The following is a 115343-nucleotide window of genomic DNA, read 5'->3' as shown; positions in this document are numbered from 1 at the left end:
ATTTGTTTTCGAGACAGAAGGCTGGAATCTTAGACGCGAATGCGGGCTTTTAGCCTTTCTGTGGGTTAATTGATCAGATGATACCAGGGCTGAAAATCTTGACGAACGTTACCGATGTATCGAAAGAAAGACCGTATGAAGAACGTCTTTGATCTGACGCCTCAATTCATAGCTGCTCAACGGTCTCTCTGAGTTTTCCGCTTTCGAGAAGCTCCAGAAACTGCTCGCCAAGGGACTCAGAAAGTCTCACCGTTTCCTGCCAATAGCGGACCCGCCTTTCCGGGTCATCGGCGAACGTCCGGAAATCGTCCCTGTCCGGTATTTTGCCGAAGGGGAGCCGTTCCACAAATTCGTCGCTGAGAAAGACCAGCAGGGTATGATCGAGGACGTCGGCGGGTGTGCTGCGGTACGTGAGCCGCTTGTCGAACCATCCTGGAATGATGCGGCCCTGGTAGTGGAAAAACAGGGTCACTTCGTCGTCCCTCTCGGCGAAATCGTGGGTCTGGTGATAATCCACCAGGCCGCCGTCACGATAGATTCCCCGCGGCGCGCCATAAATGTCTCGAATTCCGGCCACGGCAAGGGGAACGGCACCGGAGGCAAGAACCGCCTGCTTGAAATTCGCCTGATTCAAGGGAACGAAAGAGCCGTGAAAAGAGCGGTGGAAGCTGAAGCGGGGGCGTGTCGGTCCGCTGAAAAATACCACCCGTTCGAGGAATGAAGAGAGACGGGAGCGGTTCAGGGCGTTCAAGAGAAAGCACAGAAGCAGTCCCGACGACTGTATCCAGATGGTTTCGGAGGCAACCAGATGTCTCGATCGGGCTGTTACGACCGCCAGCCGGTATTGTTTGGAAGCCAGGGCGAAGGGGAGGGCGTCGTCTTCAAGATAGGCGTTCACCACATCAATCAACTTGTCCATGACCGTCCGGGCGGAATCCTCGCGGCTGAAGGACATCCGGATGTAGGCATCCATGAGTTTCCGGTAGCTTTTTTCGGCTTCGGGCTGCAGCCAGGCCGCGAAACGCCAAGCCCCGGAAGAGGAGCCGATCAGCTGGATCGGCCTTTTCCGCCCCAGAAAGCCCGCCTTGAGAAGGGTCAGATCGAAGCCCGTTGCAACAAGCCATCGCGGACCCGCCGCCGGAGCAAAAAAGGTCGATACCTGGTCCAGGGAAAACCCGCCATCGCGAATCAACTCGTAGGTTTTCCGGCCTGCTTTGATGCGGATGCTGTTCATGGTTCTGCTTTTCCCGCCGGGCCACGGGCATTTGACCTTGACATGAACGAACGCATTTTTGTAGAGTAGCACCGCTCGCGACAAGGGATGGGTTCGTCAAGGCAACCGGCCATCGATATTTGGAAAGATTGGGGTTTTTACACGAATATTTCATCTCCTGTCAACGGCTATTGTATCCGGGCACCAGAAAATCTGATTTTGTGCAACCTGGAAAGGAACGGCAAATGGATATTCGCGAAGAAATGAGGCAAGTGGCGGATCGCGCCCGCGAGGCTTCCCGAAAACTGTCCCGAATCTCGACGGAAGTTAAGAACCGGGCCCTGATGGATATGGCGGAACAGCTTCTTCAGCAGTCCAGCCACCTGATGCAGGAGAACAAGAAGGATGTGACCTTTGCGGTAAACAGCGGTCTTGCTTCCGCCATGATCGACCGGCTGACATTGAAGGAATCAACCATCCAGGATATGGCCACCGGCATCCGCGAAGTCGCGGCGCTGTCCGATCCGGTGGGAAAGGTCACCTCAATGTGGCGGAGGCCCAACGGCCTCATGGTCGGCCGGATGAGAATCCCCCTGGGAGTCATCGGGATTATTTATGAGTCGCGCCCCAATGTCACGGCTGACGCAGCGGCGCTCTGCCTGAAATCGGGGAATGCCGTCATCCTTCGCGGAGGATCTGAAGCCATTTACTCCAATATCGCCATTGGGCGGCTTCTCCAGGATGTTCTGAAAAAGCATTCGCTTCCGGAAGCGGCGATTCAGGTCGTTGAAACGACGGAGCGCGAGGCGGTGTATGAACTGCTGCAGCTTGAAGAATACATCGACCTGATCATTCCCCGCGGCGGGGAGGACCTCATCCGTGCCGTTGTCCGGCAATCCAGAATCCCCGTGATCAAGCATTACAAAGGGGTGTGTCATGTCTTTGTAGACGCCGATGCGGATCTGGACATGGCGGCAAACATCTGCATCAATGGCAAGACTCAGCGTCCGGGCGTCTGCAACGCCCTGGAGACCTTGCTGGTTCACCGGGACGCGGCCCCACGCTTTCTTCCGGAAATCGCCCGTCAACTCAGGGAGAAGGGGGTCGAACTTCGATGCTGTGAAAAAACCCGCGTCTTCATTCCCGATGCCGATAAGGCGGAAGAAGACGACTGGTACCGGGAATACCTGGATCTGATCCTCGCAATCCGGGTGGTGGACGATATGGATGAGGCCATGGATCATATCGCCCGTTACGGATCGCTCCACACGGAAGCCATCGTCACAAAGGACTATGCCAACGCTCAGAGGTTTCTGAGCGAAGTGAACTCCTCCACCGTGCTGGTGAATGCCTCTACCCGCTTCAGTGACGGATTTCAATTGGGGCTTGGGGCGGAAATCGGGATCAGCACAACGAAACTCCATGCTTACGGCCCCATGGGATTGGAAGAGTTGACCACGACCAAATTCATCATTTACGGAAATGGACAGGTGAGAGTATGAAGTGGGGGTTGCTGGGGGGAACCTTTGATCCGATTCATATGGGGCATCTGCGCTGCGCCGAAGAAATAAGGGAGATCTTTGAATTGAACCGGATTGTTTTTATTCCGGCGTCGAAGTCGCCCCACAAGCTGGATGCGGAGATTACCTCTTTCTATCACCGGGCGCAGATGGTTCGGCTCGCCATTGAAGGAAATCCCTCCTTTTCTTTTTCCGATGTCGAGCATCAGCGGGCTGGAAAATCTTACTCCATTGAAACGGTGGAGTATTTTTTGAACAAATATCTGAAGTCGATTGAAATCTATTTCATCCTCGGTCAGGATGCCTTTCAGGCCATCCAGACGTGGAAGGAGTGGCAGAAGCTTCTGCTTTTGTGCAATTTTGCCGTTCTCACACGGCCGGGATACGAAAATATGGGTCTGTCCGGGGCGCTGCCGGAAGAATTTTCTGCTCAGTTCACCTATGATGAGAAAACCTCCGGGTATCGGGGGCCCACAGGCCATCATATTTATTTCCGCAAGGTGACCTTCCTGGATATCTCATCTTCGGACATCCGGTCAAGGGTCAGGCATGGAAAATCGATTACGTACCTGACGCCGGATCCGGTCAGGCACTATATCCAGAAAAATAATCTCTTTCAGATGGACTGATTTCCGGAAAATCTTTGCGGGCTGTGACGCAGCTCCCCTGTCAGCGCCTCCAGGAAAAAGAAGCCTAAGCTCCTTTGGAGCCTGGTTGGCAAGTTCTCATCACGACAATGGAGACCCATCGGCAGGAGCCCCCCCGGGCGTTCAACCGGGCGGGCTGGATCAAGGGGACCCGGGATGTGCGCCGGCCTTGAACTATTTGCCTTCAATGAGGATCCTCTCAGCGCCATGCAATTGAGTGCAGTTTGAAAATAAACTGGGTGAATTCCTCCTTGGTGGTCTCCTTCACATCCGTCAGTCTCACCTGAACCGCGTTGTTGTAAAAAGAAAAGCCGTCCTTGATCGGTTCGGGATTTTCATCATCCTCACAGAAATTCCTCATGAATTCGCGGGCGATTTTACGTGCCTCGGTGGCGTCTTCGGCAGATACGATATAGTGGTGGCGTTGAACTTCGCCTTCTTCTTCTTCGGATATTTTAAGCCAGTAATATTGCATTGAACCTCCTGAATAACAGTATCGTTGGGCGGGACAGGTCGAAGGCAGAATGAAGGATCCATGTTTTCTGAATCCACTCCCGCACGTGTGCCTCGGAGCATGTCTTTTTAGAGAGCTGAGATCACCGTTTTACGCCTGCGTTTTCAAGTCAGGCAACCAGACAGATAAGGCAATCCTTATTGTAAGTCTGAATTGGGATGGCATCTTCCCACAGCTGAGTGACTCCAGGAATACTTTGGCGGCTGTTTCCGGCAGCTTCCATGCCCGGTATCTCTTCGAGGTTTCCTTCGACCCGTCTTAAAACAGCCTTCGGGCAACTTCGGCACGGTGTACCTAATACCATCCCCGAGGATTCGCTGTCAAGGGGCATATGGCCATTCCGCTGGGGAAGGGATGCATGACGTCGTCCCATGCCTGGCGGATGGAGACACGGTTCATAGAGACCTTACATGATACAGAGATATCAGCCCCAATGGCCTCCCGGCAAAAAACCGGTTCAGAATCAATGGGTTAAAAAATAAAAAGACTCTCCGGTGAGTGGTTCAGAACCAGTTGTGGGTTGCCATCCTGATGAAGTAACGTTTCATTTCGAGTGTCACTCAAAGAGATCAGGCATCTTGAAAGGGGGCTTTATTCCAGGGAAAATCCGGCCTATTTTCTGAGCGATGCAGAGGAACGTTTGCGCCTTTCGAATCCAGAAAAGAAAACTCGAACAGAATCGGGATAACGGCCATGATAAGAGGCCTTCATATCATTGAAAGAATGTTGACCATTTCTTTTGGAGACTTTTGTTGAAAAAGCTCAACATCCTTATCGGACAGTCCTATCATGGCCAAGTGGCCATTGAGAAATATTTCCCAGTCATTGCCTCTTTTTTTTGCAACGATGCCCAGTTTCTGTAATTCATCCGCCTTCATTTTCCTCTTCACAATGAATCCCTCCTCAGCGTGTAATTTAGCAATCTTTCAATCTTCATTATGGACAAACCGTTAAAATAATGAAACCCACATTAATTACGGAAAAAATACTTGCACAATACTGGTATAAAAGAAAATGAACCACCGGCCTCATGGTTTGTGGCGAAGGGGGTCAGTTGAACATTCTCAAATCTGATATCATTGGCAATTCGCTCCTGGCCGCCCAGAAAATAGACGAAGCTAACAGCCTGAATTTATCTGAATCTTACCTTGTTTCCCTTGGATACCTATGGTAATGACTTTGATCATTACGTTTTGAAAGGGAATCATATGAAAACCGAGCTTCTCAATGAATATATCTTTACGGAAATTGTTCTTGAAATTGCGCAGGCCATGAGAAGAAACAGACAACAGCAAATGGAATTAGAGGGCGCGAGCCAAGAGGAAATCGCCAAAACTCCGATCACGATAGAAGATCGAAGAAAAGCCCTTGCCCTGCTTGAATCCGAACGGCAGCATGTCATGACACTGCTCGAAGAGCTGCACTCGGATTTTTCGGAATATTCCGACGGGTGTCATTAATGGTTTCTCCATGTTCCGTTATTTCATGATTCATGAGGGTCGCCCTTTTCGGATAAGGGCGGCATCGAAAGCAAATAGCCACTATGCGATTCAGAGTTGAGCTTCTTGACGTGTCCGGGACCGGAGCGCAGAAAGAACTGTTCCACGTGGTTGTTTATGCCCAGTGCGACAAGGAAGCTGTAGAAAAGGCGAAGAGGGAATATGCGGTTAAGCATCCCGATTCTCCTTCCGCTCCGGAAAATTCATCCTGGATTTCTTACGGGACACGCGAGGAAGATTGCTGGGGATGAGCGGCTGCCGTGCGGCAGGCTGTTTCGTCTCTATGGGTAAGGTCATGGTGGTGAGTCACCACCGTCTATGAATCGGAAACGGCGGTTCAGCAAGACGTTCGATCGTTTCACATCCTACCGGGGGAATGAACATTGACTGATGAAGAAATAAATGACGCCGTCAAACGCGTGACTGAAACGTGCTTGAAGTCTTCTACTGCCATGGCTGCACTGCTTCAGGACGCATTTTGCCTTTTGGCGCAGCAGCCGTGCATCGACCGTCAGGCGCTCCTGGACGGGCTTCGGTCTTTAAAGAGGGAAGATGATCAAAGCGTCATGTTTCAAGCAACCTATAATCTTCATAAGGCCAAGCTTCTTGAACAAATCGAAATACAATTCAAAGAGCAAACTTCTCAGGGAAAAAGTTGATTCCGTTGTATGCTAATTCGATGCCGTCATTCAGCAGTTTTCGGAGGAGGTCCAGCATGACCATTTTTGATGAGATAGAGAATTTTCTGAATGAACATGGAGCGTCATCCAAATTGAAAGATCATGTCGCTTTTGTTAAAGAGCAAATGGCGGTTCTCATCCGAGAGAACACGATGCTCAAATCGAAGCTTTCAATGCGCATTGCCGAAAGCAACGTTCTGGAAGCGCAGATAAGAGACCTCAAAGAAGGGAAGGGCGATAAAGAAGAACGATAACAACAGGAGATCAACAGAGGGATTCCGGGTATGTCACGGGAAAAAATCCCCCTTACGCCTGCGTTGCTGGCCCTGAAGAAAAACCAGGTGGTTTTCGTGCCCCGAATCTACAAGTATGTGGAGCATGGCGGGACCCGCGTGGGGGCAAAGGCGCTGGGGGTTGATGAACATGAAGTGATCAAAACGCTGGTCATGGAGGACGAACGGAAGGCCCCTCTTATTATCCTGATGCACGGCGATCGGGAGGTCTCTACGAAGAACCTGGCAAGGTTTCTCGGGGTAAAAACGGTTCATCCCTGTGATCCCAAAATCGCGGAGAAGTACACCGGCTACAAGGTTGGAGGGACGTCGCCCTTCGGTACGAAAAAGACCATGCCCATCTATATGGAAGAAACCATTGCCGCACTGCCCCGCATCCTGATCAACGCCGGCAGCCGGGGGCTTCTGGCGGAAATGCCGCCGTCCGAGCTGATCCGCGTGCTGCACCCCATTTCCGTCAAAGTCGGCGTAAGCCCCTGATGCCCGGCAGAATCTGTCTACTTCACATGGAGAATCGGCAGGCCGAGATGACGGCGTTTGGTCTCACCGAAGAACTTCGTCTCTTCCCGGACCGTTGGCGTTCCCCGTTTTCCCTTGCCAAGTTGTTCCAGGGGATGAGAAGCGCCCAGATGCAGGGAATGTTTTCCATATTTTCCACTTAAGCTGTCCATGGCTTCATAAAGTTCCCGAATCTTCTCCGCTTTCATCGGGCTTTCAAAAAGGGAGTACTGAATAGTGACATCATGCGTCAGTTCCAGAAGGATGACGCCTGTTGATCGATAGAGCTCTTTTTCCCGGTAGAGTGAATCAAACAGCTCCCGCAGAAGACCGGACAGTTCCAGCGGAAGGGCCGAGGGACGAACAAGTGTTGCCTCGCTGCCCACATCCCCGAACTGCCGGGTCCTGAGAAGGGATATGATCTTCCTGGGGGCCAACCCGTAACGCCTGGCTTTGATGCAGGCTGATTCCAGATTCCGCAGCAGGTGTGCAAAAAGGTATTCCCGATCGGATGTTGGAGGAGCAAAGGTCTTCATCTTGCTGATGGATGCGTAAACGCTTTTCTCCTCGGAGATCACGGGATAGACGGAATCTCCCCTCAGCTCCCTCCAGATTTCGACGCCGGGTTTGGTAAGGCGTTTTCGCACAGCAGCTTCCGGCATTCTGGCAAACTCCAAGGCGGTTTTAACGCCAATCTTCGCCAGATAGCTGGTTGTGGCCGGGCCGATTCCCCAGATCTTTCCCACGGGAAGATGCTCCAGGTACCGGGCGATGGAGCGGCCGGCAATGACCGTTAAGCCACTTGGTTTCTGATGTTTGGAACCCACCTTGGCAAGCACCTTGGTCAGGCTGATCCCCACGGAAACCCCGAGCCCCAGTTCCCTTTCGATGGCCCGTTTCATCTGTTCGGCAATTCCAGTATAGGAAGAGCGCAAGGCCCGGCGCATTCCCGTGATGTCGCAGAAGGCCTCATCAATGGAATACTCTTCCACATCCGGGGTAAAGCGCCGCATAATGTTGAACATCCGCCGGGAAAACAGGCTGTAGGTTTCATAGTCGGAGGGCAGGATGATAAGATTTGGACAGATGTTTTTCGCCTGGTGCAGAGGGACGCCCCGGGTGATTCCCATTTTTTTAGCCGGATAGCTGGCACAGGCCACAATTCCACGCTCTCCGCCTGTAATCATGGGCTTTCCCTTAAGCTCCGGATGGATGACCTCTTCGCAGGAGGTGAAGAAAGCATCCCCGTCGATATGGACAATGGCCCGCGGCCAGGAATGATGGCTGAAAATCATATCGTTCATGGCCTTACATTATAGAACAAATGTTCTACTGTCAAGAAGAGTCCAATAGAGCCTCGCAGGCGAGCGGGAAGGGTCGGCTCTGAGGAATTAACACGTCGATTCTCTTGACAAATTAGGAGAAGAGGAATAAATTATAGGTGAAAGAAAAGAGATGCTGCGGCGCACGGGATGAGTCATAGTACTGGGTTTGAATGAGATAAGAAGGCAAAGGGTCTTCGTGGTGATTGTCACCCCAAATAGACCAAGTCTTTTAGGACACGACTCCAGTCAACGGCAAACGGCGCAGCGGCTCTCTTTTAAAAGTTCTTTTCAACAGGTCCCAAGGGGAAAAAGCCGTGTATCTGGTAAATTCTTTTTGGAGCGTACCAGTTGCCTTGAAGTTGGCGGCTGATTCCCTTTGGTGAAAATACCCTGGCTACGTTCACATATGGCGCGTGCCTATTGGCGCTGGATGCTGAAACGGGAAACAGCAGAACGCTTCCCCCATTGAAGGGGGGCCAGGGATTTATCCTTTCCTTCATGAACTCTGCCGTGGAGGTTCAAGCGGCTTCAGCTTCCTGGCCTTCAAACTTCCAGGGTGGTTTTTCTCTTTTCTTCACAGACCACGAAAGAGTGCACGTTGCCATGTCATCACGGGATACGCTCTGGGATGGCCTTTCTTTTTACATGAATAAATTCCCTCTGTATTAACCTTTACATAGCATTCAAGGAGGTTGTCATGAAAACATCGGCCCTGACGATTCCGGAAATCGGAATTATTGCTGGAACCCGTTTAATCTGTGGAGCTGGGGTCGCCCTTTTGCTGGCAGACAAGCTGGATACGAAACGGCGAAAGAAACTTGGATGGGCGATGTTTCTCATAGGGGTGATAAGCACAATCCCCTTGGCAATAGATGTGTTCAGCAAAAGGAAGTAAAAAAAGAGAAAAAATGTGCGGTCGCTTTGTCCTTCTAGTGGATTTGTCTGATATTGCACAATGGGGAGGATACTGGACACCGATTCCGATTTGAACTGACACGGTTTCCGGAACTGATCGAACAGGAAAGCCGATTTTGAGTGGGATAAAATGGCTTTAAATAAAAAGGACTTAGCCAGATATGGCTAAGTCCTTTTTTTAAATGGTGCGCCCAGCAGGATTCGAACCTGCGACATCCGGATTCGTAGTCCGACGCTCTATCCAGCTGAGCCATGGGCGCATCTATTGGGTGCGATGATTCTGCTGCACATTTGAAAGAAGTAGCTGGCGGAGAGAGCGGGATTCGAACCCGCGGTACACCTTATAGGGCGTACAATCGCTTAGCAGGCGATCGCTTTCGGCCACTCAGCCATCTCTCCGCAAACTTTAAGTTGGAACAAAAACCATAAAGAGCGACAAGGCCGGATAGACCGCATCCTGCCATGTTTTTCTTGTTATTCTGGCGGAGGGAGCAGGATTCGAACCCGCGAACCTTTCGGTCAACGGTTTTCAAGACCGCCGCCATAGACCACTCGGCCATCCCTCCGAATCATTATTTCTTTGCATTCCCGATTTACGCTGCGGGAATTTTATCCATTCCTCTCATGTAGGGCCGCAGGGCGTCGGGAATTACGACGCTGCCGTCTGCCTGCTGGTAATTCTCCAGAACGGCCACCAGCGTCCTGCCGGCCGCCAGTCCGGAGCCGTTGAGGGTATGGACAAATTCCAGTTTCCCCGTTGACGTCCGGCGAAAGCGAATAGAAGCCCTCCTGGCCTGGAAATCCTCGAAATTGCTGCACGAAGAAATTTCCCGGTATGTTTCCTGCCCCGGAAGCCATGCCTCTACATCATATGTTTTGGCTGAACTGAAGCCCAGGTCGCCGGTGCAGAGACTGACCGTCCGGTAGGGGATATTGAGGCGCTTCAGAACCTCTTCCGCGTTAAGCGTCAGCATCTCCAATTCGTCATAAGACGTTTCCGGGGTAGTGAATTTGACCATCTCCACCTTGTTGAACTGGTGCTGGCGGATCAGGCCGCGGGTGTCTTTCCCGTAGGACCCTGCCTCAGCCCTGAAACAGGGCGAATAGGCCACATAATAGACAGGGAGAATCTTCTCATCCAGAATTTCATCGCGGTGAATGTTGGTCACGGGAACTTCCGCTGTAGGAATAAGATAATACTCCTGGTTTTCAATTTTAAAAAGATCTTCTGCAAATTTCGGCAACTGGCCCGTTCCTGTCATGCTTTCCCTGTTGGCCATGAAGGGAGGCAGGATTTCCGTGTATCGGTGCTCCGTTATATGGAGATCCAGCATGAAATTGACGATAGCCCGTTCCAGCATAGCACCTGCCCCCCGGTAGAGGGTAAAGCGGGCACCCGCAATTTTTGCGCCCCGGGCGAAGTCAAGGATATTGAGATTTTCCCCGATTTCCCAATGGGGCTTTGGAGCAGACTCGAATTTCGGCTTTTCACCCCAGACCCGGATAACGGGATTGTCCTCGGAGTTCGTTCCGCAGACAACGGATTCGTGGGGGATGTTGGGAATCGTCATCAGCAGGTTCTGCAGATGCTCTTCCGTTCCCTTGAGCGCGTCCTCAAGCTCCCGGATACGGGCGGAAACCTCCCCCATCCTGGAGATCAGATCCTGGGAATCTTCCTTTCGCTTCTTCTTTTCGCCGACCTGTTTGGACACGGCATTTCGTTCGTTGCGCAGTGCCTCGACTTCCTGAAGAATATCCCGCCGCTTGCCATCCAGGCGAACAAAGGCATCCAGATCGATGTCCTGCCCTCGCTCCGCGATTCTGGTCCTAACAAAATCGAGGTTCTGTCTCAGAAATTTGATGTCAAGCATGGGAATGCCTTAGAAGGATTTCATTCTGCAAGAGACGTTGTTCCTAACATTTTGGAATTTTGAAGTCAATCATTTTATCCGCCTGCAACGGGATTTCAGCACACTCACGATTTGAGCTTCCGGCGGATCACGTTGAGAAGGGCCACCATTTCGTCACTTTTCAGGAGGAAGGACGTTCCGAAAAAGGCCAGGATTCCTGCGGCGATGGAGGTCGAGAGAAAGAGCACCCGTGCATCAAAGGGGGCTTCAATATTCCAGGGGAAGAAAAGAGTAACGAGATAGAAGCTGACGGCCATTACGACAGAGGCAACGCAGGCCTTGGCCACGGAGGAGTAGAATTGCGTATCCAGGAAGGTGCCGATTTTCTTCCAGAGAATGTAGGAAAGCATCAAAACGTTCACAGCCGAGGCCGCAGAGGTTGCCAGGGCAAGCCCCCCATGCTTTAAGGGGAACATGAGAAGAACGCTCAGCCCGACATTGACAATCAGAGACACGGCAGCGGCCTTCAGCGGCGATTTCCTGTCCTGAAGAGAGAAAAAAGCTGAATCGATCACGCGGATTACGGAAAAGGCCCACAGGCCGACGGTATAAAAAAGAAGCGCCTGGGCGGTCATCCGGGTTGAATAGGCATCAAAGGCGCCTCGTTGAAAGAGAACGGAAACGATCGGTTCACGCAGAGCAATGAGGGCTATCGTGGCTGGGATCGTAATAAAGAGAATAAGGCGCAGGGAAAAGGAAATGGTTTTTTTAAAATCTTCGAAAAGCCCTTTTGCGACCTGGGCGGAAAGGCTGGGAAGACTTGCCGTGCCCACGGCAATGGCAAATACGCCCAGCGGGAGTTCGACGACCCGGTCGGCATAGTAAAGGAAGGAAACGCTGCCCTTGGGCAGGATGGAAGCCAGGATGGTGCCGATAAAAATGTTGATCTGATAGATGCCCGAACCGACCAGAGTGGGAATCAACAGGCGTCCAATCCTCTTCATGCCGGGATGTCGAAAATGAAAATTCGGCTTCAGGATGGCACCCATCCGGATCATAACAGGCCATTGCATCGCCAGCTGCAGGGCTCCGCCCAGCATGACCCCGACCGCGAGAGCGGTGATCGGCTGCTCAAAAGACCGGTGGAGAAGCAGCGTGGTCAAGATCATGGAAATGTTCAGAACAACAGGCGCCAGGGCGGGGGCCGCGAAATGACGCAGTGAATTGAGGATCCCCATGCAAAGAGCTACCAGGGAGATGAAGAAGATGTACGGGAACATGATCCGGGTGAGAAAAACCGCCAGGTCGAACTGCTCCGGGTTTTTGAGAAATCCGGGAGCCATGAGGGAAACGACGAGAGGCGACAAAAGCACGCCGGCCATGGAGACCAGCACCAGGACGATCGAAAGGAAGGTCAGGGCGATGCTTGCCAGCTCCAGGGCGCTTTCCCTGGACTTCGTTTTCAGATATTCCGTAAACACGGGAATGAAGGCGACGGTGAGGGAACCCTCCCCAAGAAGTCTCCGCAGCAGATTGGGGATCCGGAAGGCGACGAAGAAGGCGTCCGTGGCGATGCCTGCGCCGAAGAAGGCGGCCACCACCATGTCCCGGATAAATCCGAAAATTCGGCTCAACATCGTGGCCATTCCCACGATGCCGGCAGCCCGGGCTACATTTTCATTTTCGCCGCGATGCGTCATCTTCGTTTGCTGATCCGTGCGACTTCCGGGGCTGTCTGCTCATCGGGAAATTCAGCCTTCATGAGAAGGGAGAGGCGGGCTTCAAGCTGCTCCCGCGTCAATCCTTCGATCTGGACCACTTTCTTCCTGGACTTGTGTCCGTGAATAATGTCCAACTGCCCTTTTTTCAACCCCAGCTGTTCGGCGAGGAATTCCAGGCATTCTTCGTTGGCTCTGCCGTCGACCGGCGGCGCGGTGAGTTTAAGCCGGAGAGATCCTTCCTGGATTCCAACCAGGGCGCATTTATGGGAGCGAGGCAGCACCTGAACGGAGAAGGAGAGGGCGTTTTTTCTTTCCTGGATATCGACCACGAAGAGCCTTTGAGGGTTTCGACTTTTTCGAGCTTCAGCGGAAGAGCATGGCCATCTGCTTCATGCTTCCGATCAGAAAGGTCTGCAGAAAAATAATGGCTAGAATGACGATCAAGGGGGAGAGATCAATGCCCAGGTTCCGGAAGGGAAGCCACCGCCGGACCGGAGCCAGGACGGGTTCGGTGGCCCGATAAAGGAACATGACGATGGGATTGTAAGGATCGGGATTGACCCATGAAATGACAGCCCGGGCGATCAGGACCCACATATAGAGCGTCAGTGCGATATCCAGAATTTTTGCTATGGCCATAAGAAGGTTTTCAGCGATAAACATAGCGACTCCTTTGGGAGCTGATATAAATCATAAAGAGTTGTTGCTACCATAAAGACGGTCAGAGTGCAAAGGAAACGTTTTCCTGCCTGGAAGCGATTTCACGGTTGACAGCTTCGGGAAAATAGGCCATCGTCGAAACCGCCGGGAAACGGCCGTGGGAATGCCCGCCGACAGGGCATTGAAGTGCCTGCGGCGTTGGCGGAGATTGCGAATCCGTACCGCCTGTTGGCGTGCGGTGCTCTTGACTCAGGCGTTGTGCCTGGGCGAGTGCCGTTCTGCAGAACAGGCGGTGAAAGGAGAATAAGGAGGAAGATCAGAGGCATGTTGGAAGATCAGAAAATCGGGATGATCGGTTGCGGAAAGATGGGAACGATTCTGCTGAAAGGAATTCTCGGTCGCTATCCAGTGTCTTCAGGGCAGATTCGTGTTGCGGATACCGTCAAGGAGCGTCTTGAGGAAATATCCAAGGCCTATCCCCTGGTTGTTCCGGCGGCAAACCGGGGGCTTGTCCGGGAGGCGGATATTCTGGTCCTGGCGGTTAAGCCCCAGAATCTGCCGGCTCTTCTGGACGAGATTTCAAGCGATGTACATCCGCGGCAATTGGTGATTTCCATTGCCGCGGGCATCTCCACGAGGGCGATTGAAAAACGACTCTCCGGGCCGGTGCGGGTTGTGCGGGCCATGCCCAATACGCCGGCTTTGGTCGGAGAGGGAATGACGGCCCTCGCTGCGGGTTCTCACGCCACGGAAAAGGACCTTGAAACGGCTGAGCGGCTCTTTCAGGCTGTGGGGTTGACCGTGACCCTTTCTGAGAATCATATGGATGCCGTCACGGGGCTCAGCGGCAGCGGTCCAGGTTATGTGTTCGTCATGCTGGAAGCCTTGGCTGATGCCGGCGTGTATCTGGGGCTACCGCGGGACATCGCTCTAAAACTGGCAGCTCAGACCCTTCTCGGTTCGGCAAAGCTGTGTCTCGAAACCGGTCGACATCCGGGAGAGCTCAAGGATATGGTCACCTCTCCGGGCGGAACGACCATCGCCGGGCTAAAGGCCCTGGAAGAAGGCCGAGTGAGAGCGACCCTGATGTCGGCTGTTGAAAAGGCCGCCCTTCGATCCAGAGCCCTGGCCGGGGACGAGTAAGGAACTGGTGAGGCGCAGTCGCCTTCACTTCAACGGGTCACACCGTTAATGGAAGAAAGGTGTCGTCTTTCCCGGAAGCTTCTGCAGCCTCACCGTCCGGGTGGAACGCCCCTGCACCCGTCTGGAAAAGGATGCCGCAATTAAGCGGACGGTTCCTTTTCGGCAACATTCTCATATTCGCCGGCGCTTTCCGGCTTACGCGGCGGATCCGAAGGGCCGGTTTCGATGGGATCGGCAATGGGCTGCGGAGGAATGCCGCTGCCTTCGTTGATGTCTGCCCCCTCTTCCGTACGAACCTCCTCCGGGTTGCCCTGTTGGGAACCCGACAGGGCGATCTCGGTCTTCTCTTCCGGTTTCCTCCGCCGACGGCGCGGACGACGCCGGCTCTTCTTCTTGGCCGGCTCGGCGGCAGCGGAGCGCTCTTCCGAAGCGTCGGCTTCCGGGGCGCTCGGTGGCTGTTCTTCAGGGATTTCAAGAGCGGCAAGGTCGCTTTCCCTGGCGAAAGGCATTTCAGCCGACAGGACCATCTTGCCCTCTCCGTTCAGATCGGATAAATCTGTGACCGCTTCACGGGGAACCGATGTAATGATCGCGTGGTCCCAGACCATGTCCGCTTTTCCCGATATGTGAATGGAGAGATCGTACATGCCTTCGATCCTCTGAATGTCGCTGCGCTTCTGGTTGAGCAGGTAGTCGGCGATTTCGTGGGGAACGCATATCTTCAGGGCGCTGGCTTTTTCCTTGGCCGCGTCCGTTTCGATCTTTCGGAAGGCGCTTAGAGCCGTGTATTCGAGAGAGGGGCGCGCGCCTCGACCGCTGCAGAAAGGGCAGGAGGTGTAGCTGATTTCCTGGATTGTGGAATGCTTCTTCTGACGTGAAAGTTCAAGAATCCCGAATTTCGAAATTCGGGACAGCTGAATGCGGGCGCGGTCAAGGGTGAGGGCCTTCTTGAAGGTTTTTTCCACCTCGGCCTCGTGTTTCCTGTCCATCATGTCAATGAAATCGATGGCAATCAACCCTCCAAGATCCCTCAGCCGAAGCTGCCGGGCGATTTCCTCGGCGGCTTCAAGGTTGGTCTTGAAGGCCGTGTCTTCCACATTCTTTTTGTTGGAGGCCCTTCCGGAATTGACGTCGATGGTGATCATCGCTTCCGTCGGACAGATGACGATGGATCCGCCGGATTTGAGCTCCACCCGTTCCTGGTAGATTTCCCGGATCTGCTCCTCGAGGTTGTAGCGGCCGAAAATGGGCAACCTTTCCTTGTACTGCTTGATCATCCTGAGATTCCGGGGGACGACGGTCTTGCAGTAGGCCCTCATCTTGCGATAGGTGTCGATATCGTCCACCTGGATTTCTTCAATTTCTGAAGTGAAGTAATCCCTGAGACTGCGCACACCGAAATCGCTTTCCTGATAGATCAGTGACGGTGCCGGCTCTGTTTCCGCCCGTTTCTTGATTTCCTTCCAGAGTCTCAGCAGGTGCTGATAATCGCGGGACAGCTCCTGCTTGGTCCGGCTGATCCCTGCGGTGCGAACGATAAAGCCCATTCCCTCATCGATTTTAATCTGCTCCACAAGGGTCTTTAACTGTTTCCGGTCTTCTTCGTCCTCGATTTTCCGGGAGATTCCGCTGCTGTGCTTGTTGGGCAGAAGGACAAGATAGCGTCCCGGAAGGGACAGGTACGTAGTGAGCAGGGCTCCCTTCCGCCCGCTGACTTCGCGGGCCACCTGGACGATGACTTCCTGCCCGGTTTTTAATGCGCTCCGGGAACCGGAACCGTCCCGGCCATTATCTTTCTTTTCGGTAAAGTATTCCGGACTGACATCGCGCAGGGGGAGAAACCCGTCCTTGCCGACGCCGAAATTGACGAAGGCGGCCTGCAGGCCACGCTCAACCTTCAGGACGATGGCCTTGTAAATATTTCCTGTAATGGGTTCCCGCAGGGACATCTGGATGTTAAATTCCACAAGTTTGCCGTCTTCAACGATGGCCATGCGTTTCTGTTCCTGATGAACAGCGTTGATCAACATGATATGTTTCATAAGATTCCTTTTATTGCGTCAGGCATCCGCTCCTGCGGACTGCAGCCCGGACTTTTGTTCCCGGGCTTTCCTTCCGGCGTCTTTTATTATTCCTGGCCGCCTTGGTTCGGCCTGTGGGAATGTCAATAGGTAAATTCGGAAACATCTCCCTTGCCCTCTCTCAGAACTTCCACGGTATCGTCGATCAGGCTGATGACCGTGGAGGGTTCAGGCGAGATGATGCCCCCATGAATCGTAATGTCCACTCGGTTTTTGAACATCTTTTCAATTTCTTCAGGATCATTCAGATAGGAATCGTCATCCGCTTTGACGCTCGTGCTGATGATGGGTTGCCCCAGCTCAGCCACCAGGGCCATGCAGATCCGATTGTCCGGTATTCGAATTCCCGTTGTTTGTTTCTTTGGCAGAATGATTTTCGGAACGAGCCTTGAAGCCTTGAGAATGAAGGTGTAGGGCCCGGGGAGATAACGCTTCATGGTTTTATAAGCGAAATCGGTCACCTGGGCGTATTGGCTGATGTCCTTGAGGTTGGAGCAGATGAAACTGAGCTGCTGCTTTTTGCTTCTTTTTTTTATTTCGTATATCTTTTCAATCCCTCTTTTATTGAAGAGACTGCATCCGAGACCGTAAACCGTATCCGTTGGATAAATGACAAGCCCTCCGTTCTGCAGGATTTCGGAAGCTTTCTTGATCAGTCGGGCCTGGGGGTTCTGACTGTTTATTGATAACAGCATAGAGAAGGTGCTTTCAGTGTCACGGATATAATTTCATTAACTTGGATTAATAACATAAAATAATGAATATATCAATATTACGGAGTGCTGTTGAAATAAAACTTTGTGGATCGGTCGCGTGGCAGGGTGAAATAAAACAACCCCTTGTCACCCTGCAGAATTTCAGGAAAGACAAGGGGTGCTGGTGCCGCCTCGGGGCAGGTGCCTGGCGGGGAAGAAGCCGTTTTGATGCGGCCTCATTCCTTTGTATGGTGCTTGTTGACGTTATCCTTGCAGAGTTTGTACTGAATGCTGTCCACAAGGGCGTGCCAACTTGCTTCAATGACGTTGGTGGAAACTCCGATGGTGCTCCAGACCTCCTCGTCGTCCCTTGAATCAAGGAGAACTCTGACCTTGGCCGCGGTTCCGTCGGCGCCTTCGAGGGTCCGGACCTTGAAATCCACCAGGTGAACTTCGCTGATCTGGGGATAGAATTTGACCAGGGCCTTGCGCAGGGCGTTGTCCAGGGCATTGACCGGCCCGTTGCCCTCGGCGGCGGTCAACTCCACCTCATCGCCCACGACGATCTTTATGGTGGCCTGCGTCAAGGAAGGATTGTTTTCCGTTTTGGAGTTGATGACATTGAAGCATTCCAGCACGAAGGGCTCCTTGAATTCGCCGGTGATCTTTTTCATCAGCAGAGACAACGATCCGTCCGCAGCGTCGAATTGATAGCCTTCATCTTCCATGATCTTGATCTTCTTGACGATCTTTGTGCTGATGGCGTCCTTGGTTCCCAGGCTGATCCCGAGCTCCCTGGCTTTGTACTCGATGTTGCTCTTACCGGAGAGGTCGGAGACGAGGACGCGCTGCTGGTTGCCCACAAGCTCCGGTTTGATGTGTTCATACGCTGCAGAATTCTTCAGAATGGCGCTTACATGGACGCCTCCCTTGTGGGTGAAGGCGCTGCGGCCGACGAAGGGCCTTGAATTCTGCGGCGGAATGTTGGCCACGTCGCTGATGTAATGAGACAGGTTCGTCAGCTGCCGGACCGAGGAGTCAGGCAGGCAACGCCGGTTCATTTTAATCTGGACATTGGCAATGATGGGAATCAGGTCGGCGTTGCCGCACCTCTCACCGTAGCCGTTTATGGTGCCCTGAACCATGGTCGCTCCGGCATGAACGGCGGCAATGGAGTTTGCTACCGCGAGATCTCCATCGTTGTGGACATGGATCCCCAGGGGAGCCTCAGGCAGGATCTTCCGGATGTGAGCCACGATTTCAGTCAGTTCATGGGGAAGGGTGCCGCCGTTGGTGTCGCAGAGGACGAGAAAGTCGGCTCCCGCCTTCCAGGCCGTGTCGAGGCTCAAGAGGGCGTAGTCCCTGTTTTTTTTGTAGCCGTCGAAGAAGTGTTCCGCATCATAAATGACTTCCTTGCCGTTCGCCTTCAGATACGCGACCGAATCCCGGATCATTGAAAGGTTTTCCTCCAGAGGAATGACCAGTACATCGGTGACATGAAGATCCCAGGATTTTCCGAAGATCGTAACGGCGGGCGTCTCCGCCGCAAGAAGAGTCCGGATATTTTCACAGTCTTCGACGCGGATATTGGGCCGTCTGGTGCTGCCAAAAGCCGTCAAGCGGGTGTTCTTGAAAGGGATTCGCTTTGCAAGATCAAAAAACCTCATGTCCTTGGGGTTGGAGCCAGGCCATCCTCCTTCGATATAGTGGAATCCCAGCTCGTCGAGTTTCTGGGCGATCCGAAGCTTCTCTTCTGCGGAGAAATTGACGCGTTCCCCCTGCGTTCCGTCCCTGAGGGTGGTGTCGTAGATTAATACGTCTGTTGGCTGTGTCATCTTTTTTGCTCTCCTTGAGTTCCGGCAAAAAAAAATCCGTTATCAGTTCGACCTGATAACGGATTTTTCGATTCTATACAGAAAAAGACTACCCCCCTATCAGGCCCCGATCACGATCGGGTCTAATTATGCCGATAATTATGGCGATGCGGATATTGGGGGTGAGGATTGTCATTTCTAAAAGCCTTCGTCCATTCTGTCTTCTGAACATCATTTTCTTTTCTATGAGATTTTTATTACTGAGTTTCAAAATGTTTGTCAATAGATAATTTTAGCGGCTGAAAGTTCAGCTTATGAAGTCAAGAATGTCGACGGCACAGTTGAGAACCCGGTGGGCGCCGGACGCGGCCAGAGCGTCGGCGGACGAGTTTCCCGTCAGAACGCCGATCGTGTAGGTCCCCACCTTGCGGCCCAGGCCTATGTCCAGGGGATGATCCCCGACCATGACCGCCCGGTCCGGTGCCGTATCCAGAAGGCGAAGGGTTCTCAGAAGATGATCCGGGTGAGGCTTGACCTTTTCGGTGTGGTCCCTGCTGAGAAGAACATCGCAATAGTCTTCAATCTGCGGGAAAACGAGGGTCAGGGCGGCATGGCAGTTTCTGGTGATGATTCCGATTGAACGGCCCTGTTTTTTCAATGTAGACAGAAGAGACAGCGTGCCGCTCAGTAAAACGCTTCTGCGGGCGGCCTCCAGTTCAATCTCCTCGATCAGGTGATGCGCCTCCCGGTAAAAGACCGCGGACCTGGACGGGGCTTCCCTGGAAATCTCTTCCCGGACCGCATCGATCAACTCCAGGATCAGCAGGTTCCCCAGGGATTCATGTGCGACTCCGTACCCCTTTGCAAGGGAAATGATGCTTTCTTTCATGAACGTAAAGTCGATGTTCAGCTCGGCAAGCGTCCCGTCAAAATCGAAAACAAAGGCTTTAAACATGTTCATCTTCTTTGTGTTCCTCTGGAAATTGCAGAGAAATTCCCTTCTGCAAAAAAAAGACCCCGTTTCCCCTGGTCGGGATGAACGCCCCTCCGCTATTCCCTGGTATTCCCCTTCAGGTAGTTAGGCGGAAAGATTTTGCTGACGTACCTGGTGTTTTCATGGAACATGGGCAGGGGTGACTCGAACACGATACGCAAAAAGTTCGTAACGATATTGAAGGTGGCTCCCCATAGAATTTCTTCCGTATCATCCTCCTGCCTGAGGATCAGGCAGGGAAAATAGTCTGGATATTCATCGCTTTTCTGCCATGAACGATCGGACTGGAAGTAAAAACGGCCGTAATTGCCTGGATTGAAGAAGGCATTTAACGGTATTTCTATGATCTTTTCAACTTCGGAGTTGGATTTGTATTGCCAGGAATGTTTTATAAGTCCGACCACGGGGAAAATGGTCCTTCGGAAAAGACGCAGGGAATAGGTCGGCAACGCACCCAGAAAGGAGACATTGAAAGGGCTCAAACCGATCTCCTCCCAGGACTCCCTGGCCGCATTGGCCAGAAACAGGCGTATCGCACGAAATGTGCGCTTGTCTCTCCGGCGAGCGAACTTCAAAGCCTCTCCCCTTAGCATAGGAGGAACTCCCACTGTGAGAAAACAGCTGACCAGGAAATCGAACAGGGGGTTCAACATTCCTCCGGGACAGCTGATATCTCCCGATTGCGACACCGTTGAAGAACGTTTGATCAGAACGATGAGGGGTTCCGCATCCTCTGCCCGTTCGGGCCCGCCCCGGTACTCGAGGAGGAGAAACACGCCGGCGGCGAGATGCTTCTTGTGCTCCTTCCAGGTCTTCTTGATATATGAAAATTGATCTGCGTAATCCAGGGGGGCATTTCCCAGCTTCTCTTCGATGCGGCAACGAAGGGAAGCCCGCTGCTGCAAAAGAGCGGGAGCGATTTCATTTCTGACAGCATTCATGTTGTTTCCGTGATGTGGGGGATCTTGAAAAAGGCGCTCTGTCCGGCAGACGACCTGCACGCCCCCGGCGATGCAGGGCTGTTGACGACTGCGGCGGTCCTGTCTTGTCTTGTTGAGCGTCTATGATCCGGAAAGGATATGGATCATAAAAAAACCCGGTTTTCCGACCGGGTTTTTTTGTTTTGGTGGCGGTGCAGGGATTCGGACCCCGGACACTGCGGATATGAGCCGCATGCTCTGACCACCTGAGCTACACCGCCTCGTACTCTCTTAAGGAACCGCTTATAAAATACTCTGCGGATATCCTCTCAAAAAAATGATCTCTCGACTGTATTGTGCCGTTATGCTTTGGGAAGAACCTCCATATACTACCTGTTTGCCGTTGTCAACCCCCTTATTGCGGGGTTGATAATTTATAGGCGACCAGGGCGCTTCGATTTTGAACGGAAACCCCCGTGGATAAAACCATGGCTAGAACAATCTCGTTCTGGCCGTCATTGTCGATATCCTTGAAGGCGTAGTCACACACATACCCGTTGATCTTTCTCGTTCTCCAGTTTTCAAGAAGACCGAGACCGTCCCATTCCAGGTTGTAGACTTCACTGGAGGTGAAAAGCTTCATGTTTTGCAAAACCCGGCCGACCGAAGAGAGATTTTTGACCAGGATAATCTCCTTTTTCCCATCCTTGTTGATGTCGTAGGTCAGGATCCGCAGGTTGATGTAGGTCCGTTTCACGTCATCCAGGGGATTCGGGTTGTTGATGTCCTCGACGTAGGTGTTGCTTCCACCGAAGACATCGTCGCTCTTCCACAGCAGCTCGTCGCTTCCTCCGAAAACGTTGAGTTTTGACAGCGGCTTTTCCGTTTGCTGATAGATCCGGATATAGTCGTAGTCGTCAAGGGCAATGATTTTTTCACCCCCACCCATCCCCAGATCATCCAGGGTCAATCCATACACCGATAAGCCCTGGGGAATTTTCATCCTGTTTCCCGGTTTGTACTGGGTCCCGTCCCAGATGATGTCATGGATGGGCGTATTGAACGTTCCATCCAGGCCCCAGGCTTGACCGAGGAGTTGAGGGGAGGAGACGGAAGGCTCGATCACCCTTAAAAACAGCCTCAGATCTTTGGCTATGACCTGATATTTCCCCTCTTTCCATTCAACGACAAAGCTGTTGAGCTGCTTTTCCTTGACGCTGGTCACAAAAATTTCCGCAACTCCGTTCTGATTGATGTCCGCCACGTCTACCGCGATGTAGCTGTCCTGGATGGATCCTGGAATCTTATGGAGAAGATTGAAATCCTTGTCTTTCTTCTGGTAGATATAGAGGTTGCTGCGATCAACGACAGCGACCTCCTGCAGTTTATCGCCGTTTACGTCTCCAATGGAAATTCCTCGAAATTCAACGGGGTACTTCTGGCTGATCCAGAATCCCTTTCGATCCAGAGGTTGGGCACCTTCGATGAAATCGGGGTTGATGATGGAGGTGAAGGTTCCCTTCCGGCTGCTTTTCATGCCGCTGACAATCCCGGACTCACGGTCACTGCGGAGCTGCTTGGCAGGGGCGGCAGGCGAGGTCGGCGGCGCAGGGGCCGAAACGGCGGGAGGGGAGAAGCCTGAAGGCGCGGCCCCTGAAATCTGCTGCACAATGCGCTGGGCGAAATCGTTAATCCTGGGAATGACTTCATCCATGCCCTGTGTCTGGGCGAAGATTCCAACAGAGGATCTGGAGGTGGCGCTATCAACCAGCTTTCCGTCGATGCTCAGACTGTTTCCGATTTTTGTGATGCTTCCCGAGACGACATAATCGGCGTTCAATTTTTTCCCCAGGGCGGCCACATCTGCCAAGGTCAGGTCCTTCCCGGCTTTGTCCTTGATGGCTTCATGGATCAGCTCTTTGCCCAGTACGGTGATTTTTCCATCGGCAGCGATGCGGGACGCCAGCATATCCGAGATGCCCTGCCTCACATAGTCGATGTTATCGGCGCTGTGGACAGTGAAGGGCACGACGGCCACCGTCGCTCTATCCTTCGCCCCGAGCGGCAAGGCCATGGCTGTCAAGAAAACAAGTACCAGCAGTTGCAAAATCTTTTTCATGGAATGAACCTCCACCTGATGGTCATCGCATTGCAATTCAACATACACCACGCTCCTAACATCTTCATCCGGCGGATGCAACAAAATTCAACCCTTATTCCAAGTTCTCATAACGGCTGAGGGATTTCGAATGTCCATCCACTGCTGGGATACGGCGCTCATTTCCGGCCGCGATCCTTCAGAGTTACATGGCTACAGCGGCAGGCGGCGCCGGTGGAAGAACCGTTTAACGCGGCGAATGAGCAGACGGGCGTTAAAAAAAATCCGGGGGTGGCGTGTGCGGAATCTGCCGAGCTGGCGATGAAAAAAAGGGACTTCAGGCGCAAGGATGAGCGAGCCGACAAAGAGAAAGAGGACCCCCTGCAGAATCGGAAGAAAGCAGCCCAGAATTCCAAGCAGGATAAAGGACCATCCCAGGGAATGCCGGAGAAATTTTTTTAGAAGCGTTTTTTTCATCGCATCGAGGGGAAACCGATTTTGTTAACCGTCATGTTCTAAATAGGCGGATGGGCGGATTGTAAAGTGCAAACCCCGTCATTTATTATTCGCAAAGAGCCGTTCCTATAATATATTTATTTGGGGATGGATAGTTTTTTAATTCCTTTTTGGATTATTTTAGTTTATGAGAGGGACCGAAATTTTGTTTACATAAAAAAATAAAGACAAGGAGAAGCATATTGATCCCGCGATATTCCAGAGATCGAATGACTGCCATCTGGACACCGGAAAACAGGTACCAGACCTGGCTGGATATTGAAATTCTCGCCTGCGAAGCCATGTCTCAACTGGGCCTGATCCCCCCGGACTCTCTTGAACATATCAAGAGCAGGGCCGCTTTTGATAGTGACAGAATTGACGAGATCGAGAAAACAACGAAGCATGACGTGATCGCCTTTTTGACCTCCGTGACGGAAAAAGTCGGGGAGGATGGCCGGTTTATTCACATGGGAATGACCTCGTCCGACGTCCTGGACACCTCTTTTGCCGTTTTGCTGAAGCAGGCCTCGGATATCCTGATCGAAGATATGGATCAGCTCCTGGAGACTCTCAAGAGGAAGGCCTTCCAGCATAAGGACACCGTCATGATCGGCCGTTCGCACGGCATACACGCCGAGCCGATTACCTTCGGCCTCAAAATGGCGCTCTGGTATGCGGAAATGATCCGCAACCGGGAACGTCTTGTTCGAGCCAGGGAAGCGGTCAGTGCCGGCAAGATATCCGGGGCCGTAGGAACCTTCTCTTTTATCGATCCCGAGGTGGAGGCTTATGTATGCCGTCGCCTCGGGCTGACACCGGCTCCCATCTCTTCACAGATTGTGCAGCGCGACCGGCATGCCGAATTCTTCGCGGTCCTGGCCATCATTGCCTCCTCCATAGACAAATATTCCCAGGAGATTCGTTTGCTTCAGAGGACAGAGGTGCGGGAGGCCGAAGAGTATTTTTCGCCGGGTCAAAAAGGCTCCTCGGCGATGCCCCATAAGCGTAATCCCGTCCTTTCGGAGAATCTCTCCGGTCTGGCGCGTCTGATGCGCTCCTATTCGCTGGCGGCCCTTGAAGATATCCCTCTGTGGCATGAACGCGACATCAGCCATTCCTCCGTGGAGAGGGTGATCGGCCCCGATGCCACCATCCTGATGGACTTCATGCTGGGACGCTTTACGGGTCTGGTGGATAAGCTGGTCGTCTATCCGGAACGGATGCTTGACAACCTGAACAGGACCCATGGCGTGATTTTTTCCCAGATGGTCCTTCTTTTCCTCATTGATAAAGGAATGAGCCGTGAACAGGGCTACGCCCTCGTCCAGAAGAACGCGATGAAGGCCTGGCAGGAAGGGATTTCCTTTCAGCAGCTGCTGATGCAGGACGATGAGGTCCGTTCGTACCTTTCGGAAGGGGAATTGAAGGATGTCTTCCGTATTGAAAACTTCCTGAAGCATGTGGACTTCATTTTCCAGAGGGTTTTTGGTGGGAAGCCGTCGGTTTCCGGCTGAGGCTCAAAAGGAGACGCAGAGCCTTCGATCCCCGGCGGGCAAGGGCAGACGGGTATTGAAAGGGGGCACATTCCTGAAACGAATCAGAGGCTTTTCAAGATCAGATCGGCGATAACCGGACGATGGTCGGATGCCCTTCCGGTTCCGGTCCAGCAGCGCCGCGCTGTGAAACCGGAACTGGCCATGATGTGATCGATCCGCATCCATGAGACGCGAAGCCAGGGGTATCTGTCCTTCAGCAGGAAGTGTCCGTAGGTATAGCCGTAACCCTTTCCCCCTTCGGCAAAGGCATCGTGCAGGCCGGCTTCCCGGAGCGTCGCGCAGACGCGGGACGGATCAGGCGCGTTCAGGTCGCCGGCCAGGATGACCGGTCCCGGTTCGTCCCGGAGGTATTTCGCCACCGCTTCGGCCTGGGCGGTGCGGATCTTTGCGTTGCGGACCAGGGTTGAACCGGCTTCGGGCAGGTCTCCTATTCGTTTCCTCGTTGCCTTGATGGCATTGAGACTCTGCCTGGGCGTCACAAAATGGATGTTGTACAGGGATACAACCCGGGGGCCGAGATAAACGCGGCAGCGAAGGAACTGCTGCTTTCCCCTTCCGGCAAGGGGAAGCTCGATCACCTCCAGGTGGGACAGGGGATGCCTGCTGGCAATAACGTACTGTTCCGAGGTATAAACGTGCCATTTGCGGAAGTAGTTCCCCAGCGGCCCCCGCAGAGAACGGTACGCGTCCTGAAAGAGGACGACATCCGGGCTGCAGCGGGTAATCTCGTCAAGAAGAATGGTGCTCTTTGGAGCCTTGTACTTGATGTTCCAGGTCATGATCCTCAACGTCGCGTCCCCCGGTGCCGGCTCGGGGCGGTCCGGCGACCAGCAGAACCCCATGATGGGGCCAAGGACCCAGAGGATGCACAGAATCGGAATCCATCTCCATGAGCGGTCGACCTTCAAGCTCAACAGGGTCAGCAGGATTCCCGGAACTGTCCAGAAGACCTGGGGAAGATACAGATTCAAGGCGCCAAGCCAGAAGAAGTCCGGACCTTTCCAGTTCAGAAAAGAGATGGCGGCCAGGATCAGCCCATAGATCAAGCTGAGAAAACGCACTACAAAGGCTGCTTTCAAGGGGCCCCCGCGCCGGGAAAGGCGACGGCCGACTCCCTGGAAAGCGGGCAATCCAAATGTCCCATCATTTCTGGAATCCTCGGTACGAGATCGGAAAATCATACATCTTTCAATAGCCTGTTGGCCGGAAGCTTTTCAAGGGTCTGACCGAAGAGCTCCATGGTTTCCGACAACCGCATAAATTCGGGTGAATGGATGAAGGGGAGCGTATTGAGACCCCTGCGGTCCAGTGCCTCCAGGACATATAGGACCGTCAGCCTTCTGATGTCAAGAGCCGGCTGATAAGCCTCCTCCCCGTCTGCATCGCCCCCCGATACGGAAACGACGATATGGCCCTGAGCCAGTTCAAAAAGGATGCCGTGAACAAAGCGAATTGGAATTTCGAGCCGTCGCGAGATCTCCGGCGCCGTCAAAGGGGGCCCCCCCGCGGCAAAGTTTTTTACCAGGGAAGAGGCGATCAGAAGAGCGAGAAGGGTTTTGACACGGTGGCTTGCCTGAAGGGCGTCGGACTCGAATTCGTAGGTATCCACATTCTGGCAGGCAAAGGATAGTTCCGCCCCGTAAAGGACAATCAGCCAGCTGAGCTGAAGCCAGATCAGGAAGAGGGGAAAAACGGCAAAGCTTCCGTAGATGGCATTGTATTGAACGACGCCGATCTGAAAGGAGAAATAGACCCACTGGAGCATTTGAAACAGTGTGCCCGCCAAAATGCCTGCCGGCAGGCCTGAAGAAAAGCGGACCTTTGTGTTCGGCATGAAGATGTAGAGAAAGGTGAAAAAGCTCCACAGAAGACCGAAGGGCAGAAGCTTCAGCAGCACGAAGACCAGGGGGCTTAAAAATCCGGGGAACGGGAACGTCTCCAGAATCAGGGTTACCTGGGTCGTGATAAACAGGGTCATGCTGCTGGAAAGGATAACGAAGACAGGGCCGATCAGCATGATGGCCAGATAATCGGTGAACATCCGGCTGATGGACCGCCGTTCTTTTATGCCCCAGATGTCGTTAAAGGAGTCTTCAATCTGCTTGAGCATCTTGATGACGGCCCAGAAGAGAACAAGCAGGCCGACCCCGGCGATCAATCCCCCCTTTGTGTTTTCCAGAAGAGAATGAGAAAACTGAATGACGTTGGCGAGGACTTCCTCATGGCCGGCCAGTCTTTCCCGCAATTGAGCCTCCAGCACCTTCTCGAATCCGAACCCCTTGGCGATTCCGAAGGCCATGGCCGCAACAGGGACGATGGAGATCAGGGAATAAAAGGTCAGGGCCGACGCATGGAGGTAGCACTTGTCCTCCAGAAATTCTCGAACGGAGAGCAGCAGGACCCTCAGGAGATTCAGAAAGAAGGATTTTCCCGGGGGAAGGTGGATTCTTCGTATTCTCCAAATATCGCGCCGGATAAACTCGACGCCCCTTAGAAGACGTGTTCCGATAGGTTTCATGAGCTCCTCCCCTAAGACCCGCCCGTTCGAGTCAGATTCCTGCTCTGTTCCGCAGCGACATTTCGTAGGACCGGATCAGTTTCACCGGATCATAGGATTTTTTAGAGGAAGCAAGTCCCGGGACCCCCATGTCACTTTCCTTGTTGATGAACTCAACCCCTCCAAAAAGATGTCGGGCGCATTCCTGATCGAGAAACTGGTAAAGCCCCCTGACGTGCGCATCGGCCTTTTCAACGTTGAGAATCTTCATCGAACCGGTCAGGGTCGTGGCGATTCCAAAGGCGAGGATCTCTCCGTCAATCCGGACGGCGATCCCCTGGGCCTCCAGGAATTCCAGGTACTCCAACAGAATGCGGCTGGCTTGGCTTTCCAGGGCGAGATTGGGGTTCTCTTCCGGATGGCAGCGATTGTTCTCCGCGCACCAGCGCTCCAGAAAAATGAGGGCATCGGGAATATTGGCGGCCGAGAGGGCTTCGACGGCTGCCCGGCCCGTTTCCACGTACATCTTGCGGAATTTCGAGATATGGTTCCGCTTTGACCGGTAACGGTTCCCCCTGAGCTCGACAAGATCCGTTGTCCTGTAGACGTAATCGCTGTAATCCGGCTGTTCTGTCAGGGAAAACCGATCGAACACGGTGGAAGCGCCGAAATGATCCACATAATTTTCAGGAACGAAGCAAAGCGTGGGAATGCAATGGCGCCGGGCGATATCCTCCAGTTCAGGCGGCGTCACGTCCCGGGCGGGGGAAAGGGGCAGCAGCAGGCAATCGCGTTCCGGCTCCCTGAGAAGCATCCCCCCCATTTTCAAGAGGAGAAGATCCTCCTCCAGGAGGTAATAGGTTGGATTGGCCTCGCTGTTCCAGGCGATCAAGGAGGGCAGGGAATAAATCGCCAGGGGAAACCTCAGGGACTCAAAAAACGGCTTCAGACGAGGAAAATCCGCCAGGGAAAGCAGCTTGAACGATTTCGATGACATCATGATTTTTTGAATAGCATGGGGGTTGAGTCCGGTATGGGTTCAAAGCCGAAGGGGGTATAAAAAGAAGACGAATTCCGTTCGGCGATCAGCCCGATCCAGGAGAGGCCCTCTGCCTGAAGGCGGGCCAGGAGCATTTTGACCAGGCAGGTGCCGATCCTGCGATGACGATAATCGGGATGCACCGTCAGGTCCTGAATGTAGGCATCGTTGGCGCGGTCACTGATAGCCCGGCCCATTCCCACCAGGCGCTGACCGTCCATGGCGGCAAGAAAGAAATGGCTTCCCGAGATCATGCGGGCTGCCAGGAGCCGGTTCGGCTCTTCGGGCCACCAGCCGGCGATCCGGTACAGGTCGAGGACCTGATCTAAAAGCTCCGCTTCAGCATTTTCAACGAAGGAATATCGAATCATGAGAGCCGGGCTAAGGCGAATTCGGGGAATTCAGCCTGTTCCTTTCAGCCATAGTCCGGCAACTATAGAAAAGGTCCGCCGGGTAAGTCAAGAATTAATGCCTCCGCGGACCTCTATTTCCTTGACCCTGCGCGGGTTTTTTCCTATAGTCCCAACCCTGCGATCGACCTTAACGGTCGTCGTTAAAACACGAAGGAGGTTATTTCGACATGAAGATCATTCTTTTGGGAGCGCCGGGGGCCGGCAAGGGAACGGTGGCCAAACTGTTGACCGATTATGACGGATCCGTTCAGATTTCCACCGGGGATATCCTGCGTGCAGCCGTCAAGGAAGGCACCGATCTGGGACGGGAAGCAAAAGGGTACATGGACCGGGGCGATCTGGTTCCCGATGGGCTCATCATGCAGATGATGGAGGTCCGCCTTCAGCAGCCGGACTGCGAAAAAGGGTTCATCCTGGATGGTTTTCCCCGCACGATACCCCAGGCCGAGGCCCTGAAGTCGCTTCTTGAGAAGCTTCACATCCGTCTGGATTTCGTCGTCAACCTGGAAGTCCCGCGGGACGTGATCCTTGACCGTCTGACGACCCGGAGGACCTGCTCCAATCCCGATTGCCAGGAAATCTACAACATCAAGAGCAACCCCCCCCTGCCCGACGGCACGTGCAAAAAATGCGGAAGCATGACGATCCAGCGGGACGATGAAACAGAGGAGGCCATTCTCAATCGCCTGGAGACCTACAATTTAAAGACGGCTCCCCTGATCGGATTCTACGAGAAAGAAGGACTGATCAAGACCTTTGCATCCGTCAACAGCGCCGACACGGTGGAAGCGGTTAAAAAGGCCCTCTGAGTTTTTTACGGAATGTTCCGCCATGATCAACTACAAGAAAGAACTGAACGAAGAGCAGTGCCGGGTTGTATTGGAACCGGGTGGTCCCATGCTGGTGATTGCCGGGGCCGGGAGCGGAAAAACCCGAACACTGACGTACCGGGTGGCCCGGTTGATCGAAACCGGGATAAAACCCGAGCGGATTCTCCTCGCCACGTTTACGAACAAGGCTGCCCGCTCCATGCTCAACCGGGTGCGGGAACTCGTTCCCGTCGATCTCAGCCGTCTGCTCGGCGGAACCTTTCATCACAACGGCCACGTCATGCTGCGGGCCCATGCCGAACGGCTGGGCTATTCGCGGAATTTTTCCATTCTGGATACGGAGGATGTTCGGCAGCTGATTTCCACCTGCATCGTCGAGGCGGGCATCGAAACGAAGGGGACGAGTTTCCCCAAGGCCAATGTCCTTTACGGGATGTTGAGTCTGTCCGCCAATACGGCGCTTGATCTTGCCACGATTCTAGAGGAGCGCTATCCCTTTTTCAGTCACCGGAGGGAAGAGATCGGGAAGGTGGCCGCTCTCTACGATCTGCGCAAACGCCAGTCCTCTTTGATGGATTTCGACGATCTCCTCCTCAACTGGCGCCGACTGCTGCTGGAATGTCCCGACGTCCTGGAGCGTTACAGTGAACGGTTTGAACATCTCCTGGTGGACGAATACCAGGACACCAATCTTCTCCAGGCGGAGATCATGGATCTGCTGGCTTCCCGGCACCGCAACATCATGGTGGTGGGAGACGACTCCCAGAGCATCTACGCCTTCCGGGGAGCCAATTACGCCAATATCATGTCCTTCCCGGAAAAGTATCCGGACTGCCGGATTTTCAAGCTGGAGACCAATTATCGCAGCACCCCGGAAATTCTCCACTTAGCGAACCTCTGCATCGTCAACAACGAAAATCAATTTGCCAAATCCCTGCGCGCCGTCCGCGAAGCCGGTGTGCGGCCTGTGGTCGTCCCCTCCCGGAATGCCCTGCAGCAGGCCGAATTCGTCGCCCAACGGATCCTCGAGCTTCATAGGGACGGCGTTCCCCTTTCGGAAATGGCCGTCCTTTACCGGGCCCATTTCCATGCCATGGATGTTCAGATGGAGCTGACCCGCCGGGGAATCCCCTACGAAATCCGCTCCGGCGTCCGCTTCTTCGAACAGGCCCATATCAAGGATGTCGTCTCCTATCTGCGGATCCTGGAAAACCCCAGGGATGAACTGGCCTGGAAACGGCTTTTGGGTTTTTATCCGAAGATCGGGAAGAAAACGGCCGAAAAGATCTGGAACTTTCTCGCCGCATCGGACAAACCGCTGGAGGCTGCTTTAACGGAAGGGTTTCTGAAGGCCGCTTCGAAATCGGCCAGGGACGGATTGGTGCGTTTTCAGCAATTAATGGCGGATCTCGGGGGCGAGAATGGGGATGCGTCGTTTCTTCCGGGCCTGGTTGATCGAATTCTGGACAGGGGCTATCGGAAGTATCTGCAGGAAACGTACAGCGACGGAGCTTCACGCGAGGACGATCTGGAACAGCTGGCGGAGTTTGCCGGCAAATTTTCTTCTCTCGGGGATTTCCTGAGCGAACTGTCCCTCCTGACCAACATGGATGCCGACGGGCGGGAGGAAACGGACAGCGGGGAGGCAGCGGAGAACAAGGTCGTTCTGAGCACCATTCACCAGGCCAAGGGACTGGAATGGTCGGTGGTTCTGCTGGTGGGATGCGCCGAGGGCATGATTCCGCTGGATCGGGCGCTGCGGGAGGAGGGCGGCGAAGCGGAAGAGCGGAGGCTGTTCTACGTGGCCGCCACAAGGGCCAAGGATTATCTCTATCTCTGTTATCCCCAGACCGCCTCATCGGGGTGGACCGGGTTTTCCAACCTCAGCCCTTCGCGGTTCATCAGGGAACTGATCCCGTCTTCACGGAAGAAGGAACTCCCCTTTGAACACTGGATTGTCGAGGAGCACTGGTAACCTCCTCTCCGCTTATTCAAATCCCGAATAAAGACGGTTCATCCAGCTAATGAACTTTTAATCTCTTTCTTCCTCCTGCCATGAGCGTGGGACAGTTTCAGCCAGGACCTCAATCGTAGGCACCGGTCTGAGTTTATCCAGTGGAATATACAGACCGCGGATATCGTGGGAGATCACATGGTGACATATCTCCGTGGTCTTGACATCCGCGTGGCCGAGGAGTTCCTGATGAAGCGGATCGTGACGCCGTTTTCCACTATGTGTGCGGCAAAACTGATGCGCAGCGCGTGACATCCCACTTTTTTGACAATCCCGACTTACTCTGCAGCCCGTTTGACGGCTTTCTGCAACGCGGATGGGTTTTATCGCCGAAGTAATGGATATAACGAAGAATCCGTTAACAAGAGGTCTGCTCTGTGCGATATGCATAGTGGTGATATCTGAGGACTTCACGGACTTGAGCCATTAACTTCAGGTTCGGATTTGGGTTTCTTGATAAACTTCGCGCGGCGAAATATGAAGTTCCTTTTATCATCTATGCAGGTTCGCGAGCCCCTCAGTATGTAGCGGAAGTGAAACGCCACGGAGCCTTGGGTGCGACCGATAGTCCGCAGGAACTGTTCAACATGGTGTTAGCGGCAATGGGGTGGAACGTATCATCTGGGATAGACAATACTTAGCGCCAAACCGGTGAGCTGAGTCATTCGAGAAAGAAAGGGGAGAGATGTGAAACATATGATCGCAGCGGTTGTGACGTTCGTTCTGGCAGTGTCGTGTTTCGCGTAGACCGATAGTACCAAGGCGGGCGCGACGGATACAAATGTTGTCGCAGTTGTCCTCGGGAAGAAGATCACCGCAGCGGAAAAGGACAAGCTCAACGAACTCATATTTGACTCACTCTTGCAGCAGTTCGCCACGGAGAATAAGATCGAGCCGACAGAGGAAGAACTGGACGCCTTTATTCTGAAGATCGAGGAGAAGGAGAGGCAGCACCAGATCAAGATGGATGCGGACAGGAAGAAGCTGATTGAGGAACTCAAAAGCTCATCCCTGTCAGATCGAGAGCGTGAGCAGAAGGCCTCCCATCTGGAGTCAATTGAAAGCAACCTGAAGGCGATGCAAGAGATGAATGAGCGGACCAAGGGGATGGAAGAAGAGATGCGCCCCATGAAGCGCGAAATAGCGCAGCAGATCGTCAAGTTGTGGATGATCAACAAGGCCTTGTACGAAAAGTACGGGGGACGAGTCATCTTTCAGCAGGCTGGTGTCGAGCCACTGGACGCATATCGGGATTTTCTGAAGGAACAGGAGAAGAAGGGTGCATTCCAGATCATCGACAAGCAGTACGAGGCGGGGTTCTGGCGCTACTTCACGAATGACGCCATGCATACCTTCTACGAGAAGGACGACGGTGCCAGGTTAATCAATACCCCTTGGTGGATGATGGACGAACCGCCGGAAGAATAGCGTTGTCGAACCAGTAGGTCCGGCTGTCGCTGCACCCCACCGCTCGTTCCCCGCTCTGGGGGCAAAGGGTATCTGGCCTTTTCGTTGGGTTTTAAAGCATGGTTTATCAATCTTCGCACAAGCTTAAATGCTCTTAACTATTTGTTCATTAACAAGAAATGGTGCCATATCGTCGGTCAAGTAGCCAACGCACCCCATCAATTGGCGTAAGGTTCTTAAAAAAGCGTTCGATCAAAGATTGAATCAACTTACTGGTCATTTCCGGAACATTTGCCAATGCCTGTTTCAAATTTATTCAAATCTGATCCAATATCCAATCATAGAAGCCTTCGCGCCAGATGCCCGACAACAAAGCCGGAGATTCCGCAGGCGGCCATGCCCCAAAGCATATCTACAATCGTCATGGAAAGGCGCCAATCTTTCAAGAGAGCGTAATTTGTGAGATCATAAACTCCATATACAACAAGACCAAAAAGGCCCCCCCAGAGGACACCCTCAATACCGGTTCCTGTTCTCGGAATCCTCGGCAGAACGAAAAGGATCAAACCAAGAACAATGAGCATCCAAACAAGGATGCTGGCGGGGATGTTCGGGCTCATGCTTCCTCCCGTCATCCTGGACAAGGGTCCCAATTGCAGCCGGTAAAAATTCTTCATGATCCCTGCAATCCAGATGAGATCAACAACGATGAAAATAAATAGGCTGATGACATAAAGTTTTACATAGGATAACATCGGCATAACCATCCTTTCTTTGAAGTGAGGTCAAATAACCTTTGCCGGCTGAATTGACATAGATTTGCTTCAAATATAAGGTCCTTGATCTGAAGAGTCAACATTCGAGAACCTCAAATCAAACGAACAGGTCGCTTCCTTTTCATGGAGGCGGGAGGGGGATGGTCCGGCAAGAAGATTTATCTGAAAAAACTGAAACAAGAGCAGAAGGAGGAGCTCATTCCGGAGATCTGATGGTAGTGCGATTATTCCCGTTAAAACGTCAAGGACCGTCTGGTCGTTTATTTCAGCGCCGAGAACGTCTTGCCGCTGATCGGAAGTCAGGAGGCCCGTTGATCACCGCTAAGCCAAACGACCTGTTTCGGGATCCTTTAGGAAGGAGGAAAAGAAGAAATGGGGCAGGGAAACCACATCGAATCAGCCCATCTGAGCGCATGAACGTTTCTAATCGAAAAACGGTCTCTGCGGCTGCGATCCTTTTGCAGGCCCTGCTGCTGGCTTCCTGCTTGCTGCCTGTCAGGCCCTTCGATGAACAGAGGTGGTGGGCGCAAGTGGAGTCTGCAGACCCGGCGCTTCTCTATGCCCCGCATCGGGAAGACGGACGCTATTTCAATCCCTGGATGCCCATGGAGAAGGGTTTCCGTGATTTCCTACGCTGGCAGCTCTCCGAAAGGACCCTCTATGCTCCGGAGGAGGAAAAGGAGCTTCTCGATGTTTTATTGGACCTCTCTGATCGGATCCGGTCAACACCGGGCGATTTTATCGCCTGGATCGGTCATTCCTCGTTTCTGATCAGAATCGATGGGGCATACTGGATTACCGATCCGATCTTTTCGGAGCGGGCACTGCTGCCGAAACGGAAAACCCCGCCCGGTCTTTCCCTTGATGTGTTTGCGGCCCTGCCCGGAAAGAAAAACGTGCTGATTTCCCACAGCCATTACGATCATCTCGATTCCGAAAGCATCCGACGTCTCCCCGCCGACACTCGGATCTATGTCCCCCTGGGACTCAAGGCTCTGATGAATGGCCTAGGAAAACAGGACGTGGTGGAAATGGACTGGTGGCAAACGGTTTCCTGCGGCGACCGCTGCCAGGTCGTCTGCCTTCCCGCCCAGCACTGGTCGAGAAGGATCACGCAAAACACTAATACCACCCTATGGGCGAGTTTTCTGCTGGTGAGTTCCGACAGGAAAATCTATTACGGCGGCGACAGCGGATACTTTATCGGCTATCGGGAAATCGGACGCCGCTATCCCGGCATTGATTACGCCCTGTTGCCCGTCAACGCCTATCACCCACGCTGGTTCATGTATTATGCCCATATGGATGCCCGGGAGGCCCTCGATGCATTCCGCGACCTGGAAGCACGTTACTTCATCCCGACCCAATGGGGTACCTTCCGGCTGGGAGACGAACCGGTCGGGCAGGCGCCTTCTGCGCTTTCCAAGGCCGCGCAATTCAGCGACACCGATCCGGCCCGGATCATCGTCATGGGCATCGGCCAGCTTTTGCCTCTAGGCAGTCGAGATCCAAAGTAACGAAGGGCTTTTATCCCTTTACCGCCAGAAACCACTTCAACAGATTCTTTGATAATCTGACACGTTCCCTCCAATTCAGCACCTGCAAACCCTTTTTGAAGTTGAAAGCGTTGCCCTCTTGGAAAAGAAGCGTCTTGTAATTGAACGTGCTCACCGTCTTTCTTTTTTCTGTCTCAATTTCCTGTCGATAAAGCCGCCCCGGGGATACCCCTTGACGAATGCTCTCGAAGGAAACACTCCCAGCTATCCTGCCCGATGCCAAGGCAGATGAAATACCTTCGCCGAAGAAATTCAAAAGCCCGCTTGCCTCTCCGGAAACGAGGATGCGCTCTGAACCGAAACAAAACAATCCCTTTGGCGCTGCATAAGTGACCCTGCACCCGAGCCGCCTAATCAAACACGCCTGTTGGATGCCGATTCGCCTCCAAAGATGTTCCTTAAATCTGGCCATGGCCGAGGTGGCCTTGTCTTTCGGCTGGGCGACAACTTCCATCACCAGCAGGCCGTCTTTGACATAAGCGGATGGGTACAAAGAAATTCCAGGAAAGGCAAAAAAATGGAATAAACCGGGCTCAAGATGACACTCGCAGGCATAGGTTTCCTGCAGGGCAACATACCAGGTCAATTTCGCCGTTAATGACGGATCAATTTGCTTCACAGTGCGTGACGCACCGCCATCAGCGGCAATCAGTATTCGACTGTGAACTTCAAGAAGCTCTCCATTCGATTTGATGCAGAGGAGATCGACGCCATCAATGCCCTCTTTAAAGGAGAGCATCTTTGTTTCATCAAGAACTACTGCCTGTGAAGACTTGCACAACCATGCATCGAGACGATCCCGCCAAATCATCAATCCCTGGATTGGTATATCTCCCGCGTTGCCGCTCGGAAAATGCATCCGCATGGCATGGACGTGAGATGGGGAGGCGAAGACATCCTGTGCCATGTCGCCAAAATGTTCCGAAAGAGTTCTGATTGAATCCGGCACGAGGATACCCGAGCATGCCTTGTGGCGTGGGATTCTTTTCTTCTCCAGAATGACTGCTTTCAATCCCCTTCGGGTGCATTCGCGGGCAGCCGAACATCCTGCCGGACCTGCGCCGACGATAGCGACATCACATTCAATCATGGGGCTTAATCCGCCATATACAAAAATAAAATACCTCGTTGCCCTTAAAAATCTGGATGAAAGATGTTTTTTGCTCAAAAAAACCATCCTCAACGAGGAGCACTGGTAATCTTCTGTCAAATCGTTGCCTTTCCAGAGCTCCCGTGCTATTTGAAGATCGTCAGGGCACCGTTCACAGAAGCTGCAAGGTGCTTGTAAGAAACCGCGTATCTGTTGATTCGTTTTCCCGCAACGGCAAAGGAAAGCGTGGGGGAAGAGGAACTCTGAAAAACGCGGGTGTTCATAGCGGGGGGCAGATGTCCATTCGTACGTGCAGTCAATGCGGAAAAGAGACAGACAGCGGATCCACGGCCTGTCCCCAATGCGGAAGCCCTATCAGGCCTTCTTCAGGGGGGATATCCAGGTACCTGCGAGGGATTGCCTTTTCCGCCATCGGGGTCGTCTTGTTTGTCATTGTATTTTCGATCATTCACAGTGGAAAATTTGCCGCAACATCCTCCAAACAGGATCGGGAAACAGAAGCCGTTCAGGTGTCCCAGCAATTCATCATGAGAAAGTTGAAAGCGCCATGGACGGCACAATTTCCATCACCTGCTCAAACAAGGGTGACCAAGGGAGAAAACGACCAATACACCGTAAACTCCTATGTAGAAGCCAGAACCTGGGAAGGAGCCATTCAGCGGAAGAATTATGAATGCGTCCTTCGCTATGAACCGGAAAAAGGCCGCTGGCATCTCGTCAAGCTTACCCTGGAGAAGTGAGGGGACGCGAAAAGAATCGATCCGGCCGCCGCTGTTGAATTTAAGCTACATCCAGCGATCGGACTTGTACTTTGCGTCATACTCCGCCTTCAGGGCGATCTGGGTCGCTTCGGCGATATACTCCGGTTCCTTGACGAGGTCTTCCACCTTGATGTCCACGCCGAAAATCCCCACCATCTCGTCGTTGTCGTCCGTAATAGGTTCGGAAACGGTGAAGCAAAGGGCGCCGGTCATCTTGGAGATGTAGAAATCCGTGACGTGCAGTTTTCCTTTACGCATCGGTTCGATAAACCACTCGCGGTCGGACTGGTCCGTGCCGACTCCGTAATTCTCATATTTGGCCCGATCGACGAAATTCGTGATGTTCTTAGTGGTTTTCTTTCCGTTCATGTCGACGACATAGGCGAACTGGATCGAAGGATACTCTTCGATAAACCGCTGCATCACGGGCTCCTGAAGCTCGGGCTTCATGGTCTTCATAGCCGGATCGTCGATGATTTTGCGAAGGACGGCAATGGCGGCCTCCGCAGCCTGGAATTTGATCCGTTCGAGATCGGACATGAAGAGTTCCGGCAGATATTTGCGGACCTTCGCTTCCAGCTCCTCGGAAGAGATCGTTGTCATGCGCCCGTCTTCGTATTCCTCGTTGATCCACTTGTTGATCTTGGAAATTCCCGGATGCCGCTTGTCGATGGCGCTGTCGCCGGTCAGGCCGAAGTGCGAATTAATCCAGTAGGCGATGCCCGCTTTTCCGGACTTGTCGGTCACCATCGGGACGATGGGACGCTTCAGGATCTTGGTCGTGTCAAAGATGTTGTAGATCTCCTCGTTCTTGATGAGGCCGTCGGCATGAACGCCCGCCCGGGTCACATTGAAATCCGAACCGACGAAGGGGAAATTGGCCGGAATCTTGAAATCGATCTTATTCCGGAAATACTGAGCAATGTCGGTAATGACCGTCGTATCGATCCCGTTGGTCCCTCCCATGAGGCCGATGTATTCCATGATCAGCCCTTCGATGGGCGGATTGCCCGTCCGCTCACCAAGCCCGAGGAGGGTGGAGTTGGCGGCGCTGCAGCCGTAGAGCCAGGCGGTGGTCGCGTTGATCAGAGCCTTGTGGAAATCATTGTGGCCATGCCATTCCAGGAGATGCCCGGGGACGCCTGCATCGTCAATGAAGGCCCGGACCAGCTTGTCAACGCTGCGGGGCAGCGAGGCCCCCGGATAGGTCACCCCGTATCCCATGGTGTCGCAGAGGCGGATCTTGATGTCGATGCCGCTTTCCTCCCGGAGCTTCATCAGCTCGAGGGCGAAGGGGATGCAGAAGCCGTAGATATCGGCCCGGGTGATGTCCTCAAAGTGGCAGCGGGGAACAATCCCTGTGTCGAGAATGGCTCTGACGATGTCAAGGTAATCGTTGAGGGCTTCACTGCGCTTCTTGTTCAATTTCAGGAAGATATGATAATCGGAAACGGAGGTCAGAATCCCCGTTTCCTTCAAGCCGGCCTCTTTGACCAGGGGGATGTCCTCCTTGGCCGCCCGGATCCAGCCGGTGATCTCCGGGTAGCGGAGTCCAAGGTCCTGGCATCGGGCGACGCCTTCCTTATCCTTCCTGCTGTAGAGAAAAAATTCCGTCTGGCGGATGATCCCGTTCTCTCCGCCCAGCCGGTTCATCAGCGAATAGAGGTCGACGATCTGCTGGACGGTGTAAGGCGGCCGAGCCTGCTGCCCATCCCGGAAGGTCGTATCGGTAATGAAAATTTCTTCGGCCGGTTGAATGGGAATAATCCGATGGTCGAAGTCGATCCGGCTGACCTCTTCATAGGGAAAGACTTCCTTCTGCAGATTCGGTTCGTCCACATCCCGCAGCTCGAAGCGCCAGAACCGGGTATGCTGGTGATTCAGGACTCTTTTTTCGGGATTCCATTTTGCCATGTCTTAAACTCCAAATCATAAAAGTCTCTCTGCAGAGACAGTTCTCCATGCACTTATATTCTAAAATATAAGAGGTTATTATTGGATGTCAATCGTAATAATTCTAGACAATTTTGAGGGACAATTCCATCAGCTGTTCGATGCTTACCTTGGAAGGAGCGTCCGTCATCAGGCAGGTAGCCTTCTGGGTCTTGGGAAAGGCGATCACATCGCGAATGGATTCCGCACCCGTCATCATCATGATCAGCCGGTCCAGCCCGAAGGCGATCCCCCCGTGGGGCGGCGTTCCATATTCCAGGGCATCGAGGAGAAATCCGAATTTGGTGCGGACCTCTTCGCTCTGGAGGCCCAGGGCCTCAAAGATGAGAGACTGGATCTCTTTTCTGTGGATCCGGATGCTTCCTCCACCAACCTCGGAGCCATTGAGGACGAGATCGTAAGCCCGGGCCCGCACTCTGCCCGGGTTCTCCCGAAGCTGCGGAACATCCTCCGGGACCGGGGACGTGAAGGGGTGGTGGGTTGAGACGTAGCGCTTTTCCGTATCGCTGAATTCCATGAGGGGAAACTCGGTGATCCAGACGAAGGCAAACTGGTCGGGGTCGATTAAATTGAGCTTTCTGGCGAGATGAGCCCGCAGGTTCCCGAGGGAATCGGTCACCACGGCAGGCGTATCGGCGACAAAAACCAGGGCGTCGCCTTCAGCGGCCTCCATTTTCGAATTGATCTTGGAAACTTCTTCCGCCGTCAGGTATTTGAAGATCGGTGACGTCCATCCCTCGGCGGTGATCCGGGCCCAGGCCAACCCCCTGGCCCCGTAGATGGCGACAACATTCTGGAGATCATCAAGATCTTTCCGTGAGAGGCGCTTCCCGTCGGGGATGCGGATGGACTTGATGACGCCGCCGGCGGCGACGACATCACGGAATGCCGTAAATCCCGTATTGGCCAGGATGTCGGTGAGGTCTCGGAGTTCAAGGCCGAACCGGACATCGGGGTTGTCCTTGCCGAAGCGGCTGATGGCATCCGCATAGGAAAGGCGGGGGAAGGGCAGGGAGACCTGCCGGTTCAGGCAGCGGGAAAAGAGGCGCGCCATCAGGCCTTCCATGATTTCGATGATGTCGTTTTCCGTAATGAAGGACATTTCCACGTCGATCTGCGTAAATTCCGGCTGGCGATCCGCCCGGAGGTCTTCGTCACGAAAGCATTTGACGATCTGGTAATACCGGTCGAAGCCGGACACCATGAGCAGCTGCTTGAAGATCTGCGGCGACTGGGGAAGGGCGTAGAAGCTCCCCTTGTTGATCCGGCTGGGGACCAGATAGTCCCGGGCGCCTTCCGGGGTGCTTTTGGTGAGAAAGGGGGTCTCGATTTCAATAAAGCCCTCTTCCTGGAAATATTGGCGCGCTTCCGCCGCCACCCGACTCCGAAGCATGATGTTTTTCTGCAGATGCGGTCGGCGCAGATCCAGGTAACGGTACTTGAGCCGGACGTTCTCCGAGATGTCGCTGTCCGTCTCGAGGCTGAAAGGTGGGGTCTGCGATTCGTTGAGGATTTCCAGTTCCTCGATCATCACCTCGATGGCTCCCGTCTTCATGTCGGGATTGATCATTCCTTCAGGACGACCGCGAACCGTTCCCCGGACGGCCAGGACATATTCGCTGCGGATCTTGTGGGCCTCGCGGTGGGCATCGGGGCTGAATTCCGGGTTGAAGACGATCTGAACAAGGCCTTCACGGTCTCGAAAATCCACAAAAATGACCCCGCCGTGGTCCCTGCGGCGGTGCACCCAACCCATGAGAATGACTTCCGAATCGAGTTGATTGGTGCCCAGATGTCCACAGTAATGCGTTCTCTTCATGGTCGTTAGAAAATCCGACAAAGGTCGTTACCTCTCTTTTATAAGATTCAGAATGTGCTGATCCAGATCATCAAGGGAAACGGTCTGCTGAGTTCCGGTTTTCATGTCCCGCAGCTCGACCTTCCGTTCTTCGATTTCCCTGTCCCCAAGTATCAGCGTATAGGAGCAGTTCAACCGACCCGCCTTTTTCATCTGGCTTTTAAGGCTTTTAGACGAAAATTCCTGCTCTGCGTAAATCCCTTTCAATCTCCATTGATTGCACAGGGTAAAGGCCAAATTCCGGGCCTGTTCCCCCAGGGAGGCCAGAAAGATGTCCGGTGGGGGCGCAGAAGCGGACTCCGGCACCTCCAAAAGGGCAAGCAGCCGTTCAAACCCGACGGCAAATCCAATGCCGGGGATATCCGGGCCGCCCAGTTCCTGGACAAGGCGGTCATAGCGGCCGCCGCCGACCACGGCATTCTGGGAGCCCAGATGCTCCGTTGTGACTTCGAAGGTCGTCTTCGTGTAGTAATCCAGCCCCCTGACCATTCCGGGATTCACCGTGTAGGGTATGGCGAATTCCTCCAGGGCGGAAGTCACCTTTCCGAAATGCTCCCGGCAGTCTCCGCAGAGAAAGTCGCCGAGGTGAGGCGCGCCGCGAATGATCTCCTGGCACTCTTTCGACTTGCAGTCGAAAACCCGGAGGGGGTTGGTGCCCAGGCGTCGCTTGCAGTCGTCGCAGAGTCCCGCCTCCTTTCCCTGAAGAAATTCCGTAATGACGTTCCTGAACGCGGGACGGCAGGACGAACACCCCAGGGAATTCAGCTCCAGGCTGACCTTCTTCAGGCCGACTCGGTCGAGAAAGTGCATGAGCATGAGGATGATTTCCGCATCGGCCCGGGGATCATCGAGGCCCAGCAGTTCCGCATCGATCTGGTGAAACTGCCGGAACCGGCCTTTCTGAGGCCGTTCGCGGCGGAACATGGGGCCGATGGTAAAAAGCCGCGTTACCGCCTGGGCATTGTGGAGCGAGTGCTCCAGGTAGGCCCGGATAACGGAGGCCGTTGCCTCCGGCCGCAGGGTCAGGTACTCGTCCCCACGGTCCAGGAAGGTGTACATTTCCTTTTCAACGATGTCCGTGGATTCGCCGATTCCCCTCTTGAAAAGGTCGGTTTTTTCCAGGACGGGCAGGCGGATTTCCCTGAACCCGAAACGGGAAAAAACTTCCCTGGCGACGTTCTCCACGAAGCGCCACTTTTCCGTTTCCTCGGGCAGAATATCCTTAAACCCTTTAACTGCCGTAATGATTTCCATTTTTATAAACTCTACCCAGCCTTATTTTAAGGCCAAGATGCTTAACATAGAACGTATTGGATGACAATGAAATTATGTCATTTTGCCTCATGAACAACGGTGGTTTTCTACTCCTTCCTGAACCCTTTCACCAGCAGTTTTTTTCCGTCCGTCGACACGGTGACCGCCCCCTGCTTATCCGTGCGGAAGATCCTGGCCCCGGCACTCCGGTATCTCGCCAGAACTTCCCCATGGGGAAAGCCGAAGACATTGTCAGGACCGCAGCTGATCACGGCAATCTGCGGCTGTACGGCGTTCAGGAAAGGAAGACTGCTCGATGAGCGGCTCCCGTGATGTGGGACAAACAGGACCGCGCTGCGGAGATCCGATGAGCGGCTGAGGAGATGCTTCTCCTCGTCAGCCGATATGTCGCCGGTGAACAGCAGGTGCACTGTTCCATAGGTCAGCCTCATGACCAGGGACTTTTCGTTGAGATTTCCACCGGAGGGGCTCCTTATTCCCGGATTGAAAAGTTCAATCCCGACCTTTCCGACCTTCAGGAAGGTTTCCCGGTCCCTTATAATCCGATGGCGGATGTTCCTGCGCCGGATGATTTCCACAAAACGGCGATACGCTTCCGAATCGTCGCCTTCCCCGCTGGACCACACTTCTGAAACGGAAAAATGTTCCAGGATAAAGGGGAGGCCACCGAGATGATCGACATGGGCGTGGCTGAGCACAACGATGTCGATCTTTCGAATTCCCTCGTGCCAGAGAAAGGGGGCGACCACGGAACGGCCGACGTCAAATCCGTCACCTGGGACTCCACCACCATCCAGGAGCATCGTCTTTCCGCCGGGAAAGCGGACGAGGGCGGAATTGCCCTGATGGACATCGATGGCGGTTACCGTGAGCCCCCGGTCCTGAAAAGGCCGGAGATACTTCCAGGCCAAGGAAGCCGAAAGGGAAATCAGTATGAGGACGAAGAGAATCCGGAGCCGTCGCTTTCTCTCGTCCTGACCGGGAACGCCCTGCCTCCTGTCCATAGAGATCAGCGCGACGGCGCAGAGAAGAAGGAGATAGAACAACCCCAACTGCCAGAGGGAAGGGGTGCAGACGTAAAAGGAGGCCCCGGGAAGGGAGGCGAAGAAGTCGACGAGGAAAAGGGAGACCTTGACCAGCCAGGCGGAGCTCGAAATCAAGAGGCCGGCCAGGAGCTCTGAAAAGGGGCTGACGGCGATGACCAGCATGCTCAGCGGAAGGGCCAGCAGACCGAGGATCGGAACCAGGACCGCATTGGCGGGAATAACGAGAAGGGAGACCCGGTTGAAGTAGTAGGCCAGGATGGGCAATGTTCCCAGGGTGGCGCTTATCGTGGTGATCAGAAACAGCCAGACCTGGCCCTGAATTTTGTTGATCCGGAGCGCCGCCGGTGATGAGCGCGGCAACGGCTGGACCTCGTGGCGATGCCCGGAGAAAAGGGGGACCATCAGGATGATGGCGGCAACGGCGGCGAAGGAGAGCTGGAAGGAGAGATCGAAGAGGGCTTCGGGGGAGACCGTCAGGATCAGCACAGCCGCAGCGGACAGGGTATTGATCATGTCCTGCCGACGGTCCAGGAGCACGGCGATCATGAACACCATGGCCATGAGGGTCGCCCGCAGAACGGACATGCCGGCGCCGGCGACAAAGGCGTACAACAGGACCGGCAGGAATGCTGACACAAGGGACAGCTTGATGACGTTAAAGCGAAGAAGAAGATATTCCGATCTCTTGAGAATCCAGCGCATCACCATGATTGTCCACAAGGCGATCAGCCCGACATTGAAACCGGAAACGGCAAGGATGTGGGACGTTCCGGTCAGATTGAACTTTTCCAGGATGGGCGGCGGGATTTCCCTCGAACTGCCGAGAATCATCGCGGCAAGAATCGTCCGCTCCGGATAGGGGGCATGCCTGTTAACCAGGTCGCGTATGTAACCCCGGAATATTTCGAGCGAGTATCGTATCGGATTTCCCTGGCCATGCCGCAGCACAATCACCCGGGATGCGTCGTTGACGAAGCCGGCAGAGGAGATCTTTTCAAAGCGCAGGCGCCTTTCATAATCAAAACCACCGGGATTGTTGAAGTTATGCGGTTTGTGCAGGCGGGTGCCACAGCGGATGACGTCTCCGTATTTCAACGCCTGCTGTCCCTTGACGGTCAACAGAACCCTGTCCGATACGGGCTTGTGGATGCCGCCCGCTGAGATGCCCGTTGCCTGCAGGACAAGCCTGGTTTTGTCCGGGGCGAATTCCGGTGATTCGCAGATGATTCCCTCCAGGATCGTGCTCTTTCCCCGTTCCTGCAGGGAAAGGATCGCGGAAGAGGGGGAGGAGGGCTCGAAGCGCAGAATGTTGAGGCTCCCCTGAAGAAAAAGGATGGCCGGTACAGCCAGAAGGATCAAAAAGGGTTTTTTCAGGCGGACGCCGGCAAGAAGAAGGGCGAGAAGGAGAACCAGGCAGATCAGGAGGTGGAATGCCGGGGGAGAAAAAAACTCTCCGGCGAGAATGCCGGAAATCAGAGCTGCCAGAAGGAAAAGGAAAGGCCTTTGCATGTGTCAGGGTTGTCTGCCCAATCGGTTGAATTTATCGGATCTTGGCACTGTCAATGACGATAGAATTCCCCGACGGGATCTTCGAATAAGTAAATCCTGAAGCGGTATTTTCCCTTGAGAAGAGAGGAGCCGCTTTTTATTGAATCCTGCAGAGAAACCGGCCTTGCAGAAGAAAAATATTCTCCACAGATTACACTGGCTGATTCTATCCCGGATCGTTGTCGCCACGATTCTCCTGGGAATATTTGTATTCTTTGATCTCAAGCAAACTTCATCCCACCCGGGAATCCGTTTTCAGCCGTTCTACAGCCTGATCCTCGTCACCTATCTCCTTTCCTTTGTCTATGTCTTTCTCGTAAAAATCGTCAAATCCTGGTTGGTGTCCGCCTGTCTTCAGGTGGCATGCGACGTCCTGCTGATCACCGTCCTTGTTCACCTGACCGGCGGGGCCGGAAGCGTCTATTCCGTTCTTTATCCCATGGTCATTATTTATACGGTGATTTTTTCCGATCGCCGGGGCGGCTTTCTCGCAGCCACCGCCTGCAGCCTTTTCTATGGATCCCTGCTGCTCCTGGAATTCAACGGTTTACTGGAGCGCACCCCTTCAGAGCTGATGATGGAAACCCCATGGAATTCCGGCTACATGTACTCAAGGATCAGCATCCATGCCCTTTCCTTCTACATCATCGCCTTCCTGGCCAGCTTTGTCATCGAGCAGGAAAAAGCGGCCCGAACCCTCCTGGCTGAAAAGGAGAGCGCCCTGGACAAGCTTGACATGCTCCATCGGAGCATCATCGAATCGATTGACACCGGCATCCTCACCGTCAACCTGGAGGGTCGGATTCAATCGTTCAATCAGGCGGCGGCCAGGATCACCGGGCTGCCTGTGGAGAGCGTTCTGAACCGGGATGTTCAGTCCGTATTTCCCGAGTTCAACGCTCTGAAGGAGCGCTCTTCCCGGATTCAGTCGGCAAACGGATCGGAGAGGCGGATGGAGATGAGGATCAGGAGAGGGGAAAAGGAGGACCAGATTCTTGGCTGTTCTCTCTCGGTACTCAAGGGAAGCCGGGGAGAACACCTCGGGCACATCCTGATCTTCCAGGATCTAACGGACATCAAAAAAATCGAGGCGGCTTACGAAAAAAGCAGGCGTCTCGCCTTCGTCGGCGAAATGGCTGCAGCCCTTGCGCATGAAATTCGCAATCCCCTTGCCGCCATCAGCGGCTCGATCCAGATGCTGAAGAAGGATTTGAAGCTGGATCCCATGGACGAGCGGCTGATGAAGATCGTGCTGCGCGGCAAAGATCAGCTCGAAAATGTCATGAAGGACTTTCTCCTCCTGGCCCGGCCGGCGGCGGGAAACAGGGAATGGATGAACCTGGACGACCTCATCGAGGAGATTCTGGAATCTCTCGTTTATCTTCCGGACTGGACGGATAACATCACGGTCGAGAAGAACCTTTCCGGAGGCGCCATGCTTTATGCAAACAGGACTGAAATGCAGCATGTGCTGTGGAACCTGATTGTCAACGCCCTGCAGGCCATGCCCTGCGGAGGGCGCCTGTCTGTCGGGACAGGCACGGCGACGTCCGATTCGGGGGAGGATTTCGTGGAGGTGCGGATCGGGGACAGCGGTGAGGGCATCCCGAAGGAGATCATGGAGAAGATCTTTCAGCCTTTCTTTACCACGAAGGAAAAGGGGACGGGTCTGGGGTTGGCGATTGTGGGCAGGATTATTGAAAACGGCTCGGGAACCCTGGCGGTGGAAAGCGAAAGAGAGAAGGGCACCCTTTTCCGCGTCTGCCTGCCGAGGAGCCGGGAAGTTCAGAACACCCCCCTGCGCCTTCTGGAAAACAGCCGGGCTGCCTGAGATTTCAAGGGGGAGGAAACATGGCGACCATTCTTGTGGTGGATGATGACAAGGGGATGCGGGAGTTTCTCGATATCATGCTGACCCGTGAAGGATACGACGTCCGCTGTGCGTCGAGTGCGGCGGAAGCGCTCACCTCGTGCAGAAAGCGCTCCTATGACCTGATCCTGACGGATCTGAAGATGCCTAAAATGGACGGTCTGGAGTTTCTCAAGGCGGTCAAGGAGATATCTCCGGAATCTCTGGTCATCCTGATTACGGCCTATGCCTCCGGTGAAACAGCCGTCCGGGCGATGAAGGAAGGCGCCTATGACTACATCGAGAAGAATTTCAACATCGAAGAATTCACGTCGACCATCCGCAACGCCCTGGAATCCAATGGCCGGATGCGCGATGACGCCAAGTTTATCCGGGATATGGAAAACGCCGCATCCTTTGGGGAGATCATCGGCAAGAGCAGGGAGATGCGCAAGGTTTATACCCTGATCAAGAAGGTGGCCGAGACGACGGCCAATGTCCTCATTCTTGGAGAAAGCGGAACAGGCAAAGAGCTTGTCGCCAAGGCCATTCATGCGCACAGCCCGCGGAAGGAGAAGCCCTTTATCGCGATCAATTGCGGAGGCATACCTGAAACCCTGCTGGAGAGTGAATTGTTCGGCTACATGAAGGGTTCCTTCACCGGCGCCTATGCGGAAAAGGCCGGCCTGTTCGAGATTGCCCGGGGAGGGACGGTCTTTCTTGATGAAGTGGGGGAGTTGCCCCCCGTTCTGCAGGTCAAGCTCCTGCGGGTGGTCCAGGAGAAGACGTTTCTGAGAATAGGCGGAACGGAAAGCATCCGGGTGGATGTCCGGATCATTTCGGCGACGAACCGAAACCTGGAAGAGATGATCCGGAAGGGAGAATTCCGGGAGGACCTCTATTACCGCCTGAACGTGATTCCGGTGCGCATTCCGCCCCTTCGGGAACGAAGGGAGGACATCGCGATCCTCACGCGGTATTTCATTGAAAAATATGCCCGGGAATTCGGGAAGGGCATCCGGAATATTTCCAATTATGGACTCGAACTCCTCATGGACTATTCCTTTCCGGGCAATGTCCGGGAGCTGGAGAACATCATTGAAAGAAGCGTGGCCCTGGAGCAGTCCAACATCATCCTTCCCGAAAACCTGGTGATTTCCGGGGGCCATTCGGCGGAGCAGGGCGACGGCGTCAGTAACTCGGGACCGTTTCCGGATCAGGGAATCAACCTGGGTGCGGAGATGGCACGATTCGAACGGGACATGATCGAGAGAGCCCTGGAAAAATCCAGCGGCTCTAAAACAAGGGCGGCGGAGCTTCTGCAGGTGAGTTTCGATTCGCTGCGCTACCGCATCGAAAAGCTGGGGATGTGAACGTCAGTTTTCTCTGATCTTGATATCCTTCATCTTCAGCTGAATGTCCGAGGAGCCGTTCCAGTAGTTGATCTGCGGCGTAAAGGCGATGTCGAGGAAGGAATCGTGAAGATCGCGGATAAAATGGCCCTGGCTGAACCAGATCGAATTTCGGGACACACCGGATTGGGATACACGCATCCGGAGATGATTCTTCCCAACGATAGCCGGGGACAAGGCGTTGACATTCCTCACGCAGAGGACCGGTTCCGGGTTCCGGCTTCCGAAGGGGGCCAGCAGCTCCATCTGGGACAGCAGTTCATGGGTGATGTCGTTCAAGTGGCATTGAGCGTCAATGACCGTTGCGGAGACGAAATCCGACTTCTGCACATTCTCCCGGACGATTTCATCGAGAAGATCGGAGAATTGTTCAATATCCTCTTCAAGAATGGAAATGCCCGCCGCGTAACGGTGGCCGCCGTAGGAGATCAGGTAGTCTTCACATTCCTTTAATCCCTGAAAAATGTTGAAATTGGAGATGCTTCGCCCCGACCCCTTGCCGACTCCGTCCCTCAGGCTGATCAAAATTGCCGGACGGTCGTAACGGTCGGCGATTTTTGACGCCACAATTCCGATGACGCCGGGGTGCCATTTGTCCGATGCCATGACGAAGGATGTTCTGTTGCTGGAATCGATGGTGCTGTCGATGTGTTCGACAATTTCGTCCAGGATGGCCTTCTCCAGGGCCCTCCGCTTCCGGTTGTAGCTTTCCAGCTTCAAGGCCAGTTCCCTTGCCTCGGTTACCGAGTCGCTCAAGAGCAGCTCAACGGCCTCTTCAGGCAATCCAACCCTGCCGGCGGCATTGATCCGGGGGATCAGGCAAAAGGAGGCCTTTTCGGAATCGACCGTCGAATCGTCAATTCCGCTGATTTCTTTCAGCGCGCGGATCCCGGCTCTTTTGCCCTCTGTAAGGAGCTCAAGGCCCACCCGGGAAAAGATTCGATTCTCATCAACCATGGGGCAGATGTCGCCGATTGTCCCCAGGGCGACGAGATCGAGGTACTCCTTCAGATTCGGGTAGGGCTTGTCGCGCCAGAAGCCGTTCTTCCGGAGGCTCCCGCGAAGGGCGATGAGGAAATTGAAAACGATGCCCACGGCGGCAAGGTGCTTCAGGGGAAAGGTGTCATCGGGCCTTTTGGGGTTGATCGAGGCGACGGCATTGGGCAGAGGCCCGGAAACCTCGTGATGGTCCAGGATGATGGTATCCAGCCCAAGGGAAGCGGCATAGAGAACCTCGTCGCGGTCGGAAATGCCGCAATCGACGGTGACGATCAGTGAAGCACCGCTGTCCTTGATCCTGTCGATCGCCTTCCGGTTCAGGCCATATCCCTCCTCGATCCGATCGGGTATGTAATAGCCGACGTCGGCCTGGATCTCCCGCAGGAACTTGACCAGGACAGCGACGGAGGTTATCCCGTCGGCATCGTAATCGCCGTAAACGATCACCTTTTCTTTCCTGAAGACAGCCGAAATCATCCGATCGACTCCGAGGAGCATGTCCTTCATGAGAAAAGGGTTATGCAGGTCGTGAAGGGAAGGGTGAAGGTATTTTCGGGCCTCGTCGGGTGTAAGAATGTGCCGTCCGGTCAGGATGGATGAGATAATCCAGTGGATTCCGAGTTCTCTGACAAGAAGATTCCGCTCTTCCTCATTGCCGTCCGGCATAATCCAGTTTGTTGTCGGTAAACAGTTTCTAAACATGATCGGCTAATTGGAAAAGAGAAGGGTTATTTGGGAAGACCACAATATAAACTGGTAAATGATAGTCAGGTTTTTTCCGATGTCAAGGAAAAGGTTGCCCCGGATGGAGCGGACGCAGGAACGAGGTGCGCCGCTTGAGCGCTGCGCATCCTGCCCGGTGGTCTCAACGCTTGACGACGAGGACCGGCTTTCCGGCCTTACGGATGACCTGCTCGGATACGGATCCCAGGAGCATTTCCTTGACGTTGCTCATGCCATGGGAGCCGATGACGATCATCGATACCTCCTCTTCCGCCGCCGCTCGAAGGATCTCCCTGAAGGGAATGCCCTTTTCGATCCTGACACGGCTGTTGATCCCCAGCCCGCTGAGTCGCGCCGCTATTCTGTCCGCCTCCTCCCGTGCGGATATTTCCTGCTTTTCGCCCAGCAGAGAAAGGTCCAGGAGGGAGTAGACCTCGGGAATGTGGAGGCTTCTGGTGTCAACGACATGAACGATGACGACTTCCCTCACCCCGGCCTCTCTGAGGGTGAGGAGATATTCCAGGGCCTTTTTGGAAGTGTCCGAAAAATCCGTTGGATATAGAATCTTCTGAAACATTCTTTTTCATCTCCTTTCCGGCATCATCCCGTCAAGACGCCCAGGGTAACAGGGTCCCTGATGGAACGGCATTCCTTCAGCATTGAACGATGTGCCTATTTTTCTCACATTCCCTGCTGTTTGTCGAATTTTTTATCCGCCGGATCGGACAGTGGGAGGCGTCGGGATTGGAAATCAGTCTTGAGGGGCATCCCGGCTCGACGGGAGCCGGGGGACTTAAGAGAACATGGCACATGAGTTGTATGATGGCTGGCAATATGTTGTCCGCCGCAGTCCTGATTCGTTTGAAAACGAATAAATCCGAGGCGTAATCGGATCGCTTGATCCCCGGTGCCTGAGAATCGGGGGGCGTGGGCTATCTGATGAACGGTTGACATCCTAGCAAAATGGTGTATGAAAAGCCGGTAAACTATAAACTGACCAGTGAAGTCAGTATTTCCCAGCAGAAAAAGGTTGACCTATGTTTGCATCCGTACTGAAAAAGATTGTCGGTACAAAAAATGACCGAGAAATAAAGAAACTTTCGGCAATCCTCCGTGAAGTCAACGATCTGGAGTCTTCCATTTCAAAATTGAGCGATGAAGACCTTCAGGCGAAGACGCCTTATTTCAAGGAGAAGCTGGACAACGGTGCCTCCCTGAGCACGATCCTCCCCGAAGCCTTTGCCGTTGTCCGCGAAGTAGCCAGCAGGACGGTGAAGATGCGCCCCTTTGACGTCCAGATCATCGGCGGCCTGGTCCTTCATGAAGGCAGAATTGCCGAAATGAAGACGGGTGAAGGAAAGACGCTGGCGGCCACGATGCCCCTTTATCTCAATGCCCTGGAGGGGAAGGGCGCCCACCTGGTCACCGTCAACGATTATCTGGCCCGTCGCGATTCCGAGTGGATGGGGCCGATTTACAACTTTCTCGGCCTTTCCGTCGGTGTGATCGTCCACGGTCTGGATGACGACGAACGGCGGGAAAACTATGGCTGCGACATCACTTACGGCACGAACAACGAGTTCGGATTCGATTACCTGCGCGACAACATGAAGTTCGCCATCGAGGATTATGTCCAGCGGGACTTTCATTACGCCATCGTGGACGAGGTGGACAGCATTCTCATCGACGAGGCCAGGACCCCGCTGATCATTTCCGGCCCCTCGGAAGAATCGACGGACAAGTACTACCGGATCAACCAGGTGATTCCCCGGCTTCGGAAGGACACGGATTACAGCATCGATGAAAAGAGCCGGACGGTCGTCCTGACGGAAGAGGGCGTGGCCCGGGTCGAGTCCCATCTCAAGGTTTCGAATCTCTACGAACCCCGTAACATCGATACCTTGCATCATGTCAACCAGGCCCTGAAGGCCCACACGCTCTTCAAGCGGGATGTGGATTACCTGGTGAAGGACGGGCAGGTCATCATCGTGGATGAATTCACCGGGCGCATCATGCCCGGCAGGCGCTACAGCGATGGGTTGCACCAGGCCCTGGAGGCCAAGGAAAAAGTAAAGATCGAGCAGGAAAACCAGACGCTGGCCTCCATCACGTTTCAGAATTTCTTCCGGATGTATTCCAAGCTGGCTGGGATGACGGGGACCGCCGATACCGAAGCCGCCGAATTCAAGAAGATCTACAACCTCGATGTCGTGGTGATTCCCACCAACATGCCCATGATCCGGGTGGATCATACCGATGTGATCTATAAAACGGAAAAGGAAAAGTTCACGGCGGTCATCGAGGAGATCAGGGAGCTGCACAAGGTCGGGCGGCCGGTTCTGGTGGGCACCATTTCCATTGAAAAGTCGGAGCTTCTCAGCAAGTACCTCAACCAGACCGGGATTCAGCATCATGTTCTCAATGCGAAGAACCATGAACGGGAGGCCGAGATCGTATCCCAGGCCGGCCAGCGCGGCCAGGTGACCATTTCCACCAACATGGCCGGACGCGGAACGGACATCAAGCTGGGTGAAGGCGTCGCGGAACTGGGCGGCCTGCACATCCTTGGTACGGAGCGGCACGAAAGCCGCCGCATCGATAACCAGCTCCGGGGACGTTCCGGCCGGCAGGGGGACCAGGGCTCTTCGCGCTTTTACCTCTCCCTGGAAGACGATCTGCTTCGGATCTTCGGCGCCGAAAAGATTTCCTCCATCATGGATAAGATCGGCATCGAGGAAAACGAGCCCATTGAGCACAAGCTCATTTCCCGGGCCATTGAAAATGCCCAGAAACGGGTTGAAGGTCAGAACTTCGACATCCGCAAGCATCTGCTGGAATATGACGACGTCATGAACAGGCAGCGCCAGGTCATCTACGAACAGCGGAAGAGCGTTCTGAAGGGGGACAATCTGAGGGGGGACCTTCAGGACATCATTGAAGAGACGGTCGAGGATCTCGTTCCGGAGTATGTGGATGACAAGAAGCACCCCGACGAATGGAACCTCAAGGGTCTGGAGGAAAGGGTCTACTCTCAGTTTGCGCTGAAGATGGATCTCGGCGGCGACGACCTGGGGAGCGGCCAGGATATCGAAGAGAGGATCATTGCCGCCGTCAACGATCTCCTGAAGAGGAAAGAGGCGGAGTTCGGGACCCCTCTGATGGATTATCTCATCCGCATGATCAGCCTGCAGTCCATCGATATCCACTGGAAGGATCATCTGCTGGGCATGGATCACCTGAAGGAAGGCATCGGCCTGCGCGGGTATGGCCAGAAGGATCCGGTCCGGGAGTACCAGAAGGAGGGATATGACCTCTTCATGGACATGATTCAGCGGATCAAGGAAGACACGGTCCGAAAGCTCTGCCTTGTCCAGATTCAGCGGGAAGAAGAGGTGGAGGAGATGAGGGAGCAGCAACGGCAGGATTACATCATGAACCGGGGTGAGGATACCCCTGCTGCCGCAACGGTTCGCCGTAAGACCCAGAAGGTGGGCCGAAACGATCTCTGTCCCTGCGGAAGCGGGAAAAAGTACAAAAAGTGCTGTGGGGCATAAGGGCCGGCGCTGAGAAAAAACCGGGGGTCTCCCGGAGAAGAACGATGGAAGGGCAGGGTGCACCGTGAATTGTGACGAATATGCTGTTCCCGGATTTCTGGCCAACGGAATATCCGCCGGAATCAAGGAGCAGGGGCGAAAGGACCTCGCCCTGATTTTTTCGGAAGTTCCGGCAAGGGCTGCCGGCGTCTTCACAACGAACTGTTTCAAGGCGGCCCCCGTTCTGGTGGACATGGAGCGCATCTCCGCGGGAGCGGCCCAGGCCATCGTGACCAACAGCGGCAATGCCAACGCCGCGACGGGAGAACGGGGTTACCGGGACGCCCTGGCCATGTCCCGCGCCGCCTCGAAAGAGCTGAAGATTTCCGACGATCTGGTTCTGGTGGCGTCCACCGGCGTGATCGGCCATCCCCTGCCGCTGGAAGTCATTGAACGGGGAATGGAACCCCTGGTTGAAGGATTGCGCAGGGACGGAATTCCCGATGCCGAGGCGGCGATGATGACCACGGACCGGTTTCCCAAGATGTCCTGCCGGAAAGGTATGATCGGTTCAAGGGAAGTGACCCTCTGCGGCATCGCCAAGGGGGCGGGCATGATCCAGCCCAACATGGCCACCATGCTGGCCTACCTGATGACGGATGCCGACGTTGACGGCGAAGCGCTGCGGGCGGTATTTCAGGAAGGAATTGCGCAGAGCTTCAACGCCATCACCGTGGACGGCTGCATGAGCACCAATGACACGGCCCTGATCCTGGCCAACGGCAGTGCCGGAAACCGGCAGATTCGCCGCCGCTCCCGGGAGTATGCCCCTTTCCGGGAGATGCTTTTCGCCGTCCTGGACGACCTCTGCCGGGGGATGGTGCGCGACGGCGAGGGGGCGACGAAGCTCATCGAACTGGTGGTTGACGGTGCGCGCAACCGCGGAGAGGCCCGTCGTGTGGCCTACGCCGTGGCCAATTCCAACCTGGTGAAAACGGCCTTTTATGGGGGCGACCCCAATTGGGGGCGGATCATCTCCGCGGCCGGTTCCATCGGCATCCCCCTTCCGACACAGTCCGTGCGGCTCTTTTTTGAAGAGGTCTGCCTGTTTGAGGCCGGGCAGGGGACGGCCTTTCCAACCGACCGGGTGGCCGCCATCATGGCCCAGGAGACGATCCGGGTCCGGCTCGAACTGGGGATGGGAACCGGGAGCTTCAGGATCTATGCCTCCGATCTTTCCTTCGAGTACGTAAAAATCAACGCCCATTATCATACCTGATTCAGCAGCGGCTTTCGGGGCGACAGGATTCCCTGTGTTCGCCCTTCAGTTCCAGACTTCTCGATTTCAGGCATCAGAAGGGGAATTCCATGAAGACATTATTCGAGACCAGTCGGATTAACGGGATGGAGCTATCCAACCGGTTTGTCCGATCGGCGACCTGGGAGGGAATGGCGACCGCCGAGGGCGCGGTGACGCGGAGACTGATTGAAACGATGACCCGCCTCGCCAGGGGGGGAGTCGGACTGATTGTCAGCAGTCACACTTACGTGAGCCCCGAAGGTCAGGCGACACCCTGGCAGTTGGGCATCTACAAGGACGAACTGATCCCCGGCCTGAAAAAAATGGCTGAGGCCGTTCACGAATGCGGCGGACGGATCGTCCTGCAGCTGGCTCATGCCGGCGCCTTTGCCGTCGAATCCCTCAGGGACCATCCGCCCCTGGCCGTGTCGAATTACGAGGGCCTGGCCGAGTCTCCCCGAAGGGAAATTTCCCTGCAGGATATCACGGAGCTTGTTGCCGCCTTCGCGGACGGCGCCCGCAGGGCGAAAGCGGCAGGCTTTGACGGCGTGGAGCTTCATGCCGCTCACGGCTATCTCCTGAGCCAGTTTTTCTCGCCCCTGTATAACCGGAGGAAGGATGCCTACGGCGGAAGCACATCAAATCGGGCCCGGATCGGCCTTGAAATCCTCTCGGCTGTCCGGGAGAGCGTGGGTAGTGACTATCCCGTTCTCATGAAAATGAACGGACAGGATTACAGCAGAGACGGGCTTGTGCGGGAAGAGTCCGTCCAGATGGCCAAGCTCCTGGAAGAAGCGGGCCTCGACGCCCTGGAACTGAGCGGAGGATTGCTCAAGAGCATCAAGACATCCCCAAGCCGGCCGCGGATTGACACCGTGCAGAAGGAGGTCTATTTCCGGGAGGATGCGCGGCTCTTTAAAAGGGAATTGAACATTCCCCTGATCCTCGTTGGCGGAATACGCTCTCTCGAGGTTGCCGAAGAGCTCCTGGAGAACGGGGAAGCCGACTACATCGCCATGAGCCGGCCCTTTATCCGGGAGCCCGACCTGATCAGCCGCTGGAAGGCAGGGGATCGCCGCCGGGCGGAATGCACCTCCGACAATCTCTGTTTTGCGCCCGGCTTTAAGGGCGACGGCGTGTACTGCGTTACCCGGGAGAGGGAAGCGGCGCAGATTTCGTGAATTCCTGATTTTGTATGAAAATACTTCAATGCTGGGATGACGGCGTGGTCAGCGATGCCCGCCTCGTCGATCTTCTACGGCGCCATGGGGCAAAGGCGACATTCAGCCTGAATCCCGGGCTGTATCAGAACAATCGATCCTTCGGATGGCTTTCGGAAGGCCGGGAGATCTGGAGGCTCGGCCTTCAGGAACTTCCGGCGGTTTACCAGGGATTTGAGATCTGCAGCCACTCCATGACCCATCCGTATTTGACGGATCTCGACGGCAGCCGGCTGGACTGGGAAATCAGGGCCAGCCGGGATCTCCTGGAGCAGCTCTTTTCAAGACCCGTTACGGGATTCTGTTATCCCTTCAATGCCTACAACGACCCGGTGCTTTCCGCCGTCCGCTCGGCCGGCTATCACTGGGGCCGGGGCAAAAGGGAGGGGCTGCACCGTTTCCCGCCGGTAGATCCCCTGGAGTTTTCCCCCACCTGCCGCGTCCTCGACCCGGAATTCTGGCGGAAATACGAAGGTGCGAAAAAGACGGGGGGGGGCTTTTTCTTCTGGGGGCACAGCTATGAACTGAGCACGGAGGCCCTGTGGGACGATTTTGAAAGGCGGATCGAAAGGATATCGTCCGACGGCGATACGGAATGGTCGTTTATCGGCGATCTGTTTGAGCCTCCTCTCATGCCGATTTAAGGAACTCTGACAACATGTTCTAAACGGTGCATTTCATCAGGGTGATCATTTTTTGTTTTATCTTGCGTATTATCCATCTTTGTGCTATTCGCCTGCCAACTTCACACATCCTTGGACCGAGAGGACGTTGCTTTTGGAAAAACAAGAGTTTCCGCTCGGGATGAAGAGGGTAGAGGAAAACAAAAAACAGAAAAGGAGATTTTTATGGCGATCATTTCCATGAAGTCGTTACTCGAGGCGGGTGTTCATTTCGGACATCAGACCAACAAATGGAACCCGAAGATGAAGCCCTATATTTTCGGGGCGAGGAACAATATCTACATCATCGATCTTCAGCAGACGGTGGGCCTTTTTCAGACGGCCTACAATTTTGTCATCGATACCGTCAGCCAGGGCGGTGAGCTCTTGTTCATAGGCACAAAAAAGCAGTCCCAGGATTCCATCCGTGACGAAGCCGGGCGATGCGGCATGCCCTTCGTCAACCAGCGGTGGCTGGGCGGTATGTTGACCAATTTCGTCACCATCAAGAAACGGATTGACCGTTTGAACTCTCTGGAGCAGATGTTCGAGGACGACAGCGTCCGGGCTTTCCCCAAAAAGGAAATCATGGGGCTTCAGAAGGAAAAGGAAAAGCTGTCGAAGGTCATCGGGGGCATTTCGAAGATGAAGAGACTGCCGTCGGCGATGTTCGTCGTCGATCCGAAGCGGGAAACCATTGCCGTCAATGAAGCCAGAAAACTGAACATCCCCATCGTAGCCATTGTCGACACCAACTGTGACCCTGACGCCATCGATTACATCATCCCCGGAAATGACGACGCCATCCGGGCGATCAAGCTCTTTTCTTCGAAATTCGCGGACGCGGTGCTCGAAGGCAAGCGGCGCTACGAAGAAAAACTTCAGGCGGAAACGGACAAGGATACGGAACCTGCGGCGCTGCAAGCGGCAGATAATTCGGAGTCGGATGTTCCCGAGAGCGTCGAGACCAAGGAAGGCGTTTCCGCTGCGGCAAGTTCGGATCGGGAAGTCACCGGGCAGTCAAATGTAGAGGAGGAATAAAAGTGGCTATTACATCAGAAATGGTTAAGGAACTGAGAACAAAAACCGGTGCGGGGATGATGGACTGTAAGGAAGCCCTGAACGCATCAAACGGGGATTTTGATAAGGCGATTGATTTTCTGCGCAAGAAGGGGATGTCCGCGGCAACGAAGCGCTCCTCCAAAGCGGCCAAGGACGGAACCGTTGCCTCGTACATTCATATGGGGGGCAAGATCGGGGTGATGGTCGAGCTCAACTGCGAGACCGACTTTGTCGCAAAGACCGAAGAGTTCCAGACGATCGCCAGGGACCTCGCCATGCACGTGGCCGCCTCCAATCCAACGTACGTAGGTCCTGCCGATGTCCCGGAAGATGTACTGGAAAGGGAAAAGGAGATCTATCGCAGCCAGGCCCTGGCCGAGAAGAAGCCGGAGAAGATCTGGGACAAGATCATAGAGGGAAAGCTGAACAAATATTACGAGGAAGTCTGCCTGACCAAGCAGAAATTCATCAAGAATACCGATGTGACCGTCGAAACGCTGATCAACAACCTGATCGCAAAAACGGGTGAAAATATCCTTGTCCGCCGGTTCGCAAGATTTCAGCTCGGAGAGGAAATCAAGAAATAAGGATTTCACGGGAGTGCTGAACCGACGGCCATACATGAAGGGGAGCGGAATATAATCCTTGGAACCAATGGCGTATAAAAGGGTTCTGTTGAAACTGAGCGGTGAAGCCCTGATGGGCGAATCCCGGGGAAGCAGCATCATCGATCCGGCGGTGGTCGAGGCCATTGCCGGTGAGATCCGGGAGGTTGTCCGCCTGGGCGTTTCGCTCGGTGTCGTGATCGGCGGCGGAAACATCTTTCGCGGGGTGGAAGCCAGCTCCAAGGGGATGGACCGGACCTCGGCGGATTACATGGGCATGCTGGCCACGGTGATCAACAGCCTGGCGCTGCAGAGCGCCTTCGAAGGGGCAGGTATCGAGACCCGGGTACAGACGGCCATTGCCATGAGGGAAATCGCGGAACCCTTTATCCAGAAAAGGGCGATGAGGCATCTGGATAAGGGGAGGGTCGTGATCTTTGCCGCGGGGACGGGGAATCCCTATTTTACCACCGATACGGCCGCCGTGCTGCGGGCGATGGAAATCAAGGCCGACGTCATCATGAAGGCCACCAAGGTGGATGGGGTTTATGACAAGGATCCCGTAAAGCATCCCGATGCCGTCATGTACCAGAAAATCAGTTATAACGATGTCTTGGCAAAGAATCTTAAAGTGATGGATGCAACAGCGATCTCTCTGTGCCGGGACAACGGGTTGCCGGTTCTGGTCTTCAATCTGCAGAAGTCAGGCAATATCGTCCGGGGGGTTTCCGGAAGTCGCGTAGGAACTCTTGTTGGAGATTGAGATTATGAAGGATATTATCTTTGAAGAACTGAAACAGAATATGGAAAAGGGACTGCAGGCCCTGGAAAAGTCCTTCAACAAGGTCCGTACGGGCAGGGCTTCGCTATCGCTGCTTGACGGGATCAAAGTGGATTATTACGGCACCCCGACGCCGCTTAACCAGGTGGCCACGCTTTCCGTTCCGGAAAGCCGGCTGATCCTGATTTCCCCCTGGGACACGAGCGCTTTGAATGCCGTCGAAAAGGCGATCCAGAAAGCGGACCTCGGGCTGGTGCCGAACAATGACGGCAAAGTCATCCGCATTTCGATCCCCCCGCTGACGGAAGCCAGGAGAAAGGAACTGGTCAAGGTTGTGCGGAAGATGGCGGAGGAATGCAAGGTCAAACTGAGGAATGACCGGCGGGATGCCAACGAGGAATTCAAATCCCTGAAAAAGGGGAATGACATCTCCGAGGATCAGATGCATGACTACCAGGAACAGGTCCAGAAAATAACGGATAGCTACATCGCCAAGGCCGAGGGGATTCTGGGGCAGAAGGAAAAGGAGATCATGGAGATCTGATCGGTTTCTTGAGGTCTCTATTCGTTGGGAATGACATGAGGGGAGCCCTGAGGCTCCCCATTTTGTTCAAAGATGGGAATCACATCGAATGAATCTTGACCCGAAAAAAATGCCGCGCCATATTGCGATCATCATGGACGGCAATGGCCGATGGGCGAAAAGGCATGCCCTTGGACGGATCTTTGGACACAAACGGGGAGCCGAGGCGGTAAACATCGCAGTCCGGACCTGTCGGGAGCTGGGAGTCGAGTATCTGACTCTGTACGCCTTTTCCTCGGAAAACTGGTCCCGTCCTCGAAGCGAAATTCATGCGCTCATGGATCTCCTGGAAGAGTATCTTCGCAACCAGCTCGGGGAGATGATGAAAAACGGGATCCGTCTGAAAACCATGGGCGAAATCGAACAGTTGAGGGATTCCGTGAAGGAGATTCTCCATGAGGTCATGGAAAAAACCGCTCGGAACAAGGGGATGACGTTGACTCTGGCCCTCAGTTATGGAGGACGGGAAGAGATCGTTTCCGCCCTTCGAAAGATCGTCCGGGACTGCATGGACGGGAAACTGACGCCGGAGGATCTCGATCGGGAGCTCTTCGCCCGCTATCTTTATACCGCCGGCATGCCGGACCCGGATCTTCTCATCAGGACCAGCGGTGAACAGCGCATCAGCAACTTCTGCCTCTGGCAGATGGCCTATACCGAGTTTCATTTCACCGAAGTATTGTGGCCGGATTTCAGCCGCGAGGATCTTGTGAGCGCCATCGCTGATTACCAATCGCGGGAAAGGCGCTTCGGGATGACGAGTGAACAGGTCCGGACAAACGGCGGAACCTCCTAGTTCCATGGCTTTCGCGGAATCGCCGCCCCTTTGCAGAAGACGGAGGATCCACCCTGAACCCCGGGAATAACGAGCATGACACCACACCTTAAGAGATGGATAACGGCCATCGTTGCAGTCCCCATCGTCTTTGCCCTGGTTTTCTTCGGCTCCGAGGCGCTTTTTTCGGGCGTATTGACGGCGATCGTCCTGGTGGCCGCTTTGGAGTACAATGCTCTGAGTTTCGGGAAGGGGTTTTCCTGGGAAAAAGGGGAAGTCCTCTGCGGGGCTCTGCTTCTGCCTCTTGGAGCCTTCCTCGGCGGGGAAAAGCTTCTGCTGGCCATTTTGGCCCTGCTGACCGTGGCGGTATTCCTGGCCTCCCTGTTTCGCGTCAAAGAGGGCGCAATATCGCTCGAACCCGTTGGCAAAGTCCTGTTCGGCCTTGCGTACCTCCCCTTGATGCTTTCCTATTTTATCCTTCTCCGGAAGACGGAAAACGGGGTTTTGTGGATTTTCTTCGTACTGTTGCTGCCGATATCGGGCGATATCGCCGCTTTTTATTTCGGGAGGACCCTGGGAAAGCATAAGCTCTATCCGAGGATCAGTCCGGGGAAGACCGTTGAAGGCTCTATCGGTTCAATGGCGGGCAGCGTTCTGGCGGTCATGGTGTATTCCTCCTTCGTGTTGACTTCCCTGCCTCTCCTTCATGCCGCGGTCCTGGCCGTGATCGGCAACGGCATCAGCCAACTGGGGGATCTTTTTGAATCCATGATCAAGAGGGCTGCCGGCGTCAAGGATTCCGGAACGATTCTGCCCGGGCATGGCGGGATGCTGGACCGGCTGGATTGCCTGATATTTCTTGTGCCTTTCGTATATTATTATCGTATGTTATGCATTCCATAAAACAAATATCCCTTCTGGGTTCTACCGGGTCTATCGGCCGAAGTTCCCTGGATGTGATTCGCAGAAACCCGGACAGGTTCAAAATCATCGCCCTTGCCGCAGGGCGGAATCTTTCCGAACTGAAGCGGCAGATCGAGGAATTTCAGCCATCGGCCGTTTCCGTTATCGATGAGCACCACGCCCTCGAGCTGAAAAGGCAACTGCCCTCGCTGGCGGGCCTGGAGGTTCTCTACGGATCTGAAGGCTATCGCCAGGTTGCCTCGCTGCCCGATGCCGATCTGGTCATCTCGGCCATGGTGGGGGCTGCAGGTCTTCTGCCGACCCTGGCGGCCATTGAGGCCGGCAGGGATATTGCTCTGGCCAACAAGGAAACCCTCGTCATGGCGGGCAGCCTCGTTCTTGAACTGGCAAAAAGCAGAGGGGTCAATCTTCTGCCCGTGGACAGCGAGCACAGCGCCATTTTCCAATGTCTGTCAGGCCAGGGATCTCAGCGGATCCGGAATATTCACCTGACGGCATCGGGAGGCCCCTTTTTCCGCTGCTCAAGAGAACGCCTGGAAACGGTGGGGCCGAAGGACGCCTTGAAGCACCCGAACTGGCTCATGGGAGACAAAATCACCATTGATTCCGCGACAATGATGAACAAAGGCCTCGAGGTGATCGAGGCAAAATGGCTTTTCGGCGTCGAGGTCGATCAGATCCTGGTCTGCATCCATCCGCAGAGCATCGTCCATTCCATGGTGGAATTTACGGATGGTTCGGTCCTGGCGCAGCTCGGCATTCCCGACATGAAAATCCCCATCGCCTACGCCCTTTCCTTTCCGGAGCGGATGGACTGTCCGGAGCTGTCCCTCGATCTTTTCAAGATCGGCACCCTGGAATTTTTTCCTCCGGATATCGAAATGTTCCCGTGCCTTGGACTGGCTTACAAGGCGGCGAGGGAGGGAGGAACCATGCCGGCCGTGCTGAACGCGGCCAATGAAGTGGCCGTTGAGGCCTTTCTTGCGGAACGCCTGCCGTTCATGAAAATACCCCGGCTTGTTGAAAGGGTCATGGATTCCCATGGAATCAAGGGACTTCCGGATCTGGGGGACATTCTCGAAGCGGATGCCTGGGCGCGGCGGGAAGCGCAGAAACTTCTTAAGAACATGAGGGATTAAAGAGAATGATCGGAATCAGCATTCTATCCGTTGTCGTCCTGCTGGGCGTTCTCATCTTCGTGCATGAACTGGGGCATTTTCTGGCGGCGAAATATGCCGGTGTCGGCGTTCTGAAATTTTCGCTGGGATTTGGACCGAAGCTCATTGGACGGAAAGTGGGGGAGACGGAATATCTCCTGTCTCTTATACCTCTCGGAGGCTATGTCAAGCTTCTGGGTGAATCTCCCGATGATGAGCTTCCACCTGAAGAGAATCAGCGGTCCTTTCTGAAACAGAATGTCTGGAAGCGGATCATGATCGTGGCGGCCGGACCGCTCTTCAACGTCTTTTTTGCCATTTTTGTGTTTACGATCATTTATATGACCGGTGTACCCGTTCTTTCGGCCAAGGTGGGGGGGGTCGAAGAGGGGAGCGCGGCCCACCAGGCGGGGATTCTTAAGGATGACACCATTCTTGCCGTCAACGGAAAAGCCGTCTCCCAATGGGATGAGATGGCCGAAGAGATCAGTAGAAGCGGGGGAAAGCCTCTGACGCTGCGGATCGAGCGGGACCGCGCCACCCGGGACGTGACCCTCGTTCCGAAGCTGATGAAAGCGAAGAATATCTTCGAGGAGGAAGTGGAGAAGTACCGGATCGGAATCAGTGCCTCTTCCTATATCCTGGTTGCGAGAAAAGGTCCCATAGACGCCTTCTGGATGAGTCTGAAGCAGACCTGGCTGATATCCAAGCTGACCATGGTGGGAATCGTCAAGATGATCGAAGGGGTCATTTCTCCGAAAAACATCGGAGGCCCGATCCTGATCGCACAGATCGCCGGTGCCCAGGTGAAGGAGGGGATTACCCCCTTTGTGATGTTCATGGGGCTTCTCAGCATCAATCTGGCCATTCTCAATCTTCTGCCAATCCCCGTTCTCGATGGAGGCCACCTCCTGTTCTTCATGATCGAGGCGGTCATAGGCCGGGAAGTCAGTGTCCGCTGGAGAGAGCGGGCGCAGCAGGTAGGGCTCATCATCCTGATTCTCCTGATGGCGTTCGCCTTCGCCATGGACATTGACCGCTTGAATCTCGGTTTTGTCAATGATTTTCTTAAAATGATCGGCAGGTGAAAGAACACTCATGATAACTCTGGCTCTGGACTCATCGTCAAAGACCGTCGGGATTGCGCTCCTGGAGGACGACGAGACTCTTGTGGAAAGCTTTTTTAATCTGGGGGTCAATTCTTCCATTCTGCTGCTGCCGGCCATCAGGGATGTCTTCCAGAAGGCGGGAATGGACGCGGAACATGTCGACCTGTGGGCCTGCACCACGGGGCCCGGTTCGTTCACCGGCTTGAGAATCGGGCTCGGCACCCTGAAAGGGCTGGCACTGGCCACGGGACGGCCCATTGCCGGAGTTTCCACCCTCGAGGCCCTGGCGTTTAACGGCATCCATTCCTCTAGGGTGATCTGCCCCATGATGGACGCACAGAGAAACCAGGTTTACACAGCCCTGTACACCGCCGAAAGCGATTTCTCCCTGAGAAGAATCGGAGAAGAGAGGCTGGCCGACCTGGAGGCCTTTTTGCCCCGGATTACGGAAAAGGCCCTCTTCCTGGGTGACGGGGCCTTGAAATACCAGCAGCGGATTGTGGAATGCCTGCCTGATCGGGCCTGTTTTGCCGCCCCTCATCTTCATGCCGTCCGGGCCTGTGCTGTCGGCCTCCTGGGCAGGGAGAGCCACCGCCGGGGCGAGATTCTCGATCTGTTAACCTTTACGCCCCGTTACCTGCGCCTTTCTGAAGCGGAAGTGAAGCGCCTGCAGCAGGATCAGCAGGGTTGAAAGGCCCGGCGAATCAGGGATTCTGCCGTTCCGGCAGTGCGCTTCCGCCGTCCGACAAGAATGATTGACAAGCTTTTTTAATTAAGATAAGTCACTCTGGCTTGGAAGAAAAAACCAGGAAAGTTGTTACATACACGTTATCAACAGTGACGAATTGTTCATATTCATTCTGATGGGACCCTCGTGAAGAATCATGAATTTATTTAGGATTGTTTCGAGATGAAGCATGACAGCCTGATTGCTCCTGAGGGAATACCTTTTATCGCTCTTTTCGGCGCTGCGACCATCCTGGCGGCCGTCTTGTTAAAATCATACGGAATTGCAGCCGTTTTTCTTGCCCCTACGCTCTTTTCAGCCTGGTTTTTCCGCAATCCCGAGAGGCGGGTTCCCGGAGATGAGAGGATGATTGTATCGCCCGCCGATGGTCAAGTCATCCGAATCGACGAGGGTGTCCATCACGAACTCCTTTCCGGGCCGTGCAGGAAGGTCAGCATTTTCATGAATATTTTCAATGTTCATGTGAACCGGATCCCCTACTCCGGGAAGGTATCCCGAATCGTCTACCATCCGGGACGCTTTCTTTCTGCAAACCTGGACAAGGCGTCTGAGCAGAATGAAAGAAATTCCGTTCTGATCCTGACGGACGACGGCAAGGAAATTCTGACCATTCAGATCGCGGGGTTGATCGCCCGCCGAATCGTCTGCTGGGTGGAAGAGGGCGATGGTCTCACACGGGGCGAGCGCTTCGGGTTGATCCGTTTCGGCTCCCGTCTGGAGGTGTTTCTGCCGATGGAGGCAAAACTCTGTGTAGCCAGAGGGGACAAGGTGCAGGCAGGGCAGACGCCGATAGGGACGTTTTGATGAAAAAGGAAGGGAAACTGGGCAAAAGCCACATGAAAAAAGGGGTGTATATTTTACCAAACCTTTTTACATCGGCGAACCTCATTTTCGGCTTTTATTCCATTCTTTATTCCATCCGCGGAGCCTTTGTCGAGGCCTCTTTTTTTGTCCTGATTTCCATCGTCCTGGACAGCCTGGACGGCCGGATTGCCAGAATGACCAATTCGGTGAGCAAATTCGGAATCGAATACGATTCGTTGTCCGACCTGGTGGCTTTCGGCGTGGCGCCTGCCGTGCTCATTTACCTGTGGTCTCTTTCATCCTTTGGAAAATGGGGATCGGTGACGGCCTGCCTTTTCGTCCTCTGCGGGGCTCTGCGCCTTGCCCGGTTCAATATCCAGATCGGCATTGTTGAAAGCAAGGTCTTCAAGGGTCTGGCGATACCGGCAGCGGCCGCGGTCATCGTGACGGGAATTCTGCTCTATGAAGACAAGGTGGGTAAGGGACCCTATCCTCACATTCTTGTTCTTGCCGCTGTCGTCATCCTGTCGCTGCTGATGGTCAGCAATGTGAAATATTACAGCTTCAAGAACCTGAATTATTTTGCCCGCAAGCCCTTCATGTCTTTTTTAGTGATTGTCCTGGCTTTGCTGATTGTTGTTGCTGAGCCTCAGGTCATGCTGTTCACGGTGATGACGGGGTATGCCCTTTCGGGACCTGCCTGGTTTCTTCTGAGATTGGTGAAGCGCCATCGCCGGCCGGCGACGGAAGCTCAAGGGACCTAGAGACGGGTCCACCGGGGTGCGGAAGCCACGGGAGCTGCAATAGCCGGGGCCCGGCTTATCCCGTCGCTTCGGCTGCAGAATGGCCTGCCGGGCCGATGAAAAGCTTTTAAGATCAGACCTGCGAAATAAGGAGAAGTGGATAGATGGATTCATATAACGTAGCCGTAGTCGGTGCGACCGGCGCGGTAGGCAATGAAATGATCCGGGTTTTGGAGGAACGCGATTTTCCTGTCCGGGAGCTGACCCTTCTGGCATCTGAGCGTTCACTAGGCGTTGAAATTGATTTCCGCGGTAAACCCATACCGGTGAAGGTCCTCGATGAGAATTCCTTCAAGGGAATCGAGATCGGGCTGTTCTCGGCGGGAGGAAGCGTCAGCGAACGGTATGCCCCCATCGCCGCGGCGGCGGGATGCGTGGTCATCGACAACACCAGTGCCTTCCGGATGGATCCGGAGGTTCCCCTGGTCGTTCCCGAAGTCAATCCCCAGGCCATCGGGCAGTACAAAAAGAAGGGGATCATAGCCAACCCCAACTGCTCCACCATCCAGATGGTCGTAGCCCTCAAGCCGATTCACGATGCCGTTCGTATCCGGCGGGTCGTTGTATCCACGTATCAGGCGGTATCAGGAACAGGGAAAAAGGCCATTACCGAACTGGCTGAACAGACCCGGGCGCTGATGAGCTGCCAGGAGGTCAAAGTGAAGGTCTATCCCCATCAGATTGCCTTCAATTGTCTGCCCCATATCGACGTCTTCCTCGATAACGGCTATACCAAGGAAGAGATGAAAATGGTCAACGAGACAAAAAAGATCTTCGATGATCCGTCGATCGGGGTGACGGCCACGACAGTCCGGGTTCCCGTCTTTTATGGACATTCGGAATCGGTGAATATCGAAACCGAGAAGAAGATATCGGTGGAAGAGGTCAAAAAGCTCCTGTCAACGGCTCCCGGAGTAACGCTGATTGACAATCCGAAAGAAAACGCCTATCCCCTGGCGATCCATGCGGCAGGAAAGGATGACACCTTTGTCGGCAGGATTCGGGAGGATGAATCCATTCCCAACGGGATCAACCTGTGGGTCGTGGCGGATAACATCCGCAAGGGCGCGGCGTCCAATGCCGTTCAGATCGCCGAGGTGCTGATCCGGGATTATCTATGAGGATCATCGGAGGGCGGGCAAAGGGTAGGCGCATCGCCGTACCGCCCGGTTATACCGTCCGTCCGACTTCAGACCGAATCAAGGAGGCCCTGTTCAATATCCTGGGGCCCCTGGAAGGTCAGACCTTTCTCGATCTCTACGCGGGGACGGGAAGCGTGGGCCTGGAGGCCCTCAGCCGGGGAGCCCGGCAGGTGGTTTTCGTAGAAAGGATCCCTTCCCTGGTTGCAGCCCTCAAGCGGAACCTGGAGGTCTTCGGCTTTTCCGGTGGATATGAGATTATTGCCTCGGACATAGGGCCGGCCTTCAGTCGCATGGTTGAGAAAGGGCTTCAATTTGACGTGATTTTCGCTGATCCGCCTTACAGAAAAGGGCAGATAGCCCGGACGGTCGATCTGCTGAATTTTCATGTGTCCCTGCTGGCCCCCGGAGGGGTGGCCATTCTCCAACGCGCCCGGGAAGAGCCCCTGGTGATCGAAGGAGACCAGGGAATGACGCTGGTCGATGAGAGAAAATATGGAGATACCCTGTTGTCGTTCATGAGGCATTCAGAAAATTAAAGAGGATGATATGAAAAAGGTTGCTGTATATCCCGGTTCTTTTGATCCCATAACCAACGGCCATCTTGATATAATCAAAAGAGGCCTGTCCATGTTCGATGAAATCATCGTCCTTGTTGCCTACAATGCCAGTAAGACGTCCCTGTTTACCGTGGAGGAGCGGATAGAGATGATCCAAGAGGCTCTTCGTGACCGGAAACGGGTCCTGGTGGACAGTCATGACGGTCTGCTGGTCGATTATGTCCGAAATGCCGGAGCAAACATCATTCTCCGCGGTTTGAGAGCCATGTCGGAATTTGAGTATGAGTTTCAGCTCGCCCTGATGAACCGTCGCCTCAACCGCAATGTGGAAACGGTTTTCTTTATGACCGGCTACAAATGGTTTTATACAAGCTCTACGATCATCAAGGAAGTTGCCCGTCTCGGCGGCTCTCCGAAAGGGCTTGTTCCAGAGGTTGTTTATCGGAGAATGCAGGAAAAGTTTCCCAAAATGATCAAAATTTAGAGAGTATTATGAAGCTAGCATCGAGAGTATCGCTAATCAAACCGTCTCCAACTCTGGTCATTACCGCCAAAGCGGCCGCTTTGCGCGCGGAGGGCCGGGACATCGTCGATTTCGGGGCGGGAGAGCCGGACTTCTACACCCCGGAACACATCAAGGCCGCAGCCATCCAGGCGGTGGAATCAAATTTTACGCGCTATACGGCGGTCGGAGGCATCGATGAACTGAAGGATGCCATTATCCGGAAGCTTCAAAAGGATAACCACCTTTCCTACAGGCGTTCGGAGATCGTCGTCTCCTGCGGGGCCAAGCACACGCTTTTCAATCTTGCCCAGGTCCTGTTCGAGGAGGGGGATGAGGTCGTTATTCCAGGACCCTACTGGGTTTCCTATCCGGACCTCGTGCTTTATACCGGGGCGCAACCTGTCATTGTCAACACCCGGGAACAGGACGGCTTTAAATTAACCCCGGAAGGGTTGGAACGCGCCATCACGGAAAGAACCAGGGCGCTCATCATCAACAGCCCGTCAAACCCCACAGGATCCGCCTATACGAGGGAGGAGCTTGCCGCGCTGGCCGAGGTGGTGCTCCGCCATTCGATGATGATCATTTCTGACGATATTTATGAAAAGATCCTCTTCGACGGGCTGGATTTCTGGAATATTGCGGCCGTTGCTCCCGCTCTGAAGGACCGGACCATCGTTGTCAACGGTGTCTCCAAGGCCTATGCCATGACGGGCTGGAGGATCGGCTATGCCGCGGGGCCGGAGGCCGTCATCGCGGCCATGGGAAAGATTCAAAGCCAGAGCACCTCCAATCCGGCTTCCATCTCCCAGAAGGCTGCTGTTGAGGCTCTGACCGGGGATCAGCAGGTCATTTCGGAAATGGTCAAGGAGTTCCAGAGGCGGAGGGATTACATCGTTTCCGTCCTGAATTCCTTTAATGGCGTTTCCTGCCTGAAACCCCAGGGGGCTTTCTACGTCTTTCCCAATGTCTCCACATTGTATGGATTGAGCTGTGGGGATCGGAAGATCAACGATTCCGGTGCAATGGCGGAATATCTCCTCGAGGAGGCCGAGGTGGCCGTCGTGCCCGGAGCTGCCTTCGGAGATGACCGCTACATCAGGATTTCCTACGCAACATCGATGGAGCTGATTGAAAAGGGACTGGAGCGGATCGGGAATGCGCTGATGCGTTTGAAATGAGAACCATCAGCGGAATTTTGTAATGTCAACACATCAATAGGGGCGGGCGTTTATTTCATGGGCGGTTTATTTGGAGTCGTAGCGAGAGAAAGCTGCATAAAGACCCTTTTTTACGGAACGGATTACCACTCCCATCTGGGAACGGAAAATGGCGGTCTGGCCGTATTCGGGGAAAACAATTTCAAGAAGGCCATTCACAGCATCAGTCAGGCGCAATTCAAATCCAAGTTCGTCGATCACTACCGGCAGATGAGAGGGACAGCGGGAATTGGGGCCATTGACGACGATTCGCCGCAGCCGCTGATCATCCGCTCCAGATTCGGGACTTTTGCCATCGCGGCATCAGGCCTGATAACGAACAAGGATCGTTTGACGGCGGAGCTGCTTCGGGAGGGGACCTCGTTCAGTGAGATAAAAAACGGCGTCGTGAACACCGTGGAACTCGTGGCCAAGCTGATCAGCAGAGGGACAAGCCTTGTCGAAGGCATTGTGCGGATGCAGGAGGCCATCGAGGGGTCCATCTGCACTCTGATCCTGACGGAGGAGGGCCTTTATGCCGCACGGGACAAATATGGACGGTTTCCTCTGGCAATCGGCAGGGAGCGGGCGGGGCAGGGATTTGCCGTGGCAACGGAATCCAGTTCCTTCCCCAACCTGAACTATGAGCTGGACAAGGTGATCGGCCCGGGAGAAATTGTCCTGTTGACCGCCGACGGATACAAGGTTCTGCGCCCTGCAAACAACCAGCGGAAAGTTTGCGCCTTTCTCTGGATCTATACCGGTTATCCCTCCTCCTCCTACGAGGGAATTTCCGTGGAGAATACCCGTGAGCGCTGCGGCCGGGCGATGGCCAGGCAGGATGACATTTCCGCGGATCTTGTCTGCGGCATTCCCGACTCAGGTGTCGGGCACGCTTTGGGGTACGCCGCCGAATCAAAAATCCCCTATCGCCGTCCCCTGGTCAAATACACCCCCGGGTACGGCAGGAGCTATACCCCGCCGTCACAGGATATCCGGGACCTCGTCGCCACCATGAAACTCAGCGCGGTCCATGACGTCATCAACGGCAACCGGATGATTGTCTGTGATGATTCCATCGTCCGCGGAACACAGTTAAAGAATTACACAGTGAAGAAGCTGTGGGAGAATGGTGCCCGGGAAATTCATGTTCGGCCGGCCTGCCCCCCGCTCATGTTTACCTGCCTTTACGGATCTTCAACGCGCTCTACATCGGAACTGGCTGCCCGGAGGGCGATCCTGGCCATCGAGGGAAAGGAGCCCTCCGATATCACCCCCTATCTGGATTGCCGCTCGAAGGAATATTCAAGAATGGTCGAGTGGATCCGCAGGGACCTCAACGTGACGACTTTGAAATTCTTGAATATTGAAGCCATGATCGAGGCGATCGGCCTTCCGGAAGATCAGCTTTGCCTCCACTGCTGGCGGGGAGGTGACCTCTGATCAGGTCTGCCGCGAAAAGGCGGAGGATCGGGCTTACCGAGGGCGAAGGATCCGGAAGGTTCGTTGACGGGAAAATCCGATTCCTCACGATTTTTTGCTGAAATACCGGAAAAGAAAACGCACCTCCAAGAGCTCCTCAATTCAATCAGAAGAACAGACATCCCGAAGTCACTATCCTTCAATGCTCGGAAAGATATTCCCCGTTGAAGGCATTCGCATCTTTGTGCTATACAAAAAACCAATCGAAAAATATAAGGATTTACATTGAATCGCCCGTTCCGGAGAAGAAAAACAAAGGCCCTTTGGGTGGGAAATGTTCAGATTGGAGGAGATGCACCCGTTGCCGTTCAGTCCATGACGTGTGCGGATACACGAAATGTCCCTGAAACGGTAGCCCAGATCGAAGCCCTTGAAAACGCCGGCTGTGAAATCGTCCGCGTGGCGGTGCCCGATGAGGCAGCGGCATCGGTTCTGGGTGAGATCAAAAAGGCCATCCACATCCCAATCATCGCCGACATCCATTTCAATGCCCGTTATGCCCTCATGGCCATCGAGCAGCATATGGACGGCATCCGCATCAATCCAGGCAACATGGGAAAAGAGAACATTGCCGACGTTGTGCGCGCCGCCAGGGATTACAACACGGCCATCCGGGTCGGCATCAATGCCGGCTCGCTGGAGAAGCCCATACTGGAAAAGTATGGCGGGCCTACCGCTGAAGCCCTGGCGGAAAGCGCCCTCAATAATCTCGCCCTTCTGGAAGATCTGGGATTCGATCGCATCAAGCTTTCCCTTAAATCCTCCCACGTCCCCACCATGATCGACGCCTACCGGATCGTTGCGGCCAAAACGGACTGCCCGCTGCACCTGGGGGTGACCGAGGCAGGGACGCTGGTAAATTCAGCCATCAAATCCTCCATCGGCATGGGGGTGCTCCTTTACGAGGGAATCGGCGACACGATCCGCGTCTCTGTCACAGGCAACCCCGTTTCCGAGGTCGGGTTGGCCTACGGCATTCTCCGGGCACTGGACATTCGCAGGGTCGGACCGGATATCATCTCCTGCCCCACGTGTGGACGCTGTGAAATCGACCTGTTCTCCCTGGTTGAAAGGGTCGAGAAGGCATTGGTCGGGATGAAGGACGACCTGAAGATCGCCCTCATGGGCTGCGTCGTGAATGGACCGGGAGAAGCGGCTGAGGCGGATGTTGGAATCGCCGGCGGCCGGGGGGCGGGTCTCCTGTTCAGAAAGGGAAACGTCATCCGCAAGATCAAGGAGGAGGAATTTCTTGAAGTACTGCTTGAAGAAATTTCGGAAATAACAAGAAACAAAAGGAATATCGAAGAGAAATAAACGGGACCGGTGGTGGCCCTGATTTTTCTTTAACTCCGTTCATTCTATCGCCTATGCAAGGACAAGGAGGTTAAATGCGCTATTCGGAAATGTTCCTGCCCACAGAAAGAGAAGTCCCTTCAGATGCCGAAGTCATCAGTCATCAGCTCATGCTCCGAGCGGGGATGATCAGAAAACTGTCTGCCGGGGTTTACTGCTATCTCCCCCTGGGTTACCGGGTCATCAGAAAGGTTGAGCAGATCATCCGTGAAGAAATGAACCGGGCCGGTGCCCAAGAGGTTTTTCTTCCCATGGTCCAGCCGGCGGAACTCTGGCAGGAGTCCGGGCGCTGGGAGCATTATGGCAAAGAGCTTCTGCGCTTCCGGGACCGACATGACCGGGAATACTGCCTGGGGCCGACTCACGAAGAGGTCATTACAGACCTGGTCCGCCATGAGCTCAAAACCTATCGGCAGCTTCCGAAAAATCTCTACCAGATCCAGACCAAGTTCCGGGATGAGATCCGCCCCCGCTTCGGAGTCATGCGGAGCCGGGAATTCGGGATGAAGGACGCCTACAGCTTCGATGCCGATGAGGAAGGGGCCGAGATCAGTTATTCGAAGATGTTTGAAGCATACAAAAGGATTTTTTCCCGGTGCGGACTGAAATTCCGCCCCGTCGAGGCCGATTCCGGGACGATCGGCGGAAGCTTTTCCCATGAGTTCATGGTGATGGCCGATTCAGGGGAGGACGGGTTGGTGTTCTGCAGCTCATGTTCCTATGCGGCCAACCTGGAAAAGGCGGAGGTGCATCCGCCGGAGAAAGAAAACCTGGATGCAGTGGAAGAGCTGCCCCTGACGGAAGTGCACACCCCGGACATCCGAACCATCGAAGAGGTCTGCGCCTTTCTCGGGGTGTCCCCCCGGGAGATCGTGAAAACCATGATCTTCAGCGCCGACGGGAAGCCTGTGGCCGTGCTGGTTCGTGGAGATGAAGAGGTCAACGAGATCAAGGTCAGGAATTACCTGGGCTGTGACGAGCTCGAACTGGCCATGGATGACATGATTGAAGCAATTACGGGCGCCCCCCGCGGATTTGCCGGGGCCGTCGGGCTTCGGGGCCGGATCATTGCGGACAACACGCTGATCAACATGAGGAACGTGGTCATGGGTGCAAACAAGGAGGACTATCATCTGCGCAATGCCAATCCCGGCCGTGATTTCCAGATTGAGGCTTTCGCGGATCTGAAGATCGCCAGGGAAACGGACGACTGTCCCCGCTGCGGGAAGGCGCTGTCCTTCGCCAGGGGCATCGAGGTCGGGCACGTCTTCAAACTGGGAACAAAATACAGCAAGGCCATGGAGGCCGTTTTTCTCGATCGGAACGGTAAAGAGCAGACGATGATTATGGGCTGCTATGGGATAGGAACCGGAAGAACCGTCGCGGCATGCATCGAACAGAACAATGATGAAAATGGAATTGTATGGCCCATGCCGATTGCGCCCTTCCATGTCATCATCACGCCTGTGAATATGAACGACTCCGCCCTTGCCGAGGCTGCGGAGCGACTTTATGGCTCATTCGCCGCCGGCGGATTCGAGGTGCTGCTCGATGACCGCGATGAGCGCGCCGGCGTTAAATTCAAGGATGCGGACCTGATCGGCATCCCGATCCGGGTGACGATCGGTCCCAAGAAACTGGCCGAGGGAAAGGTTGAAATCCGGTTGAGGGACACCGGCGAGGTGACCGCCGTCCCCCTGGAAGAGGTTGAGAATTATATCCGGAAACTGATCAGCGGGAAAATGAACCTGGAAAACAGCGGTTCAGCAGGCAGCGAATAGCCGGAAACCCTTTCTGCCTGGATTTACAGACCACTTTGCGATCAATGCGCTCTTTGTCGGGGGCCATCGGCCAGGCCGCGGGTTGCACGTTAAAGAAAATGGGACCAGGTCAGGTAGCCGGGAACATGAAGGGCTGGAATTAAAGAGACGTCATGCTGCGGATCATCGATATCCTTGACAAAACACAGGAATATCTCACTCCGGGAGAACAGGAGCTGATCGAAAAGGCCTACATCTTTTCGGCCTCTGTTCACCAGGGGCAGGTGCGCCTATCCGGTGAGCCCTACATGACCCATCCCATGGAAGTTGCCGGAATCCTCGCCGACATGGAGCTTGATGCCGCGTCCATAGCGACGGGACTCCTCCATGACACCGTTGAGGATACGCTGACGACCCTTGAACAGATAGAAGAGCTTTTTGGAAAAGATGTCGCCTTCCTGGTCGACGGGTTGACAAAGATCAGCAAGATCACCTTCAGAAGTCAGGAGGAGCGGCAGGCGGAGAATTTCCGCAAGATGATTCTGGCCATGTCCGCGGATACCCGGATTCTCCTGGTGAGATTGGCGGACCGCACCCACAACATGAGAACTCTTGAGTTCCACACACCGGACAGGCAACGGTATATTGCGAAGGAAACCATGGAACTCTATGCGCCCCTGGCCAATCGGCTGGGCATTTACCGGATGCAGGTTGAACTGGAGGACATGGCCTTCCGCTACCTGGATTACGACGCCTATTCCAATCTGACAAAGCGGATAGACTCAACGCGGGAAAAGAGGGATCAATATACCAGGGAAGTCAAGAGGATGATCCAGGAAAAGATCGACGAGTACGGCCTTAAAGGCGTAGTCGAGGGCAGGGCAAAGCATTTCTGGAGCATCCACAAGAAAATGCACGAACAGAAAATTGATTTCGACGAGGTTTATGATCTGACGGCCTTCCGCATCATCCTGGATTCCGACAAGGAAAAAGACTGCTATGAAGCCCTCAGTATCGTGCATGCCCTGTGGATACCGGTTCCAAGAAGGTTCAAGGATTATATCGCCATGCCCAAGGCGAACAACTACCGCTCCCTCCACACGACCGTCATCGGTCCGTCCGGCCAGCGGGTGGAAATCCAGATCCGGACGAAAGAGATGCATGAATGGGCGGAAGAGGGGATTGCCGCACACTGGCGGTACAAGGAAAAACGGATGCTTCCAGGCGCCGACGAGGAGCAGATCCGAAAGCTGCGGGAGTTGCTGGAAATACAGCAGGACTTGAAAAACCCCCGCGAGTTCATGACGAACCTGAAGCTGGCCCTGTTTCCCGATGAGGTTTATGTGTTCACGCCCGACGGCGATGTCCGGTCTTTTCCGAAGGGGGCCACACCGATTGATTTCGCCTACAGCATCCATACCGACGTGGGGCATACCTGTGTCGGGGCCAAGGTCAATCGGAGCATCGTCCCCCTGAAATATGAGCTTAAAAACGGTGACGCCGTTGAGATCATCACGCAGGCCGGACACCATCCCAGCAAGGACTGGCTGAAGTACGCCGTCACATCAAGGGCGCGGTCAAAGATCAAGGGCTGGGTCAAGGCAGAGGAAAGCAAAAAGAGCATCACCCTGGGCAGGGAACTGCTGGAGAAGGAGTTCCGCAAGAACTCCCTCAAGTTGAGCTCGGCGGTTAAATCGGATGAAATCCGCGATCTTTTCACGGAATTATCGATTAACACCCCGGACGATCTGTTCGCCCTTGTGGGCTACGGACGAGTCTCCCCGAAAAGGGTTGTCCATCATTTTATCCATGATGAAATCAGCGCCCCTGAAAGGGTGCCTGCCGACAGGGCAGCGAAAAGGACCAAAAAAGAGGACTCCCAGGGGATATTGATTACCGGCATTGAGGACATCATGGTGCGGTTTGCCCACTGCTGCGACCCTATCCCCGGAGATGAGATCGTCGGTTACATAACAAGGGGGCGGGGCGTTACGATTCATACGGCCGATTGTGAACGTCTTTCGGAGCTGGATTCCGAAAGGTTTGTGGACGTGGCCTGGAGTGCGAAGGCATCGCAGACCTATTCCGTGAATATGGTCGTCACATGCAAGGATAAGAAAGGCATCCTGGCGGAAATCAGCTCGGTGATTTCTTCCCTTGACGTAAACATCAGCACCGCCAGAGTGGATACCAGCAGGGACATGCGGGTGAATTGCTTTTTCCGGCTTGATGTCACTGGGCTGAGGCAGCTGCAAACACTGACCTCGGCGATTCAGCAGATCAAGGAAGTCCTTTCAGTGGAAAGGGTGCACAAGGTAAAGGAGCATCCACGCCTATCCGGCTGATGTTTCCCATATATGTGTTGACAGAGATTTGTTGTTTGCTGTATGAGAGGCTCAATTTATGTTGAAGAGTACAGGAAAGATGGTGCGACAGGCGTTTCCGTATGTTCGTCTCAATAACGTTTTTTCATGGCTGATTCTGCTGCTTCTGGCCATGTATGTGCTGCCCCTTTCGGCATTGGCAGCGCGGGAGGGGATGCTGGTCGTCCTTGACCCGGCCCACGGCGGTTCAGAAAAAGGGGTGCGGTTTTCGGACGACGTTTATGAAAAGGACGTGACCTTGGCCATTGCCCGCAGCGTTCAGAAAGAATTGATGACGTCTCAGAACATACGCGTGCAGCTGACCCGTGATTCGGATCGGACGCTCAGCCTTCGCGAGAGGGAACAATTCGCACGCAATGCAGCCCCGGATCTTTTTCTCAGCCTGCACGTAAACGCCGGGTTCGGAAAAAAGGCATCGGGATTCGAAATTTATTTCCCGGGGTTCAAGCGGAACACGCAAGGTGAGAATGAGGATTCGTCTGTGATCCTGACGGACATGGCGAGAAACAAACATCTCAATGACAGCGTGCGGTTCGCCTATATCCTGCAAAAGAACCTGGAGCAGGTATTTCCCAGGAAAGGCCGCGGGCTTCGAGAGGCAGCGGTTCCCGTTCTGGAGGGCATCGTCAAGCCGGCCGTCGTTGTTGAGCTTGGTTTTGTTTCAAACCCGGAGGACAAGAAGCAGATGCTGGAAAAGGAAATCCAGCTCGCCGTTGCCAGGGCCATCAGCAAGAGCATCAAAGAACTTTACTGAACAGTCCGCATTCCTTTGCAGCAGTCATATCTATTCGGGGAGCCTTCTAAGTTTGAGGAAAAACGACCGCAGACACGATGAAATCCGGGACGTGAAAATCACGCGGAATTACTTGAAACATCCACAGGGTTCCGTCCTGATTGAGATGGGGGACACGAAGGTCATCTGCACGGCCACGCTGGAAGAGAGAGTTCCGCCTTTCTTGAAGAATTCGGGAAAGGGTTGGCTGACGGCTGAATACGCCATGCTTCCCATGGCGACTCAGGAGAGAAACAAAAGAGAGGCCGCGCAGGGTCGAATCGGAGGGCGGACTCATGAAATACAGAGGTTGATAGGGCGCTCCCTGCGTGCTGTTACCGACCTGGAGAGTTTCGGGGAAAACACCGTATATATCGATTGTGACGTCATCCAGGCTGACGGCGGTACACGCACGGCGTCCATTACGGGAAGTTTCGTCGCCCTTGCAGACCTTTTCCGCAAGATGAAGGAAGAGGGAAGGTGCGGCTCCATGCCGCTGCTGGATTACGTCAGTGCCGTCAGCGTCGGGATTATTAACGACACGCTTATGCTCGACCTGGAGTATGTCGAGGATTCGCAGGCGGACGTCGATATGAATGTGGTCATGACGGGCATGGGGAAATTTATCGAGGTGCAGGGAACCGCAGAGAAAGTCCCCTTTTCCCGGGACCGATTGACGGAAATGATCGAGCTGGCCGGAAGGGGAATCCAGGCACTGACTGAAATTCAGAAGCAGACACTGGGAGGCCAGTTCTGATCAAGATCGTTTTTGCCTCTAAAAATAAAGGAAAGGTCCGGGAGGTCCGGGCGATTCTCGAGGAACTGGACGTCAACCTGGAATCCCTGGAGGCATATCCGAATGCCCCTGACGTTGTCGAGGACGGAAGCTCATTTTTCGAAAATGCCTTGAAAAAGGCCAGAGTCATATCTGAATTCACGGGTGAAATCGCCCTGGCTGACGATTCAGGATTGGAAGTCGATGCACTCAACGGCCAACCGGGAATTTATTCTGCCCGCTTTGCCGGTGAGGGTGCGGATGACAATCAGAACAACCAGAGACTGATGGAGCTGTTGAATGGGGTCCCAGCGAAGGACCGGTCGGCTGCCTTTCGCTGTGTGCTGGTTCTTTATCATCCGGATGGGAACTACGAATCGTTTGACGGAAGATGGGATGGATTCATCAGCGAAACGGTTGCAGGAACCGGCGGTTTCGGTTATGATCCGGTCTTCCTGCTTCCGGAATCCGGCAGAACCGTTGCGCAGTTGACATCCGAGGAAAAGAACAGAAGCAGCCATCGGGCGAAAGCCCTTCAAGCACTGAAGGATCATTTAAGAAAACGGTCATATCCGGCCAAAAAAGAATCATAAGTACATATAAATACGGGGCGTAGCGCAGCTTGGTAGCGCGCCTGCTTTGGGAGCAGGATGTCGCAGGTTCAAATCCTGCCGCCCCGACCAAGAAAATCAAGAGGTTACGAAAAATCGTAGCCTCTTTTTTTGCCTGAAATGGCCTCAGGGTACAAAACGGGGTACAATATTTTTGCAATAAAAAAAGGCGGACCGAAGTCCGCCCTGTAGTTGTTATTCACCAAGCGGCCCGAATACCTTTTCCAGCTCCGCCAGTTCCTTTGTCGTGGCCTTCTCGACTTGATAGCCCAGGCCAACCCAGGACACGAGGTCAAGCGCTCCCCCATCGGGAAGAACGATCACCGGCTGCCCGTAGCTGCTGGCAGGATGGTCTGTTGTGACTTTCGCTTTGATCCGCGCCCGTTTTTCACCGAAAAGATTTTCTCTGTATGATAGGATCATTGTCTTAACCTCCTAAATATCAAAACCGTGCCCACGCCTACAGGTTAATGGACTCTGTAAAGGTTATAAATAATGTCTCCGAATCGGAGACAAAAAAACCCGTTAACCTTGAACAAACCCGCCCTCTCTCAAAACTCGAACCCTCAAAATAAAAAAGGTCATGGAATTGCGAAGGCATTCAACATACCTTTCCGGCCCTTACGGGTACCGGCTTCCATGACCAATTAAATGTTATGGTACATACAAAAATAGCCATGCTAACGTGTGGCCTCCCGGTTGAATTTTTCGCACCTTCAGGATAAAGAAATTTTTCCTGAAGTCAAGCGGAATTTCCCCGGATCTGCTTCTTAAATTCAATAGGCCCAGGACCGAAGCCCCGGCCTATCTGTCAAGTCGCTTGTGCTGGCTTTTCCGCTTCAAAATATTCCTTCCTATATCCTCTGTACATCTCATTTACTTTGTGCTGAATAGCATCGCTGCTTTGATAACCCAGAATATCGGCTATTTCAGAGAAGGAAAATCCAAAAACCTTGTTTAAGAGAAATGCCTTTTCATGCTTCGATAGGTTGTTCCTTGTTCGTTCCATACAAAATTTCAATGCCTTGTCACGTCCGTCAAGGACTTCAAGAATCTTATACATGCGTTTTCTAGCCTGACTGTACTTCCCTGCTGCGGTTCGGTGATCTACTCCGTACTTTTCGCCTATTTCTTCATAGGACTTACCAAGCATGAAGCGCATATAAAAGATATCAGCAATCTGCTGTTGTGGTGAAAATTCTATATCTTCTGTACGTCTGGTTGTCTCTTCGTCGTCCGGATGTTCCCCGGCAACCTCAAAGATAACTTGCTTGAGTGTGCTTTCGTGGAAATCGGAGAAACGCTTTTCATGGTAGTGACCATAATGCGTGATTTCTTTTTCCCCTGTCTGCCGTTCCAGGCTTCCGTCTGTTACTTGAGACAATAGTCTGTCCATGAACCAACAAGGCCTCTTGCATGTGCTCCTATGGTGACATTTTACACAAGGTTGTTCTTTACCCATTTTTAAAAAGCCTCACTTATGAGTTCTGAAGGCTGTTCATGTTCTCAAGCTGCCGCACTTCGTCTATGGTCAGAAATCCCGATTCAACGGCAATCTTATATGATTCATAACGGGTCTTTGTATCAGCTCGGAGAAATCCGTTTGTCAGGTGTTCGATGAAAAACTTTTCCTTCTCGGATTCAGTCAGAAGGCTTTTCATCATGGCCTGTTCGATCCTTGTCAACCACGGCTGCAAGGTGTGGGTAAGGAAAGACCGAAGCTGCTCGGTGACATTCGCGTACGTGGATCTCTCATAATCCATCACCAGATTCAGAGGCACCCGAAACACCCTGGCAATCTCCACGACAGAGAATTTTTGAGACTCGATCAACTGTGAATCCTGAGGAGAAACACCCACGGATTGCCACTGGAGGCCATTATCCAGGACGGCAACCTTATGATGCTTTCCCTTCCCGGCATGTCCGCCGGTCCATGCTTCCCGAAGGTTCGCTTGACTTTGCCCACTCAAGGCATTCGGAGTGGTCAGGATACCACCCGGAGAAGCGTCATTTTTGAAATAGCTTGAACTGTATTCCTGCACGGCCTTGCTGTATCCGAAGCAGTCCCGAAGCAGGGTCAAGGGTGAATAACCGATGATTCCGTCAGCCGATAGACCCCGGATGTGGAGAATATCGGACATAGGATAGGTCTTTTCCTGGCCATCGGCCTGATGCTTATAAACCAGCTCCCGGCCCTGAAGTTCGACCGTCACCTTGTCAGGATGCAAAGGCCACAATGCCACAACCTCGCCCTGGTCCCGTTCAATAAAGCAATAGGCATTTCCTCTAAGGCAAAGGTGACCGACGAGCAGTTCCCGAAGCTCAAAGGACGTCATCAGGGGGTTAGGTGAATCATGGAGCAGGCGGAAAAGGGAAAAACTTCTCGCCCGGTCTTTGTCGCCGTTGTCAAAGCGTTCATAGGTAAGCAGAGGCAAACTTGCGATTGCTTCGCTCAATACCCGGATACAGGCATAAACCGCCGGGATTCCCAGGGCCACTGATTCCGTGATATTTATGCCGGCGGATGTTGAGCGGCCCTCGAAGGCGTCAAGATTTGCCCATGATGCAGATCTCTTTTTGAAAAATGGGAAATTCATATTGGCTCCTTATATGTGTGTGGCGGTCGAATGTTAAAAGTGTGCCAATTGGCACGTTTCCATTGGCTCCTTATATGTGTGTGGCGGTCTGGTGCCTGCACCGTATCGCTACGATGCAAGGCCCAGAATCCGCCCAATGGTTAAGCTCTTTCCGCCAGGCCGACAACCCAACTCAGGGTGTCGCCATTTTCCGGAGTGATGGGACCGCTCCAGGTGCCCTGGCCGTCAAACCTGAGGATTGCCCGGTAGCTCATCAGGTCTTGCGTCCATCCGGGAATGATGGATTTCTCAAGCCGCACGTCCCGGCGGAGTCCGATCGCGTACTGGCTCAGGTCCACAAAGCAGATATCATTTGCATCCCCCAGGGCAGGCATGTGAGAGGTGAAAATAACCGGACGGCCCAGGATCTTGAATTCTCGGCTTGATTCCGTCATAACCGGGATATGTGATCCGCCTGTCCCGATTGCAATGGTGAGGCTCAAAAGCTGAGGGATTGCGCTGTTATTGACAAGCCACACAGCCCGTTTCCGTCCTTCCGGATACATCCGGGCGAACATCTTCGAGATGTTTTCCCAAATAATCGAGTCCTTTACCTGGCCGGCTTCCTTCGCGACGGTGATAAGCGCCGGATCGTTCAGGATTCCCAAAGGCTGACCGGCTGTTCCGGAAATGAAATACTTGTCCAGGCCATAGCCGATGGAAGATCTCATTGCCCTGTCAAGCTGTGCATCGAATCCCAGGCCGTCCTCGACAAGCTCATTGCTCGCATCAACGAAAATTGCGCCCTTTTTAGCGGAGAGATTGATTGCGCGGAGTTTCCCGGTCTGCTTGTTCCCCGTTCCCTCTTCGGCCAGAAATTCCATTGCAAAACCGCCGAACATGCTTCCGCCGGTCTGAGTGCTGCAATCCCAACCGGGCACCTTCCGCGTCGCGGACTCCATCGGCCAGACGGTCGCCCGCGGTCTGATGATTTCGCCCTCGATTGAGCTATCAAGCCATTGTGCCGCGAGAGGTTCCGGAACAGAAAAGCCTCCTGCAGATGGGGTTCCTTCTTTCATCGACGCCCGGAAAGCCCTGATTTCCTCTTCATTGACTTCAAGCTTACGCCCCTGGTTGAACATCCCGGCATAGGTCCGGTCGGTAGCGGGTCCGCCGACAAACTGAATCAGCGAACGATTTTCTTTCTGAAGATCCGGAGTAAAGCTCTTGCCGTCCTTCTTGCCAGTATCAGCCATTTCGAAGGCTTCCAGCCGTGCATCAAAGGCACGGATCTCGCCCTTGAGGTCTTCCATGCGGTCGGCGTTCTCGCCGCTTTTGGCCAGTTCGGAGAGTTCATCAATCGCCGCCTTTCTCGCTTTAAGAATGTCGTTTCTATCCATCTTGTTTTCGCTCCTTTGTGAACCATGGTTCACATTTTGATTAAGATTTCGGCCAATGCCGATGGTGTTGTCTGCAGGTGCCGCAACAAGGGACACTTCATAAGGCCGCCACCTTGTTGCGATATATCCGCGTTTTGTTTTCTGCTTTTCCGTGATCTGATATCCGATAGACAGATTTCTAAGAATGCCGTCCTGGATATCGGCCCATAAGGCTTCCTGGTTCGATGAAAGACGGATCTCACCCTTCAATTTGCCGTCAGCCACAACCAACTTTTCCACGACGCCCACGGGCAAGCTGCTGTTGTCGTGTGCCCTCAGAAGGGGTAAGGGTGCCCGGCTCAGGTCAACCGCTTCCGGCTTGTGGCTTAAGATCTCTTCGCCGTCGTACCTCATGACGGGAAATTCGCTCGATAAGCTTGCCGAGACGGTCCGTGATTCCGCTCTGATGCTTCCAACATCAATTTCAAAGTTTCGTTTTTCCATTCCGTTTGACTCCTTGTTGCTTTTGATTTCAGGCACAAAAAAAGGCAGAACTGCGGAGGTAACGGCTCCGTTCAGCCTGCCTTAATTTGTATGGGGTCCGGTTAGCTAGACCGTCGCCCGCCTGATTTTAAAGATGCTCTACAGCATCAAATCCACATTATTGAGGGTGCAACCTCCTTTTTCTGATTCCTGAGAGCGCCATCAAGCGCCATGATGGAACTGACAACCATGTCAATCTTTTCCCGACTGCGCTTCTTCGACGGCTTCACGTTTCCGGCTGCATCGGTTTCGACAATCACGTTTGAAAAACACCAGGAAAGCGCCGGATTGTCAGGAAATCGGATCTTCCTTTCCAGGATGAGTTTCTCCATCTCCTTTGCCGGCGGACTCATCGACGCGAAGCCCTGGCCAAACTCCAGGACCGTCAGGTCCATGTCCTCAAGGTCTTTGATGATCTTCTGACTTCCCCACCGATCGAACAATAACGCCTTCAGGTCATACTGCTTCCCTATGGCCTCGATCCTCTTCAGGATGAAAGAATAATCCACCACGGCCCCCGGCGTCGCCTCGATGTATTCCATCTTGTGCCACAGGTCATAGGGCACCCGGTCATTCTTTGCCCGGCGTTTGATAGCATCCCGAGGGCACCACGCCCAGTGCATCGTATAGAATGGTTCATCGACTTCCTGAGGGACAAAACAGAGCGAAAGAGCGCTTAAATCCTGTGTAGAGGATAAGTCCAGGCCCGCATAGCATTCACGCCCTGAGAGGTCAGGAAACGGCCCCACGCAGGCATTGAAATCGGCTGATAAGATCCATTTTGCCGATGCATCGACTCGCATATTGAGGTACAGATTTTTGAACACGTTCTCTTTCGCCGGTATCTTCTTTGCCTGTTCTGCAAAAATCCTCATCTCTTCCAGGGATCTGAAGTCATCCAGGGCAGGATTGCAGGCGTACCAGACTTTTTCATTCCAGGGATCGGCACCATCGGGTGCCGCATAGACGCACCCATAAAAAGCAGGGTCCGCCGGAAGGGTGCCGTCCTGGATCTTCAGGGCATAGTCAACCAGTTCTGACATGATGTGATTTGAATCTGCAGACTGTGTGCTGATAACGATCATCAAGGGCTCTTTCCTGGCCCCGGTTCCAGTAGTCAGGTTGTCGTAAAGTTCCCGGTCTTTTGATTGTGAGAGTTCATCATAGGCCATAAAGGAAGGGCTCAAGCCATGGGCTTTCCTGGCGTCGGCGCTCATGGCCCGGTAAACGCTGCCTGTTACGGTATCGGTAATTGTACGGTGAAAAGCCTGAATGTGGCATCGTGCAGCAAATTCGGGCACCATTAGGATGATCGCCTCCATCTCCCGGTAGATGATCGCCGCTTGCTCACGATCCGAAGCTGCAGAGAAAACTTGACCACGTTGTTCTGATTCCGGCCCCAAAAGGTGACACAATGCAAGGGCCGCTGCGAGCGCCGTCTTGCCGTTCTTTCTCGGAAGGGTGACAAGAGCAGTTCGGACCTGTCGAAGCCCCTGGCTATCAGTCGCATAGATCGCCTTGACGATATCTTTCTGCCATTCCCGAAGGACCATTTTCTGCCCTGCATGCATGCCGGCCGTAATCGGCAACCACTCGATGAAGGCAATCACCTTTTCAGCCCTGGAATACTTTTTCCGGTCCCATGGGAGGCGCTTTGCACGGCTTGGTCGCCTCTGCTTGGTCGATTTTGCGGCTGCTGTTGTTGGTCCTCTTTTACCCATTTTTCAAATTAACTCACTGTTTGACTACCCACGCGGTTATCTACGCTAGATTACTGATGATTTTTTCGTCTGTTTTTCTCCGCTGCTGTCTTGATCCCATGGCACTTCCAGCAACAGGCCATCGCGTTATCTTCAGATAGACGGTCGCCGCCGTCCTTCAGTTCGACAACATGGTCCACCATTGCCGCAGGGGTCAGCCTGCCTTCACGTTCGCACTGTTCGCATAGCGGATGCTGCCCGAGATACCACGTCCTGAATCGCCGCCATGCCACCGACAGATAAAAGGGGTCTGTTTCCTTTGGTGACCTGGCCGGTCGATGCTCCAGGCAATAAGATGATCCGGGCTCTGCCATGTTCCGGCAAGGGAATGATGAGCAGTATTTTCGGGGTCGATTTGCCATTACTCTTAGGCTTGCTTCTTGGTGTATTCCATGGTGATTACCTTGGGTATATCTGCATCCTTCGGAATAAAGACGCTCCCAGTTATGCCGCCTTCAACCTCTACCTGGAATCGATGAAACCGCTTCGTATCCTTGTCAAACTTGAATGTGCCTTTCACTTCTTTCTGCTCTTCTGACATTGTGATCTCCTTTTTTTATCACTCAATTTCGGGGCGCCCGCGTTTTTTACCCCTTAAAACCTTTTTTTTTACCTTTGACCGGAAACCCGGAAAGGGTACCCCCTTTAAATGATAGAATGGAGTAGAGAAATGTCCCTTATAAATCGGCTGATTTGGCCCCGAAAATCACCATTTCAAGGGACAAAAATCTACTTATACAAGTAGAGAAATGACACTTATGATTATCTGCCTTCCAGTTGGTCAAAAAAGCTCATCCGTATGTCCTTGCTTGCTTCCAGCTCATTCCTGAGTTTTTGTGTTTGCACGTTAATGATGTCCTGTTTTTTGATCTTTTTTGGTACTGGTGCAAGTTTAGGAGGTTTTTCCCAATCTCTTGAGAGGAGATATTTATTGTAGCCCTTCCCCTTTCCCCTCAGGCCTCCATGCTCAACGCACTTGATAAAACCCGCGTCCTCAAGCTCTTCGATCACTCTTGAGAATGTTTTTCTCGTACAGCCATACCGTTCCGCCTCCGGATAAGAAAAAGTGAAAGTTTCAAGGTATCGCCTTGGTTCCTTCCAGTTCGAGAGCTGCTTCCCTCGTAATTTACCAAGAAAATATGGAAGCATCTTTGCCGCACTGCCTGAAAGATTTTTATATGCCTCAGAGTTCAAAACCTTCCAGGGTAGGAATACAAAGCCGCCCTCAATTCCATTGTCGTTTGGCTTTTTCGACATGGTCCCCACTATCCGTTTTCCCCACTACCAAAAAAGTATGGAAGAGAAACCGGGCGTGGGGTTCCCGGCTTATCGGCTCGCGGTGCCTATCTCTTCCGTATATCGTCATGCTATCCTCTGCTGGCCGCTTTCTCTTCCTGCCATTCGACACACTCATCCTCGAAAAAACCGACGCTTCCACTGCCAAGCTGAATTGGTTTAGGAAACGTACCGGCTTTAACCATCCTCCAGATGGTTACTCGCGATAGGCCAGTCATTTTCTCAACCACTGGATAACGAATAATTTTTCTTAATTTCCTCTCCATCGCCACTGCCTTTCCGGGAAGCTGTATTCACGGCATAAAAAATGCCGTTCAAGTATGACCTGAACGGCAATGTAGCGGATTGAATATTGATTGTATTCCCGAAAGTTTTTCGATTTTCGCGGGAATGATTAAGTGATCGTTATTATTTACTATTCAATTTATTTTTCCATTTGTAATAATATTCCTCAGTAAGTGTCTTTCCTCCAATACCGAATTCTTTGCCGACTTTTTCAAATAAAAATCCATCAATAGGAATGGAAGGGTCCGCTCTCTTGATTTCCTTAATTCGATAATAAACAGAAAGACTTTTCTCGCGGTCTTGTCTTTTGGTTGCAAGGTGCGTCCCTTTCTTGTGAGGGCGTCCGAAAACATCATCCCAGCTTTTGGCTCTGAACTGTGTTACCTGCCGGTAAGAAGATAAGAAAGCCATTTCACACCAGTAAGGAATTGGCAAAGAATTTAAAGAGCAGACATAAAGAGCGTCGATTATCGCAGATCTATTTCCAGCCCGATATACTTCATAAAGTTCCACAAGCTCTTGTGCTCCCTGCCATCTAAAGAACGGCCCCCGTACAAGCTTTTTTGAAGTTATTTTCCCCGCTTTTAAGTCATCTATTCGGTCATCAAACGGAGTTCCATTTTCTGCTTCCCAAGCTTCATGTGCTTCCCAGGCTTCATCGAAGGTCCAGCCGTAAAGCTGTTTCATCTCAGAATGACCAGCCCCTTCAGTGGGTAAAAGCATTTCTAATTCATGCGGGCTCGGTTTTTTTTCTTCATCCATGGCGCACCTCAAAGGGAATGACGTTTGAAACAGCTTCAGAAATTCCCAGGATTTCACGGAGACGCTGCTCCCACAGGCCCAAGGCGTGTTTCTTCTCGATATCATAGGAATGTCGATTATAAATTCCCATTACGCCTTGCAGCTTGTGACCTAAGATCTGTTCGGCAACCATATCAGAGACGCCCAGCTCAGCAAGTTTGGTCCGAAGGGTCCGCCGTAAGTCATGAGGCGTAAATCTTTCAGGAATACCCATTGAAGCGGTATGCCGCCGGAGTGCGTTCGCCAGTGTTTGGACCCGCAAAGGTCTGTCCTCTCCTTTTCCTCGTGACGAAAGAAAAATATAAGGAGAATCGCCAGATATCGCTTTTGCCTGTTCGATCACATCCGCCAGCATGGGGAGAATCGGCACCCGGTTTTCTGCTCGCGTTTTGGTCCTCGCGGATGGAATGGTCCAGAAATCGCCGTCTATTTCGTTGCGGGTCATGCCCAGGACTTCCCCCGGTCGTTGCCCGGAAAGGAGAATGGCTTTCAGAGCCAGCTTGCTTGTAGAGAAAAAGTCAATTTCTCTGTTATCTCCATCAAGAGCACTCCAAAGAATCTTGATTTCCTCATCGGTTAGAATTCTTGCCCTTGAATTCTCCTTGCCGCGTCGCATTCCGGCAAGTGGGGAAGCGTCGATAATTCCCCGTTCACTGGCAAAATTGAACATCCGGACAAGGACGCCCTGCAATCGGTTTGCGGTAACGGGAGCGCGTTCTCTGACATCATCAATCAGCAACACGGCGTCCCGCCTGGTTATGGACTTGACTTTCCGAGACGCCCAAGAGGGGAGGGCGTCTTTCACAACCAGACGTTTCCTTTCGTCTGCCGTCGGAGATTTCGAGAGTTCCTTCTCCCAAAATTCTTCAAGAAGATCCTGAAATGTCGGCGCTGCTTTGTGTGCGGTTTTTTGTTCCTGAACAACAGCCCCAGGGTCAATTCCCTTGTCGATGTCCTGGAGCGCCTTTGCATGGAGTTCATGCACTCTTGCCAGTGAAACCGTCGGATAGTCACCAAAGGTCAACCGTCGCGGTTTTTTGTCGCTTCCGAAGCGATAGCGGAAGATCCATGATTTATGTCCGGTCGGACTGATCCTGATGAACAGCCCCCCTCGATCTGATACTTCATATCTCTTTTCTTCCGGCTTCAGTTTCTTGATTGCAAGGTCGGTAAGAGACATCCTGTCACCTCCGCAGATTTTTCGGGGTACAATCGGGGTACAAAATATTTATGCATAACAGCGTACCGATTGAACCGTCATGAAAAGATATATAGGCTGTAAATTATTGAATGTCAAGGGAATATGAAATTGATAAATGGATTTTTGAAATGGTACGAGACGGTTTGATGGGGTAAAATATTTGCTTTGGGAGCAGGATGTCGCAGGTTCAAATCCTGCCGCCCCGACCAATATTATCAAGAGGTTATGGGTATGCCATAGCCCTTTTTTTATTTTGTAATCAAATCGGGGAAAATATATGAACAAACAGCTTAATTTATTTCGTCCCTTGGAGACGATATGTTAATAAGAAGGCAAAGGAGATACTTCATATGAATAAAAGGCAAAAGAAAAAAGAACAGAAGAAGCAGATGATACTGGCATTCAACGATGTTATCGGAGAATGTTTGGCAACCGAAGACCCCCTGGCAACGTTGAAAGAAATTAAGACTCAAGGCGAAAAGCATTTCGAAGAATTGGGACTCGATGTCCCCCCGGTAGTATTTGATGAAATCATGGCTGGATGTGAACAAATAATCAAAGAAATAATTAACCAATAGTCTGAACTTGCATTATCAAAAAACCCCCAATGGAGAAATCCGTCGGGGTTTTTTGAACTAACGTCTCAGGAGCGTATTTGATCCATTGAGGCTCATATGTTCTTAGAAAGCCTCTAGATAGCCACTAAATCTTTTTTTACATACTTATATTTAAATTGATAGATTATATTGCAACGTTATTCAGGTTCAAATCCAGCAGCCCCGACCAATAAAAAAGAGGATACGGATTATTCGTACTCTCTTTTTTTTATGCCGTAGGACGAATTCGGCCAATCACAGCAAAGCATGTTCGTTCCGTGTTCTTTTCATGCCCAGAATATATTTTGAAATTATTGAATAAATGGCGGGAGTGCATGGGAATCGAACCCATGGTGAGCGGACTTAACGATGCAGACGATCATACAAAATTATTCAGTGTCAACCCTTCCGACAAGGCGTGCTACACAAGTATTTGATGAAGTTCTGAGGTGAGACGGATGTTGAAGGAACCCTTGAAAGATTTTTCCGGATGCCTATCGTGTTCCTTACAGAATTCAATTTCATTGCCGTAAAGAGAAAACTAAAAATAGTTGCTTATCAATTTTGACATTGGATAGAAATCATTTCTTTGACTCATTTCTTTGGCGTTAATTCGATTGGGAGTTATGGCAATAGTGGGATTGGGATCCATGGAATCCAGATAGACAGTTTAAACAGTTTGTCTGGTGGTTGTGATAACCCAAAATTGACCACCCAGACCACCTCTAGTCAGTTACGCGTCGCTATGGATAAAATTACTTGATTTCGAACGACAATCTTTGACAAAATTTCCATAAATTAAGAAGATCGCTTTTAGTCCTTATTTCCATGATATTCGAAGTTCCGTAGATTGCTATATGTATGAAAATATAAGACATAAAACTTATTTTAAAAAATTTAAATTCCTAATTATGGTAACAATAAATCGGAAAAAAGCGAAGTTCGGATATTAATTATTAGCCATCTCTTGCACCAAGATTCCCAAAATGCCTATCAAGGAGGCTGAAAATGGAATGGCTCACAGAAGCACGAAAGCAAGTCGACGGAATACTATCCAAATTTCCACGTGATTTGGCTGAAGCCGCCAAAGAAACAGCAGTTGAATTGCTCAGCGAGGAACTAAAAAAAATACCGGTGCCCCTGGTGGGCACGATTCTTTCGAAAGCGGTCAAACAAGCACTAAAGTCAAGAGCTGCAGGCGGACCGGGCATAGGGGATGTTTTGGAACTTCTACAGGATATGCAACGTTCTGACGATGATTTTCTTCATGGGCTGACTGCATTAGGCGAGGATGTAGACCGTCTGAATGCTCTTATTGGCTCTGTTGTAAAATTGGTCGAAGAGACGAAAAGCGCATTGACTGTACCTAAGCTTATAATCAGTGAGCCTGAATATAATCCCAAATATCCGGTATCTGATAATGAACTGAACTTTTGTCTGATGAATATAGGTGGTGGAGCCGTAAAAGTTCCTGAGATGAATTTGATTGTTGAAAAGTGTGAACCAGAAACGAAAATCGATTACACCGCACCAGCGGCACCTCCTATTTTCCTTCGGCTTAAAGTCAGGCTGTCCCCTAATACATTTCATTATCCACTTTTGCAGCTTAACAATGAACCATTCCGTCGCTACGGCGCTCATGCGGAAGGCGCCGAGGATGTATGTGTCCAAATGTCGTCAGAGACGAATGCGCGATACTATACCAGGATTCGCATTCCATACAAAGAAATGACTACCGATCAGGATAAGGAACTAGTTTACCCACCGTTAGACAAGCCTCCTATTCCCGTGTCCTTTCCCTATGCGCCATGTTGGGATAGGCATGTCACTCCCGATAATATGCTTGGACGCGAGGCAGTGCTCACTGAGATTATCAATACTTTCGGCATAGCAAGATTGATACTTGAAGAAACCTCACCATCTGATGATGCGGCGCATTATAAACTCATCGATGAGAAACTCCATGAAATCGGCTTTTTCATGGGCTTGGGTTATTTACCTTACGTGCTCGATCGTTTCATTCCGCCTGTGGCGCGTATGATAAAGGCAGAGAAACAATATGGTGCATTGAAGGTGGTTTTGGAATTGACACACCAAACCATGCGTTACCCGAGGGGTCAGTTTTTTGGGGGGGGTGGAGAGGAAGCAATTGAGGCCTTGTGTGATCTGGTTGACAAGGAAGACGTAAAAAGGCAAATTCGTGAATTTTTCCAAAAACAAGACGAGCAGAGTCGGCAAGAGATTCTCACTAAGGTATGCGAGGCTATTTGATGTTAGCCAACGAATGAATGATGGCTAATCGAGTGGGCGGGGGGGCTCTTCTTCAGCCTTCCAAACCCCTTCCACACCCACCGGCATGAGGGTCCACATCGGGCTGTTCACTGAATATGACAGCTATTCTCGAACATTAAGAAATCAAGTGAATGATCAATTTTTTCGTCGCTTTGGTAGATAAAGTCATTGAAAAACGGATTCAACATAATCAAGGAAAAAATTCAGCAACCAGATGATCCTAATAAAGTATTACATGGCTCCTCTTTTCTTTAAAAGAGTTCTCACGATTTCAGAAGCTGTTGTCAGCAAAGGACAAACATACCATGGCCGAAGATCATTCATTTTTATCAGGGAATCCGGTAAGTGCCGGGGAAATGAAAGAAGGATACCGGGAGACCGAGATGTGCGTGCGCTGCAGAGGTAAATGCTGTCAGATACAGCCCGGACACTGTCTGCCTTCGGAGTTTGGGTCCGCGGAGGCGGTCATGGAGGCATTGAACAGCTGCAAGTACGGTGTAATCCTGCTCTTGGATTCAGACATAAGGGCTCGGGTGATTCGTCCGCATTACAAATATCGTGACCGGATGGCTGGTTGCATCTTCCACAATGATAACGGTTGCGAACTGTCCTGGCAGGAACGCCCCTATGGATGCCGTATGCTGCGGCCGCGAGAGCATGACGGTGAGCGTTGCCAACCAGAGGGGATCTCCATCTCGGAAGCGGCGAGGATGTGGGAGAACAGTGGCTATTTGCCTCCGATGCCCTATTTGGGCTTTGATTGATGAGGCCTCTGTGTCTGTGCGACGTGTGGCGATAACGATAGAAAAAACCCTTCCCCCCAAAGAACGCTGAGGGAAGGGTTTTGTTTTAAAAGGCTGAGGATCTCTCCTCGTTTTTCCTGATTCTATTTATTGGAAAGATATTCGTGGATTGATGCAGCGGCCTTCTTCCCGGCACCCATGGCCAGGATGACGGTTGCTGATCCGGTGACGATATCACCGCCAGCGTAAACGCCCTCGCGGCTCGTTTTTCCAGTTTCCTCGTCGGCCACGATGTAGCCCCACTTGTTCGTTTCAAGACCGGGCGTTGTCATGGGGATGATCGGGTTGGCGTTGGTTCCCACGGAAACAACGACCGTGTCCACATCGATGACGAATTCAGACCCCTTCTTTTCGACGGGTCTCCGGCGACCGGATTCATCGGGTTCGCCAAGTTCCATTTCGACGCACTTAATTCCCGTAACCCAGCCGTTCGCATCTCCGATGTATTCGACAGGATTGGTCAACAGTTTGAACTGGACGCCTTCTTCCTTTGCGTGATGAACTTCTTCTGCTCTTGCGGGAAGTTCGACTTCACTGCGCCGGTAAATAATGTAGGCATTGTCCGCGCCGAGACGAAGGGCGGTTCTCACGGAGTCCATGGCCACGTTGCCGCCACCGATGACAGCGACATTCTTTCCGCGGACAATGGGCGTGTCATATTCGGGGAACAGATAGGCCTTCATCAGGTTGGAGCGGGTCAGGTACTCGTTGGCCGAGTAGATGCCGCTGAGGTTTTCTCCCGGTATACCCATGAAAACGGGGGCTCCGGCGCCCACACCCAGGAAGACGGCATCGTAGCCTTCCGCAAAAAGCTCATCGATGGTCTCCAGCCGGCCGATCACCGCATTGCACACAACCTTGACTCCCAGTTTCTCGAGATAGTTGATCTCCGCTTCAACGATGCTTTTGGGGAGACGGAACTCGGGGATGCCGTAAACGAGCACTCCTCCCGGTTTATGAAGGGCTTCATAAATCGTCACCTCGTACCCCAGTTTGATCAGGTCGCCGGCAACGGTAAGTCCTGCAGGACCTGCTCCGACAACAGCCACCTTCTTGCCGTTCTTGGCAGTAATTTCAGGAATCTTTACCTGACCGCTGTTCCGCTCGAAGTCTGCGGCGAACCGTTCCAAACGACCGATGGCCACAGGCTCATCCTTTTTACCAAGGATGCAGAATTTCTCGCACTGACTCTCCTGCGGACAGACACGGCCGCACACTGCAGGAAGCGCACTGTCTTCCTTCAGCTTCCAGGCGGCTTCGATAAATTTCCCCTCGGCAATCAGTTTTACAAAGGCGGGGATGTCAACGCCTACCGGACAGCCGGTGCGGCAACCCGGTTTCTTGCACTGAATGCAGCGTTCCGCCTCCTTCATGGCCGTTTCTTCCGAATAGCCGATAGGGACTTCGTTATAGTTGTGGATCCTTACCTTGGGATCCTGCTCCGGCATCTTATGCCGCGGTACTTTTTCTTTTTTTTCTTTCTTTTCGTTATTTTCCATGGCATTCACACCTGTAATTGTCCATCGATTCTTTTTCCTGGGTCATATACATTCTCAAACGGCTCGCCAGCAGATCGAAATCAACGGCATGGCCATCAAATTCAGGGCCATCGACACAGGCGAACTTAGTTTCTCCGCCAACCGCCACACGGCAGGCACCGCACATGCCTGTCGCATCCACCATGATGGAATTCAGGCTGACCGTGGTCTTGATGCCATAATTCTTTGTTACTGCCGCCACGGCCTTCATCATGGGCACCGGGCCGATTGCGAAGACTTCATCGATCTTTTCACCGGATTCAATCAACGTCTTCAAAGCATCGCTGACAAACCCATGAATGCCATAACTTCCATCATCGGTTGTCACGATCAGATTGTCGCTGATGCCCTTCATTTCCTCTTCCAGGATAAGCAACTCCTTGTTTCGAGCACCAATGATGGATGTAACCTTCGCCCCCTGCTTTTTCAGGGCGGCTCCGATGGGATAAACAACTCCCACACCGACTCCTCCACCAACGCAGACGGCATTCTTGACGCCTTCAAGATGGGTGGGCCTCCCCATCGGCCCCTGCAGATCCATCAATTCATCGCCCGCTTTCATTGTTGCCAGCTTGGCCGTCGTTTTTCCTACGACCTGGAATATGATGGTCAGGGTCCCCTTTTCGGGGTCCGCGTCCACGGTCGTCAGGGGAATTCTTTCCCCCTTTTCGTCGATCTTGAGGACTATAAACTGACCCGCCTTTCGTTTTTTGGCTATTGCGGGGGCGTCAAGTACCATCTTGACCACATTCTCAGATAAATCCACTTTCTCCAAAATCTTAGTCAATGCTCTCAATCTCCTTCCTTAATCGAAGTGGCGTGGCTTTAACATGAACAATGCATGACTGTCAAGACAAAAAGGCTGATTTCCGAACAGGATTGGAAATGATGATTGCCTTGTACTATCAATGAGTAACAGACCCGTGACGATTTCCTCACAGGGCTTCTGGAAGGGCCGTCATGCGCTCTGTTGTGTTTCAATTTTCGTTCAATCCGCCCATTCATTTTTAATGTTGCATTCAATGAAATGTGTTATTGGCAGCCATCCCCGGTGAAGCTGACGAGAGTGAAAATTTTCAAAACAGCACGTATTAACGAGTGATTAACAAATATATAACCCGCATGACAAAGAATGGTGCGTGTTTTGCTACGCATAGCCGCCTAGATGGTTCCTCAGTCTCCCGGTATCATGTATTTTGATGAGGGGGAGCAAAGGAATAAGAACTATTTAAGGAGAAAAGGAGAAAGAAGATGATCACAAAGATTCGGAAAACAATGGTTACATGCTTAACAATGGCGGCCGTGCTCTTGACGGCGTCGGTAGTCTGCGCCGCTGAAGCTGCTGCGCCAGGCAGCGAGTCCTACATTAAGGTTATCTTTGCAGTCGGCGCCATGGTTGGTGCTGGAATCGCGATCGGCGGCGGAGCCATCGGAGCCGGTGCCGGTATCGGTAATGCCGCAAGCGGCGCCTGCCAGGCTGTCGGAAGAAATCCCGGTGTCCAGGGCAAAGTAATGATGACCATGCTGGTCGGTATGGCCATGGCTGAATCAGTCGCCATTTACGCTCTGGTCGTTTCGCTGGTTCTTCTGTATGCGAACCCCTACATGAAGTACTTCATCGCCGGTTAAGGCGTGCTGCCGGTCACGGGTTGTTTAACGAGGGCTTTTCGAAGCCACTAAAAACAGCCGGCAACCGGAAGAGAGGGCTTGACGCGAGAGGAATTCAATCTCTGCTGACGTTGTTTTGGTGCGGTGTTGCACTGGGCTGAAGAATGTATCAAAAAAATTCTTCACGGAGAAAAAAGCTGAGACGAGGTTCTTCAGCAGATTCAAGGGAAATAAAAAAAGCCGGTTATTTGACCGGCTTTTTTTATCTTAATATTCATGACATGAGGTTTATATTCATTTCAGCGCTCTCATTATAGCTATGTTGTAATCATATTAAATGCAGTAAAATTATGTTATTAATCAATATTTTAATTGACTTTATCGTCTATGGCTGGTATATAAGAAAAGATGTATGTTCATACACATCCCATCAAGTACATTCCACGCAAGACGCACAATAAACAACAGCATTAGGAGGATATAATGGCAGATCAAACATCAGTGTCCTTAGGGAGAAGGGGGTAAAATGGAAGATAAACTTGTGATATGGTTTGATGATCTAGAGTTGAAAGATATACCCCAAGTCGGAGGAAAGAACGCTTCTCTTGGAGAGATGAGACGTGAACTCCGCCCCAAGGGGGTTAATATTCCTGACGGGTATGCCGTTACGGCGCACGCCTATCAGTATCTTCTGAAATCAGCCGGGGTGAGTGATCAGATCCACAAGATTCTTTCCGATCTGGATACACATGATCTGCAGAATCTCAGCTCCAAGGGAAAGCAGATCCGTTCGCTGATTTATAATATTGAATTTCCGGAAGACCTCAAAAAGGAGGTTATCGACAGTTACCAGAAGCTCTGCCAGGAGTATGGCGAGAATACGGACGTGGCCGTCCGCAGTTCGGCTACAGCCGAAGACCTGCCGGATGCCAGCTTTGCGGGACAGCAGGAAACCTATCTCAACATCCGGGGAAATGAAGCGCTGATCGATGCGTGCCGAAAATGTTTTGCCTCGCTGTTTACAGATCGTGCCATTTCCTACCGTGTCGACAAAGGCTTTGACCACATGTCCGTTTCGCTGTCAATCGGCGTACAGAAAATGGTCCGCTCCGACGTGGGCGCCTCGGGCGTCATTTTTTCCATCGATACGGAATCGGGCTTCAAGGATGCCATCCTGGTGACGGCGGCCCACGGACTGGGAGAGACAGTTGTTCAAGGGATCGTCAATCCTGATGAGTATTACGTCTTCAAGCCGACCCTGAAGCAGGGGTTTAAACCCATTCTTCAGAAAAAGCTCGGGTCCAAGGAAATAAAGATGATTTATGCCACTGGCGGCGACAAACCCACCGAGATCGTTCCGACTTCTCCGGAGGAGCGGGAGCGCTTCTGCGTAACGGAAGAGGAAGTTCTCACCCTGGCCCGCTGGACAGCCATCATCGAGGACCATTATTCCCAGCAGGCGGGATACTTCAAGCCCATGGACATCGAATGGGGCAGGGACGGTGTAACCGGTGAGCTCTTCATTCTTCAGGCACGGCCGGAAACGGTGGAATCACAGAAGGATGCCAGCATCCTGGAGAGTTATGTGCTTCTTGAGCAGGGCACCCCGCTGGTCACGGGCACGAGCGTCGGATCGAAGATCGGTTCGGGACCGGTCAACATCATCGAATCCGTCACGGATATCCGCAATTTCAAGAAGGGAGAAGTCCTGGTGACCGATATGACGGATCCTGACTGGGAACCCGTTATGAAAATCGCGGCAGCCATTGTCACCAACAAGGGAGGAAGAACCTGTCACGCCGCAATCGTAAGCCGCGAGCTTGGAGTTCCCTGCATCGTCGGCAGTGCAGATGCCACGGAAAAATTGGTGGGCGTTACCCAGGCAACGGTGTCCTGTGCGGAAGGTGAAGTGGGAAATGTCTACGAGGGCCTGCTGAAATATGAAGTGCAGACGGTCAACGTTCAGAATATGGAGCGTCCGAAGACCAAGATCATGCTGAATGTGGGGAGTCCGGACAATGCCTTTTCGCTGGCGGCCATTCCCAACGACGGCGTCGGACTGGCGCGGCTGGAATTTATCATCAACAACTTCATCAGCATCCATCCGCTTGCGCTGATTCATTTCGACCGGGTGAACGATGAAGCCACCCGCAAGGAAATCGAGAGGAGGACAAAGGGCTACGAGAAGAAGAGCGACTTCTTCGTCGATGTCCTGGCACAGGGCGTCGCAAAAATCGGTGCCGCCTTCTACCCCAACGATGTCATTGTGCGCATGAGCGATTTCAAGAGCAATGAATATGCGAACCTGATGGGCGGCTCTTACTTTGAACCAAAAGAGGAAAACCCCATGATCGGATTCCGGGGGGCCTCGAGATATTATGACGACAAGTATCGCGATGCCTTTGCCCTGGAATGCGAAGCCATGAAAAAAGTTCGGAATGAAATGGGACTCACGAATGTAAAGCTCATGATTCCGTTCTGCCGAACGGTTGATGAGGGGAAAAAGGTCCTCGGCGTGCTGGCGGGAAAAGGGCTGGTCCAGAAGGAAAATGGCCTGGAAGTTTACATGATGGTGGAGATTCCCAGCAACGTCATTCTGATCGAAGAATTCGGCAAGATCTTCGATGGCTTCTCCATCGGTTCCAACGACTTGACCCAGCTGACCCTTGGGCTGGACAGAGACTCCGCCGAAATTTCCCACATTTTTGATGAGAGAAATGCCGCCGTGCAGGAACTGATCCGGACGGCGATTGCAAAGGCAAAGGCGATGGGAAAGAAGATCGGAATCTGCGGTCAGGCTCCCAGTGATTATCCGGAATTCGCCCGCTTCCTGGTGGAATGCGGAATCAACAGCATCTCACTCAATGCCGATACGGTCATTAAAACGACCATCGATCTTCTGGAGATGGAAAAAACTCTCGGCATATCCTAGATAACCCGCAGGCAGGATACCGAGCCATGATGGTTGCCGGATAATCCGGGCCGAAAACGTTTACGGCCATAGTGCAGAACAGGATGTAGCATCTGCCTGCACTATGGCCGTATCTTATTTCAGAGATGGTGATAGAGCCCGTTGTGCCACTCTACCTGATTCTCGGGATTGCTTCTTCCCGGGGTGTCGGCATTTGTCCGGAAAAGAGGGAAAGGCAGAGCCGAGGGGATTCCGGTCAAGTGTTGAAAACGGGGTCGGAGCAGACCGTAAGCCGGGTTCTGTTCCACATCCCGGTCTCCCGGAATATGGCGATGATCATTCATCTAGGACAGCCGTTGCCTGCTGTCTCCAGCGACACTACCCGAGAACGTCGAGCGGGCCGCTCTACAATGTTCTCCTATTCGGTCTTGCTCCGGATGGGGTTTACCAAGCTTTTCCGGTCACCCGGAAAACGGTGAGCTCTTACCTCGCCTTTTCACCCTTACCCGATCACATCGGGCGGTATTTTTTCTGTGGCACTTTCCTTAGAGTCGCCTCCAGTCGCCGTTAGCGACCATCCTGCCCTGCGGAGCCCGGACTTTCCTCTCGCCTGACATGCAGGCCAGCGATCATCTGATCTACTCCAACACCCGTTTAAGATTGCATTTTAACGGCACTGGACATTCTTTTCAAATCTTTTCCGTACGGCCTTCAATCGGGCTAAGGGGCGATTGCCCGTCCGATTCGGAGAATAGTCCATCGATTTGCACACATCCGGAAAAAATATCCCTGGAAAAAAAGGGGGAGAGAAGCTTCAAGAAAGGACTGATCGGGAAGGAAAAATCCGTATCTCGATCTGCGGCACAGCATCCGAAGCAAGTTCGACAGATTTACTCTATGTCAAAGCGCCACTGGGCGGCGTTGGTCTCTTATTCCTTGTTCTGCCAATAAATAATTCTGCTGCAGTTCGGGCAGGAGATCAGATCATCGGTTTTCTGGAGTTCATTGTAAAGCTGGGGGGGGATATTCATGAAGCAGCCTCCGCAGACGCCTTTCCATACGGAGACAACGGCTGTTCCATGATTCACCGCTTTGATCATATCATAGCGCTTGGTAAGATCTTTGGGGATGCTTTCCAGGATCTTTTTGAGCTCCTGGGAGCACATCAGAATCTTTTCATCCAGAGAATCAATCTCCCTGGCGATATTCTGTCTTTCAACCTCATATTGACGGTTATGCTGCTCTTTTGCCTTTTCCTTCTCCTGAAAAATCCCTTTGCGGGTATCTATTTCTTCCAGCAGACAGATGATCTCCGTTTCAACTTCACTGTTTTTCGTCTCAATGCTTTCTATTTCCTTGAGTATCGCCTGGTATTCCTTGTTTGTCTTGACTTCGCCAAGTCGATCCTTTGCTTTGCTCAAAGAGTCCGAACCTTTTTTTAGCCTGGATTCCAGTTCCTTGTGCTGTGCTAAAACGTCATCGTATCGTTTCTTGTTTTCTTCAAACTCAAGGTTGTATCTCTCGTTTGCCTCATCCAGTTGTTTAAGGCGCAACGGAAGGTCATTCTTCTGTTTTTTCAGCTTTCCCGCCTCAGCATCCATGTTCTGCAAAGCAATAAGCGATGACAAATGCTTGTTCAATTAAAAAAATATCCCCCTTTTTGAAACAGCAGAAATAAAAAATGCACCATTTAACGGTGCATTTTCCTTAATCCGGCCTGATAGTCCAAGATGACGATCCTTGTGACTGGCATAATGATGAATGGACTCTTGAACTGAAGATCATCTTTCCCATCGTATCTCTTTAGAACAATGAAATGCGAACTCCGGATCCACTTCCTGCGTTTTGAAATGGTGGGCCCACCTGGGTTCGAACCAGGGACCTACCGGTTATGAGCCGGTGGCTCTTCCAATTGAGCTATGGGCCCGCGCCTCGAAGTCCGTTTGCGGCACGCAAACAACACAGAAGTAGGCTGATATACTGATTCCAATGTTTTGTCAATATCCTAATTAAGTGCGCATCCGTAGTTTCGCAGCGTGTTCTCCAGGACGGCAAAGGTTGGTCCGGAGAATCCGCCCTCGAAAACGGCCATTGAGGCGAAGAAGAGAACCGCAGAAGCCGCCAGGGCGAGCGGAATACGCCGCCAGACCCTCTTCAGGTTTTCGGCGCACCCCAAAACTTCCGGCTCGATGGATTGCCGCGTCTGCAGACTGAGGATCATGAGCGAAAAGGGAAAGACGGCGCTTGCCCAGGCGACAAAATTGAGCAAAGGCACGCCGAGCAGGCGGAGCGTCAAAAGGTGGTTCCATTGCCAGAATCCGGCCGCTGTTGCCAGGGGATCGAGCTGGAAATCCATGCAGAGTGCGCAGGCTGTAGCCACGAGAGCCGAGCCGATGGCCGAGCGGGCCAGCCATGGGATGCAGAGACGAAATTCCCACGTAAGGGACATCACCAGATAGAATACCGTGATCCAGCCGGCCATGGTGGCCAGCGGCGCCGGAAAGGGCCGGAGATACATCGAGTAGCCCACTTCGGTAAAATACCCGAGCAAAATGCCTCCATTTTCGAGAACGGCTCCGTATGCGGCGACCGGCCCGAAGAAAAGGGCCGCCAGTCTGCCGCTTCGCCGCCAGACGTGCACTCCGATCAAAGCGGCATTGGCAAGGGCGCTGAACTCATAGCGGCAGAGCAACTCGTCGGTCGTCATTGGTTTGGGTTTGGCTGCGAAGTACATAGCGGCGAGGATGAACGAGGTCCCAAGAAGAATCGTCAGGATGAAGGCCCGTTCGAGATGATCGACGTTCCGGAAACGGGCCAGGCAGAGGGCAGCAGTAACCGCCAGGGGAAAAACAAATGTCCAATAGAGATCATCCCGTGGCGGCGACAGATTGAGGCGTACCGCCGATGATACAGACACCGCCAGAAACAGAAAATTGATGAGTGGCAGGTCCTTCCAGCAAAGGCGCCAGATCCGATTCATGGTGCGATTCATCCTCTCCATCCCCTCCCGGGTTCGAAGATTGCGGAACAGAGAACCGTCGTGCCTTTTCTACCGCAAAAGGATCAGGTATTCATACTGGAACAGATCCCCGAGGAAATGTATCAAGATCTCGTCTCGGTCATCGGCTTCCTCCTGATTTGTCAAAAGGGCCAGCAGGGAGTCGGAATAGCTGACGTCCAGAAAGTCGGCGAAAGGGCCGCGAAGGATCCGGTAATGATAGGATTCCGCCACTTTCTGGAGGTGAGACATTTTGATAGTGTATTCATCGTGTCCTTTGAGGGCGATCCGCTGCGGGCTGTCTGATGCTTCGACACGGATGAAGCGGGCGAAATGCTCCGGGATGGAGGCCTCGCAGCTGTGCTCCCCGAGAAAAATAGCTGGAACTCCGGCTCTGCACAGTTTTTCCACGGCCTCGATGGCGCCGAGATTGAAGTGAAACGTCACGGTTTGGGGAGTCCCAAGGGAGTAGGAATCAAAGAGCCGTCGAATCCGCTTCAGGGCGTTGTCCAGCGCCTGAGGGGAAAGATCGTGTTGGAGAATGTCTCGGGGCACATCCACCGCGGTCGGAAAATCTCCCAGGATTTCATTCATCAGGACCAATTCAACGCCCTTGAGGAGAGCATCGTCGGTCTCCAGGAAATCGCCCAGCCGGTAGATCACATCAAAATCCTTCAGCGTGTCCCTCTGCTTCTGCAGCAGCACGGGAGAGATGTCCAGCATGAGGGGCTTAAGATCCGGCTTGCAGTCAAGAAAATCCCGCATGAGATAGCCGTAGCCCCCTCCAATCTCAAGAACAGAAACGAAATCCGGATTTGGAAGCACCGACTGGAGATACGTATAAAGATGCCGCCCATAGGAAGAGGGGGCTTTGAGAATCGTTCTGCAGGGGCTGTTCTCAGGATGAAGGGCATTGCTCACCGTGAGTTCCCAGCCGAGGGTTTCAAGCTTCCCACGGTGATACTCTGCCGTTGTATTGATCGTATAGGGCATCTTATTCTCCTGTTTGTCTTTCAGAAATCAAGGTGTGAAAAAAAAGCGACACGCTATCCTTGTGATCGATCAGGAGGAGTTTGATGTTTCTTTCCTCCCCGAAAAGGATATTGCCGATTTCAAGACCGGGTACGTCCAGCAGGCAAACCAGCAGCCGCGATCGGTGATCTTTGGCCAGCCACTCAACACTCCGGTAAAACCGCTCCGTTCCGTCATTGGAAACGAGGATCAATCGGGAAATACGCTCTCCCACGGCAAGGCCCTGCTCCCTCACCATTTTCAGCAGGCCTTTCCGTTCCCTGGCAAGCTTTTCCCCGGCGGCTTGAAGGCCGATGCGAAGATGACCGCGCTTTTCCGCCGCTTTCAGCGCCTGGGCCAGAAGGGAATTGACGGCAAGCACCGGAACGGCGAGTTCGCCTTCCGACCGGAGCTTCCGGGTCTGCGCCTGAAGTGCCGCCTGGATAGCCGTTCCGTTCTGGCTGGACTGCAGTTCTCTGGTAAGGATATGTTTTTCAGGGACCATTGAGATTACAGGACAATCCTGACGGCAGGGTGCTTCATCAGCGATTCATAAATGGACAGGCGCTGGTCGTCGCTCTGAAGGGTTATTTCCAGGGAGAAGCTGTGGTACTTTCCTTTTGAACTACTTCTGGAATAGCGTATCTCGCAGGGACGCTGCTGCATGACTTCCTCAATGGCCAGGACGATCTGTTCACGATCCCTTCCGATGACCTTGTAGATCCAACGGCAGGGATACTCGACGTTCGGCTTGGAGTAAATGGGGTGTACGAAGATTCTCTCATTCATGGATCATCTATGTCCTTTAAAATTCCTCCTATCGTAATGCGGCTTTCTCAGTGAAAAAAACCCTGAAGGTCAGGCCTGTAAAACAAGTTCGATCAGGTGCGGACCCGGCTCTTCAAGGGCGCGGGAGAAGCCGTCGGCAAGCTCTTCCACGGTAAAGGCCGACATGGAAGGGACGCCGAATCCCTGCCCGAGGCGGACCCAGTTGATCTCGGGATGATCGAGATTCACCAGGCAATCCGAAACCGGGCCGGTAGGAGAAAAGCCGGCCCGCTTCATTTCCGCCCGGATGATGTTGTAGCTCCGGTTGGAGCAGATCAGCGTTGTGACATTGAGATTTTCCCTTGCCTGGTTCCAGAGGGACTGAAGGGTATACAGGGCGCTGCCGTCTGCCTGAAAATCGATGACGGGGCGCTCCGGGCAGGCAATGGCGGCTCCGGTGGCGCTGGGGATTCCCTGGCCGATGGCACCGCCGGTCAGGGTGAGAAGGGTGAAAGGCGCCACACCTGCGGACATGGCATAGTAAACGAACCCGGAGGTCAGAGATTCATCGACGACAATGGCGTTTTCCGGTTGCAGGGCGGCCAGGGCCTGGCAGACCGTTTCTGCCGTCAGGCGCCCTCCTGGAAGGGGCGGACAGCTGTAAGAAGCGATGAGCGGAGAATCCGGAACCGGAGAAGGCTGGGCATTCAGGGCATCTGCAAGGCATTCGAGCGCTTCGACTTCATCCTGGTTCCCGGTGCCGATGTGAACCCGCCTCTGGCCGGGAGAAAGCAGGCAGCCGGGCATGTCCTGGTAGCCGAAAAAGGCCACGGGTTCCCTGGCTCCCGCAAAGACCAGGGCGTCATAGCCGGACAGCAGCTCCGATGCCGCTTCCGGGAAATAGGGAATCTTTTTAACGACAGGGTAACCGGCCCCCCGTTCCATCCTGGGCGGAAACACATCGGTGAGGAGGTCACAGCCGGCAGAGTCGGCAACGCGGACGGCAGCTTGAAGCCCCGCTTTTTGAAGCGCCCTACCCCCCAGAAAAAGGGCCGTACGGAACGACGAGAGCAGAAGCTGAGCCGCCTCGTCAATGGATGTCTTTTCGACGGGATCGAAGCTGAAGCCGGCGGTGGCAATCTGTGGAGACATGACCTCAGTCCACGAACAATCACTGGGAAGGATCAGAGTGGCGATCCGACCGGAGAGGGCCGCAGAAATGCCTGCAGCCGCATTGGAAGAGATCCTGAAGACGGAGTCGCAGGTTCTCGTCCATCCGGAGACGGTGCCCACCAGGCTCTCCAGGTCCATGTTGAGGAGCGGATCCGAGGGACGGTGCCAGGTCGCATGGTCCCCGATCACATTGAATATGGGCGTTCCCGCGCGGCGGGCGTTGTGAAAATTGGCGACGGCGTTGGCGAATCCCGGCCCCAGGTGAAGCAGAGTCATGGCGGGCTTCCCCATCATCCGGGCGTAACCGTCGGCAGCGCCGCTGCACCCGCCTTCAAAAAGGCAGAGCCTTGGACGGATCCCGGGGATCTTCTCCATGGCTTTGACAACATGAATTTCCGTCGTGCCCGCGTTGGCGAAACAGACGTCCACCCCTGCCCGGACCGCGGTCTGAACAAGGACCTCAGCGCCATTCATGAATTTTCCTTCTGTATCCGGCTTCCTGATTTCCATCGTGACAAGGTCAAAACATCCTTTCCGGGGGTCTTCTCTCCGGTACGACAGGATGGTGTTCATCGGATTCGTTCCAGCTTCCGGAAACGTAAAGATTGCAGTAGCAGCTTCCGTATTCCGCGATGTCCTGCTCCCGGTAGGCGCAGGGGCAGATGATATCCGAATCCTTCTGACGGTCGTTTGCCGCCAGGCGGCAGGGGCAGGACATGTAGCCGTAGCGTTCCTTGTTGATCAGCAGACTGTCCAGCAGGTCGAAAACCCACCGCTCATCCTTGTTGAAAAAATATCCCTTCGGTTCATTGATCTTCTTCAATGTATCATAAAGAGTGCGGCTGTCCATCACAATCCAAGGGCCTCCCTTAACCGCTGTTCCTGAAATCCGACAATGATGTCGTCTCCAATGAGAATGGTCGGGAAAGACAGGGCGGGGTTGTACTTGAACACTTCATTGAGGCGGTCTATCCGGTCATCCCCGGTCAGCAGGTCCATTTCAATGCAGTCGTAAGAGACGCCGCATTCATTGAGAAAATTCTTGGCGGCCTTGCAGTGGCTGCAGGTGCTGAGGGTGTAGATTCTGATTGGTAAGGTCATGTCTCTCTCCCTTTCAAAATGTGATGGGCCTGCGGCGGGTTTGAAATCCCTATCTATGGGTCCGGTTCAAACGTTAAGGCCTTCCATTGCCTGTGACATTCGCCGCAGGGCTTCCCCGAGGATGCTTCGGGGGCAGCCGAAGTTCAGCCGGACGAATCCAGGGGCTCCGAAGTATTTGCCGCACGAAAGACCCACGCCGGCGTTCTCGAAAAATGAGGCGGGATTCTTCAACCCGGCGCTCCGGGTATCTATCCAGGCCAGATAGGTGGCCTCCACGGAAGACATGGACAGGCCTGGAAGGCGGGAAATCGTCTCCTCCACCAGGGAGCTGTTTGTCCGGAGGTACTTCAGCAGAGCGGCGTGCCACACCGAACTGTCCCGGTAAGCGGCCAGAGCCGCTGCATATCCGAAAAGATTGACGGGTGGAACGATGCCGGCCATGGCCCGGCGAAAGCGCTTCCTCAACAGAGGATCGGAAATCACCGCAAATGAGCAGCCCAGGCCGGGGATATTGAAGGTCTTGCTCGGCGCCATCAGGGTGATGGTCCGCTCCGCAATTTCCGTGCTCAGAGCGGCAATCGGCACATGACGTATGCTCGAATCCAGCACAAGGCCGCAGTGAATCTCATCGGAGCAGATGATCCGGTCGTTCCCTGCAAACCGCTCCGCCAGCTCAAAGAGTTCCGCCGGTTCAAAAGCCCTCCCGCAGGGATTGTGAGGGTTGCAGAGCAGAAAAAGCGACGTTCTGGGAGTCAGCCTGTCCCGGAGGGCATCGAGATCCATGATCCAGCGGCTCCCATCCGAGATCATGGGGATCGTCCCGAGCCGGCGGTTTGCATGGCCCGGGGCCGTTAGGAAGGGGGGGTAAACGGGAACGGCCGTGAGAATCTCATCACCCTCTTGACCGGCGGCCCGGCATGCGATGTTGAGTCCCGAGACAAGGCCCGGCAGCCAGACGATCCAGTCCGGCTCGACCGACCAGGAGTAAAGATCCAAAAGCATGGTGCAGACCACTTCAAGGAGTTCACGGGGAGGGTCGGTATAGCCGAACACGCCGTGGTCAACACGCTGGTGAAGGGCTTTTATGACGGGTTCGGGAGAGCGGAAATCCATGTCGGCAACCCAGAGGGGGAGAATATCCCGTCCCTCGTATCTGTCCCATTTTTCCGAGGAGGTCCCCCGGCGGTCGATCGGGATATCGAAATCCGGAATCAGGGTGGAGGGCTCGGCGTCGATCATGGTTGAGCAGCCCCCGGCTTGGTGTATTCAGCTTCCACGGTTATGGAAATCCCGCCGCGCACTCCGAAATGTGCCGTGACTTTACACCATCGGGGCGAAAGCACGGCAATCAGATCCTCCAGGATGACATTGGTGACGTGCTCGTGAAAAATGCCTTCATTGCGGTACGACCAGAGATAGAGCTTCAGGGATTTTGATTCCAGAATGGAGGCATCGGGGATATACCGGATCTGGAGGTGGGCAAAGTCCGGCTGGCCCGTCATGGGGCAGACGCAGGTAAATTCGTCCGTTTCCATGGTAACGACATAGTCCCGATCTGGATGGCGGTTGGGGAAGGTTTCAAGGCTTTTGGACGGTTTTGCCTCCCGGCCGAGGAGAGTCAGACGGCTGAGGTCCTCCTGTTGCGTCGAATTCTGCACCTTAATGAGTTCTCCTGTGGAAATTTCCTGGAAAAAAGTTAATCTAACCAATTTTTTTCTTTCCTTCAACTGGTTTCCTTTCAAATTATCTGTCGGCCGTCTGCGATTGGAAAACACAAAACCGCATTTGGCCGACGATCACGGATAAAAAGAACGGGGAGCACATCGGCAAGAAAAGGGGCCATGCACACGCGAAGATGCGGCTGAAAAGGGAGGAAAGGCCGTGATTGTGTGCATAAAGGGATAAATCCGTCCCGAAGGTGCACGACGCAGCAGGCGTTCAACCGGGAATTCCCATAAGGTTCGATGCGATGAAGAAGTAGATAATCAGACCCACCACGTCCGCCACGGACGTGACCAGGGGGCTGCTGGCCACGGCGGGGTCCATGCCCAGCCTATAGAGGATGAAGGGGAGACCCGCGCCGATGATATTCGTCACCACGACGATGGAAGCCATAGCCAGGAAGAGGACCAGGGCCATCTGGACACCGCCCCGGTAGAACCCGAGCATCCAGCTGAGCAGCCCCAGGGCGAGCCCCAGGATGAGGCCCACCACGAGTTCCCTGCCAACGGCCCAGGTGTACTGGGCCGGCTTGACTTCGCCCGTGGCCATGGCCCGGACCATGAGCGTGGCGGACTGGGATCCGGCATTGCCCCCGGTGGCAATGAGCAGGGGAATGAAAAAGGTCAAGGCGATGGAGGACGTGAGCAGGTCTTCGTGGTAGGCGATCACACCACCGGAGGCCATGTTCACCAGCACCAGGGCGGCCAGCCACCCGACCCTCCTGCTGAACAGGGTCCACAAGCCGGAGTCCCGGTAGCTGATCTTCAGGGGGCTGACAGCGGCCGACAGCTGGATGTCCTCGGTGGCCTCCTTCTGGGCGACGTCGAGGACGTCGTCCACGGTGACGATGCCCAGGAGCACCCCACCGGAATCCACCACGGGCAGGGTGACGAGGTCGTAGTGCTGAATCAGCCTGACCGCCTCCTGGCGGTCCTCGGAAGCGGTGATGCTGACGAAGGAACGGTCCATGATCCGCTCGACCGTGTCATCGGGGCCGGCAAGGATGAAGCGCCTCAAGCTCAGTGTGTCCAGGAGCCTCCACCGTGCGTCCACCACATGAATGACATGGATGGTCTCGCTGTCCCGGCCCCTCTCCCGGATGTGATCCAGGGCCTGCGCCACCGTCCACTCAGGCCGGACCGCCACGTAATAAGGGGTCATGAGCCTGCCCACGCTTTTCTCCGGGTACCCGAGGAGATTCAGGGCGTCTTTCCGGTCGTCCGGGTCCAGGAGATTCAGGAGGCGCTGGGTGGCCATGCCCGGCATTTCCTCGAGAAACTCGGCGAGATCGTCGGGATAGAGGTCGGCCAGAAGCTCCCGCGCTTCCTCATCAGAGAGGTCCTTGAGCAGCTCATCCTTTTTGAACGGTTCCAGGTACGAGAAGGCATCGGAAGCCAGCGACCTGGGCAGCAGGCGGAAGAGCAGGACGCGTTCCTGCTTGCCCAGCGCAAGGAGGACATCCGCGACGTCAGGCGGGGGGGCGTCGCGGAGCAACATCCTCACGCCGGTCCAGTCCTTCCGGCCGAGCAGCGTCCGGATTTCAGTCATTACTTTGCTATTGTCACTCATGAACGCCCTCCCGGAAAAGACGGGGGTTTCGCATGATGAATCGCCGTATCCAGAGCTCGATGAAGGACTGCCTCTCGCGGACCATGTACCACCAGCCCAGCAGGCTGACGGCCAGTGCCCCCAGGGCATCCACGATGAGATCCCACATGGTGTCCGTCAGGCCCGACGGGTCGCCCGCCATGGGCTTCTGCATGTTCATGCCGAAGACTCGGTCCATGGCAAACTCGAAGATCTCCCAGAGCGCACCCATGGCCACGGCGAAGGTGAATGCGAAGAACGCCACGAACCGCGGGAGCATGTGGACGTCGATGCGGTCAACCTCGTTGAGCACGTATATGAGGAGGAAGCCCAGGATGCCCAGGAGCAGGCCCGATGTGGTGTGCAGAGCGATATCCCACCACCAGAACCGTTCGTAGAAGTTCCTGACCTCTCCCAGGAAAAGGGCGGCGAACATGAACACGATGGCCAGCAACTGGAACTCGGGGGATATGTTTACCGGGAGGCTTTTCCTGAAAACAACGGGTGCCGCGGTGATCGCCATGATGAGACTCACGGTGAAGGCCGTCATCCACTGGCCCTCGAAAAGCAGCACAACGAGCTCGATGGCCATGACCACCTGGAGAGCAATGACCACCCAGCGGTGGACGCGATCGGCCATGCTTGTTGGAAGATCCTGGTATATCATTTGTAGCCACCCTTCTTTCCCAGGTTTTAGACCGCCTCGACGCCCAGCAGGAAGATGCAGGAGACGATGACGAACCACAGGAGGCAATGTCGAATCTGTGAGCGTTCCGTTAACGTTGACGAACCGGTAGATCTTCATGAGAGGGCAGCAGGTAGAAAGGAGCTTCCCTTCCACGAAGAGCAGAGCCGTCAGCTGGGCGTCGAGGAAAGTGCGGCACACCCAGCCAGGGCAAGGAGCATGATCCTCCTGCAGGTGATGATCCGGCCCAGCTCACGCGGGATTTTACGGGTGGCGTCCGGAAAGAACGCCCTCCGCCGGGCGATTCCGTCCGGAGCCGTTCGTTCCGGGTTTGGTGGTCTGAGCCTTCCTTTCCCATATTCGATGCCAGCCTGGAGTTCCGCCATCCGGCATGATATCTGCGGATGGCGGGAGGACGTTCCGGAAATCGAAGATGAAATCTCGTAAATACATGTACTTCCGATGCGGGAATATAGGGAATTCATCAAGGTGTGTCAATGAAAATAAGGTGCCATGCCGTGGGGATGGCGGCATACGAACCGGATCATTTCCGCCATCCTCGATATTACACTTGAACCAGGTGGAGATGAATCCTGCTGATGAATTTATTTTCTTTTGCCGATGGTCCCTTCAACCTTATTTAAATCGTTCGGGTCAACGTCTTCCAAAGAATTGAGCACGAGCCATTGGTTTCTCGATTAACGGGTTACGGATATCTGGCAGGTTTAGCAAAAGTATCCCGTGATTCCGACCATTTCTTAAGTAAAAAACCCTATGGAAGATAAAATGTTGCGAGCTTGGTGTAAGCGTTAAGTGCAAAAAATAACGGGATATCCCCGATTGTCAAGGGACGATTTATGTTTTATTGTTCCAGGAAGCAACTTTAGTGGTTCTGCAAAGGGATAAGCAAACTCAGGACGTGAATAACGGTCATTCATCTCACACCTTTCATGTTATTGCCTCGATATGCGGGATTTTGGATCTGAGTACGTGGAAAGGGGGTGAAGAACAACTGAAACAGGGGGAAAACCCGATTCCATAGAGAGTGACCATCCGGAATCTACTCATCAGAGAAGATATCTGAAACGCCCTCTCCCCCTCATTTCCGACGACAGCGTACCAAAGGTCCAAAACATAGCCAACAGCGTCCAAGCGGAGCATCCCTGGCTGAACTGGCGTTTGATTCTGGTTGGTCAGCTTTGAGTAAAAACATGTAAGCTGAGTCATTAGACCAGGCATGACGCTCAATAAAGGACGAGGAAGCCGAAAAGATACTTTTCCTTAATTCTGAAATGCATTCATGAAAGGAGTAAACCCCATGAAACGGTTTGGTTTGGTCTTGGTTCTATTTGCTTTTTTTGTGGCACCTGCTTATGGTTCAGTCGTAGGTGAGACGTTACAAATTGAATGGTGGTATCCGTCAGCTGGAAGTGTCTATTCGTCTTGGACGGGCACGGTTGTCGATCCCGGAAGCGAGTGGTATGCAGGTTCCGGAGTTGGAAGTATCGATGTCAAGGCTGGCGAAATAACGATAGAGAACGTGACCATGGGATGGAGTGGCGGTTCCGGGTGGAATGGATTTGTCTTCAAAAACCTTACGGGTGCCACGCTCTTCACATCTCTGAACCTTGTCTCAATCGGAGGATACCCGCCGCCCGTTGATCCGATACTGTCCTTCACGGCGGACACTCTCTACATAAACTTCAACGCCAGCGGGGTCGATAATGTGGGATCTGGTACTGGTCAGCTTTACACGTTTGCCTATACCTCCAGTGCCGTACCGCTTCCCCCGGCCGTTCTTCTTTTTGCACCGGGTCTCGTTGCTCTTGGCGCAATGAGAAAGAGGTATTTGAAATAGAGAGGGATTTGAAAGAAAAAACCTGAAAGGCACTCAAGCGGGGCAGGGCTTGCAGCTCGGCCCCGCTTTATTCTGAGTAAAAGTAGATCGTCTCATCCAGAATTGCAGAGACCTGTTCTCTCCCCATCTCATTATCGAGCATGAATTTTATCTCCATTAGATGTATCCGGCTTTTGCAGAATGGGAACTTTCGATTCTGGAACATAAGGATATTGAGTTTCTAAATTCATAAAAACTGAAAAGATCGTTGGAGTATCTCCGGAATGTGCATCGCATGACTGTGTCCGAAAGGATGGCAACCGACTTTTTCATCGAATTCGGCCTTTTCACCGACTTCCCCATTACCGTTGGCGGACATTTGCAAGCCCGGGTGAGAGCCATTACAATACGTTCCCCCAGTTGATGATCCCGGGGATGATCCAACGCATGCTTATGTCGGATAACGAGCGCATTGGGAACATTTAGGCCGGCTTATTCGTTTTGGCCAGCTGGAAAGGGAAGGCCCCCGGTCCTTTACCCCGAGAATCCCTTGGCGATTATGCCGCTGAAGTAGCTAATATGATGGAGAAATCATTGACAACAGGTCTGTTCTGTGCGATAGGTATCGCTGCGACAGAGAGTGTGAGGGGCGGAATTTGAAACCAGGATATTCCTTAAGGCCATTCTCGAGTGAAGAATCGTGGGCTCCGTGAGAGATTCACTTCGTTCGGGTACGTGCCTGATTGGCAGACTGGTCGTTCACCTGCATTACCAGGGAACGGGAATCGGCACTACGCTTATGAAGAGCCTGGAGAAGGCGTTTTCTGAAGCGGATCGGTTGAGCTCTTTACCGGCAACAAGAGCATGAACAATATCCGCCTTTACGAAAGGCTCGGGTATGAAGCGTATCGCGAAGAGGATCTGTCGTTGGATGTCCGCCTTGTCTTCATGGAGAAACGACGATGAGAAGACGCCGGCCGGGTGCTGAAGGCGATCATGCCCTCCTCCGGCACTCCGGGTTCGTTTCGTGTCAAGCGGGGATGCTCCATCAATAACCATTAACAAGAGAGAATGCCATGCAGCAGACACTCCTCATTACGGGTCTCACCTGTTTGATCGCTGCCATTGTGGGAGGAGGCCTCAAAGCTTTTGGAATTGAAATTCCGCTTCTGAGTTCGCGTGTCCGTCAGGTGGTTCTGGGACTGTTTGGACTGATCCTGATTGCGGTCGGGCTCTTTCCATTGTTTCCTCCAGGATCTGTCACCGTCTATGAAGACAATGTGCCGGATACAAACAGTCACGGGATACGCTTTCTGGAGTTAACGGCAAAAAGCGTCCACAACCCGCCCAAGGTAAATGAACGGATCCGGGTGGAATTTACGCTGCAGAATGCCGGCGACAAGCCGGTTGATCTACTGGGGATATGGGTTACGGCCTACGACCCATCTGGAAAGCAGAAAGATTTTGCCTACCTGAAAATCAACAGGACCATGATGCCCCTGGAAAAAATCACAACCTCAGGAGAAAGGACGCTTGATACGGCTGGGACATGGGAATTGGGTCCCCACTATGCATTGGGGGAAAGATGGGACGGTGAACGCTATCCAGGTCACTGGAAGCGCTTCCATCTGGCGGTGATGCCGTGAAGATCCTGACGATGACACCCGCGGCAGCGCCCCAAAGAATGCCGCAGTCGACCTAGCGGGCTTGCGCGTCTCATTTTGAGCTTATTGTGCGGCTTGAGACCGGCTCCGCTGAAGCGGCCTTATTACGTCTCACCCCGGGCGGTTCACATTCCCCGTTATGCAAAAAAGAGAAAAGAACAGATCCTCCATTCGTATGACAGAATCCGGAAACACACCGTAGGACTGCGTGAAAAGAGACCGCGATGCGTCTCGCCGATATACCAACTCTTGGATGTGTCCGATCTGAGCGAAGGGTTTCATGTCCGGATGCCGGGGAATCTTAAGTACCCGACGTTAAGAATGCGGAAACGGAATAGGCTGTACAAGGGGCAATAGATGGTGTTATGACCTGCTGGCAACGCCATGCCGTCGGACAGAAAACGGGGACGGGATTTTTCAGGGCGGACGATATTGTAAGGACATGACGAATCGAGCCGACCCGGGCGGACAAGCCGCCCTCAGGGCTCGGCAGATGTAAGGCAAGGAGAGCAATGCCATGACAAAAGCCTATGTCCACGGGTACGATCTGCAGGAGAACATCCGCTTACAGGATCAGGCCAACACCCTGATCGATCTGCTGCATTCCGACACGGCATACCCAGCGGGAAGCCTCGTCCTGGAAGCCGGCTGCGGAGTCGGCGCACAAACGCTGACGCTGGCGCGGAACAGCCCTGGAGCCTCGATCGTATCCATGGACATCTCTGCGGCTTCGATCCTGCAGGCCGAAGAGAAGATCCGCGCGGCGGGGCTGACCAATGTCCGGTTCCAGCAGGGTGACCTCTACTCTTTGCCCTTTGCTGAAGCACCATTTGATCACGTCTTTGTCTGCTTTGTCCTGGAACATCTGAACGATCCGGGCCTTGCGTTGCAAAGGCTGAAGGCGTGTCTGCGGCCAGGCGGAACAATGACGGTTATTGAAGGCGACCATGGTTCCGCCTTTTTTTATCCTGACAGCCGTGCCGCGCATGCCGCGATTTCCTGCCAGGTCGAACTGCAGTCCCGCGCCGGAGGAAACGCGCGAATCGGAAGATCCCTGTATCCGTTGCTGGTCACTGCCGGGTTTAGCGAAGTCCGGGTATCCCCCCGGATGGTCTATGCCGATTCCAGCAGGCCGGAGATCGTCGACGGTTTCACGAAAAGAACATTCACGGCAATGATCGAGGGGGTGCGTCAGTCGGCCATCGAGGAAGGCATCATAGACCCCGCTACCTTCGACAGGGGAATCCAGGCTTTATATCGGACAACCGAGCCGGACGGTACCTTTTGTTACACATTCTTCAAGGCCGTGGGAAAAACATGAATGCCAGGCAATGGCATGGATTCGGACGGGGCCAAGCTGCGCCGCTTCGTTATCCGGCTTCACACTGCCGGGCATGCCTCCTGCTTCACGGTAGATCCCTATGGAAATTGGATACGGCATGTCAATCCCTGGACCGAGCGGACCGGAATCATGGCCTGCCTGCCGTTATGAACACTGTCCATTGCCCGGCGCGGAAAATCAGCGCGGCTGAAACGCGTCGTCGGCCATCACTGGAGAGAAAATGCGGGCGCACTATTTTCAGCATGTCCCTTTTGAAGGGCTTGGAAGTGTCGAACCCTGGCTGGGTTCCAAGGGGTACGATCTGACCGGAACACGGTTTTTTGAAGCAGCAGATTTACCGGATCGCAAAGAAATCGATTTGCTTGTGATCATGGGCGGCCCTATGAGTGTGAATGATGAAGGAAGATTCCCATGGCTGTCTCTGGAAAAGAACTTTGTCCGTGAAATGATCGAGTCTGGGAAACCTGTCCTGGGAATATGCCTTGGCGCTCAGCTCATTGCAAACGCCATGGGGGCGCAGGTCACTGCCAACCCAGAAAAGGAAATCGGCTGGTTTCCTATCCATGCCGTTACCCCAGTCGATGACGACGCCTTCCGTTTTCCGCCTTCGGAAACCGTTTTTCACTGGCACGGGGAAACCTTTGATTTGCCTGCGCGTGCGATACGCCTCGCCAGGAGTGAAGGGTGCGGGAACCAGGCCTTTCAACTCGGTAAGCAGGTGATCGGCCTGCAGTTCCACCTCGAAACAACCCCGAATTTGGCGCAAGATCTTGTCTTCCATTGTCGCGAAGAGATCGTTCCATCACGATATGTTCAAACGGCGGAAGAAATTCTGTCGGCTAACCCAAGCCGTTATCAATCGGTCAATGATCTGATGAGCGGCGTCCTGTCCTATCTTGTACGATAGCGACATCGACGGGTGCCCCGCGTTGGAGCGACTCATGAGCGATGAGACGAACGCCGAGAGCTTCCGGCTGGCACCGATGTCCGCAATGATTCGGACCGTTACGCTTCTTCTTCTGGCGCTGCCGGCTGTACTGCTTGCCGCGCCGCTCTTCG

The 115343-nt window shown here is 53.5% G+C and carries 108 protein-coding genes, 6 tRNA genes and 1 other RNA gene (1 of these 115 cut by a window edge); 56 read left to right on the top strand and 59 right to left on the bottom strand.

Translation table 11 applies throughout. The features are described from left to right. Positions 1-166: 166 nt before the first annotated feature. On the bottom strand, positions 167-1234 hold the full coding sequence (locus ACJ77P_RS08610; RefSeq protein ID WP_408998008.1) for a hypothetical protein: 1068 nt from the start codon (positions 1232-1234) through the stop codon (positions 167-169). A 224-nt stretch (positions 1235-1458) separates the two neighbouring features. Here ACJ77P_RS08610 and ACJ77P_RS08605 point away from each other — a divergent pair, with 224 nt between their 5' ends. Both ACJ77P_RS08605 and nadD read left to right on the top strand, forming a co-directional pair. Beyond that, complete coding sequence (locus tag ACJ77P_RS08605) at positions 1459-2715, top strand: glutamate-5-semialdehyde dehydrogenase (RefSeq protein WP_408998007.1); 1257 nt, start codon at positions 1459-1461, stop codon at positions 2713-2715. Then, complete coding sequence (gene nadD, locus ACJ77P_RS08600; protein WP_367359025.1) at positions 2712-3362, top strand: nicotinate-nucleotide adenylyltransferase; 651 nt, start codon at positions 2712-2714, stop codon at positions 3360-3362. Before ACJ77P_RS08605 ends, nadD begins: the two co-directional genes overlap by 4 nt. A 217-nt stretch (positions 3363-3579) precedes the next feature. Here nadD and ACJ77P_RS08595 read toward each other — a convergent pair whose 3' ends face one another. Beyond that, positions 3580-3855, bottom strand: a complete 276-nt coding sequence (locus ACJ77P_RS08595) for a hypothetical protein (protein WP_367359026.1) — start codon at positions 3853-3855, stop codon at positions 3580-3582. A 746-nt stretch (positions 3856-4601) separates the two neighbouring features. Next, the gene (locus ACJ77P_RS08590) at positions 4602-4784 is read right to left on the bottom strand and encodes a hypothetical protein (RefSeq protein ID WP_367359027.1); all 183 of its coding nucleotides are present in this window, start codon (positions 4782-4784) and stop codon (positions 4602-4604) included. A gap of 318 nt (positions 4785-5102) precedes the next feature. Here ACJ77P_RS08590 and ACJ77P_RS08585 point away from each other — a divergent pair, with 318 nt between their 5' ends. The 5 genes from ACJ77P_RS08585 (at position 5103) to ACJ77P_RS08565 (ending at position 6846) form a co-directional block, all read left to right on the top strand. Continuing rightward, positions 5103-5354, top strand: a complete 252-nt coding sequence (locus tag ACJ77P_RS08585; protein ID WP_408998006.1) for a hypothetical protein — start codon at positions 5103-5105, stop codon at positions 5352-5354. A gap of 83 nt (positions 5355-5437) precedes the next feature. Beyond that, the gene (locus ACJ77P_RS08580; RefSeq protein ID WP_367359029.1) at positions 5438-5644 is read left to right on the top strand and encodes a hypothetical protein; all 207 of its coding nucleotides are present in this window, start codon (positions 5438-5440) and stop codon (positions 5642-5644) included. Between the two features lie 132 nt (positions 5645-5776). Further along, on the top strand, positions 5777-6052 hold the full coding sequence (locus ACJ77P_RS08575) for a hypothetical protein (RefSeq protein WP_367359030.1): 276 nt from the start codon (positions 5777-5779) through the stop codon (positions 6050-6052). Positions 6053-6108: 56 nt separating this feature from the next. Continuing rightward, positions 6109-6327 carry a hypothetical protein gene (locus ACJ77P_RS08570; RefSeq protein WP_408998005.1) on the top strand — a complete coding sequence of 73 codons (219 nt, stop codon included), beginning with the start codon at positions 6109-6111 and terminating at the stop codon, positions 6325-6327. Between the two features lie 30 nt (positions 6328-6357). Then, entirely contained in the window at positions 6358-6846 is a 489-nt protein-coding gene (locus ACJ77P_RS08565) for an aminoacyl-tRNA deacylase (RefSeq protein WP_408998004.1), read from the top strand. Between the two features lie 17 nt (positions 6847-6863). Here ACJ77P_RS08565 and ACJ77P_RS08560 read toward each other — a convergent pair whose 3' ends face one another. Then, positions 6864-8168 carry a DNA polymerase IV gene (locus ACJ77P_RS08560; RefSeq protein ID WP_367359033.1) on the bottom strand — a complete coding sequence of 435 codons (1305 nt, stop codon included), beginning with the start codon at positions 8166-8168 and terminating at the stop codon, positions 6864-6866. 718 nt (positions 8169-8886) lie between these two features. On the opposite strand from ACJ77P_RS08560, the gene ACJ77P_RS08555 reads away from it, so the two are divergent. Then, on the top strand, positions 8887-9084 hold the full coding sequence (locus ACJ77P_RS08555; RefSeq protein ID WP_367359034.1) for a hypothetical protein: 198 nt from the start codon (positions 8887-8889) through the stop codon (positions 9082-9084). 203 nt (positions 9085-9287) lie between these two features. On the opposite strand, the gene ACJ77P_RS08550 is transcribed toward ACJ77P_RS08555, so the two are convergent. The 7 genes from ACJ77P_RS08550 to ACJ77P_RS08520 form a co-directional block, all read right to left on the bottom strand. Then, positions 9288-9364: transfer RNA gene (locus tag ACJ77P_RS08550), tRNA-Arg, on the bottom strand. A 45-nt stretch (positions 9365-9409) separates the two neighbouring features. Beyond that, a tRNA-Ser gene (locus ACJ77P_RS08545) sits at positions 9410-9503 on the bottom strand. A gap of 81 nt (positions 9504-9584) precedes the next feature. Continuing rightward, a tRNA-Ser gene (locus ACJ77P_RS08540) sits at positions 9585-9670 on the bottom strand. Between the two features lie 27 nt (positions 9671-9697). After that, positions 9698-10975 carry a serine--tRNA ligase gene (serS, locus tag ACJ77P_RS08535; RefSeq protein ID WP_367359035.1) on the bottom strand — a complete coding sequence of 426 codons (1278 nt, stop codon included), beginning with the start codon at positions 10973-10975 and terminating at the stop codon, positions 9698-9700. A gap of 104 nt (positions 10976-11079) precedes the next feature. Continuing rightward, positions 11080-12654, bottom strand: a complete 1575-nt coding sequence (gene murJ, locus ACJ77P_RS08530) for a murein biosynthesis integral membrane protein MurJ (RefSeq protein WP_408998003.1) — start codon at positions 12652-12654, stop codon at positions 11080-11082. Next, a complete protein-coding gene (locus ACJ77P_RS08525) occupies positions 12651-13004 on the bottom strand; it encodes a DUF167 domain-containing protein (protein ID WP_408998002.1) in 354 nt (117 codons plus the stop codon). Before ACJ77P_RS08525 ends, murJ begins: the two co-directional genes overlap by 4 nt. Positions 13005-13038: 34 nt before the next feature. Next, entirely contained in the window at positions 13039-13338 is a 300-nt protein-coding gene (locus ACJ77P_RS08520) for a YggT family protein (RefSeq protein ID WP_408998001.1), read from the bottom strand. Positions 13339-13659: 321 nt separating this feature from the next. Between ACJ77P_RS08520 and proC the strand changes: the two genes are divergently transcribed. After that, the gene (gene proC / locus ACJ77P_RS08515; protein WP_408998000.1) at positions 13660-14478 is read left to right on the top strand and encodes a pyrroline-5-carboxylate reductase; all 819 of its coding nucleotides are present in this window, start codon (positions 13660-13662) and stop codon (positions 14476-14478) included. Positions 14479-14618: 140 nt separating this feature from the next. Here proC and ACJ77P_RS08510 read toward each other — a convergent pair whose 3' ends face one another. The 8 genes from ACJ77P_RS08510 to ACJ77P_RS08475 all read right to left on the bottom strand — a co-directional run bounded on the left by ACJ77P_RS08510 (position 14619) and on the right by ACJ77P_RS08475 (position 23557). Then, positions 14619-16520: a ribonuclease E/G gene (locus ACJ77P_RS08510; protein ID WP_408997999.1), complete on the bottom strand. Its 1902-nt coding sequence runs from the start codon at positions 16518-16520 to the stop codon at positions 14619-14621. 122 nt (positions 16521-16642) lie between these two features. Continuing rightward, the gene (locus tag ACJ77P_RS08505) at positions 16643-17254 is read right to left on the bottom strand and encodes an L-threonylcarbamoyladenylate synthase (protein ID WP_367359041.1); all 612 of its coding nucleotides are present in this window, start codon (positions 17252-17254) and stop codon (positions 16643-16645) included. Between the two features lie 236 nt (positions 17255-17490). Beyond that, entirely contained in the window at positions 17491-19089 is a 1599-nt protein-coding gene (cimA, locus tag ACJ77P_RS08500; protein ID WP_367359042.1) for a citramalate synthase, read from the bottom strand. Positions 19090-19375: 286 nt separating this feature from the next. After that, entirely contained in the window at positions 19376-20029 is a 654-nt protein-coding gene (locus ACJ77P_RS08495; RefSeq protein WP_408997998.1) for an HAD family hydrolase, read from the bottom strand. Between the two features lie 89 nt (positions 20030-20118). Continuing rightward, a complete protein-coding gene (locus tag ACJ77P_RS08490; RefSeq protein ID WP_408997997.1) occupies positions 20119-21003 on the bottom strand; it encodes an NUDIX hydrolase in 885 nt (294 codons plus the stop codon). 183 nt (positions 21004-21186) lie between these two features. Continuing rightward, positions 21187-21263, bottom strand: a tRNA-Met gene (locus ACJ77P_RS08485). Between the two features lie 134 nt (positions 21264-21397). After that, complete coding sequence (locus ACJ77P_RS08480; RefSeq protein ID WP_408997996.1) at positions 21398-23101, bottom strand: FG-GAP-like repeat-containing protein; 1704 nt, start codon at positions 23099-23101, stop codon at positions 21398-21400. A gap of 192 nt (positions 23102-23293) precedes the next feature. Further along, positions 23294-23557 carry a hypothetical protein gene (locus tag ACJ77P_RS08475; protein WP_408997995.1) on the bottom strand — a complete coding sequence of 88 codons (264 nt, stop codon included), beginning with the start codon at positions 23555-23557 and terminating at the stop codon, positions 23294-23296. 221 nt (positions 23558-23778) lie between these two features. Here ACJ77P_RS08475 and purB point away from each other — a divergent pair, with 221 nt between their 5' ends. Continuing rightward, entirely contained in the window at positions 23779-25092 is a 1314-nt protein-coding gene (gene purB / locus ACJ77P_RS08470) for an adenylosuccinate lyase (RefSeq protein WP_408997994.1), read from the top strand. A gap of 83 nt (positions 25093-25175) precedes the next feature. On the opposite strand, the gene ACJ77P_RS08465 is transcribed toward purB, so the two are convergent. From ACJ77P_RS08465 to ACJ77P_RS08450, 4 genes are all read right to left on the bottom strand, one after another. Then, a complete protein-coding gene (locus ACJ77P_RS08465; RefSeq protein ID WP_408997993.1) occupies positions 25176-26213 on the bottom strand; it encodes an endonuclease/exonuclease/phosphatase family protein in 1038 nt (345 codons plus the stop codon). Between the two features lie 98 nt (positions 26214-26311). Then, positions 26312-27652, bottom strand: a complete 1341-nt coding sequence (locus ACJ77P_RS08460; protein WP_408997992.1) for a YihY/virulence factor BrkB family protein — start codon at positions 27650-27652, stop codon at positions 26312-26314. Between the two features lie 31 nt (positions 27653-27683). Then, positions 27684-28631: a DUF2156 domain-containing protein gene (locus ACJ77P_RS08455; protein ID WP_408997991.1), complete on the bottom strand. Its 948-nt coding sequence runs from the start codon at positions 28629-28631 to the stop codon at positions 27684-27686. Next, the gene (locus tag ACJ77P_RS08450; RefSeq protein ID WP_367359051.1) at positions 28628-29041 is read right to left on the bottom strand and encodes a GNAT family N-acetyltransferase; all 414 of its coding nucleotides are present in this window, start codon (positions 29039-29041) and stop codon (positions 28628-28630) included. The genes ACJ77P_RS08455 and ACJ77P_RS08450 overlap by 4 nt, the downstream gene beginning before the upstream one ends. Positions 29042-29250: 209 nt before the next feature. Here ACJ77P_RS08450 and ACJ77P_RS08445 point away from each other — a divergent pair, with 209 nt between their 5' ends. The 3 genes from ACJ77P_RS08445 to ACJ77P_RS08435 all read left to right on the top strand — a co-directional run bounded on the left by ACJ77P_RS08445 (position 29251) and on the right by ACJ77P_RS08435 (position 33355). Continuing rightward, on the top strand, positions 29251-29892 hold the full coding sequence (locus ACJ77P_RS08445) for an adenylate kinase (protein WP_408997990.1): 642 nt from the start codon (positions 29251-29253) through the stop codon (positions 29890-29892). A gap of 22 nt (positions 29893-29914) precedes the next feature. Continuing rightward, positions 29915-31888 (top strand): ATP-dependent helicase, encoded by a 1974-nt coding sequence (locus tag ACJ77P_RS08440; RefSeq protein WP_408997989.1) that lies wholly within the window; start codon positions 29915-29917, stop codon positions 31886-31888. A gap of 900 nt (positions 31889-32788) precedes the next feature. Next, positions 32789-33355, top strand: coding sequence for a hypothetical protein (locus ACJ77P_RS08435; RefSeq protein WP_408997988.1), 567 nt, complete (start codon positions 32789-32791; stop codon positions 33353-33355). A gap of 317 nt (positions 33356-33672) precedes the next feature. Here the strand turns inward: ACJ77P_RS08435 and ACJ77P_RS08430 are convergent, their stop codons facing one another. Beyond that, positions 33673-34089: a DUF2177 family protein gene (locus ACJ77P_RS08430; protein WP_367359055.1), complete on the bottom strand. Its 417-nt coding sequence runs from the start codon at positions 34087-34089 to the stop codon at positions 33673-33675. A 434-nt stretch (positions 34090-34523) separates the two neighbouring features. Here ACJ77P_RS08430 and ACJ77P_RS08425 point away from each other — a divergent pair, with 434 nt between their 5' ends. Next, entirely contained in the window at positions 34524-35627 is a 1104-nt protein-coding gene (locus ACJ77P_RS08425; RefSeq protein ID WP_367359056.1) for an MBL fold metallo-hydrolase, read from the top strand. Between the two features lie 10 nt (positions 35628-35637). Here the strand turns inward: ACJ77P_RS08425 and ACJ77P_RS08420 are convergent, their stop codons facing one another. Then, positions 35638-36834: an FAD-dependent oxidoreductase gene (locus tag ACJ77P_RS08420; protein ID WP_367359057.1), complete on the bottom strand. Its 1197-nt coding sequence runs from the start codon at positions 36832-36834 to the stop codon at positions 35638-35640. A gap of 470 nt (positions 36835-37304) precedes the next feature. Between ACJ77P_RS08420 and ACJ77P_RS08415 the strand changes: the two genes are divergently transcribed. Beyond that, the gene (locus tag ACJ77P_RS08415) at positions 37305-37517 is read left to right on the top strand and encodes a hypothetical protein (protein WP_408997987.1); all 213 of its coding nucleotides are present in this window, start codon (positions 37305-37307) and stop codon (positions 37515-37517) included. A gap of 45 nt (positions 37518-37562) precedes the next feature. On the opposite strand, the gene ACJ77P_RS08410 is transcribed toward ACJ77P_RS08415, so the two are convergent. The 4 genes from ACJ77P_RS08410 to ACJ77P_RS08395 all read right to left on the bottom strand — a co-directional run bounded on the left by ACJ77P_RS08410 (position 37563) and on the right by ACJ77P_RS08395 (position 45179). Beyond that, the gene (locus ACJ77P_RS08410) at positions 37563-39452 is read right to left on the bottom strand and encodes a histone-lysine N-methyltransferase (RefSeq protein WP_367359059.1); all 1890 of its coding nucleotides are present in this window, start codon (positions 39450-39452) and stop codon (positions 37563-37565) included. A 103-nt stretch (positions 39453-39555) separates the two neighbouring features. Then, positions 39556-41331 (bottom strand): aspartate--tRNA ligase, encoded by a 1776-nt coding sequence (gene aspS, locus ACJ77P_RS08405; protein WP_408997986.1) that lies wholly within the window; start codon positions 41329-41331, stop codon positions 39556-39558. Between the two features lie 6 nt (positions 41332-41337). Then, positions 41338-42603 carry a histidine--tRNA ligase gene (hisS, locus tag ACJ77P_RS08400; protein WP_408997985.1) on the bottom strand — a complete coding sequence of 422 codons (1266 nt, stop codon included), beginning with the start codon at positions 42601-42603 and terminating at the stop codon, positions 41338-41340. 107 nt (positions 42604-42710) lie between these two features. Beyond that, a complete protein-coding gene (locus ACJ77P_RS08395) occupies positions 42711-45179 on the bottom strand; it encodes a DNA internalization-related competence protein ComEC/Rec2 (RefSeq protein WP_408997984.1) in 2469 nt (822 codons plus the stop codon). Positions 45180-45342: 163 nt separating this feature from the next. Here ACJ77P_RS08395 and ACJ77P_RS08390 point away from each other — a divergent pair, with 163 nt between their 5' ends. Together ACJ77P_RS08390 and ACJ77P_RS08385 are read left to right on the top strand one after the other, a co-directional pair. After that, entirely contained in the window at positions 45343-47049 is a 1707-nt protein-coding gene (locus tag ACJ77P_RS08390; protein ID WP_408997983.1) for a two-component system sensor histidine kinase NtrB, read from the top strand. Between the two features lie 20 nt (positions 47050-47069). After that, on the top strand, positions 47070-48440 hold the full coding sequence (locus ACJ77P_RS08385; protein ID WP_408997982.1) for a sigma-54-dependent transcriptional regulator: 1371 nt from the start codon (positions 47070-47072) through the stop codon (positions 48438-48440). Positions 48441-48443: 3 nt separating this feature from the next. Here the strand turns inward: ACJ77P_RS08385 and recJ are convergent, their stop codons facing one another. Further along, positions 48444-50144, bottom strand: a complete 1701-nt coding sequence (gene recJ / locus ACJ77P_RS08380) for a single-stranded-DNA-specific exonuclease RecJ (protein ID WP_408997981.1) — start codon at positions 50142-50144, stop codon at positions 48444-48446. 199 nt (positions 50145-50343) lie between these two features. Further along, a complete protein-coding gene (locus ACJ77P_RS08375) occupies positions 50344-50778 on the bottom strand; it encodes a universal stress protein (RefSeq protein ID WP_408997980.1) in 435 nt (144 codons plus the stop codon). A gap of 460 nt (positions 50779-51238) precedes the next feature. Between ACJ77P_RS08375 and secA the strand changes: the two genes are divergently transcribed. The 27 genes from secA (at position 51239) to ACJ77P_RS08240 (ending at position 78879) form a co-directional block, all read left to right on the top strand. Further along, on the top strand, positions 51239-53755 hold the full coding sequence (secA, locus tag ACJ77P_RS08370) for a preprotein translocase subunit SecA (protein WP_408997979.1): 2517 nt from the start codon (positions 51239-51241) through the stop codon (positions 53753-53755). A 64-nt stretch (positions 53756-53819) separates the two neighbouring features. Beyond that, complete coding sequence (gene argJ / locus ACJ77P_RS08365; RefSeq protein WP_408997978.1) at positions 53820-55013, top strand: bifunctional glutamate N-acetyltransferase/amino-acid acetyltransferase ArgJ; 1194 nt, start codon at positions 53820-53822, stop codon at positions 55011-55013. 89 nt (positions 55014-55102) lie between these two features. Then, positions 55103-56215: an NADH:flavin oxidoreductase gene (locus tag ACJ77P_RS08360; protein ID WP_408997977.1), complete on the top strand. Its 1113-nt coding sequence runs from the start codon at positions 55103-55105 to the stop codon at positions 56213-56215. A gap of 14 nt (positions 56216-56229) precedes the next feature. Continuing rightward, on the top strand, positions 56230-56898 hold the full coding sequence (locus ACJ77P_RS08355) for a polysaccharide deacetylase family protein (protein WP_408997976.1): 669 nt from the start codon (positions 56230-56232) through the stop codon (positions 56896-56898). Positions 56899-57102: 204 nt separating this feature from the next. Beyond that, positions 57103-57957 carry a 30S ribosomal protein S2 gene (rpsB, locus tag ACJ77P_RS08350; RefSeq protein ID WP_408997975.1) on the top strand — a complete coding sequence of 285 codons (855 nt, stop codon included), beginning with the start codon at positions 57103-57105 and terminating at the stop codon, positions 57955-57957. Positions 57958-57959: 2 nt separating this feature from the next. After that, a complete protein-coding gene (tsf, locus tag ACJ77P_RS08345; RefSeq protein WP_367359071.1) occupies positions 57960-58565 on the top strand; it encodes a translation elongation factor Ts in 606 nt (201 codons plus the stop codon). A 67-nt stretch (positions 58566-58632) separates the two neighbouring features. After that, on the top strand, positions 58633-59346 hold the full coding sequence (pyrH, locus tag ACJ77P_RS08340; RefSeq protein ID WP_367359445.1) for a UMP kinase: 714 nt from the start codon (positions 58633-58635) through the stop codon (positions 59344-59346). Between the two features lies 1 nt (position 59347). Then, complete coding sequence (frr, locus tag ACJ77P_RS08335) at positions 59348-59908, top strand: ribosome recycling factor (protein WP_408999413.1); 561 nt, start codon at positions 59348-59350, stop codon at positions 59906-59908. Between the two features lie 88 nt (positions 59909-59996). Continuing rightward, positions 59997-60743 carry an isoprenyl transferase gene (locus ACJ77P_RS08330; protein ID WP_367359073.1) on the top strand — a complete coding sequence of 249 codons (747 nt, stop codon included), beginning with the start codon at positions 59997-59999 and terminating at the stop codon, positions 60741-60743. A 75-nt stretch (positions 60744-60818) separates the two neighbouring features. Further along, the gene (locus ACJ77P_RS08325; RefSeq protein WP_408997974.1) at positions 60819-61625 is read left to right on the top strand and encodes a phosphatidate cytidylyltransferase; all 807 of its coding nucleotides are present in this window, start codon (positions 60819-60821) and stop codon (positions 61623-61625) included. Beyond that, positions 61622-62785 carry a 1-deoxy-D-xylulose-5-phosphate reductoisomerase gene (locus ACJ77P_RS08320; protein WP_367359446.1) on the top strand — a complete coding sequence of 388 codons (1164 nt, stop codon included), beginning with the start codon at positions 61622-61624 and terminating at the stop codon, positions 62783-62785. The genes ACJ77P_RS08325 and ACJ77P_RS08320 overlap by 4 nt, the downstream gene beginning before the upstream one ends. A 5-nt stretch (positions 62786-62790) precedes the next feature. Beyond that, a complete protein-coding gene (gene rseP / locus ACJ77P_RS08315; protein WP_367359075.1) occupies positions 62791-63891 on the top strand; it encodes an RIP metalloprotease RseP in 1101 nt (366 codons plus the stop codon). A 10-nt stretch (positions 63892-63901) separates the two neighbouring features. Continuing rightward, on the top strand, positions 63902-64603 hold the full coding sequence (gene tsaB, locus ACJ77P_RS08310) for a tRNA (adenosine(37)-N6)-threonylcarbamoyltransferase complex dimerization subunit type 1 TsaB (protein ID WP_408997973.1): 702 nt from the start codon (positions 63902-63904) through the stop codon (positions 64601-64603). 219 nt (positions 64604-64822) lie between these two features. Continuing rightward, positions 64823-65464 (top strand): phosphatidylserine decarboxylase family protein, encoded by a 642-nt coding sequence (locus ACJ77P_RS08305; protein ID WP_408997972.1) that lies wholly within the window; start codon positions 64823-64825, stop codon positions 65462-65464. Next, complete coding sequence (gene pssA / locus ACJ77P_RS08300) at positions 65464-66228, top strand: CDP-diacylglycerol--serine O-phosphatidyltransferase (RefSeq protein WP_408997971.1); 765 nt, start codon at positions 65464-65466, stop codon at positions 66226-66228. The genes ACJ77P_RS08305 and pssA overlap by 1 nt, the downstream gene beginning before the upstream one ends. Before the next feature lie 143 nt (positions 66229-66371). After that, the gene (locus ACJ77P_RS08295) at positions 66372-67388 is read left to right on the top strand and encodes an aspartate-semialdehyde dehydrogenase (protein WP_408997970.1); all 1017 of its coding nucleotides are present in this window, start codon (positions 66372-66374) and stop codon (positions 67386-67388) included. After that, positions 67385-67945, top strand: coding sequence for a 16S rRNA (guanine(966)-N(2))-methyltransferase RsmD (gene rsmD, locus ACJ77P_RS08290; protein WP_367359080.1), 561 nt, complete (start codon positions 67385-67387; stop codon positions 67943-67945). Before ACJ77P_RS08295 ends, rsmD begins: the two co-directional genes overlap by 4 nt. Before the next feature lie 10 nt (positions 67946-67955). Then, complete coding sequence (gene coaD / locus ACJ77P_RS08285; protein WP_367359081.1) at positions 67956-68450, top strand: pantetheine-phosphate adenylyltransferase; 495 nt, start codon at positions 67956-67958, stop codon at positions 68448-68450. Positions 68451-68458: 8 nt separating this feature from the next. Further along, positions 68459-69652 carry a pyridoxal phosphate-dependent aminotransferase gene (locus ACJ77P_RS08280; protein ID WP_408997969.1) on the top strand — a complete coding sequence of 398 codons (1194 nt, stop codon included), beginning with the start codon at positions 68459-68461 and terminating at the stop codon, positions 69650-69652. Between the two features lie 57 nt (positions 69653-69709). Then, the gene (locus tag ACJ77P_RS08275) at positions 69710-71113 is read left to right on the top strand and encodes an amidophosphoribosyltransferase (protein WP_367359083.1); all 1404 of its coding nucleotides are present in this window, start codon (positions 69710-69712) and stop codon (positions 71111-71113) included. Between the two features lie 264 nt (positions 71114-71377). Next, positions 71378-72466, top strand: coding sequence for a flavodoxin-dependent (E)-4-hydroxy-3-methylbut-2-enyl-diphosphate synthase (ispG, locus tag ACJ77P_RS08270; RefSeq protein ID WP_408997968.1), 1089 nt, complete (start codon positions 71378-71380; stop codon positions 72464-72466). A 74-nt stretch (positions 72467-72540) separates the two neighbouring features. Then, positions 72541-74286 carry a proline--tRNA ligase gene (locus ACJ77P_RS08265; RefSeq protein ID WP_367359085.1) on the top strand — a complete coding sequence of 582 codons (1746 nt, stop codon included), beginning with the start codon at positions 72541-72543 and terminating at the stop codon, positions 74284-74286. A gap of 152 nt (positions 74287-74438) precedes the next feature. Then, on the top strand, positions 74439-76610 hold the full coding sequence (locus tag ACJ77P_RS08260; protein ID WP_367359086.1) for a bifunctional (p)ppGpp synthetase/guanosine-3',5'-bis(diphosphate) 3'-pyrophosphohydrolase: 2172 nt from the start codon (positions 74439-74441) through the stop codon (positions 76608-76610). A 58-nt stretch (positions 76611-76668) separates the two neighbouring features. After that, positions 76669-77403, top strand: a complete 735-nt coding sequence (locus ACJ77P_RS08255; RefSeq protein ID WP_367359087.1) for an N-acetylmuramoyl-L-alanine amidase — start codon at positions 76669-76671, stop codon at positions 77401-77403. Positions 77404-77455: 52 nt separating this feature from the next. Then, positions 77456-78178 carry a ribonuclease PH gene (gene rph / locus ACJ77P_RS08250; RefSeq protein ID WP_367359088.1) on the top strand — a complete coding sequence of 241 codons (723 nt, stop codon included), beginning with the start codon at positions 77456-77458 and terminating at the stop codon, positions 78176-78178. Continuing rightward, on the top strand, positions 78175-78789 hold the full coding sequence (locus tag ACJ77P_RS08245; RefSeq protein WP_408999412.1) for an XTP/dITP diphosphatase: 615 nt from the start codon (positions 78175-78177) through the stop codon (positions 78787-78789). The genes rph and ACJ77P_RS08245 overlap by 4 nt, the downstream gene beginning before the upstream one ends. Positions 78790-78802: 13 nt before the next feature. Beyond that, positions 78803-78879: transfer RNA gene (locus ACJ77P_RS08240), tRNA-Pro, on the top strand. Between the two features lie 123 nt (positions 78880-79002). Here the strand turns inward: ACJ77P_RS08240 and ACJ77P_RS08235 are convergent. The 11 genes from ACJ77P_RS08235 to ACJ77P_RS08185 all read right to left on the bottom strand — a co-directional run bounded on the left by ACJ77P_RS08235 (position 79003) and on the right by ACJ77P_RS08185 (position 88627). Next, positions 79003-79230 carry a hypothetical protein gene (locus ACJ77P_RS08235; RefSeq protein ID WP_408997967.1) on the bottom strand — a complete coding sequence of 76 codons (228 nt, stop codon included), beginning with the start codon at positions 79228-79230 and terminating at the stop codon, positions 79003-79005. 388 nt (positions 79231-79618) lie between these two features. Beyond that, on the bottom strand, positions 79619-80203 hold the full coding sequence (locus ACJ77P_RS08230) for a hypothetical protein (RefSeq protein ID WP_408997966.1): 585 nt from the start codon (positions 80201-80203) through the stop codon (positions 79619-79621). Between the two features lie 82 nt (positions 80204-80285). Beyond that, complete coding sequence (locus ACJ77P_RS08225; RefSeq protein WP_408997965.1) at positions 80286-81404, bottom strand: phage portal protein; 1119 nt, start codon at positions 81402-81404, stop codon at positions 80286-80288. Between the two features lie 140 nt (positions 81405-81544). Beyond that, the gene (locus tag ACJ77P_RS08220; RefSeq protein WP_408997964.1) at positions 81545-83266 is read right to left on the bottom strand and encodes a phage major capsid protein; all 1722 of its coding nucleotides are present in this window, start codon (positions 83264-83266) and stop codon (positions 81545-81547) included. Between the two features lie 146 nt (positions 83267-83412). Further along, complete coding sequence (locus ACJ77P_RS08215; RefSeq protein ID WP_408997963.1) at positions 83413-85026, bottom strand: terminase large subunit; 1614 nt, start codon at positions 85024-85026, stop codon at positions 83413-83415. Positions 85027-85076: 50 nt separating this feature from the next. After that, the gene (locus ACJ77P_RS08210; RefSeq protein ID WP_408997962.1) at positions 85077-85379 is read right to left on the bottom strand and encodes an HNH endonuclease signature motif containing protein; all 303 of its coding nucleotides are present in this window, start codon (positions 85377-85379) and stop codon (positions 85077-85079) included. A gap of 53 nt (positions 85380-85432) precedes the next feature. Next, positions 85433-85606: a hypothetical protein gene (locus tag ACJ77P_RS08205; RefSeq protein ID WP_408997961.1), complete on the bottom strand. Its 174-nt coding sequence runs from the start codon at positions 85604-85606 to the stop codon at positions 85433-85435. 221 nt (positions 85607-85827) lie between these two features. Then, entirely contained in the window at positions 85828-86322 is a 495-nt protein-coding gene (locus tag ACJ77P_RS08200; RefSeq protein WP_408997960.1) for a hypothetical protein, read from the bottom strand. Positions 86323-86432: 110 nt separating this feature from the next. Further along, complete coding sequence (locus ACJ77P_RS08195; RefSeq protein WP_408997959.1) at positions 86433-86627, bottom strand: helix-turn-helix transcriptional regulator; 195 nt, start codon at positions 86625-86627, stop codon at positions 86433-86435. Between the two features lie 142 nt (positions 86628-86769). Then, positions 86770-87408, bottom strand: coding sequence for a hypothetical protein (locus ACJ77P_RS08190; protein WP_408997958.1), 639 nt, complete (start codon positions 87406-87408; stop codon positions 86770-86772). After that, positions 87401-88627, bottom strand: coding sequence for a tyrosine-type recombinase/integrase (locus ACJ77P_RS08185; protein WP_408997957.1), 1227 nt, complete (start codon positions 88625-88627; stop codon positions 87401-87403). Before ACJ77P_RS08185 ends, ACJ77P_RS08190 begins: the two co-directional genes overlap by 8 nt. A 371-nt stretch (positions 88628-88998) precedes the next feature. Between ACJ77P_RS08185 and ACJ77P_RS08180 the strand changes: the two genes are divergently transcribed. Further along, a complete protein-coding gene (locus ACJ77P_RS08180) occupies positions 88999-89226 on the top strand; it encodes a hypothetical protein (RefSeq protein WP_367359089.1) in 228 nt (75 codons plus the stop codon). A gap of 439 nt (positions 89227-89665) precedes the next feature. Here the strand turns inward: ACJ77P_RS08180 and ACJ77P_RS08175 are convergent, their stop codons facing one another. Then, a complete protein-coding gene (locus ACJ77P_RS08175) occupies positions 89666-89764 on the bottom strand; it encodes a toxin-antitoxin system HicB family antitoxin (RefSeq protein WP_367359448.1) in 99 nt (32 codons plus the stop codon). Positions 89765-90252: 488 nt separating this feature from the next. Between ACJ77P_RS08175 and ACJ77P_RS08170 the strand changes: the two genes are divergently transcribed. Both ACJ77P_RS08170 and ACJ77P_RS08165 read left to right on the top strand, forming a co-directional pair. Further along, a complete protein-coding gene (locus ACJ77P_RS08170; protein WP_367359090.1) occupies positions 90253-91515 on the top strand; it encodes a hypothetical protein in 1263 nt (420 codons plus the stop codon). Between the two features lie 488 nt (positions 91516-92003). Next, positions 92004-92300: a hypothetical protein gene (locus tag ACJ77P_RS08165; protein WP_408997956.1), complete on the top strand. Its 297-nt coding sequence runs from the start codon at positions 92004-92006 to the stop codon at positions 92298-92300. A 122-nt stretch (positions 92301-92422) separates the two neighbouring features. Here ACJ77P_RS08165 and gltA read toward each other — a convergent pair whose 3' ends face one another. After that, positions 92423-93838 carry an NADPH-dependent glutamate synthase gene (gene gltA, locus ACJ77P_RS08160; RefSeq protein WP_367359092.1) on the bottom strand — a complete coding sequence of 472 codons (1416 nt, stop codon included), beginning with the start codon at positions 93836-93838 and terminating at the stop codon, positions 92423-92425. Then, a complete protein-coding gene (locus tag ACJ77P_RS08155; RefSeq protein ID WP_367359093.1) occupies positions 93828-94664 on the bottom strand; it encodes a sulfide/dihydroorotate dehydrogenase-like FAD/NAD-binding protein in 837 nt (278 codons plus the stop codon). The genes gltA and ACJ77P_RS08155 overlap by 11 nt, the downstream gene beginning before the upstream one ends. A gap of 464 nt (positions 94665-95128) precedes the next feature. Between ACJ77P_RS08155 and atpE the strand changes: the two genes are divergently transcribed. Together atpE and ppsA are read left to right on the top strand one after the other, a co-directional pair. Further along, positions 95129-95506, top strand: a complete 378-nt coding sequence (atpE, locus tag ACJ77P_RS08150; RefSeq protein WP_367359094.1) for an ATP synthase F0 subunit C — start codon at positions 95129-95131, stop codon at positions 95504-95506. A 505-nt stretch (positions 95507-96011) separates the two neighbouring features. Then, positions 96012-98417 (top strand): phosphoenolpyruvate synthase, encoded by a 2406-nt coding sequence (gene ppsA / locus ACJ77P_RS08145; RefSeq protein ID WP_367359095.1) that lies wholly within the window; start codon positions 96012-96014, stop codon positions 98415-98417. Positions 98418-98669: 252 nt separating this feature from the next. On the opposite strand, the gene rnpB is transcribed toward ppsA, so the two are convergent. The 14 genes from rnpB to ACJ77P_RS08075 form a co-directional block, all read right to left on the bottom strand. After that, an RNA gene (rnpB, locus tag ACJ77P_RS08140) (RNase P RNA component class A) lies at positions 98670-99041 on the bottom strand. 284 nt (positions 99042-99325) lie between these two features. Further along, on the bottom strand, positions 99326-100036 hold the full coding sequence (locus ACJ77P_RS08135; protein WP_408997955.1) for a zinc ribbon domain-containing protein: 711 nt from the start codon (positions 100034-100036) through the stop codon (positions 99326-99328). A 211-nt stretch (positions 100037-100247) separates the two neighbouring features. Then, positions 100248-100323: transfer RNA gene (locus tag ACJ77P_RS08130), tRNA-Ile, on the bottom strand. 78 nt (positions 100324-100401) lie between these two features. Next, positions 100402-101376: a carotenoid biosynthesis protein gene (locus ACJ77P_RS08125; RefSeq protein WP_408997954.1), complete on the bottom strand. Its 975-nt coding sequence runs from the start codon at positions 101374-101376 to the stop codon at positions 100402-100404. A gap of 69 nt (positions 101377-101445) precedes the next feature. Beyond that, complete coding sequence (locus ACJ77P_RS08120; protein WP_367359098.1) at positions 101446-102387, bottom strand: class I SAM-dependent methyltransferase; 942 nt, start codon at positions 102385-102387, stop codon at positions 101446-101448. A gap of 1 nt (position 102388) precedes the next feature. After that, positions 102389-102910, bottom strand: coding sequence for a hypothetical protein (locus ACJ77P_RS08115; RefSeq protein ID WP_408997953.1), 522 nt, complete (start codon positions 102908-102910; stop codon positions 102389-102391). Between the two features lie 5 nt (positions 102911-102915). After that, on the bottom strand, positions 102916-103194 hold the full coding sequence (locus ACJ77P_RS08110; RefSeq protein ID WP_367359100.1) for a YbeD family protein: 279 nt from the start codon (positions 103192-103194) through the stop codon (positions 102916-102918). Positions 103195-103263: 69 nt separating this feature from the next. Continuing rightward, on the bottom strand, positions 103264-104820 hold the full coding sequence (locus ACJ77P_RS08105; protein ID WP_408997952.1) for an acetolactate synthase large subunit: 1557 nt from the start codon (positions 104818-104820) through the stop codon (positions 103264-103266). Positions 104821-104866: 46 nt separating this feature from the next. Beyond that, the gene (locus tag ACJ77P_RS08100) at positions 104867-105196 is read right to left on the bottom strand and encodes a ferredoxin-thioredoxin reductase catalytic domain-containing protein (protein WP_367359102.1); all 330 of its coding nucleotides are present in this window, start codon (positions 105194-105196) and stop codon (positions 104867-104869) included. Continuing rightward, positions 105196-105447 carry a glutaredoxin family protein gene (locus ACJ77P_RS08095; protein ID WP_408997951.1) on the bottom strand — a complete coding sequence of 84 codons (252 nt, stop codon included), beginning with the start codon at positions 105445-105447 and terminating at the stop codon, positions 105196-105198. Before ACJ77P_RS08095 ends, ACJ77P_RS08100 begins: the two co-directional genes overlap by 1 nt. A 66-nt stretch (positions 105448-105513) precedes the next feature. After that, positions 105514-106686 carry a MalY/PatB family protein gene (locus tag ACJ77P_RS08090; protein WP_408997950.1) on the bottom strand — a complete coding sequence of 391 codons (1173 nt, stop codon included), beginning with the start codon at positions 106684-106686 and terminating at the stop codon, positions 105514-105516. Beyond that, complete coding sequence (queF, locus tag ACJ77P_RS08085; protein WP_408997949.1) at positions 106683-107105, bottom strand: preQ(1) synthase; 423 nt, start codon at positions 107103-107105, stop codon at positions 106683-106685. Before queF ends, ACJ77P_RS08090 begins: the two co-directional genes overlap by 4 nt. A 280-nt stretch (positions 107106-107385) precedes the next feature. Continuing rightward, positions 107386-108738, bottom strand: a complete 1353-nt coding sequence (gene mgtE / locus ACJ77P_RS08080; protein ID WP_408997948.1) for a magnesium transporter — start codon at positions 108736-108738, stop codon at positions 107386-107388. Further along, entirely contained in the window at positions 108731-109396 is a 666-nt protein-coding gene (locus ACJ77P_RS08075; protein ID WP_408997947.1) for a hypothetical protein, read from the bottom strand. The genes mgtE and ACJ77P_RS08075 overlap by 8 nt, the downstream gene beginning before the upstream one ends. Positions 109397-109489: 93 nt before the next feature. Here ACJ77P_RS08075 and ACJ77P_RS08070 point away from each other — a divergent pair, with 93 nt between their 5' ends. From ACJ77P_RS08070 to ACJ77P_RS08040, 7 genes are all read left to right on the top strand, one after another. Then, on the top strand, positions 109490-109888 hold the full coding sequence (locus tag ACJ77P_RS08070) for a hypothetical protein (RefSeq protein WP_408997946.1): 399 nt from the start codon (positions 109490-109492) through the stop codon (positions 109886-109888). An 871-nt stretch (positions 109889-110759) separates the two neighbouring features. Then, on the top strand, positions 110760-111299 hold the full coding sequence (locus ACJ77P_RS08065; RefSeq protein ID WP_367359109.1) for a hypothetical protein: 540 nt from the start codon (positions 110760-110762) through the stop codon (positions 111297-111299). Between the two features lie 679 nt (positions 111300-111978). Then, positions 111979-112146, top strand: coding sequence for a GNAT family N-acetyltransferase (locus ACJ77P_RS08060; protein ID WP_408997945.1), 168 nt, complete (start codon positions 111979-111981; stop codon positions 112144-112146). 208 nt (positions 112147-112354) lie between these two features. Then, positions 112355-112924, top strand: a complete 570-nt coding sequence (locus ACJ77P_RS08055; RefSeq protein ID WP_408997944.1) for a hypothetical protein — start codon at positions 112355-112357, stop codon at positions 112922-112924. Positions 112925-113459: 535 nt separating this feature from the next. Beyond that, complete coding sequence (locus ACJ77P_RS08050; protein ID WP_408997943.1) at positions 113460-114263, top strand: class I SAM-dependent methyltransferase; 804 nt, start codon at positions 113460-113462, stop codon at positions 114261-114263. 241 nt (positions 114264-114504) lie between these two features. After that, positions 114505-115191 carry a type 1 glutamine amidotransferase gene (locus tag ACJ77P_RS08045; protein ID WP_408997942.1) on the top strand — a complete coding sequence of 229 codons (687 nt, stop codon included), beginning with the start codon at positions 114505-114507 and terminating at the stop codon, positions 115189-115191. 34 nt (positions 115192-115225) lie between these two features. Then, positions 115226-115343, top strand: the 5' end (the start) of a protein-coding gene (locus tag ACJ77P_RS08040) for a PH domain-containing protein (protein WP_408997941.1). 389 nt of this gene lie beyond the right edge of the window; the window shows 118 of its 507 coding nt (coding positions 1-118); the start codon lies at positions 115226-115228; its stop codon lies beyond the right edge, outside the window.

The sequence above is a fragment of the Syntrophus buswellii genome, assembly GCF_046097065.1.
GTDB classification, from domain to species: Bacteria; Desulfobacterota; Syntrophia; order Syntrophales; family Syntrophaceae; genus Syntrophus; species Syntrophus buswellii.
This window is presented reverse-complemented; position numbering and strand designations above follow the sequence as displayed.

Excerpts from the sequence above, each read along its gene's own strand:
- ACJ77P_RS08610 (WP_408998008.1), bottom strand. The coding sequence starts at position 1,234 with ATGAACAGCATCCGCATCAAAGCAGGCCGGAAAACCTACGAGTTGATT.
- ACJ77P_RS08605 (WP_408998007.1), top strand. The coding sequence starts at position 1,459 with ATGGATATTCGCGAAGAAATGAGGCAAGTGGCGGATCGCGCCCGCGAG.
- nadD (WP_367359025.1), top strand. The coding sequence starts at position 2,712 with ATGAAGTGGGGGTTGCTGGGGGGAACCTTTGATCCGATTCATATGGGG.
- ACJ77P_RS08595 (WP_367359026.1), bottom strand. The coding sequence starts at position 3,855 with ATGCAATATTACTGGCTTAAAATATCCGAAGAAGAAGAAGGCGAAGTT.
- ACJ77P_RS08585 (WP_408998006.1), top strand. The coding sequence starts at position 5,103 with ATGAAAACCGAGCTTCTCAATGAATATATCTTTACGGAAATTGTTCTT.
- ACJ77P_RS08580 (WP_367359029.1), top strand. The coding sequence starts at position 5,438 with ATGCGATTCAGAGTTGAGCTTCTTGACGTGTCCGGGACCGGAGCGCAG.
- ACJ77P_RS08570 (WP_408998005.1), top strand. The coding sequence starts at position 6,109 with ATGACCATTTTTGATGAGATAGAGAATTTTCTGAATGAACATGGAGCG.
- ACJ77P_RS08565 (WP_408998004.1), top strand. The coding sequence starts at position 6,358 with ATGTCACGGGAAAAAATCCCCCTTACGCCTGCGTTGCTGGCCCTGAAG.
- ACJ77P_RS08560 (WP_367359033.1), bottom strand. The coding sequence starts at position 8,168 with ATGAACGATATGATTTTCAGCCATCATTCCTGGCCGCGGGCCATTGTC.
- ACJ77P_RS08555 (WP_367359034.1), top strand. The coding sequence starts at position 8,887 with ATGAAAACATCGGCCCTGACGATTCCGGAAATCGGAATTATTGCTGGA.
- serS (WP_367359035.1), bottom strand. The coding sequence starts at position 10,975 with ATGCTTGACATCAAATTTCTGAGACAGAACCTCGATTTTGTTAGGACC.
- murJ (WP_408998003.1), bottom strand. The coding sequence starts at position 12,654 with ATGACGCATCGCGGCGAAAATGAAAATGTAGCCCGGGCTGCCGGCATC.
- ACJ77P_RS08520 (WP_408998001.1), bottom strand. The coding sequence starts at position 13,338 with ATGTTTATCGCTGAAAACCTTCTTATGGCCATAGCAAAAATTCTGGAT.
- proC (WP_408998000.1), top strand. The coding sequence starts at position 13,660 with ATGTTGGAAGATCAGAAAATCGGGATGATCGGTTGCGGAAAGATGGGA.
- ACJ77P_RS08510 (WP_408997999.1), bottom strand. The coding sequence starts at position 16,520 with ATGAAACATATCATGTTGATCAACGCTGTTCATCAGGAACAGAAACGC.
- ACJ77P_RS08505 (WP_367359041.1), bottom strand. The coding sequence starts at position 17,254 with ATGCTGTTATCAATAAACAGTCAGAACCCCCAGGCCCGACTGATCAAG.
- cimA (WP_367359042.1), bottom strand. The coding sequence starts at position 19,089 with ATGACACAGCCAACAGACGTATTAATCTACGACACCACCCTCAGGGAC.
- ACJ77P_RS08495 (WP_408997998.1), bottom strand. The coding sequence starts at position 20,029 with ATGAACATGTTTAAAGCCTTTGTTTTCGATTTTGACGGGACGCTTGCC.
- ACJ77P_RS08490 (WP_408997997.1), bottom strand. The coding sequence starts at position 21,003 with ATGAATGCTGTCAGAAATGAAATCGCTCCCGCTCTTTTGCAGCAGCGG.
- ACJ77P_RS08480 (WP_408997996.1), bottom strand. The coding sequence starts at position 23,101 with ATGAAAAAGATTTTGCAACTGCTGGTACTTGTTTTCTTGACAGCCATG.
- ACJ77P_RS08475 (WP_408997995.1), bottom strand. The coding sequence starts at position 23,557 with ATGAAAAAAACGCTTCTAAAAAAATTTCTCCGGCATTCCCTGGGATGG.
- ACJ77P_RS08460 (WP_408997992.1), bottom strand. The coding sequence starts at position 27,652 with ATGAAACCTATCGGAACACGTCTTCTAAGGGGCGTCGAGTTTATCCGG.
- ACJ77P_RS08455 (WP_408997991.1), bottom strand. The coding sequence starts at position 28,631 with ATGATGTCATCGAAATCGTTCAAGCTGCTTTCCCTGGCGGATTTTCCT.
- ACJ77P_RS08450 (WP_367359051.1), bottom strand. The coding sequence starts at position 29,041 with ATGATTCGATATTCCTTCGTTGAAAATGCTGAAGCGGAGCTTTTAGAT.
- ACJ77P_RS08445 (WP_408997990.1), top strand. The coding sequence starts at position 29,251 with ATGAAGATCATTCTTTTGGGAGCGCCGGGGGCCGGCAAGGGAACGGTG.
- ACJ77P_RS08440 (WP_408997989.1), top strand. The coding sequence starts at position 29,915 with ATGATCAACTACAAGAAAGAACTGAACGAAGAGCAGTGCCGGGTTGTA.
- ACJ77P_RS08430 (WP_367359055.1), bottom strand. The coding sequence starts at position 34,089 with ATGTTATCCTATGTAAAACTTTATGTCATCAGCCTATTTATTTTCATC.
- ACJ77P_RS08425 (WP_367359056.1), top strand. The coding sequence starts at position 34,524 with ATGAACGTTTCTAATCGAAAAACGGTCTCTGCGGCTGCGATCCTTTTG.
- ACJ77P_RS08415 (WP_408997987.1), top strand. The coding sequence starts at position 37,305 with ATGAGAAAGTTGAAAGCGCCATGGACGGCACAATTTCCATCACCTGCT.
- ACJ77P_RS08410 (WP_367359059.1), bottom strand. The coding sequence starts at position 39,452 with ATGGCAAAATGGAATCCCGAAAAAAGAGTCCTGAATCACCAGCATACC.
- hisS (WP_408997985.1), bottom strand. The coding sequence starts at position 42,603 with ATGGAAATCATTACGGCAGTTAAAGGGTTTAAGGATATTCTGCCCGAG.
- ACJ77P_RS08395 (WP_408997984.1), bottom strand. The coding sequence starts at position 45,179 with ATGCAAAGGCCTTTCCTTTTCCTTCTGGCAGCTCTGATTTCCGGCATT.
- ACJ77P_RS08385 (WP_408997982.1), top strand. The coding sequence starts at position 47,070 with ATGGCGACCATTCTTGTGGTGGATGATGACAAGGGGATGCGGGAGTTT.
- recJ (WP_408997981.1), bottom strand. The coding sequence starts at position 50,144 with ATGCCGGACGGCAATGAGGAAGAGCGGAATCTTCTTGTCAGAGAACTC.
- ACJ77P_RS08375 (WP_408997980.1), bottom strand. The coding sequence starts at position 50,778 with ATGTTTCAGAAGATTCTATATCCAACGGATTTTTCGGACACTTCCAAA.
- secA (WP_408997979.1), top strand. The coding sequence starts at position 51,239 with ATGTTTGCATCCGTACTGAAAAAGATTGTCGGTACAAAAAATGACCGA.
- ACJ77P_RS08360 (WP_408997977.1), top strand. The coding sequence starts at position 55,103 with ATGAAGACATTATTCGAGACCAGTCGGATTAACGGGATGGAGCTATCC.
- ACJ77P_RS08355 (WP_408997976.1), top strand. The coding sequence starts at position 56,230 with ATGAAAATACTTCAATGCTGGGATGACGGCGTGGTCAGCGATGCCCGC.
- rpsB (WP_408997975.1), top strand. The coding sequence starts at position 57,103 with ATGGCGATCATTTCCATGAAGTCGTTACTCGAGGCGGGTGTTCATTTC.
- pyrH (WP_367359445.1), top strand. The coding sequence starts at position 58,633 with ATGGCGTATAAAAGGGTTCTGTTGAAACTGAGCGGTGAAGCCCTGATG.
- ACJ77P_RS08330 (WP_367359073.1), top strand. The coding sequence starts at position 59,997 with ATGAATCTTGACCCGAAAAAAATGCCGCGCCATATTGCGATCATCATG.
- ACJ77P_RS08325 (WP_408997974.1), top strand. The coding sequence starts at position 60,819 with ATGACACCACACCTTAAGAGATGGATAACGGCCATCGTTGCAGTCCCC.
- rseP (WP_367359075.1), top strand. The coding sequence starts at position 62,791 with ATGATCGGAATCAGCATTCTATCCGTTGTCGTCCTGCTGGGCGTTCTC.
- tsaB (WP_408997973.1), top strand. The coding sequence starts at position 63,902 with ATGATAACTCTGGCTCTGGACTCATCGTCAAAGACCGTCGGGATTGCG.
- ACJ77P_RS08305 (WP_408997972.1), top strand. The coding sequence starts at position 64,823 with ATGAAGCATGACAGCCTGATTGCTCCTGAGGGAATACCTTTTATCGCT.
- pssA (WP_408997971.1), top strand. The coding sequence starts at position 65,464 with ATGAAAAAGGAAGGGAAACTGGGCAAAAGCCACATGAAAAAAGGGGTG.
- ACJ77P_RS08295 (WP_408997970.1), top strand. The coding sequence starts at position 66,372 with ATGGATTCATATAACGTAGCCGTAGTCGGTGCGACCGGCGCGGTAGGC.
- rsmD (WP_367359080.1), top strand. The coding sequence starts at position 67,385 with ATGAGGATCATCGGAGGGCGGGCAAAGGGTAGGCGCATCGCCGTACCG.
- coaD (WP_367359081.1), top strand. The coding sequence starts at position 67,956 with ATGAAAAAGGTTGCTGTATATCCCGGTTCTTTTGATCCCATAACCAAC.
- ACJ77P_RS08280 (WP_408997969.1), top strand. The coding sequence starts at position 68,459 with ATGAAGCTAGCATCGAGAGTATCGCTAATCAAACCGTCTCCAACTCTG.
- ACJ77P_RS08275 (WP_367359083.1), top strand. The coding sequence starts at position 69,710 with ATGGGCGGTTTATTTGGAGTCGTAGCGAGAGAAAGCTGCATAAAGACC.
- ACJ77P_RS08265 (WP_367359085.1), top strand. The coding sequence starts at position 72,541 with ATGCGCTATTCGGAAATGTTCCTGCCCACAGAAAGAGAAGTCCCTTCA.
- ACJ77P_RS08260 (WP_367359086.1), top strand. The coding sequence starts at position 74,439 with ATGCTGCGGATCATCGATATCCTTGACAAAACACAGGAATATCTCACT.
- ACJ77P_RS08255 (WP_367359087.1), top strand. The coding sequence starts at position 76,669 with ATGTTGAAGAGTACAGGAAAGATGGTGCGACAGGCGTTTCCGTATGTT.
- ACJ77P_RS08235 (WP_408997967.1), bottom strand. The coding sequence starts at position 79,230 with ATGATCCTATCATACAGAGAAAATCTTTTCGGTGAAAAACGGGCGCGG.
- ACJ77P_RS08230 (WP_408997966.1), bottom strand. The coding sequence starts at position 80,203 with ATGGACAGACTATTGTCTCAAGTAACAGACGGAAGCCTGGAACGGCAG.
- ACJ77P_RS08225 (WP_408997965.1), bottom strand. The coding sequence starts at position 81,404 with ATGAATTTCCCATTTTTCAAAAAGAGATCTGCATCATGGGCAAATCTT.
- ACJ77P_RS08220 (WP_408997964.1), bottom strand. The coding sequence starts at position 83,266 with ATGGAAAAACGAAACTTTGAAATTGATGTTGGAAGCATCAGAGCGGAA.
- ACJ77P_RS08215 (WP_408997963.1), bottom strand. The coding sequence starts at position 85,026 with ATGGGTAAAAGAGGACCAACAACAGCAGCCGCAAAATCGACCAAGCAG.
- ACJ77P_RS08210 (WP_408997962.1), bottom strand. The coding sequence starts at position 85,379 with ATGGCAGAGCCCGGATCATCTTATTGCCTGGAGCATCGACCGGCCAGG.
- ACJ77P_RS08205 (WP_408997961.1), bottom strand. The coding sequence starts at position 85,606 with ATGTCAGAAGAGCAGAAAGAAGTGAAAGGCACATTCAAGTTTGACAAG.
- ACJ77P_RS08200 (WP_408997960.1), bottom strand. The coding sequence starts at position 86,322 with ATGTCGAAAAAGCCAAACGACAATGGAATTGAGGGCGGCTTTGTATTC.
- ACJ77P_RS08195 (WP_408997959.1), bottom strand. The coding sequence starts at position 86,627 with ATGGAGAGGAAATTAAGAAAAATTATTCGTTATCCAGTGGTTGAGAAA.
- ACJ77P_RS08190 (WP_408997958.1), bottom strand. The coding sequence starts at position 87,408 with ATGGATGAAGAAAAAAAACCGAGCCCGCATGAATTAGAAATGCTTTTA.
- ACJ77P_RS08185 (WP_408997957.1), bottom strand. The coding sequence starts at position 88,627 with ATGTCTCTTACCGACCTTGCAATCAAGAAACTGAAGCCGGAAGAAAAG.
- ACJ77P_RS08180 (WP_367359089.1), top strand. The coding sequence starts at position 88,999 with ATGAATAAAAGGCAAAAGAAAAAAGAACAGAAGAAGCAGATGATACTG.
- ACJ77P_RS08170 (WP_367359090.1), top strand. The coding sequence starts at position 90,253 with ATGGAATGGCTCACAGAAGCACGAAAGCAAGTCGACGGAATACTATCC.
- ACJ77P_RS08165 (WP_408997956.1), top strand. The coding sequence starts at position 92,004 with ATGGAGGCATTGAACAGCTGCAAGTACGGTGTAATCCTGCTCTTGGAT.
- gltA (WP_367359092.1), bottom strand. The coding sequence starts at position 93,838 with ATGGAAAATAACGAAAAGAAAGAAAAAAAAGAAAAAGTACCGCGGCAT.
- atpE (WP_367359094.1), top strand. The coding sequence starts at position 95,129 with ATGATCACAAAGATTCGGAAAACAATGGTTACATGCTTAACAATGGCG.
- ppsA (WP_367359095.1), top strand. The coding sequence starts at position 96,012 with ATGGAAGATAAACTTGTGATATGGTTTGATGATCTAGAGTTGAAAGAT.
- ACJ77P_RS08125 (WP_408997954.1), bottom strand. The coding sequence starts at position 101,376 with ATGAATCGGATCTGGCGCCTTTGCTGGAAGGACCTGCCACTCATCAAT.
- ACJ77P_RS08120 (WP_367359098.1), bottom strand. The coding sequence starts at position 102,387 with ATGCCCTATACGATCAATACAACGGCAGAGTATCACCGTGGGAAGCTT.
- ACJ77P_RS08115 (WP_408997953.1), bottom strand. The coding sequence starts at position 102,910 with ATGGTCCCTGAAAAACATATCCTTACCAGAGAACTGCAGTCCAGCCAG.
- ACJ77P_RS08110 (WP_367359100.1), bottom strand. The coding sequence starts at position 103,194 with ATGAATGAGAGAATCTTCGTACACCCCATTTACTCCAAGCCGAACGTC.
- ACJ77P_RS08105 (WP_408997952.1), bottom strand. The coding sequence starts at position 104,820 with ATGAATGGCGCTGAGGTCCTTGTTCAGACCGCGGTCCGGGCAGGGGTG.
- ACJ77P_RS08100 (WP_367359102.1), bottom strand. The coding sequence starts at position 105,196 with ATGGACAGCCGCACTCTTTATGATACATTGAAGAAGATCAATGAACCG.
- ACJ77P_RS08095 (WP_408997951.1), bottom strand. The coding sequence starts at position 105,447 with ATGACCTTACCAATCAGAATCTACACCCTCAGCACCTGCAGCCACTGC.
- ACJ77P_RS08090 (WP_408997950.1), bottom strand. The coding sequence starts at position 106,686 with ATGATCGACGCCGAGCCCTCCACCCTGATTCCGGATTTCGATATCCCG.
- mgtE (WP_408997948.1), bottom strand. The coding sequence starts at position 108,738 with ATGAGTGACAATAGCAAAGTAATGACTGAAATCCGGACGCTGCTCGGC.
- ACJ77P_RS08075 (WP_408997947.1), bottom strand. The coding sequence starts at position 109,396 with ATGGCCGATCGCGTCCACCGCTGGGTGGTCATTGCTCTCCAGGTGGTC.
- ACJ77P_RS08070 (WP_408997946.1), top strand. The coding sequence starts at position 109,490 with ATGACGAACCACAGGAGGCAATGTCGAATCTGTGAGCGTTCCGTTAAC.
- ACJ77P_RS08065 (WP_367359109.1), top strand. The coding sequence starts at position 110,760 with ATGAAACGGTTTGGTTTGGTCTTGGTTCTATTTGCTTTTTTTGTGGCA.
- ACJ77P_RS08055 (WP_408997944.1), top strand. The coding sequence starts at position 112,355 with ATGCAGCAGACACTCCTCATTACGGGTCTCACCTGTTTGATCGCTGCC.
- ACJ77P_RS08050 (WP_408997943.1), top strand. The coding sequence starts at position 113,460 with ATGACAAAAGCCTATGTCCACGGGTACGATCTGCAGGAGAACATCCGC.
- ACJ77P_RS08045 (WP_408997942.1), top strand. The coding sequence starts at position 114,505 with ATGCGGGCGCACTATTTTCAGCATGTCCCTTTTGAAGGGCTTGGAAGT.